Origin of the sequence: Streptomyces regalis, from assembly GCF_001509475.1 — a bacterium.
In the GTDB taxonomy this organism is placed as follows: domain Bacteria; phylum Actinomycetota; class Actinomycetes; order Streptomycetales; family Streptomycetaceae; genus Streptomyces; species Streptomyces regalis.
Genome location: NZ_LLZG01000364.1, coordinates 1 through 115,343 on the forward strand (window position 1 = coordinate 1; position 115,343 = coordinate 115,343).

At 70.5% G+C, this 115,343-nt stretch carries 98 protein-coding genes, 5 tRNA genes and 2 pseudogenes (1 of these 105 running past the window's edge); 69 read left to right on the forward strand and 36 right to left on the reverse strand.

Translation table 11 applies throughout. The features are described 5' to 3' along the window. Positions 1-119 precede the first annotated feature (119 nt). The 3 genes from ADL12_RS32995 (at position 120) to ADL12_RS33005 (ending at position 5,836) form a co-directional block, all read left to right on the forward strand. The gene (locus ADL12_RS32995) at positions 120-1,121 is read left to right on the forward strand and encodes a methionine synthase (protein ID WP_062708863.1); all 1,002 of its coding nucleotides are present in this window, start codon (positions 120-122) and stop codon (positions 1,119-1,121) included. 15 nt (positions 1,122-1,136) lie between these two features. Further along, a complete protein-coding gene (gene ligA / locus ADL12_RS33000; RefSeq protein ID WP_062708866.1) occupies positions 1,137-3,329 on the forward strand; it encodes an NAD-dependent DNA ligase LigA in 2,193 nt (730 codons plus the stop codon). Positions 3,330-3,601: 272 nt separating this feature from the next. Then, positions 3,602-5,836, forward strand: a complete 2,235-nt coding sequence (locus ADL12_RS33005) for a putative bifunctional diguanylate cyclase/phosphodiesterase (RefSeq protein WP_062708869.1) — start codon at positions 3,602-3,604, stop codon at positions 5,834-5,836. Between the two features lie 52 nt (positions 5,837-5,888). On the opposite strand, the gene ADL12_RS33010 is transcribed toward ADL12_RS33005, so the two are convergent. After that, positions 5,889-6,476, reverse strand: coding sequence for a TetR/AcrR family transcriptional regulator (locus ADL12_RS33010; protein WP_062708872.1), 588 nt, complete (start codon positions 6,474-6,476; stop codon positions 5,889-5,891). Positions 6,477-6,563: 87 nt separating this feature from the next. On the opposite strand from ADL12_RS33010, the gene ADL12_RS33015 reads away from it, so the two are divergent. The 5 genes from ADL12_RS33015 (at position 6,564) to gatB (ending at position 10,650) form a co-directional block, all read left to right on the forward strand. Further along, positions 6,564-6,935 carry a DUF4267 domain-containing protein gene (locus tag ADL12_RS33015; RefSeq protein WP_062708874.1) on the forward strand — a complete coding sequence of 124 codons (372 nt, stop codon included), beginning with the start codon at positions 6,564-6,566 and terminating at the stop codon, positions 6,933-6,935. A gap of 134 nt (positions 6,936-7,069) precedes the next feature. Next, a complete protein-coding gene (gene gatC / locus ADL12_RS33020; RefSeq protein WP_007384860.1) occupies positions 7,070-7,366 on the forward strand; it encodes an Asp-tRNA(Asn)/Glu-tRNA(Gln) amidotransferase subunit GatC in 297 nt (98 codons plus the stop codon). Between the two features lie 6 nt (positions 7,367-7,372). Further along, on the forward strand, positions 7,373-8,881 hold the full coding sequence (gene gatA / locus ADL12_RS33025; RefSeq protein ID WP_062708877.1) for an Asp-tRNA(Asn)/Glu-tRNA(Gln) amidotransferase subunit GatA: 1,509 nt from the start codon (positions 7,373-7,375) through the stop codon (positions 8,879-8,881). Further along, positions 8,878-9,120, forward strand: a complete 243-nt coding sequence (locus ADL12_RS33030; RefSeq protein WP_062708880.1) for a hypothetical protein — start codon at positions 8,878-8,880, stop codon at positions 9,118-9,120. Before gatA ends, ADL12_RS33030 begins: the two co-directional genes overlap by 4 nt. Positions 9,121-9,135: 15 nt before the next feature. Continuing rightward, positions 9,136-10,650: an Asp-tRNA(Asn)/Glu-tRNA(Gln) amidotransferase subunit GatB gene (gene gatB / locus ADL12_RS33035; RefSeq protein ID WP_062708883.1), complete on the forward strand. Its 1,515-nt coding sequence runs from the start codon at positions 9,136-9,138 to the stop codon at positions 10,648-10,650. Positions 10,651-10,713: 63 nt separating this feature from the next. Here gatB and ADL12_RS33040 read toward each other — a convergent pair whose 3' ends face one another. After that, entirely contained in the window at positions 10,714-11,517 is an 804-nt protein-coding gene (locus ADL12_RS33040; RefSeq protein WP_062708886.1) for an SAM-dependent methyltransferase, read from the reverse strand. A 188-nt stretch (positions 11,518-11,705) separates the two neighbouring features. Between ADL12_RS33040 and ADL12_RS33045 the strand changes: the two genes are divergently transcribed. The 7 genes from ADL12_RS33045 (at position 11,706) to ADL12_RS33075 (ending at position 19,517) form a co-directional block, all read left to right on the forward strand. After that, the gene (locus tag ADL12_RS33045; RefSeq protein ID WP_062708889.1) at positions 11,706-12,065 is read left to right on the forward strand and encodes a YoaK family protein; all 360 of its coding nucleotides are present in this window, start codon (positions 11,706-11,708) and stop codon (positions 12,063-12,065) included. A gap of 237 nt (positions 12,066-12,302) precedes the next feature. Continuing rightward, positions 12,303-14,549, forward strand: coding sequence for an MMPL family transporter (locus ADL12_RS33050; protein ID WP_062708892.1), 2,247 nt, complete (start codon positions 12,303-12,305; stop codon positions 14,547-14,549). After that, positions 14,527-15,102 (forward strand): GNAT family N-acetyltransferase, encoded by a 576-nt coding sequence (locus ADL12_RS33055; RefSeq protein WP_062708895.1) that lies wholly within the window; start codon positions 14,527-14,529, stop codon positions 15,100-15,102. The genes ADL12_RS33050 and ADL12_RS33055 overlap by 23 nt, the downstream gene beginning before the upstream one ends. Before the next feature lie 54 nt (positions 15,103-15,156). Then, positions 15,157-15,735, forward strand: coding sequence for a hypothetical protein (locus ADL12_RS33060; protein WP_062708898.1), 579 nt, complete (start codon positions 15,157-15,159; stop codon positions 15,733-15,735). 208 nt (positions 15,736-15,943) lie between these two features. After that, positions 15,944-16,126: a hypothetical protein gene (locus tag ADL12_RS33065; RefSeq protein ID WP_062708902.1), complete on the forward strand. Its 183-nt coding sequence runs from the start codon at positions 15,944-15,946 to the stop codon at positions 16,124-16,126. 92 nt (positions 16,127-16,218) lie between these two features. Further along, a complete protein-coding gene (locus ADL12_RS33070) occupies positions 16,219-19,275 on the forward strand; it encodes a helix-turn-helix transcriptional regulator (RefSeq protein WP_062708905.1) in 3,057 nt (1,018 codons plus the stop codon). A gap of 38 nt (positions 19,276-19,313) precedes the next feature. Continuing rightward, the gene (locus ADL12_RS33075) at positions 19,314-19,517 is read left to right on the forward strand and encodes a DUF6191 domain-containing protein (protein ID WP_062708908.1); all 204 of its coding nucleotides are present in this window, start codon (positions 19,314-19,316) and stop codon (positions 19,515-19,517) included. A gap of 7 nt (positions 19,518-19,524) precedes the next feature. Here ADL12_RS33075 and ADL12_RS33080 read toward each other — a convergent pair whose 3' ends face one another. After that, on the reverse strand, positions 19,525-20,673 hold the full coding sequence (locus ADL12_RS33080; RefSeq protein ID WP_062708911.1) for a PQQ-dependent sugar dehydrogenase: 1,149 nt from the start codon (positions 20,671-20,673) through the stop codon (positions 19,525-19,527). Positions 20,674-20,825: 152 nt separating this feature from the next. Next, complete coding sequence (locus ADL12_RS33085; RefSeq protein WP_062708914.1) at positions 20,826-21,824, reverse strand: aldo/keto reductase; 999 nt, start codon at positions 21,822-21,824, stop codon at positions 20,826-20,828. A 76-nt stretch (positions 21,825-21,900) separates the two neighbouring features. Here ADL12_RS33085 and ADL12_RS33090 point away from each other — a divergent pair, with 76 nt between their 5' ends. From ADL12_RS33090 to serA, 6 genes are all read left to right on the forward strand, one after another. Beyond that, positions 21,901-22,842: a 2-hydroxyacid dehydrogenase gene (locus ADL12_RS33090; RefSeq protein ID WP_062708916.1), complete on the forward strand. Its 942-nt coding sequence runs from the start codon at positions 21,901-21,903 to the stop codon at positions 22,840-22,842. A 394-nt stretch (positions 22,843-23,236) separates the two neighbouring features. Then, on the forward strand, positions 23,237-26,290 hold the full coding sequence (locus tag ADL12_RS33095) for a putative bifunctional diguanylate cyclase/phosphodiesterase (protein WP_062708919.1): 3,054 nt from the start codon (positions 23,237-23,239) through the stop codon (positions 26,288-26,290). Between the two features lie 237 nt (positions 26,291-26,527). Beyond that, complete coding sequence (locus tag ADL12_RS33100; protein WP_062708922.1) at positions 26,528-28,384, forward strand: acetolactate synthase large subunit; 1,857 nt, start codon at positions 26,528-26,530, stop codon at positions 28,382-28,384. 21 nt (positions 28,385-28,405) lie between these two features. After that, positions 28,406-28,930 carry an acetolactate synthase small subunit gene (gene ilvN / locus ADL12_RS33105; RefSeq protein ID WP_062708926.1) on the forward strand — a complete coding sequence of 175 codons (525 nt, stop codon included), beginning with the start codon at positions 28,406-28,408 and terminating at the stop codon, positions 28,928-28,930. 127 nt (positions 28,931-29,057) lie between these two features. Further along, positions 29,058-30,056: a ketol-acid reductoisomerase gene (gene ilvC, locus ADL12_RS33110; protein WP_062708929.1), complete on the forward strand. Its 999-nt coding sequence runs from the start codon at positions 29,058-29,060 to the stop codon at positions 30,054-30,056. A gap of 259 nt (positions 30,057-30,315) precedes the next feature. Next, complete coding sequence (gene serA, locus ADL12_RS33115) at positions 30,316-31,905, forward strand: phosphoglycerate dehydrogenase (protein ID WP_062708932.1); 1,590 nt, start codon at positions 30,316-30,318, stop codon at positions 31,903-31,905. Positions 31,906-31,908: 3 nt separating this feature from the next. On the opposite strand, the gene ADL12_RS33120 is transcribed toward serA, so the two are convergent. Next, positions 31,909-33,489 carry an MFS transporter gene (locus ADL12_RS33120; protein WP_062708935.1) on the reverse strand — a complete coding sequence of 527 codons (1,581 nt, stop codon included), beginning with the start codon at positions 33,487-33,489 and terminating at the stop codon, positions 31,909-31,911. Positions 33,490-33,572: 83 nt separating this feature from the next. On the opposite strand from ADL12_RS33120, the gene ADL12_RS33125 reads away from it, so the two are divergent. Then, a complete protein-coding gene (locus ADL12_RS33125; protein WP_062708938.1) occupies positions 33,573-34,157 on the forward strand; it encodes a TetR/AcrR family transcriptional regulator in 585 nt (194 codons plus the stop codon). Here ADL12_RS33125 and ADL12_RS33130 read toward each other — a convergent pair. From ADL12_RS33130 to ADL12_RS33150, 5 genes are all read right to left on the reverse strand, one after another. After that, complete coding sequence (locus ADL12_RS33130; RefSeq protein ID WP_062708941.1) at positions 34,144-34,824, reverse strand: ATP-binding cassette domain-containing protein; 681 nt, start codon at positions 34,822-34,824, stop codon at positions 34,144-34,146. The two genes, ADL12_RS33125 and ADL12_RS33130, sit on opposite strands and share 14 nt — an antisense overlap. Continuing rightward, a complete protein-coding gene (locus tag ADL12_RS33135) occupies positions 34,821-35,810 on the reverse strand; it encodes an ABC transporter ATP-binding protein (protein ID WP_062708944.1) in 990 nt (329 codons plus the stop codon). The genes ADL12_RS33130 and ADL12_RS33135 overlap by 4 nt, the downstream gene beginning before the upstream one ends. Next, positions 35,800-37,563 (reverse strand): ABC transporter permease subunit, encoded by a 1,764-nt coding sequence (locus ADL12_RS33140; protein ID WP_062708947.1) that lies wholly within the window; start codon positions 37,561-37,563, stop codon positions 35,800-35,802. Before ADL12_RS33140 ends, ADL12_RS33135 begins: the two co-directional genes overlap by 11 nt. Next, positions 37,560-39,050, reverse strand: a complete 1,491-nt coding sequence (locus ADL12_RS33145) for an ABC transporter substrate-binding protein (RefSeq protein ID WP_062708951.1) — start codon at positions 39,048-39,050, stop codon at positions 37,560-37,562. The genes ADL12_RS33140 and ADL12_RS33145 overlap by 4 nt, the downstream gene beginning before the upstream one ends. A 69-nt stretch (positions 39,051-39,119) precedes the next feature. Then, complete coding sequence (locus ADL12_RS33150; protein ID WP_062708953.1) at positions 39,120-40,358, reverse strand: PucR family transcriptional regulator; 1,239 nt, start codon at positions 40,356-40,358, stop codon at positions 39,120-39,122. A 173-nt stretch (positions 40,359-40,531) separates the two neighbouring features. Here ADL12_RS33150 and ADL12_RS33155 point away from each other — a divergent pair, with 173 nt between their 5' ends. Continuing rightward, entirely contained in the window at positions 40,532-41,458 is a 927-nt protein-coding gene (locus tag ADL12_RS33155) for a proline dehydrogenase family protein (RefSeq protein ID WP_062708956.1), read from the forward strand. Between the two features lie 45 nt (positions 41,459-41,503). Beyond that, positions 41,504-43,135 carry an L-glutamate gamma-semialdehyde dehydrogenase gene (gene pruA, locus ADL12_RS33160; protein ID WP_062708959.1) on the forward strand — a complete coding sequence of 544 codons (1,632 nt, stop codon included), beginning with the start codon at positions 41,504-41,506 and terminating at the stop codon, positions 43,133-43,135. A gap of 68 nt (positions 43,136-43,203) precedes the next feature. Here the strand turns inward: pruA and ADL12_RS33165 are convergent, their stop codons facing one another. After that, entirely contained in the window at positions 43,204-43,410 is a 207-nt protein-coding gene (locus ADL12_RS33165; RefSeq protein ID WP_062708961.1) for a DUF5988 family protein, read from the reverse strand. 87 nt (positions 43,411-43,497) lie between these two features. Here ADL12_RS33165 and ADL12_RS33170 point away from each other — a divergent pair, with 87 nt between their 5' ends. Both ADL12_RS33170 and ADL12_RS53240 read left to right on the forward strand, forming a co-directional pair. After that, positions 43,498-44,055, forward strand: a complete 558-nt coding sequence (locus ADL12_RS33170) for a GNAT family N-acetyltransferase (RefSeq protein WP_062708964.1) — start codon at positions 43,498-43,500, stop codon at positions 44,053-44,055. 259 nt (positions 44,056-44,314) lie between these two features. Then, a complete protein-coding gene (locus ADL12_RS53240; RefSeq protein WP_107083653.1) occupies positions 44,315-44,455 on the forward strand; it encodes a hypothetical protein in 141 nt (46 codons plus the stop codon). 70 nt (positions 44,456-44,525) lie between these two features. On the opposite strand, the gene ADL12_RS33175 is transcribed toward ADL12_RS53240, so the two are convergent. Next, positions 44,526-46,130: a purple acid phosphatase family protein gene (locus tag ADL12_RS33175; protein WP_062708967.1), complete on the reverse strand. Its 1,605-nt coding sequence runs from the start codon at positions 46,128-46,130 to the stop codon at positions 44,526-44,528. A gap of 142 nt (positions 46,131-46,272) precedes the next feature. Between ADL12_RS33175 and ADL12_RS33180 the strand changes: the two genes are divergently transcribed. The 4 genes from ADL12_RS33180 (at position 46,273) to ADL12_RS33195 (ending at position 51,352) form a co-directional block, all read left to right on the forward strand. After that, positions 46,273-47,316: a 3-isopropylmalate dehydrogenase gene (locus ADL12_RS33180; RefSeq protein ID WP_062708970.1), complete on the forward strand. Its 1,044-nt coding sequence runs from the start codon at positions 46,273-46,275 to the stop codon at positions 47,314-47,316. Positions 47,317-47,620: 304 nt separating this feature from the next. After that, positions 47,621-48,727, forward strand: coding sequence for a branched-chain amino acid aminotransferase (locus ADL12_RS33185; protein WP_062708973.1), 1,107 nt, complete (start codon positions 47,621-47,623; stop codon positions 48,725-48,727). A gap of 219 nt (positions 48,728-48,946) precedes the next feature. After that, positions 48,947-50,017, forward strand: coding sequence for a hypothetical protein (locus ADL12_RS33190; protein WP_159053365.1), 1,071 nt, complete (start codon positions 48,947-48,949; stop codon positions 50,015-50,017). Positions 50,018-50,032: 15 nt separating this feature from the next. After that, positions 50,033-51,352 (forward strand): KamA family radical SAM protein, encoded by a 1,320-nt coding sequence (locus tag ADL12_RS33195; RefSeq protein WP_062708979.1) that lies wholly within the window; start codon positions 50,033-50,035, stop codon positions 51,350-51,352. 81 nt (positions 51,353-51,433) lie between these two features. Here the strand turns inward: ADL12_RS33195 and ADL12_RS33200 are convergent, their stop codons facing one another. Further along, positions 51,434-52,876, reverse strand: a complete 1,443-nt coding sequence (locus ADL12_RS33200) for a cytosine permease (protein WP_062708982.1) — start codon at positions 52,874-52,876, stop codon at positions 51,434-51,436. A gap of 131 nt (positions 52,877-53,007) precedes the next feature. Here ADL12_RS33200 and ureA point away from each other — a divergent pair, with 131 nt between their 5' ends. The 10 genes from ureA to ADL12_RS33250 all read left to right on the forward strand — a co-directional run bounded on the left by ureA (position 53,008) and on the right by ADL12_RS33250 (position 66,398). Beyond that, a complete protein-coding gene (ureA, locus tag ADL12_RS33205) occupies positions 53,008-53,718 on the forward strand; it encodes an urease subunit gamma (protein ID WP_062708985.1) in 711 nt (236 codons plus the stop codon). Then, the gene (locus ADL12_RS33210) at positions 53,715-55,388 is read left to right on the forward strand and encodes an urease subunit alpha (protein ID WP_062708987.1); all 1,674 of its coding nucleotides are present in this window, start codon (positions 53,715-53,717) and stop codon (positions 55,386-55,388) included. The genes ureA and ADL12_RS33210 overlap by 4 nt, the downstream gene beginning before the upstream one ends. A 20-nt stretch (positions 55,389-55,408) precedes the next feature. Beyond that, positions 55,409-56,452 (forward strand): agmatine deiminase family protein, encoded by a 1,044-nt coding sequence (locus ADL12_RS33215; protein WP_062708989.1) that lies wholly within the window; start codon positions 55,409-55,411, stop codon positions 56,450-56,452. Positions 56,453-56,461: 9 nt separating this feature from the next. Continuing rightward, on the forward strand, positions 56,462-57,064 hold the full coding sequence (locus ADL12_RS33220) for a TetR/AcrR family transcriptional regulator (RefSeq protein ID WP_062708991.1): 603 nt from the start codon (positions 56,462-56,464) through the stop codon (positions 57,062-57,064). Between the two features lie 244 nt (positions 57,065-57,308). After that, positions 57,309-58,073: a TolB family protein gene (locus tag ADL12_RS33225; RefSeq protein ID WP_062708993.1), complete on the forward strand. Its 765-nt coding sequence runs from the start codon at positions 57,309-57,311 to the stop codon at positions 58,071-58,073. A 68-nt stretch (positions 58,074-58,141) separates the two neighbouring features. Beyond that, the gene (locus ADL12_RS33230) at positions 58,142-59,407 is read left to right on the forward strand and encodes a TolB family protein (RefSeq protein WP_062708994.1); all 1,266 of its coding nucleotides are present in this window, start codon (positions 58,142-58,144) and stop codon (positions 59,405-59,407) included. Between the two features lie 361 nt (positions 59,408-59,768). Next, entirely contained in the window at positions 59,769-61,373 is a 1,605-nt protein-coding gene (gene cimA, locus ADL12_RS33235; protein ID WP_062708996.1) for a citramalate synthase, read from the forward strand. Between the two features lie 64 nt (positions 61,374-61,437). After that, complete coding sequence (locus tag ADL12_RS33240) at positions 61,438-61,782, forward strand: VOC family protein (protein ID WP_079052421.1); 345 nt, start codon at positions 61,438-61,440, stop codon at positions 61,780-61,782. Positions 61,783-61,931: 149 nt separating this feature from the next. Beyond that, positions 61,932-64,958 (forward strand): glycoside hydrolase family 3 protein, encoded by a 3,027-nt coding sequence (locus ADL12_RS33245; protein ID WP_062708999.1) that lies wholly within the window; start codon positions 61,932-61,934, stop codon positions 64,956-64,958. A gap of 84 nt (positions 64,959-65,042) precedes the next feature. Then, on the forward strand, positions 65,043-66,398 hold the full coding sequence (locus ADL12_RS33250) for a hypothetical protein (protein WP_062709002.1): 1,356 nt from the start codon (positions 65,043-65,045) through the stop codon (positions 66,396-66,398). Between the two features lie 84 nt (positions 66,399-66,482). On the opposite strand, the gene ADL12_RS33255 is transcribed toward ADL12_RS33250, so the two are convergent. Continuing rightward, positions 66,483-67,265, reverse strand: coding sequence for a S1 family peptidase (locus ADL12_RS33255; RefSeq protein WP_062709005.1), 783 nt, complete (start codon positions 67,263-67,265; stop codon positions 66,483-66,485). A 493-nt stretch (positions 67,266-67,758) separates the two neighbouring features. Here ADL12_RS33255 and ADL12_RS51300 point away from each other — a divergent pair, with 493 nt between their 5' ends. Together ADL12_RS51300 and ADL12_RS33265 are read left to right on the forward strand one after the other, a co-directional pair. Next, positions 67,759-68,088 (forward strand): DUF485 domain-containing protein, encoded by a 330-nt coding sequence (locus tag ADL12_RS51300; RefSeq protein WP_244188148.1) that lies wholly within the window; start codon positions 67,759-67,761, stop codon positions 68,086-68,088. A gap of 17 nt (positions 68,089-68,105) precedes the next feature. Further along, a complete protein-coding gene (locus ADL12_RS33265) occupies positions 68,106-69,704 on the forward strand; it encodes a solute symporter family protein (protein WP_062709259.1) in 1,599 nt (532 codons plus the stop codon). A 102-nt stretch (positions 69,705-69,806) separates the two neighbouring features. Here ADL12_RS33265 and ADL12_RS33270 read toward each other — a convergent pair whose 3' ends face one another. Beyond that, positions 69,807-70,037 carry a hypothetical protein gene (locus tag ADL12_RS33270; RefSeq protein ID WP_062709009.1) on the reverse strand — a complete coding sequence of 77 codons (231 nt, stop codon included), beginning with the start codon at positions 70,035-70,037 and terminating at the stop codon, positions 69,807-69,809. A 394-nt stretch (positions 70,038-70,431) separates the two neighbouring features. On the opposite strand from ADL12_RS33270, the gene ADL12_RS33275 reads away from it, so the two are divergent. Continuing rightward, a complete protein-coding gene (locus ADL12_RS33275) occupies positions 70,432-71,031 on the forward strand; it encodes a YdeI/OmpD-associated family protein (RefSeq protein WP_062709012.1) in 600 nt (199 codons plus the stop codon). A 115-nt stretch (positions 71,032-71,146) separates the two neighbouring features. On the opposite strand, the gene ADL12_RS33280 is transcribed toward ADL12_RS33275, so the two are convergent. Next, positions 71,147-71,701, reverse strand: coding sequence for a YceI family protein (locus tag ADL12_RS33280; RefSeq protein ID WP_062709015.1), 555 nt, complete (start codon positions 71,699-71,701; stop codon positions 71,147-71,149). Positions 71,702-71,843: 142 nt separating this feature from the next. On the opposite strand from ADL12_RS33280, the gene ADL12_RS33285 reads away from it, so the two are divergent. From ADL12_RS33285 to ADL12_RS33295, 3 genes are all read left to right on the forward strand, one after another. After that, the gene (locus tag ADL12_RS33285) at positions 71,844-74,207 is read left to right on the forward strand and encodes a polysaccharide lyase 8 family protein (protein ID WP_062709018.1); all 2,364 of its coding nucleotides are present in this window, start codon (positions 71,844-71,846) and stop codon (positions 74,205-74,207) included. 154 nt (positions 74,208-74,361) lie between these two features. Then, entirely contained in the window at positions 74,362-75,945 is a 1,584-nt protein-coding gene (locus ADL12_RS33290; RefSeq protein WP_062709021.1) for an acyl-CoA carboxylase subunit beta, read from the forward strand. 57 nt (positions 75,946-76,002) lie between these two features. Further along, positions 76,003-76,197: an acyl-CoA carboxylase subunit epsilon gene (locus tag ADL12_RS33295; RefSeq protein ID WP_062709024.1), complete on the forward strand. Its 195-nt coding sequence runs from the start codon at positions 76,003-76,005 to the stop codon at positions 76,195-76,197. 416 nt (positions 76,198-76,613) lie between these two features. On the opposite strand, the gene ADL12_RS33300 is transcribed toward ADL12_RS33295, so the two are convergent. The 8 genes from ADL12_RS33300 to ADL12_RS33335 all read right to left on the reverse strand — a co-directional run bounded on the left by ADL12_RS33300 (position 76,614) and on the right by ADL12_RS33335 (position 87,205). Further along, positions 76,614-77,195 carry a GTP-binding protein gene (locus ADL12_RS33300; RefSeq protein ID WP_026248371.1) on the reverse strand — a complete coding sequence of 194 codons (582 nt, stop codon included), beginning with the start codon at positions 77,193-77,195 and terminating at the stop codon, positions 76,614-76,616. Continuing rightward, positions 77,176-77,748 carry a DUF742 domain-containing protein gene (locus tag ADL12_RS33305; RefSeq protein ID WP_062709027.1) on the reverse strand — a complete coding sequence of 191 codons (573 nt, stop codon included), beginning with the start codon at positions 77,746-77,748 and terminating at the stop codon, positions 77,176-77,178. The genes ADL12_RS33300 and ADL12_RS33305 overlap by 20 nt, the downstream gene beginning before the upstream one ends. 95 nt (positions 77,749-77,843) lie before the next feature. Further along, positions 77,844-78,257: a roadblock/LC7 domain-containing protein gene (locus ADL12_RS33310; RefSeq protein WP_004983065.1), complete on the reverse strand. Its 414-nt coding sequence runs from the start codon at positions 78,255-78,257 to the stop codon at positions 77,844-77,846. A 10-nt stretch (positions 78,258-78,267) separates the two neighbouring features. Continuing rightward, entirely contained in the window at positions 78,268-81,546 is a 3,279-nt protein-coding gene (locus tag ADL12_RS33315) for a nitrate- and nitrite sensing domain-containing protein (protein ID WP_062709030.1), read from the reverse strand. A 388-nt stretch (positions 81,547-81,934) separates the two neighbouring features. Further along, positions 81,935-82,510 (reverse strand): GTP-binding protein, encoded by a 576-nt coding sequence (locus tag ADL12_RS33320; protein WP_030051303.1) that lies wholly within the window; start codon positions 82,508-82,510, stop codon positions 81,935-81,937. Continuing rightward, entirely contained in the window at positions 82,491-82,889 is a 399-nt protein-coding gene (locus tag ADL12_RS33325) for a DUF742 domain-containing protein (protein ID WP_003997626.1), read from the reverse strand. The genes ADL12_RS33320 and ADL12_RS33325 overlap by 20 nt, the downstream gene beginning before the upstream one ends. Before the next feature lie 113 nt (positions 82,890-83,002). Then, positions 83,003-83,416, reverse strand: coding sequence for a roadblock/LC7 domain-containing protein (locus ADL12_RS33330; RefSeq protein ID WP_003993189.1), 414 nt, complete (start codon positions 83,414-83,416; stop codon positions 83,003-83,005). A 9-nt stretch (positions 83,417-83,425) separates the two neighbouring features. Next, complete coding sequence (locus tag ADL12_RS33335; protein ID WP_062709033.1) at positions 83,426-87,205, reverse strand: sensor histidine kinase; 3,780 nt, start codon at positions 87,203-87,205, stop codon at positions 83,426-83,428. 606 nt (positions 87,206-87,811) lie between these two features. Between ADL12_RS33335 and ADL12_RS33340 the strand changes: the two genes are divergently transcribed. The 3 genes from ADL12_RS33340 (at position 87,812) to gltX (ending at position 90,405) form a co-directional block, all read left to right on the forward strand. Beyond that, positions 87,812-87,997, forward strand: coding sequence for a hypothetical protein (locus ADL12_RS33340; protein ID WP_062709036.1), 186 nt, complete (start codon positions 87,812-87,814; stop codon positions 87,995-87,997). Between the two features lie 154 nt (positions 87,998-88,151). Beyond that, on the forward strand, positions 88,152-88,937 hold the full coding sequence (locus ADL12_RS33345; protein WP_062709039.1) for a fumarylacetoacetate hydrolase family protein: 786 nt from the start codon (positions 88,152-88,154) through the stop codon (positions 88,935-88,937). Continuing rightward, the gene (gene gltX, locus ADL12_RS33350; RefSeq protein ID WP_079052414.1) at positions 88,921-90,405 is read left to right on the forward strand and encodes a glutamate--tRNA ligase; all 1,485 of its coding nucleotides are present in this window, start codon (positions 88,921-88,923) and stop codon (positions 90,403-90,405) included. The genes ADL12_RS33345 and gltX overlap by 17 nt, the downstream gene beginning before the upstream one ends. Positions 90,406-90,463: 58 nt before the next feature. Here gltX and ADL12_RS33355 read toward each other — a convergent pair whose 3' ends face one another. Beyond that, positions 90,464-90,748 (reverse strand): hypothetical protein, encoded by a 285-nt coding sequence (locus ADL12_RS33355; protein WP_062709045.1) that lies wholly within the window; start codon positions 90,746-90,748, stop codon positions 90,464-90,466. A gap of 183 nt (positions 90,749-90,931) precedes the next feature. On the opposite strand from ADL12_RS33355, the gene ADL12_RS33360 reads away from it, so the two are divergent. The 8 genes from ADL12_RS33360 (at position 90,932) to ADL12_RS33395 (ending at position 93,899) form a co-directional block, all read left to right on the forward strand. Continuing rightward, positions 90,932-91,111, forward strand: coding sequence for a hypothetical protein (locus tag ADL12_RS33360; RefSeq protein WP_062709048.1), 180 nt, complete (start codon positions 90,932-90,934; stop codon positions 91,109-91,111). A gap of 128 nt (positions 91,112-91,239) precedes the next feature. Then, entirely contained in the window at positions 91,240-92,562 is a 1,323-nt protein-coding gene (locus ADL12_RS33365; protein ID WP_062709051.1) for a hypothetical protein, read from the forward strand. Between the two features lie 36 nt (positions 92,563-92,598). Continuing rightward, positions 92,599-93,330: an HAD family hydrolase gene (locus ADL12_RS33370; protein ID WP_062709054.1), complete on the forward strand. Its 732-nt coding sequence runs from the start codon at positions 92,599-92,601 to the stop codon at positions 93,328-93,330. A 92-nt stretch (positions 93,331-93,422) separates the two neighbouring features. Continuing rightward, positions 93,423-93,494 (forward strand) — tRNA-Gln (locus ADL12_RS33375). Between the two features lie 37 nt (positions 93,495-93,531). Further along, positions 93,532-93,604 (forward strand) — tRNA-Glu (locus ADL12_RS33380). A gap of 29 nt (positions 93,605-93,633) precedes the next feature. Further along, positions 93,634-93,706: transfer RNA gene (locus tag ADL12_RS33385), tRNA-Glu, on the forward strand. Between the two features lie 20 nt (positions 93,707-93,726). Beyond that, positions 93,727-93,798, forward strand: a tRNA-Gln gene (locus ADL12_RS33390). Between the two features lie 28 nt (positions 93,799-93,826). Next, positions 93,827-93,899 (forward strand) — tRNA-Glu (locus tag ADL12_RS33395). Positions 93,900-93,952: 53 nt separating this feature from the next. Here the strand turns inward: ADL12_RS33395 and ADL12_RS33400 are convergent. Then, positions 93,953-94,597, reverse strand: a complete 645-nt coding sequence (locus ADL12_RS33400; protein ID WP_062709057.1) for a MerR family transcriptional regulator — start codon at positions 94,595-94,597, stop codon at positions 93,953-93,955. An 88-nt stretch (positions 94,598-94,685) separates the two neighbouring features. Here ADL12_RS33400 and ADL12_RS33405 point away from each other — a divergent pair, with 88 nt between their 5' ends. After that, positions 94,686-95,207, forward strand: a complete 522-nt coding sequence (locus ADL12_RS33405; RefSeq protein ID WP_062709061.1) for a DUF4188 domain-containing protein — start codon at positions 94,686-94,688, stop codon at positions 95,205-95,207. A gap of 73 nt (positions 95,208-95,280) precedes the next feature. Here ADL12_RS33405 and ndgR read toward each other — a convergent pair whose 3' ends face one another. Continuing rightward, on the reverse strand, positions 95,281-95,997 hold the full coding sequence (ndgR, locus tag ADL12_RS33410) for an IclR family transcriptional regulator NdgR (RefSeq protein ID WP_015036427.1): 717 nt from the start codon (positions 95,995-95,997) through the stop codon (positions 95,281-95,283). Positions 95,998-96,192: 195 nt separating this feature from the next. On the opposite strand from ndgR, the gene leuC reads away from it, so the two are divergent. The 4 genes from leuC to ADL12_RS33430 all read left to right on the forward strand — a co-directional run bounded on the left by leuC (position 96,193) and on the right by ADL12_RS33430 (position 99,499). After that, positions 96,193-97,623, forward strand: coding sequence for a 3-isopropylmalate dehydratase large subunit (leuC, locus tag ADL12_RS33415; protein ID WP_062709063.1), 1,431 nt, complete (start codon positions 96,193-96,195; stop codon positions 97,621-97,623). Positions 97,624-97,629: 6 nt separating this feature from the next. Next, positions 97,630-98,223 carry a 3-isopropylmalate dehydratase small subunit gene (gene leuD / locus ADL12_RS33420; RefSeq protein WP_062709066.1) on the forward strand — a complete coding sequence of 198 codons (594 nt, stop codon included), beginning with the start codon at positions 97,630-97,632 and terminating at the stop codon, positions 98,221-98,223. 266 nt (positions 98,224-98,489) lie between these two features. Beyond that, positions 98,490-98,720: an SCO5555 family protein gene (locus tag ADL12_RS33425; RefSeq protein WP_003997611.1), complete on the forward strand. Its 231-nt coding sequence runs from the start codon at positions 98,490-98,492 to the stop codon at positions 98,718-98,720. A 137-nt stretch (positions 98,721-98,857) separates the two neighbouring features. Then, positions 98,858-99,499, forward strand: a complete 642-nt coding sequence (locus tag ADL12_RS33430) for an HU family DNA-binding protein (protein WP_062709070.1) — start codon at positions 98,858-98,860, stop codon at positions 99,497-99,499. A 79-nt stretch (positions 99,500-99,578) separates the two neighbouring features. Here the strand turns inward: ADL12_RS33430 and ADL12_RS33435 are convergent, their stop codons facing one another. Beyond that, the gene (locus ADL12_RS33435; protein ID WP_062709072.1) at positions 99,579-99,782 is read right to left on the reverse strand and encodes a hypothetical protein; all 204 of its coding nucleotides are present in this window, start codon (positions 99,780-99,782) and stop codon (positions 99,579-99,581) included. Between the two features lie 39 nt (positions 99,783-99,821). Then, on the reverse strand, positions 99,822-100,460 hold the full coding sequence (gene cofC, locus ADL12_RS33440) for a 2-phospho-L-lactate guanylyltransferase (protein ID WP_062709074.1): 639 nt from the start codon (positions 100,458-100,460) through the stop codon (positions 99,822-99,824). A 169-nt stretch (positions 100,461-100,629) separates the two neighbouring features. On the opposite strand from cofC, the gene ADL12_RS33445 reads away from it, so the two are divergent. The 3 genes from ADL12_RS33445 to ADL12_RS33455 are packed head-to-tail and all read left to right on the forward strand — an operon-like array spanning position 100,630 to position 103,669. After that, positions 100,630-101,445, forward strand: coding sequence for a lysophospholipid acyltransferase family protein (locus tag ADL12_RS33445; RefSeq protein WP_062709078.1), 816 nt, complete (start codon positions 100,630-100,632; stop codon positions 101,443-101,445). After that, on the forward strand, positions 101,442-102,452 hold the full coding sequence (locus ADL12_RS33450) for an NAD(P)H-dependent glycerol-3-phosphate dehydrogenase (protein WP_062709081.1): 1,011 nt from the start codon (positions 101,442-101,444) through the stop codon (positions 102,450-102,452). Before ADL12_RS33445 ends, ADL12_RS33450 begins: the two co-directional genes overlap by 4 nt. Positions 102,453-102,511: 59 nt before the next feature. Next, positions 102,512-103,669, forward strand: a complete 1,158-nt coding sequence (locus ADL12_RS33455) for a D-alanine--D-alanine ligase family protein (protein WP_062709084.1) — start codon at positions 102,512-102,514, stop codon at positions 103,667-103,669. Here the strand turns inward: ADL12_RS33455 and ADL12_RS33460 are convergent. After that, complete coding sequence (locus tag ADL12_RS33460; RefSeq protein WP_062709087.1) at positions 103,662-104,195, reverse strand: DUF3515 domain-containing protein; 534 nt, start codon at positions 104,193-104,195, stop codon at positions 103,662-103,664. The two genes, ADL12_RS33455 and ADL12_RS33460, sit on opposite strands and share 8 nt — an antisense overlap. Before the next feature lie 20 nt (positions 104,196-104,215). Continuing rightward, complete coding sequence (locus ADL12_RS33465; protein ID WP_003997603.1) at positions 104,216-104,449, reverse strand: Lrp/AsnC family transcriptional regulator; 234 nt, start codon at positions 104,447-104,449, stop codon at positions 104,216-104,218. 206 nt (positions 104,450-104,655) lie between these two features. On the opposite strand from ADL12_RS33465, the gene ADL12_RS33470 reads away from it, so the two are divergent. Together ADL12_RS33470 and thiD are read left to right on the forward strand one after the other, a co-directional pair. Continuing rightward, entirely contained in the window at positions 104,656-105,624 is a 969-nt protein-coding gene (locus tag ADL12_RS33470) for a thiamine-phosphate kinase (RefSeq protein ID WP_062709090.1), read from the forward strand. Beyond that, the gene (gene thiD / locus ADL12_RS33475; RefSeq protein ID WP_062709094.1) at positions 105,621-106,454 is read left to right on the forward strand and encodes a bifunctional hydroxymethylpyrimidine kinase/phosphomethylpyrimidine kinase; all 834 of its coding nucleotides are present in this window, start codon (positions 105,621-105,623) and stop codon (positions 106,452-106,454) included. The genes ADL12_RS33470 and thiD overlap by 4 nt, the downstream gene beginning before the upstream one ends. Here thiD and ADL12_RS33480 read toward each other — a convergent pair. The 3 genes and pseudogenes from ADL12_RS33480 to rpmB form a co-directional block, all read right to left on the reverse strand. Further along, positions 106,426-106,776: pseudogene (locus tag ADL12_RS33480) on the reverse strand (FAD-dependent oxidoreductase); the annotation flags it as partial. The gene thiD and the pseudogene ADL12_RS33480 sit on opposite strands and share 29 nt — an antisense overlap. Before the next feature lie 71 nt (positions 106,777-106,847). Beyond that, positions 106,848-106,988 (reverse strand): annotated as a pseudogene (locus ADL12_RS51305) (hypothetical protein); the annotation flags it as partial. Positions 106,989-107,079: 91 nt separating this feature from the next. Further along, positions 107,080-107,265 (reverse strand): 50S ribosomal protein L28, encoded by a 186-nt coding sequence (rpmB, locus tag ADL12_RS33485; RefSeq protein ID WP_003993230.1) that lies wholly within the window; start codon positions 107,263-107,265, stop codon positions 107,080-107,082. 256 nt (positions 107,266-107,521) lie between these two features. On the opposite strand from rpmB, the gene ADL12_RS33490 reads away from it, so the two are divergent. Further along, positions 107,522-109,435 (forward strand): DAK2 domain-containing protein, encoded by a 1,914-nt coding sequence (locus tag ADL12_RS33490; RefSeq protein ID WP_062709101.1) that lies wholly within the window; start codon positions 107,522-107,524, stop codon positions 109,433-109,435. Between the two features lie 35 nt (positions 109,436-109,470). On the opposite strand, the gene ADL12_RS33495 is transcribed toward ADL12_RS33490, so the two are convergent. Both ADL12_RS33495 and ADL12_RS33500 read right to left on the reverse strand, forming a co-directional pair. Beyond that, a complete protein-coding gene (locus ADL12_RS33495; protein ID WP_062709104.1) occupies positions 109,471-112,458 on the reverse strand; it encodes a methyl-accepting chemotaxis protein in 2,988 nt (995 codons plus the stop codon). Continuing rightward, entirely contained in the window at positions 112,455-114,293 is a 1,839-nt protein-coding gene (locus ADL12_RS33500; protein WP_079052422.1) for an HSP90 family protein, read from the reverse strand. The genes ADL12_RS33495 and ADL12_RS33500 overlap by 4 nt, the downstream gene beginning before the upstream one ends. A gap of 190 nt (positions 114,294-114,483) precedes the next feature. On the opposite strand from ADL12_RS33500, the gene ADL12_RS33505 reads away from it, so the two are divergent. After that, on the forward strand, positions 114,484-115,343 hold the start of the coding sequence (locus ADL12_RS33505; protein ID WP_062709110.1) for a helicase-related protein. It continues 2,362 nt past the right edge of the window; the window shows 860 of its 3,222 coding nt (coding positions 1-860); the start codon lies at positions 114,484-114,486; the stop codon falls past the right edge of the window.

The following is a 115,343-nucleotide window of genomic DNA, read 5'->3' on the forward strand; positions in this document are numbered from 1 at the left end:
CGTTTGAGGAGCGGGGGTCCAGGGGGCAGAGCCCCCTGGCGGGGTGGAAGGGGCGGAGCCCCTTCAGGATGGGACGGGTAGGGGCGGCGGGGGCGAAAAGCGAACGTAGGCTTCATCGCGTGAACGAAAACCCCACCTTCGCCCCCGCCACCGGCGTCGGTTCCATGCCAGGCACCGACGCCCGCGAGGCCGCCAAGACCGTCACCGGGTCCTTCGAGGACTTCCCGTTCCTCCCCGAACTCCCCGCCCGCGGCCCCGGTGCGGACATGATCGGACGGACCACCGGGATGCTGGTCGAGCTGTACGCGCGCGTGGAGCCCAGCGGATGGCGGATCGGCGACCGGCCGGGGCGGGACACCAGGCGGGCCCGGTCGTGGCTGGGGGAGGACCTCGACGCACTGGAGGAGTTCACCCAGGGATACGAGGGGCAGCTGAAGGTCCAGGCCGTGGGGCCGTGGACCTTGGCCGCCGCGCTGGAGCTGAGGAACGGCGAGGCCGCCCTCTCCGACGCCGGCGCCTGCCGCGACCTCGCCGCCTCGCTCGCCGAGGGCCTGCGGCTGCATCTGGAGGAGGTCCGGCGGCGCGTCCCGGGGGCCCAGCTCGTCCTCCAGCTCGACGAGCCCTCCCTGATCGCCGTCCTGCGCGGCCAGGTCAAGTCCGCCAGCGGCTACCGCACCCACCGGGCCGTGGACCGGCAGGTCGTCGAGTCGACCCTGCGGGACGTCGTCGGGGTTCACGGCGACGGCCCCGTCGTGGTCCACTCGTGCGCACCGGACGTCCCGTTCGCCCTGCTGCGCCGGGCGGGCGCGGCGGCGATCTCCTTCGACTTCTCACTTCTCACCGAGCGTGACGACGACGCGATCGGCGAGGCGGTGGAAGGGGGTACCCGGCTGTTCGCCGGTGTCGTCCCGGGCACGGACGGCCCATTGTCAGACCCTGCCGGTAGCGTCATGGGTGTCAGGACGTTGTGGCGCAGGCTGGGCCTGTCACCGGGGCTTCTCGCGGAGGCGGTCACGCTCACGCCGTCGTGCGGACTCGCGGGGGCCTCCCCGGAGTACGCGCGCCGGGCGCTCGCCCACTGCGTCCGGGCGGCGAGATCCCTCGCGGACAACCCAGAGTAACGGGAGGACAACACGGTGGCCGGCGACAAGCAAGCGGAGACGACGGTGCCCGCCGAGGCGCGGGAGAAGCACGCGAAGCTCGCTGAGCAGATCGAGGAGCACCGCTTCCGGTACTACGTGAAGGACGCTCCCGTCATCAGCGACGCGGAGTTCGACAAGCTCCTGCGCTCGCTCGAAGCGCTGGAGGACGAGTATCCGGAGCTGCGCACGCCTGACTCGCCGACCCAGAAGGTCGCGGGCGCGTACGAGACGGAGTTCACGGCGGTCCAGCACCGCGAGCGCATGCTGTCGCTGGACAACGCCTTCGACGATCTCGAGCTCGCAGCCTGGGGCGAGCGGGTCCACAAGGACGTCGGCACGTCCAAGTACCACTTCCTGTGCGAGCTCAAGGTCGACGGCCTCGCCGTCAACCTCACCTACGAGCGCGGCCGCCTCACCCGCGCGGCGACCCGAGGCGACGGCCGCACCGGCGAGGACATCACCCCCAACGTCCGTACGATCACGGACATTCCGGACCGTCTGAAGGGCGACCGCATCCCCGACCTCGTGGAGATCCGCGGCGAGGTCTACTTCCCGATGGAGAAGTTCGAGGAGCTCAACGCCCGCCTGGTCGAGGCCGGCGACAAGCCCTTTGCCAACCCGCGCAACGCGGCCGCCGGTTCGCTCCGCCAGAAGGACCCGCGCGTCACCGCGACCCGCCCGTTGCACATGGTCGTCCACGGCATCGGCGCCCTGGAGGGCTTCGACGGCATGACCCGCCTCTCCGAGGCGTACGACCTGCTGAAGACCTGGGGCCTGCCCACCGCCCGGCACAACAAGGTGGTCGACGACCTCGACGGCGTACGGGAGTTCATCGCGTACTTCGGCGAGAACCGGCACTCCGTGGAGCACGAGATCGACGGAGTCGTCGTCAAGCTCGACCAGATTCCCCTTCAGGGCCGACTCGGCTCCACCTCGCGCGCGCCGCGCTGGGCGATCGCGTACAAGTACGCGCCGGAGGAGGTCAACACCAAGCTCGTCAACATCCGTGTGGGCGTGGGCCGTACGGGCCGGGTCACGCCGTACGCCCAGGTCGAGCCGGTCACGGTCGCCGGCTCGGAGGTCGAGTTCGCCACCCTGCACAACCAGGACGTGGTCAAGGCCAAGGGCGTCCTCATCGGGGACACGGTGGTGCTGCGCAAGGCCGGTGACGTCATCCCGGAGATCCTCGGGCCCGTCGTCGACCTGCGCGACGGCAGCGAGCGGGAGTTCGTGATGCCGGCGGAGTGCCCCGAGTGCGGTACGGCGCTTCGGCCCATGAAGGAGGGCGACGTCGACCTGCGCTGCCCGAACGCCCGCACCTGCCCGGCCCAGTTGCGTGAGCGGCTGTTCTACCTCGCGGGCCGCAAGGCGCTGGACATCGAGCACTTCGGCTATGTCGCCGCCGCCGCGCTCACCAAGCCGCTGGAGCCGGCCGAGCCGCCGCTGGTCGACGAGGGCGACCTGTTCGACCTGACCGTCGAGCAGCTGCTGCCCATCAAGGCGTACGTCCTCGACCAGGACAGCGGCCTGCCCAAGCGGGACCCGAAGACCGGCGAGGAGAAGATCGCCACGGTCTTCGCCAACCAGCAGGGCGAACCCAAGAAGAACGCGGTCGCCATGCTGGAGAACATCGCCGCCGCCAAGGAGCGCCCGCTCGCCCGCATCCTCACCGGCCTGTCGATCCGTCACGTCGGCCCGGTCGCCGCCGAGGCGCTGGCCCGCGAGTTCCGCTCCATCGACCGCATCGAACAGGCCAGTGAGGAGGAGTTGGCGAACACCGACGGCGTCGGCTCGATCATCGCCGCCTCGCTCAAGGAGTGGTTCGCCGAGGAATGGCACCAGGAGATCCTCCGTAAGTGGAAAGCCGCCGGCGTCCGCATGGAGGAAGAGGGCTCAGGCGAGGACGAGGGACCGCGTCCGCTGGAAGGGCTTACCGTCGTCGTCACCGGCACGCTGGAGCATTTCACCCGCGACGGTGCCAAGGAGGCACTGCAAAGTCGCGGAGCGAAGGTGACCGGTTCTGTTTCGAAGAAGACGTCTTTTGTTGTCGTAGGTGACAGCCCTGGGTCCAAGTACGACAAGGCCATGCAGCTCAAGGTGCCTGTTCTGAACGAGGACGGCTTCAATGTCCTGTTGGAACAGGGGCCCGAAGCGGCGGCCGAAGTTGCCCTCCCCACCGAGGAGTAGCGGTTGAAGCCCACCGGATCGGCGCATACCAGATGCATACGGGTGGCTGGGGCGCATTCGGGCAACCGTTGACGACCGCTGCCCGTGGAAGCCTTCTGCGGCCTACTGTTGAGGGGTGCGCCTGCCGTGCCCAGCTGCGGTTGGGGCATCCCCTTGCTCTGAGAGGGCTTTGAAGGGCGAGGGGAAGGGTTTTCCAACGCGGTGCCGTTGAAGGTTGTTGTCGGGCATCGGGCCGCGTGGCGTGGGCACCGCCGGCTGTGAGAGGGACGGGAATGGAACCGACCGAGAGCGCCGCCCCGAACTCACGGCTGCGCAGGATGGCCGGCGTGTGGCGGGGGTGGGCGACGCGGACCGCGGAGCGTTCGCGCGCGGAAAGAGGCGCGGGAAGCGCCGCCGGGCAGCACACCCCGGCGGAGGGCCGCACCGCCGTGCAGCTCGGCGCCGAGCGCGCCGCCGATCTGCCGGACTCCGAGCACGAACGGCACCTGTCCTGGCCCGCGCTGCCCGCGGCGGTCGTCGCGGCGGCCGGGTTCGTCCTCGGCGCCGGGTTCTACCGGGCGTTCACCGACCACCACGCCCTCTTTCCGTCCGGCACCGTCGGCTGGTCGCTGGCCGTGCTGACCGGCATCATCGTCGGCCACCTGGTCGCGCTCGGCCGCGCCCGCTGGTGGGGCGGCACCGGCTCCGGCGCCGCCCTCACCCTCGCCGTGCTGATGCTGTACGGCTGGGTGCCGGCCGGCATGGTCAGCCTCACCGTCGTCGTCCTGGTCGGCACAGCCCGCAGGGGCCGTTGGCGGCAGGGCGTGCTGCACGGCGCGGTGGACATCCTCGGCATCGCCGCCGGGGCCCTCGTACTGGCTGCCTTCGGCCGCGTACCGACCGTCGAGAAGCCCTGGAACCCCGACACCTGGACGCTCTACACCGCCCCCGGCGTGGTGCTCGTCGCCGTCGCCTATCTCGCGGTCACCCGTGTCCTGCTCTGGTACCTGCAGGCCCCGCGCGGCGGCCTGCCCACGGTCGCCCGCACGGCGCTGGTCAGGCAAGGTCTGGTCGCTGTCGCCCTGCTCGGCATCACACCGCTGGTGTGCGTGGTCGCCATCGCCAAGCCCCTGCTGCTGCCGCTGTTCTCCATCCCCCTCATCGCCCTCGACTCCACCCTGTGGATAGCGCGGGCCAGGGCGGAGGAGCAGCTGCGCGACCCGCTGACCGGACTGCCCAACCGGCAGTGGCTGCTGGAACGCATCTGGACCGCGCTCGACGACGCCGAGCGCATCGGCGCCCGGTCCGCCCTGATGCTGATCGACCTCGACCGATTCCGGTCGGTCAACGACACGCTCGGCCATCTCGCCGGTGACCGGTTGCTGTTGCAGATAGCGGACCGGCTGCGCCTTGCCCTGCCGCGCGGAGCGGAGGCCGCGCGGCTCGGCGGCGACGAGTTCGCCGTCTTACTGCCCGTCGCCGACTCCACGACGTCCGCGACCCGGGTCGCCCGCGGCCTCGTCACCGCCCTCAGCTCCCCGCTCGACCTCGACGGGCTCACCCTCGTCCTGGAGGCCAGCGCCGGCGTCGCCGTCTTCCCCGACCACGCCCTCGACGCCGAGGGGTTGCTGCGGCGCGCGGACGTGGCGATGTACCAGGCGAAACGGGACCGTACGGGCGTAGAGGTCTACGAGTCGAAGCGGGACTCGAACACCCCGGACCGGCTGGGCCTGCTGGGGGATCTGCGCCGGGCTCTCGACGCGCACGAGGTCGAGCTGCACTATCAGCCGAAGGTCCGCTTCGACGGACAGGTCGCCGGGCTCGAGGCCCTGGTGCGCTGGGTGCATCCCGAGCGCGGGAAGGTGCCGCCGGACGAGTTCATAGCGATCGCCGAGTCGTCGGGGCTGATGCCGCATCTGACGGAGTACGTACTGGAGACGGCGCTCGGGCAGGTGGCCCAGTGGCGCTCCCAGGGCCTGTACGTGCCCGTCGCGGTCAACGTCTCACCCCGTGACGTCCACACCCCCGGATTCGCCGGCTCCGTCGCCGCGCGGCTCGCCCGGCACGGGGTCCCGGCGGGAGCGCTCCAGCTGGAGATAACGGAACACGTCCTCCTGGAGGACCCGCAGCGCGCCGCGGACACCCTCGCCGGGCTGACCGGACACGGCGTGAAGATGTCCCTGGACGACTTCGGCACGGGGTATTCATCCCTCGTGCACCTCAGACGGCTGCCCGTGAGCGAGCTGAAGATCGACCGCTCGTTCGTGGCCCGGCTGGCCGTGGACAACGAGGACGCGGAGATCGTGCGCTGCACGGTCGACCTTGCGCACTCACTGGGCCTGCTCGTCGTCGCCGAGGGCGTGGAGGACGACGAGACCTGGGAGCGGCTGCGGGATCTGGGCTGCGACGCCGTACAGGGCTGGCTGGTCGCGGCGGCGATGCCGCCGGAGGAGACGACCGCGTGGCTGCGGGCGCGGGGTTCGCGGGGGTGGGTGCGGCCGAAGGCGGCTCTTCCTGCGGCCGAGTGAGCTTGTCGCACGGGGGCGCAGCGGCCTTCCCGGGACGTAGGAGTTCCGCGCGCTAACGGCTCGCCTCCGCCGTGAAGTGACCCGTCAGCAGCTCCAGTCGCCTCTCATGCGCTCCCTCCGGTAGCCGCCCGCTGCGCATCAGCGTCACCAGACCGTGCAGTCCGGCCCAGTACGTCTCCGTCAGCAGGCCCGGGTCGTCGCCCTCGGCGGCGATCGGCTCCACCGCCGCCCGCAGTTCGGCGAACGCCTCCTGCAGCGCCGCCGGGGCCTCGGGCGTGGCGAACGGCAGGTCCACGCGGAGCGTGAACATCGCGTCGTACAGCGCCGGGCGGCGCCGCGCGAACGCCGTGTACGCCTCCCCCACCGCCGCGAGCGTCTCGCGCTTGCCCTTCGCCGCCCTGGATGCCGTACGCAACTCGGCGGCCATCTCGGCGCAGCCCTGCACGGCCACCGCCGCCATGATCGCCTCCTTGCCCTTGAAGTGGCTGTAGAGGACGGGCTGGCTGTACTCGATCTCGGCCGCCAGGCGGCGCGTGGTGACCGCCTCCCAGCCCTCGGCCTCCGCGAGCTCCCGCGCGGCCGTGACGATCAGCGCCTCGCGCTCCGCTCGTTCGCGCTCCTTGCGCGTCTGGATCGACATGCCAGGAATTCTAGCAGCGCTAGCACAACTGTCGATGCTCTGCTAGCTTCGCTCTTGTCCCTAGCGCTGCTAGCGAGGAGTGAAGACATGACCGTGACCGCCTACACCCTGGCCGTCGTGCTCAACCTGTTCTGCGTGTTCCTCGGGTACCAGTTCCTGTTCCAGCCCGCCTCCGCCGCCACCGGCTACGGCGTCCCCGCCCGGCCGGACGGCGACGCCGGCGCCTATCTCTCGATCAAGGGCCTGCGGGACGGCACCTTCGGCCTGGTGGGCCTGGCGCTGCTGTTCTTCGTCGGCGCCCGAGCCGAGGCCTGGTTCATGCTCGCCGTGGCGATCGTGCCGCTCTTCGACACGCTGATAGTGCTGCGGCACGGCGGTACGAAGGCCACGGCCTTCGGGATTCACTTCGCCACGGCGGTCGTCGTACTCATCAGTGCCGCCCTGCTCTTCCTCGTCTGAGTCCGACGAGGGCCAACGCGTCACGCTGACCGCAGGCACCGATGGCGCCGGCCGGGAAACCGTTGCACGGCATCCCGCCCTCGCCCCATAGGATTGGCCCCAAACCACACGTACTCACCCCAGAGGATCGCTGCATGCCTGGCATCACGCGCGAGGAGGTCGCCCACCTCGCCCGGCTGGCGCGTCTGGAGCTGAAGCCCGAAGAGCTTGAACACTTCGCCGGCCAGCTGGACGACATCATCGGCGCGGTGGCCCGCGTCAGCGAGGTCGCCGACCAAGACGTACCGCCGACCTCGCACCCGCTCCCGCTGACGAACGTCATGCGCGCGGACGAGGTCCGTCCCTCGCTCACCCCCGAGCAGGCGCTCTCCGGCGCCCCGGCCCAGGAGCAGCAGCGTTTCAAGGTGCCGCAGATCCTGGGGGAGGACTAAGAAGTCATGACGGCCAAAAATATCGAATACTGCATCAAGCTCACGGCCGCCGAGACCGCCGAGAAGATCGCTTCCGGTGAGCTCACGGCCGTGCAGGTCACCGAGGCCCACCTCGCCCGTATCGAGGCCGTCGACGAGAAGGTGCACGCCTTCCTGCACGTCGACCGCGAGGGCGCGCTGGCCCAGGCCCGTGCCGTCGACGAGAAGCGGGCCAAGGGCGAGAAGCTCGGTCCGCTGGCCGGCGTGCCCCTCGCGCTCAAGGACATCTTCACCACCGAGGGCGTTCCGACGACCGTCGGTTCGAAGATCCTCGAGGGCTGGATCCCGCCGTACGACGCGACCCTCACCAAGAAGCTGAAGGCCGCCGACGTCGTCATCCTTGGCAAGACCAACATGGACGAGTTCGCCATGGGGTCGTCGACGGAGAACAGCGCCTTCGGCCCGACCGGCAACCCGTGGGACCTGACCAAGATCCCCGGCGGTTCCGGCGGTGGGTCGAGCGCAGCGCTCGCCTCCTTCCAGGCGCCCCTGGCCATCGGCACCGACACCGGCGGCTCCATCCGCCAGCCGGCCGCCGTCACCGGCACGGTGGGCGTCAAGCCGACGTACGGCGCGGTCTCGCGCTTCGGCATGGTGGCGTTCTCGTCCTCCCTCGACCAGGGCGGTCCCTGCGCCCGTACGGTTCTGGACGCGGCCCTGCTCCACGAGGTCATCGCCGGGCACGACCCGCTCGACTCCACCTCCATCGACGCCCCGGTCCCGCCGGTCGTCGAGGCCGCCCGCAACGGCAGCGTCGAGGGCATGCGCGTCGGCGTGGTCAAGCAGTTCCGCGGCGAGGGCTACCAGGCCGGCGTCATCCAGCGCTTCGACGAGTCCGTCGCTCTGCTCAAGGAACTGGGCGCCGAGATCGTCGAGCTGGACTGCCCGTCCTTCGACCTCGCGCTCTCCGCGTACTACCTGATCGCGCCCTCCGAGTGCTCCTCCAACCTCGCCCGCTTCGACGGCCTGCGCTACGGCCTGCGCAGCGGCGACGACGGCACGCACTCCGCCGAGGAGGTCACCTCCCTCACCCGTGAGGCGGGCTTCGGCCCCGAGGTGAAGCGCCGCATCATGCTCGGCACGTACGCCCTGTCGAGCGGGTACTACGACGCGTACTACGGCTCCGCGCAGAAGGTCCGTACGCTCATCACCCGCGACTTCGAGAAGGCCTTCGAGCAGGTCGACGTGATCGTCTCGCCGACGACGCCGACCACCGCCTTCCCGATCGGCGAGCGTGCCGACGACCCGATGGCGATGTACCTCGCCGACCTGTGCACGATCCCGACCAACCTCGCGGGCAACGCGGCGATGTCGCTGCCCTGCGGTCTGGCTCCGGAGGACAACCTGCCGGTCGGCCTGCAGATCATCGCCCCGGCGCTGAAGGACGACCGTCTGTACAAGGTCGGCGCCGCCGTCGAGGCAGCCTTCGTGGAAAAGTGGGGGCACCCGCTCCTCGAGGAGGCTCCGTCGCTGTGAGTAAGGCACTGTCCAAGGCCAAGGGCTTCAAGAAGTCCAAGTCCGGCCTGTACCTGTCCATGGCCACCACCGCGTTCGGTGCGGTCAGTGTCGCCAAGCAGGCCAAGCTGGCCCGCACCGAGAGCGACACGCTGCGCCTGATCGACGCCGCCGTGTCCGCCGCCGCGATCGTCACCGGCCTCGCCATCCTCTACCGCGAGCTGAAGCGGCTGGGCGACGACGACGTCCTGCTGGGCTGAGAGGGAAGTTTCACCGTGACCACCACGACCGACCTGGTGTCGTACGAGGACGCGCTGGCGTCGTACGACCCCGTCATGGGCCTCGAGGTCCATGTCGAACTCGGCACCAAGACCAAGATGTTCTGCGGTTGTTCGACGGCTCTCGGCCAGGACGCCAACACGCAGACCTGCCCCGTCTGCCTCGGCCTGCCCGGCGCGCTCCCGGTCGTCAACGCGACCGGCGTCGAGTCCGCGATCAAGATCGGTCTCGCGCTGAACTGCGAGATCGCCGAGTGGTGCCGTTTCGCCCGGAAGAACTACTTCTATCCGGACATGCCGAAGAACTTCCAGACCTCCCAGTACGACGAGCCGATCGCCTTCAACGGCTACCTCGACGTACAGCTGGAGGACGGCGAGACCTTCCGCGTGGAGATCGAGCGCGCCCACATGGAGGAGGACACCGGTAAGTCGACGCACGTCGGCGGCGCGACGGGCCGTATCCACGGCGCCTCGCACTCCCTCCTCGACTACAACCGCGCCGGTATCCCGCTGATCGAGATCGTCACCAAGCCGATCGAGGGTGCGGGCGAGCGTGCTCCCGAGGTGGCGAAGGCGTACGTCCGTGAGCTGCGCGAGCTCATCAAGGCGCTCGGCGTCTCCGAGGCCCGTATGGAGATGGGCCAGATGCGCTGCGACGTGAACCTGTCGCTGCGCCCGAACGGCACCGAGAAGTTCGGCACGCGTTCGGAGACGAAGAACGTCAACTCGCTGCGGTCCGTGGAGCGCGCGGCCCGCTTCGAGATCCAGCGTCACGCCGCCGTGCTGAGCAGTGGCGGGACGATCATCCAGGAGACGCGCCACTTCCACGAGGACACCGGGTCGACGACCTCGGGCCGCGTGAAGGAAGAGGCCGAGGACTACCGGTACTTCCCCGAGCCGGACCTCGTTCCGGTGGCCCCCTCGCGCGAGTGGGTCGAGGAGATCCGGGCGGCGCTCCCCGAGATGCCGCTGGCCCGCCGTAACCGCCTCCTCGCGGAGTGGGGCATCTCGGCCACTGACATGCAGGCGATCCTCAACGCCGGTGCGCTGGACCCGATCGTCGCGACGATCGACGCCGGTGCCGACGCCGCCTCCGCCCGCAAGTGGTGGATGGGCGAACTCGCGCGCAGCGCCAACGAGTCGGGCAAGTCGCTGGACGAGCTGGCCATCACGCCGGAGCAGGTCGCCCGGGTCACGGTCCTGGTCAACGAGGGCTCCCTCAACGACAAACTGGCCCGCCAGGTCATCGAGGGCGTTCTCGCGGGCGAAGGCACCCCGGACGAGGTAGTCGAGAAGCGGGGCCTGAAGGTCGTCTCCGACGAGGGGGCCCTGGGCACCGCCGTCGACGAGGCCATCGCCGGCAACCCGGGCATCGCGGACAAGATCCGCGGCGGCAAGGTGGCCGCGGCCGGCGCCCTGGTCGGCGCGGTGATGAAGGCGACCCGGGGTCAGGCCGACGCGGCGCGCGTCAAGGAGCTGATCCTGGAGAAGCTGGGCGTCAGCGAGGGCTGATACCTGCAGGCGTGAACCCCGAGGGGGATGCATCAACGGCGATGCATCCCCCTCGGCGCGTTCTCAGATACGGCGTCCTACGAGCCGTACGAAGCCCAGCGCACGGCCCTCGTCGAGCCGTACCATCTCGCCGACCTGGCGGGCCATCGTGCGATGGAACTCCTCCGGGCTCTCCTCGGCGATCACGTCGCACCACAGCAGCCAGTCCCGCCAGCCGTCGTCCAGCCAGTCGGCGGCCTCGACCTCCACGGTCCCGCTGCGCGTCCACTGGCGTCGCCACCAGTCGGCGGTGTGGAAGCACCAGAAGTCGGGCTCCCAGTAGGGCTTCAGATGCTCCGGAGGCTCGGCTCCCGCCGGTTCCTCCCGCAGCGCGGGCACGACGACACCGATCCGCCCGCCGGGCTTCAGCAGCCGGGTGAGCGTGGGCAGATAGAGGTCGTCGGTGCCGAAGTACTGGTACGCGTCGATGCTCACGATCGCGTCGAAGCTGCCCTCGGCGAACGGCAGGTCGTGCGCCTCGGCGTGCACGGGCAGCACACGGTCGGCGAAACCGGCCTCGGCGATGCGCCGGGCGTTCTCGTCGGGCTTGACCCACAGGTCGGCGGCGGTGACCTGGGCGTCGTACTCCCTGGCCAGGAAGACGGAGGTCATCGCCCGGCCGCAGCCCAGGTCGAGGACGCGTGCGCGGGGGCGCAGGGCGTCCAGGCCGAGGGCGGGGGCCAGCCACTCCAGCAGCCACAGCGCGTTCGGGCCCATCTGGTTGTCGATGACCCAGCGGGCGTCGTAGCTGTTGCTGCGCGGGTAGCGGGCGTGGGTCAGCCGCTGGGTGAGGGCCTCACTCGAGGTCCTCGGGGTGATGTCCGGCATCGGTGAACGGGCTCCTTGAGTCCTTGAAGGCGGAAGGGGATACGGAGGAGCTCGGCCGGACGCTCAAACAATGCACCTGCCCAGGTCGGCGGCGGTGTGCCGCGGGAACGGCTGACCTTCGGACGCTAGCAGCCCGCCCTGCGGACCGGCATCCGGTTTTCCGGCGCTACGCGCTACGCTCGCCCGCCATGAGTGGACGCGGTGATTCCGAGATATCCGAGACGGGGGAGGACCGGACCGAGACGCCCGACGACGAGCACGTCGAGGAGTTCGAGGGGCTGGAGGACGGCGAGGACCCGGCGCAGGTGGCGCGGCGGGCCCGCTGGGCGGCTGCTGTCGCCGGGGTGCTGCTGACCCTGGCCGGGCTGTCCGCGTCGGCAATACGGGTCACCCGGTCCGCCCCGGCCCTCGTCCCGGCCGCCTATGCATTCGGCGCCGCCGTCTGCGCGCTCGCCGCGTTCCTCGGTTCGCGGGGTCGTACGCGGCGGGCGCTGTGGCTGCTGGTGGCCGGTGTGATGGTGATGGCGCTGGGGGACCAGTTCGACTGAGAAGTTCCCGGTGAGTGCGCGTAATTCTGTGAGAGGCGCCACGTTCGGCGACAGGGTGGCCGTTACTGTCCTGTGATCTGCCTCCCACTCTTGTGAATAAACCCACGAACGCGGCAAACGATCATTTTCGCCTGCAAGAGTTTGCTTCACATCGCTCACGCGTTCTTTGCGGGCTGTTCACCTCATGAACGATTGTTCCCGGCCAAAGATCCACAAATCGTCCCTGGGAGCTCGTTCGTGGCAGCCCTTGCACGCTGGTGTGTCCAACGCCGCCTCCTCCCTGTCCTGCTGTGGCTCCTGGCCTTCGGCGGGGTGAGCGCGGCCGCCGCCGTCACGGGCTCCGCGTACTCGAACGACTACCAGGTCCCCGGCACCGAGTCGGGCCGTGCCACCCAGCTGCTCGAGGACGGCTTCTCCGGCCTCGGTGGCGACAGTGACACCGTTGTCTGGCACACGGAGTCCGGCACGGTCCGCGCCGCCGACGTCGAACAGACGATGACCCGCACCCTGGACGAGATCGCGGACCTGCCGGGCGTCGCGGCCGTGGGCAGCCCGTACGACAAGCAGGGCTCCGAGCAGATCAGCGAGGACGGGCACACGGCGTACGCCACCGTCACCTTCGACGGCAGCGCCGAGACCCTCGACAAGGGCGAGGCGCAGGCCGTCGTGAGCGCGGCCGAGGCTGCCGAGGGCGACGGACTCCAGGTGGAGCTGGGCGGCAGCGCCGTCGGGCTCACCGAATCGCCGGGCGGGCATCTCGCCGAGGTTGTCGGGGTGGCCGTAGCCGCGCTCGTGCTGTTCCTCGCCTTCGGCTCGCTCGCCGCCTCGCTGCTGCCCATCGCGACCGCGCTGGTCGGCGTCGGCACCGCGTACGCCGGGATCGCGCTGCTCGGGCACGCCATGACCGTGGCCGACTTCGCGCCCATGCTCGGGATGCTCATCGGGCTCGGCGTCGGCATCGACTACGCGCTGTTCATCGTCACCCGGCACCGGCGCGGGCTGAAACGCGGGCTGTCCGTCACCGAGTCGATCACGAATGCCGTGGCGACCACGGGACGCGCCGTTGTGTTCGCGGGCGCCACGGTGTGCATCGCCCTGCTCGGGATGCTGATCCTCCGGCTCAGCTTCCTCAACGGCGTCGCGATCGCCGCCTCGCTGACCGTGGTGCTGACCGTCGCGGCCTCCGTGACCCTGCTGCCCGCCCTGCTGTCCTTCATCGGCATGCGCGCCCTGAGCCGCCGCGAGCGACGCCGGCTGGCCCAGCACGGGCCCGAGCCCGAGCTGCCGACCGGGTTCGCCGCCCGCTGGTCGGCGTTCGTGGAGCGCCACCCCAAGCTGCTCGGCGCGATCGCCCTGGCCGTCATCACCGTCCTCGCGCTGCCCACCCTGGGCCTGCGCCTGGGCACCTCCGACCAGGGCAACAACCCGGAGACCTCGACCACCCGCCAGGCCTACGACCTCCTCGCCGACGGCTTCGGGCCCGGCGTGAACGGCCCCCTCACCCTGGTCACCAAGGTCGACGGCGGCGACGACAAGCTCGCCCTCGACAACCTCGACGCCACCCTGCGCACCACCGAGGGCGTCGCGTCGGTGATCCCGGTGACGTACAACACCGGCGGCGACACCGCGTACCTCACCGTCGTACCGGAGTCCTCCCCGCAGTCGCAGCAGACCAGCGACCTCGTCGACCGGCTGCGCTCCGAGGTCCTCCCGCGCGCCGAGACCGGCACCTCGCTCGATGTGCACGTCGGCGGCATGACCGCAGGCTACGACGACTTCGCCGACGTGATCGTCGGCAAGCTGCCGCTGTTCGTCGGCGTCGTCATCGGCCTGGGCTGTCTGCTGCTCCTGCTGGCCTTCCGGTCCGTCGGCATCCCGCTGAAGGCCGCCGTGATGAACGTCGCCGCCGTCGCCGCCGCCTTCGGTGTCGTCGTCGCGATCTTCCAGTGGGGCTGGGGGAGCGAGCTGCTGGGCCTGGGCCGCGCGGGCCCGATCGAGCCCTTCCTCCCGGTCATCATGGTGTCGGTGTTGTTCGGCCTCTCCATGGACTACCAGGTCTTCCTGGTCAGCCGGATGTACGAGGAGTGGCTGGAGACCGGCGACAACCGGCGTGCCGTCCGGGTCGGCCTCGCCGAGACGAGCCGGGTCATCAACTCCGCCGCGGTCATCATGATCTCGGTCTTCCTCGCCTTCGTCCTCAGCGGAGACCGCGTGATCGCCATGTTCGGCATCGCGCTCGCTGCCGCCGTCGCCCTGGACGCCTTCGTGCTCCGCACACTCCTCGTCCCCGCCCTGATGCACCTGCTCGGCGGCGCCAACTGGTGGCTGCCCCGCTGGCTGGACGCCCGTATGCCGCGCATCAGCATCGAGCCGCCCGAGAGCCGCGCCGCCCATGAGAGGCTGGCCGCCGCGACGGACGCCGAGGTGGCGGACGTGCTGGCGGAGGAGGAGCGACAGCGGGATGTACGCGATATCGCTGGGTGACGACGGAGCCGAACTGCGTCCCCTGGAGCCCTGGCACGCCGAGGAGTTCCTGGCCCACCTGGAGCGGGGGCGGGACTTCATCAACCAGTACGTCCCCTTCGGCTCCAAGGCCGTCGACGTCGACTCCGCGCGCGAGGCACTCCGGCGGTACGCCGACATGCGCGCCGCCGACACCGGGTCCCTGCACGGCATCTGGCTGGACGGAAAACTCGTGGGCGGCGTGCTCTTCCTCAACTTCGAGGCGGAGAACGGCAACTGCGAGGTCGGCTGCTGGCTGGAACCCGCAGCCGCCGGGCGGGGGCTCGTCACGCGCGCGATGCGCGTGCTCATCGACTTCGCGATCGAGCAGCGCGGCATCCACCGCGTCGAGTGGATCGCCTCCGCCGGGAACACGCCCAGCCTGAATGTGGCCAGGCGGCTGGGCATGACCCGTGATGGCGTGCGGCGGGAGAGCTATCCCTATCGTGGGGTGCGGCACGACCTCGAGGTGTGGTCGATCCTGGCCCCCGAGTGGCGTGAGGCACGCACGCGTGCCGCTCACAAGGATCATTAAGAGGCCTCTCGATCATTAAGAGACTTCTCAGACAGCGTCCGTACGGTGCGAGGCATGGGAACGAAGACAGTGGACGAGACCGGCGCCGAATCCGGCACCGAGGCGAAGACCGACGAGGAGAAGGTGGACGTCGTCAAGACGACCGACGCCGCCGACTCCACCGACGCCGACGAGGCGACGGAGACTGACGAGGCCGAGGAGGAGGTGGCCGCCGAGGCGACGGAAGCGGAGCCCTCCGAGGTCGGCCAGGGCGCGGGGGCGGTCGTCTCCGCGGCGCTCGGCCTCGTCTCCCTGTCCGGCGGCTGGCTCGGTACGGTCGCCGCCGCGCGGCAGTCCCTCGTCGCCCAGCTGGAGTCCTCGACGTCGTCGTCCCAGAACGTCTCCCAGCTGCTTGAGCAGGGCTACGGGGACGCCTGGAACGCCACCGCCCTGTGGGCCGGCGTCTTCGCGCTCGCCGCGCTGATCGTCGGCGTCGTGGTGCTCGCCCGGCCCGCGTTCGGGGCGCCCGGCAAGCCGCAGGCCGTGTGGATCAAGTCGGTCGCCTGGGGCGGCGTCTCGCTGGGCGTCATCGGCCTCCTGCTGGCCGTACTCAAGTACACCGACGTCCTGCTCGGCCTGCCGTCAGTGGGCTGAATCACCGCAGCTCCCGAGGGGCCTCAGGGCCGCCGTAAGCACCTTAGACGGCGCCCTGAGGCCCCTTACGTGCGTCTGAGGCACCGCCCGCCGCCGAAGATGCGGAACTCTCCCGATGTGGCGGACCCGCCTGGGAGACGAAGGTGGAGGCATCGCAGCAAGCGAGCCCGAAACCCGACTCTCACCAGGAAAAAAAGAGGGATCCGCCATGTACGAGTACGAGCTGCAGCACTTCCGTTCCGCCGAACTCATCCGCCAGGCCGAGCACGACAGCCTGGTCCGCGAGGCCGTCCGCGTCCGCCGTGCCGCGAAGCGCTCCGCCGAGGGCGCGGCGGACGCTCAGACGCATACCTGGCGCCTCCGCAGGCATCGGCATCCACGCGCCGCGTGAAGGCGAGGTCTGAGGGCGGCAGCCCCCAGAGGGCGGCGCCACCGATGCCGGGCCCGGCGAAAACCGGTGCCGGGTTGTCGATGCCGCATGCGATGCTCGGGCCCGTGGAGAGCAGGTCCGTAAGTCCCGTGTTCGTCGGCCGCGCAACCGAGTTGGAGACGCTGAGCGACGCCCTCGCCCGAGCTGCCGCGGGCGACCCGCAGGCGTTGGTGATCGGCGGAGAGGCCGGGGTCGGCAAGACGCGGCTCGTCGAGGAGTTCGCCACTGCCGCCGGCCGCGAGGGCGCCGTCGTCGCGCTGGGCGGCTGCGTCGAGATCGGCGCCGACGGGCTGCCGTTCGCCCCGTTCTCCACCGCCCTGCGAGCCCTGCGGCGCGAACTCCCCGGCGAGCTTGCCGACGCCGCCGCAGGGCAGGAGGAGGAACTCGCCCGGCTGCTGCCCGAGTTGAGCGACACCGCTCTTACCCGAGGGGCGGACCGGTCCGACGAGGAGAGCATGGCCCGCCTCTTCGAACTCACCGCCCGCCTACTGGAGCGCGTCGCCGCGGGCCGCACCGTCGTCCTCGCCCTGGAGGACCTGCACTGGGCCGACGCGTCCACCCGCCACCTCCTCGCCTATCTCTTCCGGACCTTGCGCACCGGGCGCCTCGTCGTCCTGGCCACCTACCGCTCCGACGACATCCACCGCCGCCACCCGCTGCGTCCGTTCCTCGCCGAGCTCGACCGGCTGCGCACGGTCCGCCGCGTCGAACTCGGCCGCTTCAACCGCACCGAGGTCGGCCGCCAGATCGCAGGCATCCTCGCCACCGAACCCGACCCGGCCCAGGTCGACGAGATCTTCGAACGCTCCGACGGCAACGCCTTCTTCGTCGAGGAACTCGCCGTCGCCGCCCACGAAGGCTGCTGCACGGGCCTCACCGACTCCCTGCGCGACCTGCTCCTCGTACGGGTGGAGGGGCTGCCCGAGGCCGCCCAGCGGGTGGCCCGGATCGTCGCCGAGGGCGGCTCCACCGTCGAGTACCGGCTGCTCGCCGCCGTCGCCCAGCTCGCCGAGGACGACCTCATCGAGGCGCTGCGGGCCGCCGTCAACGCCAACATCCTCATCGCCGCGCCGGGCGGCGACGGCTACCGCTTCCGCCACTCCCTGGTCCGCGAGGCCGTCGGCGACGACCTGCTGCCCGGCGAGCGCTCCCGCCTCAACAGCCGCTACGCAAAAGCCCTGGAGGCCGACCCGACGCTCGTCCCGGCCGACGAGCGCGTCATGCGCCTGGCCAGCTACTGGTACCACGCCCACGACCCCGCCAAGGCCCTGCCCGCCGTCCTGGACGCCTCCGTCACCGCCCGCCGCCGGCATGCCCACTCCGAGCAACTGCGGCTGCTGGAACGCGCGATGGAGCTGTGGGACTCCACGCCGGAGGACGTCCGGGCCACGCTGCGTCCCGTCGACTACACCGAGGTCTATCCTCCCTGCGGCTGCGACCCCGCGACCACGCCCCTGCGCTACCTCGACCTGATGGCCGAGGCCGCCGTCGCCGGACGGCTCTGCGGAGAGCGGGAACGCGCCCTGAAGATCACCAAGCGGGCCCTGCACCTGCTGGAGGAGGAGGGCGACCCGATGCGCGCCGCCTGGTTCTGGGTCCAGCGCTCCCGGCTGGTCCAGGCGCAGGCCCGCGGCGACGGCTGGAAGGAGCTGGGCATAGCCCAGGAGCTGGTGCGCGGCCTGCCCCCGTCCGAGGTGCACGCCGAGGTGCTGGCCACCGCGGCCAACTGGTCGATGCTGCGCCGCCCCGGCCCCGAGGCCATGTCGGCTGCCGAGCGGGCCGTCGAGTACGCGCGCATGGTCGGTGCCGAGGACATCGAACTGAACGCGCGTCTGACGCTCGGCGCGCTCATGGTCGACGCCGGGCACATCGAGACCGGACTGGCCCAGATGTACCAGGTCAGGGACGAGGTACTGGCCCATGGCCTCACCGCCGGTGTCGGCCGCAGCCATGTGAACCTGCCGTCCGTGCTGGAGGGCATCGGCCGCTCCGAGGAGGCCGTCGGCATCCTGCGCGAGGGCCTGCGGCTGACCCAGAAGATGGGCCTGCGCGACTCCGAGGCCTGGGTCTGGGCGAACCTCGCCGAGTCGCTGATCTCCCTGGGCCGTTGGGACGAGGCCGCCGAGGCCGCCGTCAACGCGCAGCAAACCGGGCAGTCCGCGAAGCCGCGTGGCGGTGGCTCCAACTCGCTGGCCCACCTCGCACTCGCCCGCGGCGAACTCCCCGAGGCCGCCCGCCATCTGGCCGCTGCCCGCGCCTCCTACGGCACGCACGACCCCATGCCGCAGAACAACCTGCCGATGTCCCGCCTCGCCCTCGGCACGGCCGCCGCCGAGGGCCGCCTCCTCGACGCCCGCACGGAGGCCGACCGGGTCCTGCGCGCCGGTTTCCCGCCCGGCACCCAGCGCTACGCCTGGCCGCTGCTGCTGGCCGCCGCCGTCGTCGAGTCCGACGCCCGCGCCCACGCGCTGCCCGCCGCGCAGGAGGGCCGCGCCGCCTTCCTGGAACGGCTCTGCGAGGCCACCCGCAAGCTCACCACGGGCGCGCCCCTGTGGCTGGCCTACGAGAAGTGGACCCGAGCCGAACTCGACCGGGCCGAGAACCGGGCCACCCCCGACACCTGGTCGGACGTCATCACCGCCTTCGAAGCCCTGGAGCGCCCCTACGACCTCGCCCAGGTCCGCCACCGCCTGGCCGAGGCGCTGCTCGCGATCGGCGGCGAGGACGAGCGCGCCCGCGCCACGGAACTGCTCCGCCTGACCCGGGCCACCGCCGTCCACCTGGGCGCCCGCCCCCTCGCCGACGCCGCGACCCGCCTGGCCCATCGAGCCCGCCTCACCCTCACCGCCGCCCCACCGCTGCCCCCGACCGACCCGGCCGACTCGCTCGGCCTCACCACCCGGGAACGGGACGTCCTGCGCCTGGTCTCCGCCGGCCGCACCAACCGCCAGATCGCCGAGGAACTCTTCATCTCTCCGAAGACGGCCAGCGTCCACGTGTCGAACATCCTGGGGAAACTCGGCGTCTCGGGGAGGGGCGAGGCGGCTGCGGTGGCGCATCGGATGGGGCTGTTCCCGGCAGAAACGCTCACAGCTGGGACGAGTAGCTGAGGTTTACGCTGTAAGGGACGATGGCCCCGGGAGGCCCCGTGTTCAACGCGTTCGAGGAACTCTTCGCACCCGGCCGCAAACACACCCGCGACGAAGAGAACCGTCTGGAACTGACCCGCGAGGACGTCGGCGACAACGACCCCGGGCGCGGACCGATAGATCTCGCGTCCGGGAAGGTGGTCGTACGGCGGCCCGAACCGTCGGCCGAGGAGGACGACGAGGGCGACGGTGGGGAGGAGTGAAGGCCGCTCAGCTCACCTGCACCTCCAGAATCCGGTCGTCCCCGTCCTTCGGGCTGCCCCGCCCGTCCGTGTTGCTCGTCGTCACCCACAGCTTGTCGCCGCCCGCCGACACCACCGTCCGCAGCCGGCCGTACTCGCGCTCCAGGAAGGCCTGCGGGTCCGCCGAGGCCGCCGTGCCGTTCAGGGGGATGCGCCACAGGCGCTGGCCCTTCAGGCCCGCCATCCAGATGGAGCCCTCGGCGTAGGCGATGCCGCTGGGGGAGGCGTCGTCGGTGCCCCACTGGGCCAGTGGGTTGTGGTACTTGGCGTCGTCGGACTTGCCCTCGACCTCCGGCCAGCCGTAGTTGTCGCCCGGCTTGATCGCGTTCAGCTCGTCCCAGGTGTCCTGGCCGAACTCCGCGGCGAACAGGCGCTGTTCGGCATCCCAGGCCAGGCCCTGGACGTTGCGGTGGCCGTACGAGTACACGGGGGAGTCGGGGAAGGGGTTGCCCGGCGCCGGTTCACCTTCCGGCGTCAGGCGCAGGATCTTGCCGCCCGTGGACTCCTTGTCCTGGGACAGACCCGTGTCACCACTCTCGCCCGTGCCCGCGTACAGCATCTTGTCCGGGCCGAAGGCGATGCGGCCGCCGTTGTGGATGAAGCCCTTGGGGATGCCTCTGAAGATCGTGTCGGGTGCGCCCAGTTGTTCGCCGGACGGCTTCTGCCCGTCGTACAGCATCCGGACGATGCGGTTGTCCGAGGCCGAGGTGAAGTAGGCGTAGATCATGTGGTCCGAGGCGTAGTCCGGCGACAGTGCCAGGCCCATGAGGCCGCCCTCGCCCGCCGGTGACACCCCCGGTACCTCGCCCAGCTCGGTCTTCTTGCCCGTCTCCCCGTCGACCCGCGTGATCGTGGCCTCGTCGCGGGAGGAGACGAGCAGGTCGCCGTCGGGGAGCGGAGCCAGGCCCCAGGGTGTGTTCAGGCCCTCGGCGACCGTCCGCAGCACCTTGACCGAGCCCTGTGCCGGCGGAGTCTCCTCGGCCGCCCGCCGGGAAGGCGACGACCCCGACCCCGTAGTGCTCGATGCCGCACTCCCGCCCTGCCCCGGTGATCCCCCGTCGTCGGAGGAGCAGCTGACCGTCAGCAGGAGCGCGGCCGTGGCCATTACGGCCGTCACAACTCGACGTTGCACGATCAAGGTCCCTTCGACGCGGCGGGTTCTACTTTTCTTACACCGCTCGCGCCTCACAGGTTCCCGATCCATGAACCTTGAATCGCCGCCGCCCGGTCCCTGCCCGGCCGCGGCCGGTTTCCGGTCCCCCTGAGACGTCAGTCCCAGGACCCCAGCGCCCGCGGCAGCTCCGCCACCTCCGCCAGGTCCTCCGCCGTCAGCCGCAGCCCCCCGGCCCCCGCGTTCTCGGTCACCCAGCGCTCCTGCTTGGCACCGGGTACCGGAACCACGTGCCGCCCCTGCGCCAGCACCCACGCCAGCGCGACCTGCGCGGGTGTCACCCCGTCCCCGTGCCGGGCCGCTATTCGGCGCAGCCCGACCACTATCGGCTGGTTCGCCGCCATCATCTCCGCGGTGAAGCGCGGGTGCCGGGCGCGGACGTCGTCCGGTTCGAAGCCCTGGCCCGGGGTCAGGGTGCCGGTGAGGAAGCCGTTGCCCAGGGGCATGGCCGCCAGGAAGCCGACGTCGCGTGCCTCGCACCACGGCAGCAGCGTCTCCAGGGCCTCCGGCGACCACACCGACAGCTCCGCCTGCACGGCGCTCACCGGAAAGACCTGCTGCACCCGCTGCAACTGGCGGATCGTCCCGTCGTGCAGGCGGGTTCCCGAGCGGCGGCCACCCCGCGCGCCCATCGCGCACAGCCCCAACGACCGTACCTTTCCGGCCTGGACGAGCTGCGCCATCGCGCCCCACGTCTCCTCGATGGGGACTTCGGGGTCCGCGCGGTGCAGTTGGTAGAGGTCGATCACGTCCGTCTGCAGGCGGCGCAGAGAGGCGTCGCACGCCCGCTTCACATATCCGGGGCGGCCGTTGGCCACGATGTGCTGTTCGCCCACCAGCAGGCCGACCTTGGTCGACACGAACGCGTCCTGGCGGCGCTCCTTCAACACCCGCCCCAGCAGCAGCTCATTGGTGAACGGACCGTACATGTCCGCCGTGTCCAGCAGCGACGAGCCCAGATCGAGCGCCCGGTGCACCGCCCTGAGCGACTCCTCGCCCCGCTGCCGTGAGGAGCTGTACGCCCAGCTCATCGGCATGCACCCGAGCCCGACGGCTCCGACCGCGAGTGCCGCCGCGCCCATCGTCCTGCGCTCCACCTGGCCGTAACCCTCCCTCTTCCGGCACCCCAACCTAACCTCTGCACTCCTGTTCGCCTGACATAGCCTCCGGAGCATGACTGCTGATGTGTGGCTCCCCATCCCGCCGGAAGACATCGAGGGCCTCCCCGAGGGCCCGAACTACCGCTTCTGGAACGGCGCCGAGGACTTCCCCGCCGACCCGGCCGAGTGCGCCTTCTACGTCGTCCCCTACATGAAGCCGCCCGCGCTCGGGCAGCGCCCCCTGCCGGAGATGACCTCGGTGCAGGTCGTACAGACGCTCTCGGCCGGCATCGATCACGTGGAACCGGCCCTCAAGTACCTGCCGCCGGGCGTGCGGCTGTGCAACGCGCGCGGGGTGCACGAGGCGAGCACCGGTGAGCTCACACTCACGCTGATCCTCGCCTCGCTGCGCGGCATCCCCGATTTCGTACGGGCCCAGGACAAGGGGGAGTGGCTCGGCGGATTCCGGCCGGCGCTGGCGGACAAGAGCGTCCTCATCGTGGGATACGGCTCCATCGGGGCCGCGATCGAGGACCGGCTCGCACCCTTTGAACTGGCGCGGGTGGCGCGCGTCGCGCGCTCTGAGCGCACCACGGCGCGCGGACCTGTGCATCCGCTCACCGAACTGCCCGCCCTGCTCCCGGAAGCGGACGTCGTCATCCTGTCCACGCCTCTGACGGACGCCACCCGGCACCTGGTCAACGCCGACTTCCTGGCCTGCATGAAGGACGGCGCGCTGCTGGTCAACGTCGCCCGTGGGGCCGTCATCGACACCAAGGCGCTGCTAGCCGAGCTGGAGGCCGGGCGCATCACCGCCGCCCTGGACGTCACCGACCCCGAGCCGCTGCCTCGGGAACACCCCTTGTGGCGTGCGCCGGGGGTGCTGATCAGCCCGCATGTGGGCGGGCCGACGTCGGCGTTCCTGCCGCGCGCGAAGAGGTTGCTGGTGGACCAGTTGAGTCGTTACGTGAACCGGGAGCCACTGCGCAACGTGATCCTTACGACGGGCGCGTAGTCCGCTTCGAGTACCCTCCGCAACCTGCTGGAAGCGGTCCGTACTCGCATATGCGCTGGTCGTCACGGAGCGTAGAGGCCCTATGTCCCTGAGTGACGAGACTGGTGTATCGTCCGGACAGGGGTTGCGCCGCGCACGTTCGGCGCCGGGGCTTGGAGAGTTCAGATTTGTGAGGGGGGCGACGGGCGATGCACGGCCTATGGACCAACGACCCGACGCGGCGGGGCCGCCGCCGGCGACCCTGGCGAACGTCCGCGCGCAGACGCGGCCACCACGGCGCCCACGGCTGCCGTCACAGCCATCACCACCGCAGGCACAGCAGCGGCAGGCGGCATGCGCACCCAGCGCACCGGGACCCTTGGGACTCGGGAGCGGCGCGGACCGGGAGGGCCCGGTGAGCTCGCCACCGTCTCCCACGACCACCCTCGACGGAGCGCTGCGGGCACAGTCCTCGTCGGCGGCGATGCTGCCCCGCCGGCCATCCTTCGGTGGCGGCAAGGCGTTCGTCCGCCAACTCGTTCTGGCCCTGGTGTGCGCGGGATACGCCGTCGGTTCCGCGGTCGGCTGGGGCTCGGACCAAGTCGCGCTGATCATGGGCGACTTCGGGCTGGCCGCCGCGGCCGGCGCCGCCGCCGTGTCCTGCTTCCGCTACGCCCGCAGCCGCCGTATCCGGTTCCGGCCGGCCTGGCTGCTGTTCGCCCTGTCCTCGGCCATGGCGGCCCTCGGCAACCTGGTCTGGGGGTGGTACGAAGTAGTCCTCGAACAGCCCGTGCCCAGCCCTTCCTACGCCGACGGGTTCTTCCTGTGCTTCGCGCCGCCCGCCATCGTGGGACTCCTGGTGCTCGCCAAGCGGCCGGTGACGAAGGCCGGCTGGGTCTGCCTCGGGCTGGACGCCTGGCTGATCGGCGGCTCGCTGCTGACCCTGGCATGGAGCCTCGCCCTCGCCCAGGCGGCCAAGATCGACTCCAGCGGCGGGGCGAGCGTGGCGCACACCGCGCTCTCGCTGGCCTACCCGCTGCTCGACATCGCCCTGGTCAGCATGGTGCTGGCGCTGCACTTCCGCCGCTCGTCGGCGAACCGCACCGCGGTCAACACCGCGATCGGCGCGCTCGCCCTGACCGTGATGTGCGACGCCCTGTTCACCTCGCCGCTGCTGCACAACAGCTACCACTCCGGCCAGCTGCTCGACGCGGGCTGGTTCGCCGGCTCGCTGCTCCTGGCGTACGCCCCCTGGGCCGCGCCCCGGCATGGGCAGGACGAGGCCGACCGGCACCACACGGCGGGGCACACGCGCGTGGTGCACGAGCACGTCCCCGGACAGCGCGGCGGAAGCCATCACCACACGCCCCCGCCGGGAGGTGATCTCAGCCGGTACCCGGCCAACCGGCCGATCGCCGGCTCCCTGGCCGCGCTCACCCCGTACCTCGCCGCCGCCGTCTGCACGCTGGGGATCCTCTACAACGTCCTCAACGGCCGCAGCGTCGACCGCGTAGTGCTCATCACCGGCGGCACGGTCGTACTCGCCCTCGTGGTGCGCCAGGGCATCATGCTGCTCGACAACATCACCCTCACCCAGGAACTGGCGCAGAAGGAGAACCACTTCCGCTCCCTGGTGCAGGGCTCCAGTGACGTCATCATGATCGCCGCACCCAACGGCATCCTCCGGTACGTCTCCCCGGCCGCCGCCGGGGTCTACGGCCGCACCGCCGAGGAGCTGGTGGGCACGGAACTGGCCAACCTCATCCACCCGGAGGACCTGGGCTGCGTGGTGCACGAGGTGCGCCGCTTCCTCGCCGCCAGCCCACTTGAGGAACCCACTACGCGCATCGAATGCCGCTTCCGGTCCGGCGGTGGGGGCACCTCCCGCTTGAGTGAAGCCGAGAGTGGGGGAGGCTGGCTCAACGTCGAGTCGACCGTCAATCGCCACCACGGCGGCCTCATCTTCAACAGCCGGGACGTGACCGAAAGAGTGCGCCTGCAGGCGCAGCTCCAGCACAACGCCGAGCACGACCCGCTCACCGACCTGCCCAACCGCGCGCTGTTCACCAAGCGCGTGCAGCAGGCCCTGTCCGGCCGCCGCGCCTCCGACCGGGGCGTCGCCCTGCGCAACACGGCCGTCCTCTTCATCGACCTCGACGGCTTCAAGGGCGTCAACGACACGATCGGACACCAGGCCGGGGACGAGTTGCTCGTCCAGGCCGCCCGCAGACTCCAGGAGGCGGTCCGGGGCGGGGACACCGCGTCCCGGCTGGGCGGCGACGAGTTCGCGGCCCTGATCGCCGGGGACAACACCCGCGACCGCACCGCCCGCGAACGACACATCCTGGAGCTCGCCGACCGCCTCAGGCTGACGCTGTCCCAGCCGTACCTCATCGACGGCAACGATGTCCGGGTCAACGCCTCCATCGGCGTCGCCTTCGCCGAGCCGGGCCTCGGTGCGGGCGAGCTGCTGCGCAACGCCGACCTGGCCATGTACAGGGCCAAGGCGGGCGGCAAGGGACGCGTCGAGCTGTACAAACCGCAGATGCAGCAGGACGTCGTACGCAAGGCGGAGCTGGCGACACGCCTGCGTGCCGCGCTGCACGACGGCGAGTTCGCGCTGCTGCACCAGCCGGTGGTGTCTCTGGCGGACGGTCGGATCACGTCGGTCGCCGCTCAGGCGCGCTGGCGGTCCTCGCAGGGGGTGCTGTTCACCCCGGCCGAGTTCCTGAGGGTGGCCGAGGACAGCGACAAGACCGCCGAGCTGGGCCGCTGGATGCTTCAGGAGGCCGTCGAGCAGGCCGCCGAGCGCACCGCGACCGGGCTCGCCGTACCCGTCGCGGTGCGGATCGGCGCGCGCCGGCTGCTGGACCGGTCGATGCCGCTCGGCTCGATCGAGGCGTTGCTGACCCGGCACGGGCTGCCGTCCGGGTCACTGATCATCGAGCTGTCCGACCTCGACCCCCGCGTCTCGCTGGACGAACTGGAGCGCCGCCTGAGCGGCCTGCACCGGCTCGGCGTCCGGATCGTCCTGGACGGCTTCGGCAGCGGATACGCGGCGATCACGGCCCTGCGCCGGCTCCCCGTCGACGTACTCAAACTCGAACGCGGTCTGGTCGAGGGGGTCGTCGAGTCCGCACGGCTGCACAAGATCACCAGTGGGCTGCTGCGGATCGCCGGCGACCTCGGGCTGCAGTCCGTGGCCGACGGCGTGGACCTGCCGGAACAGGTCGTCGCCCTGCGTGCGATGGGGTGCACGCACGGGCAGGGCATGGCGTTCTCCGGTCCGCTGGACGAGTACCGGCTGCGCCGGGCGCTCAGTTCCGGCCACTATCCGGTCCCGCACGGACCGGCGGAGCCCGCGTTCGCGGGTGGCGGCGCGGGGGTGTACACCGGTGGAGTGACCGCTGTTCTCGGAGGCGGAAGTGCCCATCGCTCACATAATGAGACTCCCGTCCCACCCACTTGACAGTGGGTGCGTGCCGGGGGGAGGGTCTGTGCCATGCGCACCCGAATTCTCGTACTTGGAAAGCGCGTCGGCTGAAGCTGGTGACGTCCGGACAGACCCGGAACTCCCAGCGACCACACCCGGCGCGCTCCCCTCGCTTGCCTTATGGCACGAGGGGTTTTTTGTTGCACAGGCACAAGTCGTGCAGCACCGAAACTCCGCCCAAACCTCGCAAAAACCCTCAGCATCGAGAAGAGAATGCCGATGACCGAGCAGGCCACCGGGGCCCATCACCCGCAGCCGCGGCCCCGATCCGGAGGACACCAGTCCGCCCCCGAGCACGTCACGGGTGCGCAGTCCCTCATCCGTTCGCTCGAGGAGGTCGGCGCCGACACGGTATTCGGCATTCCGGGTGGTGCGATCCTTCCGGCGTACGACCCGCTGATGGACTCCACCAAGGTGCGCCACGTCCTGGTCCGCCACGAGCAGGGCGCCGGCCACGCCGCCACCGGTTACGCGCAGGCCACCGGCAGGGTCGGTGTCTGCATGGCGACCTCCGGCCCCGGTGCGACCAACCTGGTGACGCCGATCGCGGACGCCCACATGGACTCGGTGCCGCTCGTGGCGATCACCGGGCAGGTGGCCTCCAAGGCGATCGGTACGGACGCCTTCCAGGAGGCGGACATCGTCGGCATCACGATGCCGATCACCAAGCACAACTTCCTGGTCACCAAGGCCGAGGACATCCCGCGGATCATCGCGCAGGCGTTCCACATCGCCTCCACCGGCCGCCCCGGCCCGGTCCTGGTCGACATCGCCAAGGACGCCCTCCAGGCGAAGACCACCTTCTCCTGGCCGCCCACCATGGACCTGCCCGGCTACCGGCCCGTCACCAAGCCGCACGCCAAGCAGATCCGCGAGGCCGCCAAGCTGATCACCGCCGCCAAGCGGCCCGTCCTCTACGTCGGCGGCGGTGTCATCAAGGCCGGCGCCACCGCCGAGCTGAAGGTTCTCGCCGAACTCACCGGAGCGCCCGTCACCACCACCCTGATGGCGCTCGGCGCATTCCCCGACAGCCACCCGCTGCACGTGGGAATGCCGGGCATGCACGGTGCGGTCACCGCCGTCACCGCGCTGCAGAAGGCCGACCTGATCGTCGCCCTCGGAGCCCGCTTCGACGACCGCGTCACCGGCAAGCTGGACAGCTTCGCCCCGTACGCCAAGATCGTCCACGCCGACATCGACCCGGCCGAGATCGGCAAGAACCGCGCCGCCGACGTGCCGATCGTCGGTGACGCCCGAGAGGTCATCGCCGACCTGGTCCAGGCCGTCCAGAAGGAGCACGCCGAGGGCCACCAGGGCGACTACAGCGCCTGGTGGAAGGACCTCTCCCGCTGGCGCGACACCTACCCGCTCGGCTACGACCAGCCCGAGGACGGCTCCCTGTCCCCGCAGCAGGTCATCGAGCGCATCGGCCAACTCGCCCCTCAGGGCACGATCTTCGCGGCGGGCGTCGGCCAGCACCAGATGTGGGCCGCGCACTTCATCCAGTACGACAAGCCCGCCACCTGGCTGAACTCCGGCGGCGCCGGAACCATGGGCTACGCGGTCCCGGCCGCGATGGGCGCCAAGGCCGGCGCACCGGAGCGGACCGTCTGGGCGATCGACGGCGACGGCTGCTTCCAGATGACCAATCAGGAGCTCACCACCTGCGCCCTGAACAACATCCCGATCAAGGTCGCCATCATCAACAACGGCGCCCTCGGGATGGTCCGCCAGTGGCAGACCCTCTTCTACAACCAGCGCTACTCCAACACCGTGCTGCACTCCGGCCCCGAGGCCGACGGCAAGCAGCCCAGCGCCGGCACCCGCGTCCCCGACTTCGTCAAGCTGTCGGAGGCCATGGGCTGCTACGCGATCCGCTGTGAGTCGCCGGAGGACCTCGACAAGGTCATCGAAGAGGCGAACTCCATCAACGACCGCCCGGTGGTCATCGACTTCATCGTCCACGAGGACGCGATGGTGTGGCCGATGGTCGCCGCCGGCACCTCCAACGACGAGATCATGGCCGCTCGGGACGTCCGCCCCGACTTCGGCGACAACGAAGACGACTGAGCGAGGAAGAGCAAAGAGATCATGTCCAAGCACACGCTCTCCGTCCTGGTGGAGAACACACCGGGCATCCTCGCCCGGATCGCCGCGCTGTTCTCCCGCCGCGGCTTCAACATCGACTCGCTCGCGGTCGGTGTCACCGAGCACCCCGACATCTCCCGCATCACCATCGTCGTGGGCGTGGAGGACCTGCCGCTGGAGCAGGTGACCAAGCAGCTCAACAAGCTGGTCAACGTGCTGAAGATCGTCGAGCTGGAGCCGGGTTCGGCCGTTCAGCGCGAACTCGTTCTGGTGAAGGTGCGCGCCGACAACGAGACGCGCTCCCAGATTGTCGAGATCGTTCAGCTGTTCCGCGCCAAGACCGTCGACGTCTCCCCGGAGGCCGTGACGATCGAGGCCACCGGCAGCGGCGAGAAGCTGTCGGCCATGCTGAAGATGCTGGAGCCGTACGGCATCAAGGAGCTCGTCCAGTCCGGCACGATCGCGATCGGCCGCGGCGCCCGTTCCATCACGGACCGCTCGCTGCGCGCGCTCGACCGGTCGGCATAGGGACGTGTTCGGGCGGACGGGTGACACCGCCGTCCGGATTCCGCCCGTATAGCGAGACCCCGAAACTTCCCTTCCCCCCGCCGTCATACGGTGGACGCAACACCTGCACACAAGGAGAGAACCCAAAGTGGCCGAGCTGTTCTACGACGCCGACGCCGACCTGTCCATCATCCAGGGCCGCAAGGTCGCGGTCATCGGTTACGGCAGCCAGGGCCACGCCCACGCGCTGTCGCTCCGTGACTCGGGTGTCGACGTGCGTGTCGGTCTGCATGAGGGCTCCAAGTCCAAGGCGAAGGCCGAGGAGCAGGGCCTGCGCGTGGTGACGCCGTCCGAGGCCGCCGCCGAGGCCGACGTCATCATGATCCTCGTCCCGGACCCGATCCAGGCCCAGGTCTACGAGGAGCACATCGCCCCGAACCTGAACGACGGCGACGCGCTGTTCTTCGGTCACGGCTTCAACATCCGCTTCGGCTTCATCAAGCCCCCGGCCGGCGTGGACGTCTGCATGGTCGCCCCGAAGGGCCCGGGCCACCTGGTGCGCCGTCAGTACGAGGAGGGTCGCGGCGTTCCCTGCATCGCGGCCGTCGAGCAGGACGCCTCGGGCAACGCCTTCGCGCTCGCCCTGTCGTACGCCAAGGGCATCGGTGGCACCCGTGCCGGCGTCATCAAGACGACCTTCACCGAGGAGACCGAGACCGACCTGTTCGGTGAGCAGGCCGTCCTGTGTGGTGGCGCCGCCGCCCTGGTCAAGGCCGGGTTCGAGACGCTGACCGAGGCCGGCTACCAGCCGGAGATCGCGTACTTCGAGTGCCTGCACGAGCTGAAGCTGATCGTGGACCTCATGTACGAGGGCGGCCTGGAGAAGATGCGCTGGTCGATCTCCGAGACCGCCGAGTGGGGCGACTACGTCACCGGCCCGCGGATCATCACCGACGCCACCAAGGCCGAGATGAAGAAGGTCCTCGCCGAGATCCAGGACGGTACCTTCGCGCAGGCCTGGATGGACGAGTACCACGGCGGTCTGAAGAAGTACAACGAGTACAAGCAGCAGGACTCCGAGCACCTGCTGGAGACCACCGGCAAGGAGCTGCGCAAGCTCATGAGCTGGGTGAACGAGGAGGCGTAAGCCTCACGTCCGTGGCGGTACCCTCGACTGGGGGTACCGCCACGGGGCTTTGCCCCGGACCCACGGAGACCCCTTACAAAATGGCGTTTCTCGTCCGGGTGATCCTTCCGCAGAGGCGCAAGACGCCCTCCGCCGCGCCACTACACTGGCGCACAACATTCGCGTCAGGCCCACAGCGTCGTGCGTCTCCACGCGGCTAGCCCCTCCACCGCCAGCGGCCGTCGGGACGGCCGTCCGCAATGGACTTGTGAGGACTCACGTGAGCTCGAAACCCGTCGTACTCATCGCTGAAGAGCTTTCGCCCGCGACCGTGGACGCGCTTGGTCCGGACTTCGAGATCCGGCACTGCAACGGCGCCGACCGGGCCGAGCTGCTGCCCGCCATCGCCGACGTGGACGCGATCCTGATCCGCTCCGCCACCAAGGTCGACGCCGAGGCGATCGCCGCAGCCAAGAAGCTCAAGGTCGTCGCACGAGCCGGCGTCGGCCTGGACAACGTCGACGTCTCCGCCGCCACCAAGGCCGGCGTGATGGTCGTCAACGCCCCCACCTCGAACATCGTGACCGCCGCCGAGCTCGCCTGCGGTCTCCTCGTCGCCACCGCCCGCCACATCCCGCAGGCCAACGCCGCGCTGAAGAACGGCGAGTGGAAGCGCAGCAAGTACACGGGCGTGGAGCTCGCCGAGAAGACCCTCGGTGTCGTCGGTCTGGGTCGGATCGGTGCGCTGGTCGCCCAGCGCATGTCCGGCTTCGGCATGAAGGTCGTGGCCTACGACCCCTACATCCAGCCCGCCCGCGCCGCCCAGATGGGCGTCAAGGTGCTGTCGCTGGACGAGCTGCTCGAGGTCTCCGACTTCATCACCGTCCACCTGCCCAAGACCCCCGAGACCGTCGGCCTCATCGGCGACGAGGCGCTGCGGAAGGTCAAGCCCAGCGTGCGCATCGTCAACGCCGCGCGCGGCGGGATCGTCGACGAGGAGGCGCTGTACTCCGCCCTCAAGGAGGGCCGGGTCGCCGGCGCCGGTCTCGACGTGTACGCGAAGGAGCCCTGCACGGACTCCCCGCTCTTCGAGTTCGACCAGGTCGTCGCCACCCCGCACCTCGGTGCCTCCACCGACGAGGCGCAGGAGAAGGCCGGTATCGCCGTCGCCCGCTCGGTGCGCCTCGCCCTCGCCGGTGAGCTCGTGCCCGACGCGGTGAACGTCCAGGGCGGCGTCATCGCCGAGGACGTCAAGCCGGGTCTGCCGCTCGCCGAGCGCCTCGGCCGCATCTTCACGGCGCTCGCCGGTGAGGTCGCGGTCCGCCTCGACGTCGAGGTGTACGGCGAGATCACCCAGCACGACGTGAAGGTGCTGGAGCTCAGCGCCCTCAAGGGTGTCTTCGAGGACGTCGTCGACGAGACGGTGTCGTACGTCAACGCCCCGCTGTTCGCCCAGGAGCGCGGCGTCGAGGTGCGGCTGACCACCAGCTCGGAGGCCACCGACCACCGCAACGTCGTCACCGTGCGCGGCACGCTCGGCAACGGCGAGGAGGTGTCGGTCTCCGGCACGCTGGCCGGCCCGAAGCACCTGCAGAAGATCGTCGCGGTCGGTGACTACGACGTGGACCTCGCGCTCGCCGACCACATGGCCGTCCTGAAGTACGAGGACCGTCCGGGTGTCGTCGGCACCGTCGGCCGCATCTTCGGCGAGGCCGGCATCAACATCGCCGGCATGCAGGTCTCGCGTGCCGTCGCCGGTGGCGAGGCGCTGGCCGTCCTGACCGTCGACGACACGGTGCCCGCCGGGGTGCTGACCGAGGTCGCCGAGGAGATCGGGGCGACGTCCGCCCGTGCGGTGAACCTGGTCTGAGGTCTAGCGAACGCCGGACGTGCTGAGCTTGCTCGGCGCTTCCGGCGTTTCGCATGCGCGCTCCGGAACCTCGACCCGGCGCAGTGTGACCGCCGCCAGCCCCGCCGCGCCCGCCAGCAGTACCGCCCCCGCGATCGCCGCCCCCTGCATTCCGCTGGTGAACGCCTCCCGCGCCGCCGTCGCCAGTCCCGGGACCCGGTCGGCGACCGCCAGCGCTCCGCCCAGCGTCTCGTGCGCCACGTCCGGCGCCGACGCCGGGATCTCGTGACGGTAGATCGCCGTACCGATCGAGCCGAGGACGGCCATGCCGAGGGCGCCGCCGAACTCGGCGCCGGTCTCCATCAGGGAGGACGCGGAGCCCGCCCGTTCCACCGGGGCGGTGCCCATGGCCAGGTCCATGATCTGGGACATCACGATGACGCCGCCCACGGCGAGGACGGCGCACGCCGTCAGCACCAGCCACATCGAGTCCGTACCGGCGAAGGCCAGCAGCGAGAAGCCGGATGCGGCGATCGCGAAGCCCGCGGTGACGACGTGGGCGCGGTCGACGCCCTTGTGGACCAGACTGGTCGCCACCGGTGCGGCGGCCCCGATCGGCACCGACGGCAGCAGTGCCCACAGGGCCGCCTCCAGCGCGCTCTTGCCGAGCACCGACTGGATGTACTGCGTGGTGAAGTACGCCGAGCCCATGATGCCGAACGCCGAGACGAGGTTCAGGGCGACGGAGGGCCCGAAGCCCCGGCCACGGAACAGCGCTGGGTCGATCATCGGCGAGGCGGTGGTGCGCTGGCGGTGGACGAAGGCCGTCGCGAACAGCAGGCCGACGGTGATCGAGACGACGTAGCGGACGTTCCAGCCCTCGGAGGGGATCTCCTTCAGGCCGTAGATCACGGGGAGCACGGCCGCCATCGACAGCGGAACGCTCAGCCAGTCGAAGCGGCCGGGCGCGGGGTTCTTCGACTCGGGGAGCAGGACGGGGCCGAGCACCAGCAGCAAGGCCATCGCGGGCAGGTTGACGAGGAAGACCGAGCCCCACCAGAAGTACTCGACCAGCAGCCCGCTCATCACCGAGCCGAGCGCGATCCCGGCCGTCATCACGCCGGACCACAGGCCGATCGCCTTCGCGCGCTGCGCCGGGTCGGTGAACATCGTGCGGAGTATGGCCATCGTCGCCGGCATCAGGGTCGCGCCGCCGATGCCGAGGACCGCCCGGGCCGCGATCAGGGTCTCGGCGCTGTTCGCGTACGCCGCCACCAGCGAGGCCGTGCCGAACGCGGCGGCGCCGATCAGCAGGAGGCGGCGGTGGCCGATGCGGTCGCCGAGCGAGCCCATCGTCATCAGCAGGCCGGCCAGCACGAAGGCGTAGATGTCGAAGATCCACAGCTGCTGAGTGCCGCTCGGCTCCAGGTCCGCGCTGATCGCCGGGATCGCGAAGTACAGGACGGAGACGTCCATGGAGACCAGGAGCAGCGGAAGCATCAGCACGCCGAGGGCGGTCCTCCCCCAGAGGGGGGACCCCCAACGGCGGCCGGCTCGGGCGGGTGGCAGCGAGGGCGGGGCGGTGCTCGTCGGGTTCGTTGTCATGGCGGTGAATGTACGCGCGTCCTAAACGCTTGTCTAGAACGGCTGTATAGGACGGGTGTATGGATCCGGAGTAGGGTGGTGCCATGGGACACCGTGAGGATCTGCTCGAGGGAGCCAAGCGCTGCCTGCTGGCGAAGGGATTCGCGCGCACGACGGCGCGCGACATCGTCAAGGAGTCGGGGACCAACCTTGCGTCGATCGGCTACCACTACGGCTCGAAGGGCGCGCTGCTGGCGCAGGCGTACGTGTCGCTGGTCGAGGAGGTGGGCGACGCCTTCGAGGGTGACGGGACCTCCGGGATCGGCGCCGAGCCCGGTTCGATCGAGCGGTTCCGGGAGGTGTGGTCGAACATCATCGGCACCATGCGGGATCCCGGCTCGGTGTGGCGCCTCAGCGTGGAGGTCATCACCATGGGCGATCAGCTGCCCGAGGTGCGCGACCATCTGGCTCGGGCCCAGCTGGAGGCCGGCCGCGGCATCATCCCGCTGCTCATGGGCGGGCGGGAGCAGGACGTCCAGGACGAGACCGTGGACACCCTCGGCAAGTTCTATCTGACCTTGATGACCGGACTCATCGCCCAGTGGACCTTCGACCCCAAAACCGCGCCCAGCGCGGAGCAGCTCACCGAAGGCTTGCGCCAGGTGATCGAGGCCGCTACGCGGAAATGACGTGCCCCTCGCGCATCTCGATCGCCCGGTCCGCGAAATGCCGTACGACCGCGCGGTCGTGGCAGATGAACAGGTAGCCGAGGCCGAGGTCGTCCTGGAGGTCGGCGAGCAGGTTCAGCACGCCGGCCCGCACGGAGGGATCGAGGGCCGACACCGGCTCGTCCAGGACCAGCAGGCGTGGCTCGGACGCCAGCGCGCGGGCGATTCCGGCGCGTTGGCACTGGCCACCGGAGAGTTCGTGCGGGTGGCGGTCGCCGTACGACGGGTCCAGGCCCACCCGGTCGAGGAGCTCGGCGACGCGGGCGGGGCCGTCGGTGCCGGTCCAGCGGCCCTGCACCTTCAGTGGTTCCGCCACGGCGTCGCGGATGCGGTGGCGGGGGCTGAGTGATCCGTACGGGTCCTGGAAGACGGGCTGCATACGCGGGCGAAGCGGGCGCAGCTCGCGTTCGGTGAGGGTGGTCAACTCCCGGCCCTCGAAGAGGACTTCACCGGCGTCCGGGCGGCGCAGCTGGAGGACGGCGAGGGCCGTGGAGGACTTGCCGCAGCCGGAGGGGCCGTTGAGGGCCAGGGTCTCGCCGGGGGCCAGGCTGAACGAGACGTGGTCGACGGCGGTCACGCCTCCGTAGCGGACCACGAGGTCGCGGACGTCGAGCAGAGCGTCACTCATACCTGTTCCTGTGCCCGTTCCTGTGCCTGTGCCTGTGCCTGGAACAACTTCGTCGCCGGGTGGGGGAGCTCCGCCCAGCGGTGACAGGAGACCAGGCGTCCCTCCACCTCCTGTGGCTCCGGTTCCTCCGTGCGGCAGGCGTCCGCCGCGAGCGGGCAGCGCGGGGCGAAGGCGCAGCCCGGCGGGAGTGCGCCCGGGGCGGGCGGGGTGCCGCGCAGGGCGGGGAGGCGGCGGCCAGGGGGTGCGTGCTGCGGGAGGGAGGCCAGCAGGCCCGCGGTGTACGGGGCGCGGGGGCGGCCCAGCACCTCCTCCGCCGGGCCGAGCTCGGTGAGGCGGCCGGCGTACATGACCAGCACGCGGTCCGCGTGGTCCCGTACGACGTCCATGTCGTGGGTGACGAGTACGAGCGCGGCCCCCACCGCCTCCCGCTGCTCGGCGAGCACCCTCAGCACCTGGTCGCGGTGCTCCTCGTCCAGGGCGGTGGTGGGTTCGTCGGCGACGACGACGTCGGGTTCGTTGATCGTCGCCATGGCGATGACGGCGCGCTGCCGCATGCCACCGGAGTACTCGTGCGGATACGCCCGTGCCTTGCCGGCGGCGTCCGGGATGCCGACCCGGTCGAGCGCGGCGATCGCCCGGGACCGGGCCTCCTTGCGGGAGACGCGGGCCACCGACCGTACGGCGGCGGCGAGTTGGTCGCCGACCGGGTGGACGGGGGACAGGGCGGACAGGGCGTCCTGCGGGACGAGGGAGATGCGGCGGCCGCGGTGGGCCGCGAGGTCCGGCTCGATCGTCCCGCTCGTCGACGCGCCCCGGGGCAGCATGTCCAGCAATGCCCGGGCCGTGAGGGACTTGCCGGCGCCCGACTCGCCGACGATCGCCAGGACTTCGCGCGGGCGGACGTCGAAGGACAGGCCGCGTACGGCCTCGATCCCGTCGAAGGTGATCCGCAGGTCATGTACCGACAGCAGTGCGTCAGACGACAACGGGGGCCTCTTTTCTCTGCTCCGTCGGAGCGGCTCGCCTTACCCTCCGGCCCTGCACGGCCGCCGCCCCCGACACCGCCAGCCCTGCCAAGAGGGCCAGCGCGACGGCCGGGGCGAGGGCTGCCCACGGGGCGCGTTCGACGTAGGCGCGGGACTCGTCGAGCAACAGACCCCACTCGGGGGTGGGTGGCTGGGCGCCCAGGCCCAGGAAGCCGAGGGAGGCCAGGGCGAGGGCGATGCCGGGCAGGCGCAGCAGGGCGTGGCGCGCGACCGGGGCGGCGACGGATGGCAGGACGTGCCGGGTGAGGATCCAGAACGGAGTCGCACCCATGGCCCGTTGGGCGGTCAGGAACGCGGACGCGCGTACTTCCTGCACCAGTGCCGCCGCGTGGGCGGACAGTGGCGGCCAGGAGATCAGGGCGACCGCGAGGGCCGCGCCGCCGGTGCCGGGTCCGGCCGCCGCGGCGACCAGGATGCCGACGATCACCGGGGGCAGGGCGTTGGCGATGTCGGCCGCGCCCGCCGCGATGCCGGGCAGGAAGCCCAGTGCGAGTGCGACGAGCAGGCTCAGCACACAGATGGCGGCGGCCGTGCCGACCGTCGAGGCGGCGCCATGGCCGAGCCGGGCGAGGACGTCGCGGCCGAGGGCGTCGGTGCCGAGCGGGTGCGCCCAGGAGGGGGCGGCGAGACGGGCGTTGGTCTGCACGGTGTACGGGTCGCGCAGCAGGCCCCAGCCGATGGTCACGGCGAGGAAGGTGAACAGCGTCAACGGGATCGACGGGTGCGTACGGACCGGACGTGCCGGCGGCAGCGTCAGCCCGGCGTCACGCAGAGCGGGGCCCAGCAGCCGGCGCCGCACCGCCACCGCCAGCGCACCCGCGACCAGGCCGAGCAGCAGCAGCGCCAGGACGGAACCCTGGAGCAGCGGCAGGTCCTGCGACTTGGCCGCGCCGAGCGCCGTACGGCCGATTCCCGGCACCGCGAACACCATCTCCACCGCGACCGCGCCGCCGGTCAGGCCGACGGCGACCATCCCGAACTGCGGAACCAGGGGCGGCAGCACGCGCTTGAGGGCGGCCGCCGAGATCCTCGTACGGCTCACTCCTGCGCCCCGCCACAGCTCCACCCACCGCTCGTCGAGCACGGCGGGCAGCGCGTCCGCGACCAGCCGGCCGAGCAGACCGCCCGCCGGGACGCCGAGGGCGATCGCGGGCAGCACCAGGTACTCGGGGCCTGCCCAGCCGGCCGTCGGCAGCCACCCCAGCCACACCCCGCACACCAGCAGCGCGACCGTGGCCAGCAGGAACTCGGGCACGGCGGCCAGCATCGCGGCGAGCGCCCCGGCCGAGCCGCGTCCCCGCACCAGTACCGGCGCCACGAGCACGGCGGCCAGTACGACCGCCACGCCGAGCGCCGCGCCCATCAGGCCCAGGGACACCTGGAGGCCGGCGACGACCGACGGCAGGACGTCGGTCCCGGACACCCAGGAGGTGCCGAGGTCGCCGTGCAGCAGGTCCGAGGCCCAACTCCCCAGCAGGGAAAGGGGACCGGCGTCCAGGCCGAGGTCCTCGCGGATCGCGGACAGGGCCTCCTCGGTCGCCTCCTGCTCGGCCGACCGGGCGCGCAGCACGGTGAGCGCCGGGTCCCGGCGCGAGAGCCAGGGCAGCAGACCGACGGTGGCCAGGACGGCGACGAGGCAGACGAAGCGGGTCAGCCCGGCAGGACCGGCCAACTTCCTTACTGCGAGCTTCACTTGACGTATGTGTCTGCGGTGACGAGCTCACGCTCACGCGGGTCGTGGGCCGCGTCGACGACACCCGCGGCGTCGCCCTGGATCACGCGTTCGTGGAGCATCGGCACCGCCGCGTCCTGGGCGAGCACGGCGGCCTCGGCCTTGATGACCGCCTTGCGGCGGGCGTCGCCCGCCTGTGTCTCGCCGGCCTTCTTCAACTCGGCGTCCACGGAGGGGTCGGCGAGCTGGGAGAGGTTGAAGGAGCCGTCGGAGGCGAAGTCGCTGTACAGGTAGGCGACCGGGTCGCCGGAGTCGAGGACGGTGGCGCGGGAGAGGATGAACGCGTCGAACTTGCCCGCGAGGGCGTCGGATTCGATGTTCGCGTACTCGCGGACGTCGAGCTTCACCTTGAACCCGGCCTTCTGCAGCTGCTGCTGCAGTGCGGCGGCGACCTCGGGCAGTTCGGCGCGGTCCGTGAAGGTGCCGATGGTGATCGTCTTGCCGTTCGGCTTGCCCGCCTTGGTGTGCTTGACGGGCGTGCGCAGTCCGGCCGCCCACGGCAGCGCGGGCCCGAGCAGTCCCTCGGCGACATCCGCCCGCCCCTCGTACACGCCCTCGACGAGCGACTCGGCGTCGATCGCCTCCCGGGCGGCGGCGCGCAGCGAGGCGTCCTTGAAGGCGCCCTTCTCGGTGTTCAGGTAGAGGGTGTTGGTGCGCGGCATCGGGACCTCGGTGATCAGGTCCTGGTCGAGGACGGCTGCTTGGGAGACCGGAATCGCCTCGACGATGTCGGCCTCGCCGGTGCGCAGGGCGGCGGCGCGGGCCGTCCCGTCCGGCACGAACGTGACGTCGATTCCCGGGGCCTTGGCCTTGCCGCCCCAGTAGGCGTCGTAGCGGTCGAGGGCGGCGGAGGAGGTGCCGTTGACCTTGACGAGTTCGAAGGGGCCGGTGCCGGCGCCGACGGGGTTCACCGTCTTCCCCTTGTAGGCCTTGGCGGCGAGGATCGCCAGCTGGGGCGAGCTCAGCCGCTGCGGGACGAGGGGGTCCTCGGTGCCGGTGGTGACGGTGACCGTGTCGGCGTCCTCGGCCTTCGCGGTCAGCTCCACGCCGTCGAGGATGCGGGGCTTGGGGGAGGCGGTGGCGGCCTTGGTGAGCGACCGTACGACGGCGTCCGCGTCGAGCTTCGTGCCGTCGTGGAAGGTGACGCCGTCACGTATCTCGAAGGTCCAGGTACGGCCGGCCTGCTGCCACTTGGCGGCGAGGGCGGGCTGGGCGTCGCCTTCCTTGTCGAGCTTCACCAGGGTCTCGGCGGTCGACCAGCGCGACAGCTTGAACGCGTCGTCGCTCAGCGGGGACAGGCCCGATCGGGGCGGCTGCATGTGCGCCACGCGGATGCGCTTGCCGTCGGCGGCCGCCTCATCGGACCCCGCCGACGAGAAACAGCCGGTGAGCAGGGCGGAGGCCGCGGTGACCGCGGTCAGTGGGAGGAGACGGGCGGGGACGCGCACAGGGCACTCCGAGTAAAGGTGTGGTCAAAGGTTGAACGTGCACCGACCGTAGCATGATGACAATCGTTTTCAGAAGCCGGGCCGTGCCCCCTTCAACACCATGTGCAGCAACAACCGGTCCTCCCCGTCGTCCAGGTCCAGGCCCGTGAGCTGTTCGACGCGGGAGAGGCGGTAGTACAGGGTCTGGCGGTGGATGCCGAGTTCGGCAGCCGTGCGGCCGGCCTGGCCCGCGCAGTCCAGGTAGACCTCGGCGGTGCGGGCGAGTTCGTGGTGGGCGGGGGAGAGGAGAGGGGCGACCGCGGGGTCGTGGAGCGCCTCCGGGGCGAGGGAGGTCAGCAGGCGGTACGGCCCGATGTGCGACCACTCGGCCACCGGTCCGAACCGCGGTTCCGCCAGCGCCGCGCGGGTCGCGGCCGACGCCTGCTGCCAGACGGTGGCCAGATCGGCGAGACCGGAGCGCGGCTCGCCGAGGCCCGCCGCCACCCGTGCCCGGCCCTGCGTGAGCGGCCGGGACGGCGTCTGGGCCGGGCCTTCCTTCAGCAGCCGGGACGCCGCGGCCAGCGCCGCCGTCCGCACTTCGGGTGAGCGCAGCCGTACGAGCACCGCAAGGCTCTGTCCGGTCTCCCCCCACGGCACCGTGCACAGTGCCGTCGCGTGCGGCACGGTACGCACGGACGGGGCGTCGTCGGGGTCCGCCGAGGGCCAGGGGGCCACGCAGACCACCGTATGGACGCCGTCCGCGCGTGCGCCCAGGGCCGTGCGCAGCTCGGCGACCGCCATGTCGCCCTGCCAGCCCCGCTCGGCGGTCAGCACCGCCCGCAGCTCCCGGCTCAGATCCGCTCCGTGCTGCGCCTCGTCCGCCAGCAGCGCGCCGATCCGCGCGGTCACGTCCATCGCCGCCGCGAGCTGCTGCTCGGTCGGGCCCGGATCGTCGTCGAGGAGCCAGACGTAGCCCAGCACCACACCCCGGTGGCGTACCGGGAGACAAATACGTCCGCGGTACACCCCGGCCTCCGGAGTCGGCGGGATGCGCACCGGGCCGGTCGCCCGCGTGATACCGAAGCCCTCGAACCAGGTCCGCACCGCCGACGTGGAGCGGCGCGTCAGGATCGAGCGGGTGCGGACCGGGTCCAGGGCGGACGCGTCGAGCTCGTCCTCGCTGTCGTACGCGCCGAAGGCGATCAGCTCGAAGTCCCGGTTCTCCAGCGTCGCGGGCGCGCCGAGTAGCTCCGAGAGCTCGTCGACCAGCTCCTGGTAGTCGTCCTTGCGGTCCTTGGATTCCGGCGTCACCCGGGCATTCTCCCGCATTTCCGCGACGCCTTCATACATCTGTCTGAGATCTGCGGCACGGATGCGTGACAGCTGTCGATGGCCGCCGTTCGGAGGGATCCTTAGGTTTCACGGTGGTTCTCCGTGCCGTACCCGGAACATCACTTATCGGGGTGTCGGCCGTCTTTCGGCTGTGTTTGTGGAGGTGCCCCGTGCTGGGTCCCGTGATTCTCGCCGCGTCGCGCAGCGACCGGATGCGACGCCTGATCTCGGCGGCCCCGGTGACGAAGCAGGTCGTCGACCGTTTCATCCCCGGTGAGACCGTCGACGAGGTCGTGCCGATCATCGAGGACCTCACCGCCAAGGGTCTGGAGCTGACGATGGACGTCGTCGGCGAGGACATCACCCGCCCCGAACAGGCCGCCGCCGCCCGGGACGCCTATCTGCGGCTCATCGACCGGATCAAGGACCTGGAGCTCGGCGAGCGCGTCGAGATGTCCGTCAAGCTCTCCATGTTCGGGCAGGCGCTGGAGGGCGGCCACGAGCTCGCCTTGGCCAATGTCCGCCCGGTCGTCGAGGCCGCCGCCGCCATCGGTACGACGGTCACGCTCGACGCGGAGGACCACACCACCCTCGACTCGATGTTCGCCATCCACGACGAGCTGCGCAGGGACTTCCCGCAGACCGGCTGCGTCATCCAGGCCTACCTCTTCCGCACCGAGGCCGACGCCCGCCGCCTCGCCGCGAACGGCAGCCGCGTACGGCTCGTCAAGGGTGCGTACAAAGAGCCCGCCGAGGTCGCCTACCAGCAGAAACACGAGATCGACAAGGCGTACGTCCGGATCCTCAAGGTTCTGATGGAGGGCACCGGGTACCCGATGATCGGGTCCCACGACCCGCGCCTGATCTCCGTCGCCCAGGAACTCGCGCGGCGCGCCGGGCGAAAGCTCGACGAGTACGAGTTCCAGATGCTGTACGGGATCAGGAGCGACGAGCACCTGCGGCTGGCCGCCGAGGGGCATCGCATGCGCGTCTACACCGCCTACGGCACCGACTGGTACGGCTACTTCATGCGACGGCTCGCGGAGAAGCCGGCGAACCTGCGCTTCTTCGTACGAAGCATGATCACCAAGGGCTGAGCCCACACCGCTCGAGAACACCGCTCAGTAAGGAGTTCAGAACCCATGGACGCTGTGACCCAGGTCCCCACCCCCGTCAACGAGCCGGTGCACGGCTACGCCCCCGGCTCGCCCGAACGGGCCCGCCTCGAGGTCAAGCTCAAGGAGCTGGCCGAGAACCCGATCGACCTGCCCTGCACCATCGGCGGCGAGAAGCGGCTGGGCGGCGGTGAGCGGTTCGACGTCGTGCAGCCGCACAACCACAAGGCTCGCCTCGGCACCTACGGCAACGCCACCCAGCAGGACGCCCAGGACGCCATCGACGCGGCCCTCGCCGCCGCGCCGGCCTGGCGTGCGATGTCCTTCGACGACCGCGCGGCGATCATCCTGCGCGCCGCCGAGCTGCTGGCCGGCCCGTGGCGCGAGACGCTGGCCGCCTCCACCATGCTCGGCCAGTCCAAGACCGCCCAGCAGGCCGAGATCGACACGCCCTGCGAGCTGATCGACTTCTGGCGCTTCAACGTGAAGTACGCCCGTGACCTGCTCGCCGAGCAGCCCCCGGCGAACTCCCCGGGTGTGTGGAACCGCCTCGACCACCGCCCGCTGGAGGGCTTCGTCTACGCGATCACGCCGTTCAACTTCACGGCGATCGCCGGCAACCTGCCGACCGCGCCGGCCCTCATGGGCAACGTCGTCGTCTGGAAGCCGTCCCCGACCCAGACCCACGCCGCCGTGCTGCTCATGCAGCTGCTGGAGGAGGCCGGTCTGCCCAAGGGTGTCATCAACCTCGTCACCGGCGACGGCATCGAGGTCTCCAAGGTGGCGCTCGAGCACCGTGACCTCGCGGGCATCCACTTCACCGGCTCGACCAAGACCTTCCAGTACCTGTGGAAGACGGTCGGCAACAACATCGAGAAGTACCGCTCCTACCCGCGCATCGTCGGCGAGACCGGCGGCAAGGACTTCGTCGTCGCCCACCCGAGCGCCGACAAGGCGGTGCTGAAGACGGCCCTGACCCGCGGTGCCTTCGAGTACCAGGGCCAGAAGTGCTCGGCGACCTCCCGCGCGTACATCCCGGCGTCGATCTGGAACTCCGGCTTCAAGGAGGAGTTCGCCGCCGAGGTCGACTACCTCACCATGGGTGACGTCACCGACCTGTCCAACTTCATCGGCGCCGTCATCGACGAGCGTGCCTTCGCCAAGAACAAGGCCGCGATCGACCGCGCGAAGTCCGACCCGACCTGCACGATCGTCGCGGGCGGCTCCTACGACGACTCGGTCGGCTACTTCGTCCGCCCGACCGTCGTCGAGTGCACCGACCCGGAGAACGAGGTCTTCACCACCGAGTACTTCGGCCCGTTCCTCGCCGTGCACGTCTACGAGGACGACAAGTACGACGAGATGCTGGAGCAGATGGAGTCGGTGTCCGCCTACGCGCTGACCGGCTCGGTCATCTCGGGCGACCGCGCGGCGGCGGCGTACACGATGGAGAAGCTGCGCTACGCGGCCGGCAACTTCTACATCAACGACAAGTCGACCGGCGCCGTCGTCGGCCAGCAGCCCTTCGGCGGCGGCCGCGCCTCCGGCACCAACGACAAGGCCGGCGCCCCGCAGAACCTGATGCGCTGGACGCTGACCCGCGCCATCAAGGAGACGCTGGTCGCGCCGACCGACTACACCTACCCGCACATGGGCTGACACCCCGACGCACCTCGAGAAGGCCGGGTCCTGAACGGACCCGGCCTTCTCGGGCTGTGCGGCAGGGGCTACTCGGCGATCTCCGTGCGCTCCCACCACTCGTACACGGGCAGCCTGCCCTCGACGGTGTCCGCGTGCCGCGGTGTCGGCCTGAAGTGCTCGTATCCGCCGCGGAGCTTGATCTTCGCGTCCGGGCCGGGGGACGGGGCCGGGACGATCCGCTCGGGCAGGTCGTCCGGGCCGCCCTCGAGGAACACTTTCGACGTGTCGTTCATGGGTTCACCGGTTCCCCTCGTCCCGACCCGGTGTCCCGCGTCCCGCCCAGGATCAGCCAAGTGGGCGATCCCCTCGATACTGGTCGGATGACCACACCGACAGCCACTTTCGCCCCGCGCACCGCCCACACCGCCGACCTCACCCCCACCGAACTGCGCGCGATCCGTGCTCTGTTGGACGACGCCTTCGACGGCGACTTCTCCGACGAGGACTTCGAGCACGGGCTCGGCGGTATGCATGCCCTGGTCCACGACGAGGCAGGGCGGCTCGTCGCGCACGGTTCGGTGATCATGCGGCGGGTACGGCACCGGGAGCGGTGGCTGCGGGTCGGGTACGTCGAGGCGGTGGGCGTACGGTCCGACGCGCGGCGGACGGGGCTCGGCGGCCGGGTGATGGCGGAGCTGGAGCGGGTGATCGACCGGGCGTACGACGCGGGGATGCTGTCCGCGAGCGACGAGGGGGCCGCCCTGTACGCCGCCCGTGGCTGGGAGGTGTGGGGCGGGCGGGTCTCAGCGCTGGGGCCGGCGGGCGTCGTGCATCTGCCGGACGAGGAGGGGAGCACATTCGTGCGGCCCGCCCTCGCCGGTCCGCTCGACCCGGCGTTCGAGCTGGTCTTCGACTGGCGGGACGGCGACGTGCTCTGACGGCCAGGAAGGCAAAGGCGCAGGTCAGTGGCGTGTGATCCAGTCCACCGTCTCAGATAGTAGGAAGTCCGAGTAATTGTGGAGACAGACGCGTCATCCTCGCTTAGCTTTGTAGGAGCCGAACGCATCGCTCGATCAAGCGAATGGCGGTCGTGAGCCGGGCCCCGTGCAGGCAACCCCTGCGGCACCGCTCCCCGCCCCACCCGGCGTCTCGTAACCCCTGTCTGCACTCCCGGATTGTCGAAGGAGTCGATTTCCCATGGCCGAGACGACCGCCCGCCGTCGAGTCCGTCACCTCTCCCGTACGAGCGAGTCCGACCGCAAGAACGCTGCCGCAGCCCTCCAGCGTGCCCTCGACCGCAGGGACAACGGCGGAGCCACCGGCCATCAGGCGGCCTGACGCCACAGCCGCGTACCCGCGCGGACGCACACAAGCCGGGAGCCGCACCCGTACGAGGTGCGGCGCGGTCTCACACCCCGCGCCGCACCTCGAAATGGTCGACGCGCTCCCCGGTCGGCGACAGCGCCGACACCTTCAGGCGTGGCTTCGGGCCGCTCTCCGCCTCCACCGAGAGGAAGGAGAAGCCCCGGTAACGCACCCGCGACCACTGCACGCTCTCGGTCCGATTGTCGCGTGACCTGGTCCACTTGAAGGAGTCGATCGACTCCCGCTCGGTGACATGGCCCTCGTAGCTCTCCTCGGCGCCGTTCGGGAAGCCGTACAGGTCTTTGCCGCCGCCGCCCGCCGTGACGTACACGATCCCGTCCCGCGTCGGGTCCGTCGTCGCGCCGATCGGCACCGGGCTGCCGACCTCGCCGTTCAGGATCGCGTCGGTCCGCTCGTACACGTGGTTGTGCCCGTTGATCACCAGGTCGACCTGGTGCTGGGCGAAGAGCGGCACCCACTCGGCGCGGATGCCCCCGTCGGAGGCGTGCGTCGAGGTCGAGTAGGCGCAGTGGTGGAAGTAGACGACCACGAAGTCGACCGCTCGGTCGGCCCGCAGCTCGCGGAGCTTGCGGTCCAGCCACTTCGTCTGCCGCCCCTCCGTGTAGCCGAAGTTGGCGGGGATCTCGTACGACACGTCGTTCGCGTCCAGCGCGACCACGCCGACGTTGCCGTACGTGAAGGCGTACACCCCCGGCGCCGTACGCGGGTCGAAGCCGCTGTCCGGGAGGGAGAAACGGGCGAGTTGGCCGCCGTAGCCGTCCGGCGAGTACCAGGCCTCCATGTCGTGGTTGCCGGTCGTCACCATCCACGGCACCGACTTCGCCACCGACTCGGTCTGCTTGAGGAACAGGTCCCAGAAACCGGGGTCGTAGCCGTCCGACTCCTTGCCCTTGCCGTTGACATTCGCGTAGCAGATGTCGCCGGCGTGGAGGTGGAAGGCGGGGTCCTGGCGCAGCAGGACATGGTCGTTGGCGGATGCCGCCTCGCTGACGCCCTGGTCGCCGAAGGCCGTGAAGGTGAAGGTCTCCGGGGTGGCGGGCGCCGTGCGGAAGGAGGCGATCGTCGAGCGGTGCCGAGGTTCGGCGGGGTCGAAGCCGTCGTGGCCCACGCCGTAGTAGTGCGTCGTGCCGGGGCGCAGGGTGTCCAGGGCCGCGTGGACGTAGTACTGCTCGAACGCCGGGCGGATGCCCTGGAGCGCCGGGGTGTGCAGATCGCGCACCTCCGCCTCGATCCTCCGGTCCAGGTCGTCCGGGCGCAGTCCGATCCGGACGTACGGCTTCTTCACCGCGGCCGGCACCTGCCAGGAGATCCGCATCTGCGTCTTCGGGTCGGCGCCGAAGGCGAGATGGCGGCCGAAGGGGGCGACGGCGGAGCCCGGCACCTTGGCCGGAGTGGATGCGGCCGCCGAGGGGCCGGCCGCCGTACCTGCCCCCGCCCCCGAACCCGAGCAGCCCGTCAGGAGCCCGCCCGCCACCGCGCCCGCCGTCACCAGTGTGCGGCGCCGGGTCAGCTTCGTACGCAGGTACTCGTGCTGTTCCGCCATGCTCATGCGGCGGGCGAGCTGGGGCGGGATGCCGAAGTCGGGGACGGGGGGCCCGGGGGGTGTCCCCCTGGATGGCACAGTCATGAAAGGGAACTTCCCAGCGACAGCCAACACCCGCCCCACATACGGGTGAACGCCGGTCGACGCGCAAACGCCGTCCCCCATCCGGCTGTCCGTATCGCGGACATGCCGTGTCATCCCATGGGACGAGGAGTAGGGTGCCGACATGTCTCGCAGCCTCAATCTCGCAGTGATTCCCGGTGACGGCATCGGCCAGGAGGTCGTGGCCGAAGGCCTGAAGGTCCTCTCCGCCGTCCTTCCGCAGGATGTGAAGCTGGAGACCAAGGAGTACGACTTCGGTGCCCGGCGCTACCACGCCACCGGTGAGACCCTCACCGACGCCGATGTCGAGGCGCTCAAGAAGCACGACGCCATCCTGCTCGGCGCGATCGGCGACCCCTCGGTCCCGTCCGGCGTCCTGGAGCGCGGTTTCCTGCTCAAGCTCCGCTTCCTCTTCGACCACCACGTCAACCTGCGTCCGTCGAAGCTCCTCCCGGGTGTCGCCACCCCGCTCGCCGGTCAGCCGGAGATCGACTTCGTCGTCGTCCGCGAGGGCACCGAGGGCCCGTACACCGGCAACGGCGGCACCATCCGCAAGGGCACCCCGCACGAGGTCGCCACCGAGGTCTCCGTCAACACGGCCTTCGGTGTCGAGCGCGTGGTCCGCGACGCCTTCGCCCGCGCACAGGCCCGCCCCCGCAAGAAGCTGGCGCTGATCCACAAGAACAACGTGCTGGCCTTCGCGGGCCATCTGTGGACGGACATCTTCAACAAGGTGGCCGAGGAGTTCCCCGACGTCACCACCGAGTACATGCACGTGGACGCGGCGACCATCTACCTGGTCACGCAGCCCGAGCGCTTCGACGTGATCGTCACCGACAACCTCTTCGGCGACATCATCACCGACCTCGCCGCGGCCGTCTCCGGCGGCATCGGCGTGGCGGCCTCCGGCAACATCAACCCCTCCGGCGAGTTCCCGTCCATGTTCGAGCCCGTCCACGGCTCGGCCCCGGACATCGCCGGCCAGGGCAATGCCGACCCCACCGCCACGGTCCTGTCCGTCGCCCTGCTGCTGCGCCACCTCGGCTACGACGCCGAGGCCGCCCGCATCGACGAGGCCGTCTCCACCGACCTCGCGGAGCGTACCGGCAAGCCCGCCCGCTCCACGTCGGAGATCGGCGACGCCCTGGCCGTACGAGTAGCCGGCTGACCGTCCCCCACTGCCTTAAGGGCGGGGGGGGGACCCCCACCGCCACTCGGAATCTCACGCAGATCCCTCGAAGCCGCCGGGTCACGAAGCACCCGGCGGCTTCCCTGTGTCCGCCGCCGGGTGTCACCATCAACCCTGAGTCGCGATTCACGCCGATCACGCCGATTTCTTCCACGGCTCCCGCTTGCGATAATCGAACGCGGAGCCGCGGATCGATGGAATGCTCGGACGTCCTAGCACTGGCCACTGGCAGTACTGGCGTGATCGCGGCCCGCCACAACCAACCGGTGAAGGACATCTACTCATGACGACGCCCACGATCGAGCTCAAGCCCTCCGCCAGTCCGCTCGCCGCCGCAGAGCGCGAGGCGATCCTGGCCAACCCCGGGTTCGGCCGCCACTTCACCGATCACATGGTGACGATCAAGTGGACCGAGGGCCGCGGCTGGCACGACGGCCAGCTCGTGCCGTACGCGCCGATCTCCCTCGACCCGGCCACCATGGTCCTGCACTACGCCCAGGAGATCTTCGAGGGACTGAAGGCCTACCGCCGGCCCGACGGGTCCGTCGCCACCTTCCGCCCCGAGAAGAACGCCCAGCGCTTCCAGTCCTCCGCCCGCCGGCTCGGCATGCCGGAGCTGCCGGTGGAGACCTTCATCGAGGCGTGCGACGTGCTGGTGAGCCAGGACCAGGCCTGGGTCCCGGCGCACGGCGGCGAGGAGTCCCTCTACCTGCGTCCGTTCATGTTCGCGACGGAGGTCGGCCTGGGCGTGAAGCCCGCCAGCGAGTACCTGTTCATCGTCATCGCCTCCCCGGCCGGCGCGTACTTCCCCGGTGGCGTCAAGCCGGTGTCCATCTGGGTCTCCGAGGACCACGTCCGCGCCGTGCCGGGCGGCATGGGCGACGCGAAGACGGGCGGCAACTACGCCGCCTCCCTGCTGGCCCAGGCCGAGGCCGCCGCCGAGGGCTGCGCCCAGGTCTGCTACCTCGACGCGGTCGAGCGCAAGTGGGTCGAGGAACTCGGCGGCATGAACCTGTACTTCGTGTACGGCGCTGCGTCCAATGAAAAGCCGGTGATCATCACGCCGTCCCTCACCGGCTCCATCCTGGAGGGAGTCACCCGTGACTCCCTCCTCACGGTCGCCCGTGACCTCGGCTACGAGGCCGAGGAGGGCCGCGTCTCCGTCGACCAGTGGCAGCGCGACTCGGAGAACGGCACCCTCACCGAGGTCTTCGCCTGCGGTACGGCGGCGGTCATCACGCCGGTCGGCACCGTCAAGCGTACGGGCGCGCAGTGGCAGCAGAGCGGCGGGGAGCCCGGCGAGGTCACGCTGAAGCTGCGCGAGGCGCTCCTCGACATCCAGCGGGGCAAGGCCGAGGACAAGCACGGCTGGATGCACAAGCTGGGCTGAGTCACACCGGGAGACGAGGAGCCCGCCCCGGCCCTGCGGCCGGGGCGGGCTCGCCGTATCTCCGTCCGGAATCCGACCGGTAGCTCCTCCAACTGGCGGTCGGAGCATGGCCGTTCGTTCGACGCGTATCGCCCCCTCCGCACGGGTATCCACTGATTCCGCGGGGGAACGAGCCGGCCTCCCCTGCGCGCATACGACGCCAGGAGGAGGGAGCGCCAGGTGAGCGGACGGTCGCCGATACCCCGGTTGAGATGGCTCGCCCGGGCGTTACGCACGCCACGCCGCCCCCAGAGCCTCACGGTGCTCGTCCTGCTCACGGCCTGCGCCACCCTGTTGCTGTGGCACAGCAAGGGCATGGACAACTACGACGAGAACCTCGCCCTCAACCTCGGCACCGACATCCTGGGCGTCGTCGTCACCGTCTTCGTGATCGGTCCGCTGATCTCCCGGGCCCAGGAGGGCCGAGTCCGCGAGCACCACCGGCTCGACTACGAGTGGTTCGCCGCCCAGGTCCACGGCACCACCTCGAACGTGAAGGTGCTCGACACCTTCTCCAACCTCTTCGGGCCGCAGTTCTCCGAGCGCTTCTTCCGCGCTGTCCGGGCAGCCACCGCGCACGGAGCCCGGGTGCAGATCCTGCTCCTCGACCCGGACTCCCTCGCCGTCATCCTGCGCGGCCGCGAACTGGGCGAGCGCAGCGCCGACATCCGCCGTGACATCCTGCGCAATCTGCGCACCCTCGACCGGTTCGCGCAGCGCCTCGACGACAACGCGCGCCAGTTCCTCGAGGTGCGGCTGTGCTCGACCTCCCCCGGTGTGACGCTGTACCGCTGGGACGAGCGGTGTCTGGTCTCCTTCCTCACCGTCGGCCGGCTCTCCGGCGAGGGAGTCCAGCTCGAGGTCGCCGTCCGTTCCCCGCTCGGCACCTTCGTCGAGCAGCGCTTCGACGAACTGTGGCAGCAGGGCAAGCCGATGGAACGCTTCACCCGGATGCCGGTCACCCTCGTCGACACGGGGAACGGGCGACGCGAGTTCACCTGCCAGTTCGTGTCCGTCGACGACAGCCTCTACATCTCCGGACCCGACCTCGTCACCTACCTGGCCCGCCACCACCTCGACCAACTCTCCGCGTTCAGCGACGCCTTGACCGCCCCGGGCGCACACGAACTGATCGTGGTCGACGACGAGAGCGACCTGCACGCGCAACTCATCCAGCACTTCACGGAGAAGTACGATGCGTCGACGACCGCGTTCGTCCAGTTGCGGCCGTCGGTCCTGGTCACGGAATAGAGGGCCCTGGCACAGATGAGTTCAGCGCACCACCCCGCTCCCAACGGAGGGAGCCCCCGCTTTCGCGCCTTCACGCCCCGTGATCTGGACGCCCTGCTGCAGCGCGTGCCCCTGTCGTCCGACCAGCGGCTCGCACTGCGGGCGGTGGCGGCGGTCCTGCCGTTCCGTACGAACACGTACGTCGTCGACGAGCTGATCGACTGGACGGCCGTACCCGACGACCCGATCTTCCGGCTCACCTTCCCGCAGACCGGCATGCTGCCCGCGCCGGACCTGCGCCGCATGGCCGACCTCCTCCTGCGGGACGCGCCGAAGGCCGAGGTCGTGCGCGTGGCCCACGAGATCCGGATGAAGCTCAACCCGCATCCCTCGGGCCAGCTCGACGCCAACGTCCCGGTGCACGAGGGGCGCCGGCTGACGGGCCTTCAGCACAAGTACCCGGAGACGGTGCTGATCTTTCCGCGTCAGGGCCAGACCTGCCACGCCTACTGCACGTACTGCTTCCGGTGGCCGCAGTTCGTCGGCGAGGCCGACCTGCGCATCGCCACCGACGACATCGCCGCCACCACCGCCTATCTGCGCGCCCATCCGGAGGTCAGCAGCGCGCTGATCACCGGCGGCGATCCGCTGGTGATGAGCACGGACGTGCTGCGCCGCTATGTCGAACCGCTGCTGGAGATCGACACGATCCGCTCGGTGCGCATCGGCACCAAGTCGCTCGCCTTCTGGCCCTACCGGTTCGTCTCCGACCGGGACGCCGACGACCTGCTCGGGCTCTTCGAGCAGGTCGTGGCGAGCGGCCGGCATCTGGCCCTGATGGCCCATGTCACCCATCCGCAGGAGCTGCGGCCGGCCGTGGTGCGGCAGGCGATGCGCCGGGTGCGCGACACGGGCGCCGTGATCCGGTGCCAGGGTCCGCTGGTGGCGGGCATCAACGACAGCGCTGATGCCTGGGCCGAGCTGTGGGACGAGACGACCACCCTGGGTGCGGTGCCGTACTACCAGTTCGTGGAGCGCGACACTGGTCCGCAGGGCTACTTCGGGGTGCCGTTGGCCCGCGGCCACGAGATCTTCCGCGCCGCCTACTCCCGCGTCTCCGGCCTCGCCCGCACCGTACGCGGACCGGTCATGTCGGCCATGCCCGGCAAGGTGTGCGTGGACGGCGTCGCCGAGGTGGCCGGCGAGAAGGTCTTCGTGCTGCACCTGATCCAGGCGCGCAACCCGGACCTGGTCGACCGTCCGTTCTTCGCGGCGTACGACGAGGGCGCGACCTGGTTCACCGACCTGAAGCCGGCGTTCAGCGCGGAGTTCCTGCCGGGGCTGGAGGCGGGCTGATCTGTTGGTCGGCGTTGCGGGCCGGGTCGCTGGGGGCTGCCGCCCCCAGACCCCCGCTTCGGCCCTGAACGGGCCTCGTCCTCAAACGCCGGACGGGCTGTTGTCGCCGACCGGAACTGAGTTGTCGGCCTCGGCTTCCGCCTTCACGGAACCCGGGGTCGACAGCACGTACGCCACGCCGCCCACAGCCCCCGACAGCAGGAAGCTGCAGTCAACCCCGCCCGTCAGTCCCAGCAGCGGCCCCTCGTACGACGGAAGGGAGACGGCCAGCAGGCCGACCACCGCACCCAGCGCCCACGCCACCGTCGCCTGGATGTTCCAGCCGGCCCGGTACCAGTAGATCCCGCCCCGCGCCCGGCGGTTGAACACCTGGAGGGCCTCCGCGTCGTACACGCCACGGCACCGGGCGAAGCCGATCAGGGTGATGACCGCCCACGGGGTGCCGATGGCCGTCAGCAGCAGTACGAAGGACGTCATCGCGTCCTGGGCCGAGGAGTAGTAGTGGCCGACGAAGACGCAGGCCGTCGCGATCACCGCGACCGCGTACGTGGCCGTCGCCCGGGACGCGCGCGGCAGGATGGCGTCCAGGTCGAGGCCCATGGAGTAGAGCATCAGGCCCGCGTTGCCGACCGAGCCGGCGGAGGCGGCCAGGAGGAGGGGGATCAGGTACCAGGTGGGGGAGGCGTCGACCAGGGGGCCCGCGTAGTCGAGGGCCGCCCGCGCCGCGTACGCCGTGAAGGTGCCGAAGAGCTGCGGGACCAGCAGGCCCAGGATCAGGCCGAGCCAGGTCGCGTGCAGGACCCGGCGTGAGGAGTGGCGGGCCGGGGAGATGTAGCGCGTGTAGTCGCCGAGCAGGGTGATGAAGGCGATCGGGCCGGACAGGCCCGCAGCCACCGTCGCCAGCAGCCACGTCGGCCAGAAGCCGCCCAGCAGATAGCCGCCCGCCTCGGGCAGCGCGTCGCTCGTGAAGTGCGGGGCGTAGGCGATCACGCCGAGGGCCAGCAGGGCCGTCATGCCGATCGCGAGGACGCGGGACATGGCGAGCAGCACCCGGTAGCCGTACACCGCGCCCGCGACGGTCGCCGCGGCCAGCAGCCCGTACACCAGGCCGTACGACACCCCGCTCGCCGGCAGCCCGACGAGCCGGCCCAGTACGCCCACCATCACATCGCCGCCGATCCACACGGTCAGGGCCGTGTAGCCGAGGGCGAGCAGGAGCCCGACCACCGAGCCGACCAGGCGGCCCCGGACGCCGAACTGGGCGCCGGAGGACGTGGACAGGTTCGTCGCCGTGCGCAGGGAGATCAGGGCCAGCGGGGCGGTGAGGACCGTGCCGACCAGGGTGCCCACCACGATCGAGCTGACCGACGCCCACCAGTCCAGGCCGAACGACGGGGGCAGCCAGCCGAAGACGATCACCCCCAGACAGAGGTTGGAGCCCAACAGGATCGAGACGAGGTCCCGTGGGCCGCTCGTGCGTTCCCCCTCGGGGATGGTGTCGACTCCGCGCTGTTCCCTTGGCATGGCTGATCTCCCTCGGTTTGAGTGACGTTCAATCTGAGGTGTCCTTGAGGTTGTCGTCAACCCTTTGAATGCGGCAATCTCTTGTTTAGAGTGATGCTCTAAATCTGGGGAAGGCAAGGAGGTGTCGCGTCGTGAGACTGACTCCCACGGAGCGTGACCGGCTGCTGCTGTTCGGAGCCGCGGAGCTGGCCCGTGCCCGCCGCGCCCGCGGTCTGCCGCTCAACGTGCCGGAGGCGACCGCGCTGATCGCGGACACCGTGTGCGAGGCCGCCCGCGACGGCGCCCGGCTGGCGGAGGCCATCGAGCGCGCCCGATCGGTGCTCGGCCCGGACGACGTGTTGCCGGGTGTCGCGGACGTCGTCACCGAGGTGCATGTCGAGGCGGTCTTCGACGACGGTTCGCGGCTCGCGGTCGTCAGCGATCCGATCGGCGGGAGCCTCGGTGATCGAGCCCCCGGCGCGCTGCTGCCGGGGCCCGGGCACGCAGAGCCCGAGGCGGTCGTACGGCTGACGGTCACCAACACCGCCACCGTCCCCGTCTCCGTCACCTCCCACTTCCACTTCTTCGAGGCCAACCCACGCCTCGACTTCGCACGGGAGGAGGCCTACGGGATGCGGCTCGCCGTACCGGCCGGGTCCTCCGTGCGGTTCGGGCCGGGGGAGGCCGTCGAGGTCGGGCTCGTGCCCATCGGCGGCGATCGGATCGCGATCGGATTCGCCGGTCTGGTCGACGGGGCGCTGGACGCGCCGGGGGTGAAGGAAGAGGCCCTGCGCAGGGCCGCCGCCTGCGGATATCTGGGAGCCGCAGCTCAAGGGGGCGAGTTTCAGGGAGCAGAACGATGAATCCGTACGAGTACGCCGCCACCCACGGCCCCCGCGCCGGTGACCGCATCCGCCTCGGCGACTGCGGCCTGACCATCCGCGTCGAGGCCGACTCGCAGCGCTGCGGCGACGAGTTCCTCGCCGGGTTCGGCAAGACCGCCCGGGACGGGCTGCACCTCAAGGCCGCCGCCGTCCGGGAGACCTGTGACGTCGTCATCAGCAATGTGGTGGTGATCGACGCGGCGCTGGGGATCCGGAAGGTCTCCATCGGGATCAGGGAGGGGCGGATCTGCTCGATCGGGCGGGCCGGGAACCCGGACACCCTCGACGGGGTCGATGTCGTGGTCGGGACCGGTACGTCGATCGTGTCCGGCGAAGGGCTCATCGCCACCGCCGGGGCCGTCGACACGCATGTGCACCTGCTGTCGCCGCGCATCATGGAGGCCTCGCTCGCCTCCGGGGTGACCACGATCATCGGGCAGGAGTTCGGGCCGGTGTGGGGCGTCGGGGTCAACTCGCCGTGGGCGCTGCGGCACGCGTTCAACGCCTTCGACGCCTGGCCGGTCAACATCGGGTTCCTGGGGCGTGGTTCGTCGTCCTCGTCCGCGCCGCTGGTCGAGGCCCTCGCCGAGGGCGGCGCCTGCGGCTTCAAGGTGCACGAGGACATGGGTGCCCATACGCGGGCCTTGGACACGGCTCTCCGCGTCGCCGAGGAGTACGACGTCCAAGTCGCCCTGCACAGCGACGGACTGAACGAGTGCCTGTCCGTCGAGGACACGCTGAAGGTGCTTCAGGGCCGCACCATCCACGCCTTCCACATCGAGGGCTGCGGCGGCGGACACGTCCCGAACGTGCTGAAGATGGCCGGCGTCCCGAACGTCATCGGCTCCTCCACCAACCCCACGCTGCCCTTCGGGCGGGACGCCGTCGCCGAGCACTACGGCATGATCGTCTCCGTCCACGACCTCAAGACCGACCTGCCCGGCGACGCCGCCATGGCCCGCGACCGCATCCGCGCCGGGACGATGGGCGCCGAGGACGTGCTGCACGACCTGGGCGCGATCGGCATCACCTCGTCGGACGCGCAGGGCATGGGGCGGGCCGGCGAGACCGTACGCCGTACGTTCGCCATGGCCGGGAAGATGAAGGCCGAGTTCGGCGCCCCGGACTGCGGTCACGACAACGAGCGCGTCCTGCGCTACATGGCCAAGCTGACCATCAACCCCGCCATCGCCCACGGCCTCGCGCACGAGGTCGGCTCGATCGAGGTCGGCAAGCTCGCCGACATCGTGCTGTGGCGGCCGGAGTACTTCGGCGCCAAGCCGCAGCTCGTCCTCAAGGCCGGCTTCCCGGCATACGGCGTGGTCGGCGACCCGGGCGCCGCCACCGACACCTGCGAACCCCTCGTGCTGGGCCCGCAGTTCGGGGCGTACGGCGCCACCCCCGCCGACATCTCGGTCGCCTTCGTCGCCCAGGCCGCCGTCGACCAGGGAGGCGACACCATGCCGACCCGGCGCCGCAGGGTCGCCGTGCGCGGCACGCGCGGCATCGGACCGGCCGACCTGCGCCTCAACTCCCGTACCGGATCCGTCGACGTCGACCAGCGCACCGGCCTGGTCACCCTCGACGGCGAGCCGCTCCGCTCCGAGCCGGCCGAGTCCGTCTCCCTCAACCGCCTGTACTTCCTGTGACGTTCAGACAAGGACCCGCTATGACCACCCCCGCCGCCGACGGCTTCCGTATGCCCGCCGAGTGGACCCCGCACGAGCGCACCTGGATGGCGTGGCCGGGCCCGAACCCGACCTTCGACGACCCCGAGGGCCTCGCCGCCGCACGCATCGCCTGGGCCTCCGTGGCCCGTGCGGTCCGCCGCTTCGAGCCGGTGACGGTGGTGTGCGGGCCGGGGCAGGCCAGGGCGGCCGCCGCTCTCCTGGGCCCGGACATCGACACCGTCGAGCGGGATCTGGACGACGCGTGGATGCGCGACATCGGGCCGACCTTCCTGACCGACGGGAAGGGTGAACTCGCCGCCGTGGAGTGGACGTTCAACGGCTGGGGCGCACAGGACTGGGCCCGCTGGGAACACGACGCGAAGATCGCCGCGTATGTCTCCGACCTCGCCGGGTCGACAAAGACGTACGCCTCGAAACTCGTGAACGAAGGCGGTGCGATCCATGTGGACGGCGAGGGCACCGTCCTGCTCACGGAGACGGTCCAGCTCGGCCCGGAGCGGAACCCCGACTGGACCCGCGAGCAGGCCGAGGCCGAGATCCACGCGCACCTCGGGACCCGCAAGGCGATCTGGCTGCCGCGCGGCCTGACCGGCGACTACCCGCCGTACGGCTTCGGCACCCTCGGCCATGTCGACATCGTCGCCGCCTTCGCCCGCCCCGGTGTCGTCGTGGCCCACCACCAGCCGGACCCGGCCCACCCCGACCACGAGGTGACCAAGGAGGTCATCGGCATCCTGAAATCGGCCACGGACGCGCGCGGCCGCCGTCTGGAAGTGGTGGAGGTCCCCGCGCCGACCGTCCTGGAGGCCGACGGACACTGGGTCGACTACTCCTACATCAACCACTACCTCTGCAACGGCGGCGTGGTGCTGTGCGGCTTCGACGACCCGCGCGACGAGCTCGCGGCCGGCATCTTCCGCCGGCTGTTCCCCGAGCGGACGGTGACCCTGGTCGACGCCCGTACGATCTTCGCGGGTGGTGGAGGCATCCACTGCATCACGCAACAGCAGCCGAAGATCTAGGAGCCGCAGATGGCCGGTGGGCGCAGGCAGGCGCCGCCCCGCGACGAGGTCCTCGTCGCCGCCATGGAGATGATCGCCGAGCGCGGTCTGGAGAAGCTCACCATGGCGGCGCTCGGCCGTGCGGTCGGGATGAGCAGCGGCCATCTCCTCTACTACTTCCACTCCAAGGACGAACTGCTGCTCCAGACCCTGGAGTGGAGCGAGGGCCGGCTGGGCGCCGAGCGCGGCCGACTGCTGACGCGGGCGTCCGCGACGGTCCGGGAGCGGATCGACGCCTACGTCGACCTGTACGTCCCCGACGGCCACCGCGACCCGCACTGGACGCTGTGGCTGGAGGTCTGGAACCGCTCGCAGAACGCCGACGACGACGCCCGCGACCGCCAGGCCGCGATCGAGGGCGCCTGGCACCGCGATCTGGTGGCGCTGCTGGCGGAGGGCGTGTCGAGGGGCGAGTTCCGGCCGGTCGACCCGGACCGTTTCGCCGCCCGGCTGCGGGCGCTGCTCGACGGGTTCTCCATCCATGTGGCGATCGGGCTGCGGGGGACCGACCGAGCGCAGATTCTCGGCCACGTACGGGAGTTCCTGGACGAGAGCCTCCTCGCGGACGCCTGACCTTCCGCCCGGGTTGTACGCAATAAGGCCGATTGACCCCGTGGCCGGTGGTGCGTTTGCCTCGTGGAGAGCCCTCGGCGCGGGGCCGGGGGAAAGCGCCAACGGGGACCAGGGGGGAACATGTCCGTAGCCCAGAGGCTTCAGCGCGAACGGCCGCTACGCCGCCTTCACCTCCGCCGACCCCACGGGCGGCTACCACACCCGCCTGTACGTCAAGGACCTGCGCACCGGCACGCTCACCCAGGTGCCCGAGGACCTCCAGTACACCGGGAGCGCGATGATCAGCGCCGACGGCCGCCGCGTCGCGTACACCAACGGCAACCGCCACGGGGAGCCGTACGTCTACGACCGTGTGACCGGCGAGACCGTGCAGCTGTGGCCCGCCCAGCCGCCCGACGGCTTCTACGAGTTGGGCCATGCCGAGGCGATCAGCGCCGGCGGCCGGTACGTGGCGTACGGCATCGGCAGTCGGCACGGGTTGCAGGCCCTGTACGTCCGCGACCTGTCCACCGGCACCGACGAGCAGATCGCGCTCCCGGCCGACGGGCAGATCGGGGAGGCCGCGATCGGCGCGCACGGCCGTACGGTGGCGTACGCCGTGTTCGCGCGCACCGGGCAAGGCGTGACCCACCGCATCCACGTCAAGGACCGCGACTCGGGTGAGACCCGGCTCCTCGCCGACGGCCCCGCCCTCAGCGCGCCCAGGCTCCTCCCGCTCGTCGTGGACGGCCGGCGAGTGCTGTACAACGGCCGGTCCGCCGACGGCACTCCGCAGCCGCACGCCCACGACCTGCGCACCGCCCGCACCGAGCCGATCGGCGCACCCGGCGCCCTGACGCTGCGCGACCTGAACACCGGCAGGGAGCGGGCGGTGGCCGCGGCCGGTACGGCCCTCCCGGGCGCGGTCACCCGCAACGGCCGTTCCGCCGTCTTCAGCTCCACGGCCGACGACCTGGTCCCGGACGACACCAACGGGGCGTCGGACGTGTTCATCGACCACATCCACTGACCGGCAACCGGCAACCGACAACCGACAACCGAGACCGACAAGCAGCACCACAACAGGGGGAACAGATCTTGTACGTCAGCACACGCACCGCGCTCGCCACCGCCCTCGTCGCCGCCACGGTGGCCCTGACGGGAACGTCGGCGAGCGCCGCGCCCCGAGTCCCGTCCACCGAGCGGATCACCGTGTCCGGCACGGGAGAGCAGGGCGCGGACCACTCCGCAGGGCCCTACCTGAGCGCGAACGGCCGCTACGCCGCGTTCTCCTCCCACGCGCCGAACCTCGTGCCCGGCGACACGAACGGCGTGGAGGACGGCTTCGTACGCGACCTGCGCACGGGCCGGGTGGAGCGGGTCAGCGTCACGTCCGACGGCACCCAGGTCGACGGCGGCACCGAGCCCGCGGCCATCAGCGCGGGCGGCCGCTATGTCGTGCTCGTCTCGACCGCCGACAACCTCACCGACTGGCCGGAGCCGAAGGAGTACTGGGCCAAGGACGTGTACGTCCACGACCGGGTGACCCACCGCACCGACCGGGTCGGCACGACACCCACCGGCGCCTCCGCCTACGCGCACGGCGCCGCCGCGATCTCCGACGACGGCCGGTACGTCGCGTTCAATGCCCGGCCGAAGCAGATGGAGAGCGGTCAGACGGTCATCTACCCGGCCGTGTACGTCACCGACCGCCGCACCGGCGCAGTCGAGCGGATCACCAACCGCGACCACGCGGACCGCGGCTCGTACCACCTGGACATGAGCGCGGACGGCCGGTACGTGGTCTACGAGCAGTTCGGCCCGCGCGGCGGGGGCGGCGCGATGCTGGTGCACGACCGCCGCACCGGCACCGAGAAGCAGGTCGACGTCACACCGCAGGGCACGCCCGCCCAGCGCTCCGGCCTGGACCCCTCGATCTCGGCGGACGGCCGCCACGTCGCCTTCACCTACCGGGGCGACGACCTGCTCCCGGACGGCACCGCGGTCAACACCAGCACCTATGTGCGCGACCTGCGGACCGGCACCACCCGCGGCATCGTCCACGACGGCACGGGAGAGCCCGCGGTCATCACCGGCCCCGAGATCAGCGGCAACGGCCGTTACGTCGCCTACGGATTCAGGGCCGCGCAGGGCCAGGACAACATCTACGTACGGGATCTGCGCACCGGCACCTCCAGCCTCGCCAGTGAGTCGGTGACCGGCGGCCCCGTCGCCGACGACAGCGTCTACGCCACCTCGTTCGGCGGCGGCGACAAGCTTCTCGGCCTCGGCTCCGGCTCCGCCCAGCTGGTCACCGGCGACACCAACGGCGTGACCGACGGGTTCGTTCGGCGACTGAAGTGACCACGAGAAGCAGACGGAGCACACGGAACACACGGAGCACAGGGGGAATCGTGATCAGCACAGTGTTCGCATCCTGAGACGGACGGTGAGCACGGGGGCGACTTGTGCCAGACTGCCGCCGTGCTCTCGTTCGCCATGATTATTGGCAGCAGGCGCGCCGGTCCGCAGTGACCACCACGTACGACCAGGTACGGGTGGACACCGTCGTCCTCGACCCGCGCGCAGACCTCTCGCACCCGCGAGGGGTTTTTCTGTTTCCCGGCCCACCCGCAGCCGGGCGGAGAGCGTGAGGGACCATAGGTGGGGGCGGTGGAGCCGGTCATTCCGGTAGACCGAGATCCAACACAGGAGCCTTACGACCATGACGGTAACCAGCGAACTCGACGACTCGTTCCACGTCTTCGACACCACCCTGCGCGACGGCGCCCAGCGGGAGGGCATCAACCTCACTGTCGCCGACAAGCTGGCCATCGCCCGTCACCTGGACGACTTCGGGGTGAGCTTCATCGAGGGCGGCTGGCCCGGCGCCAACCCCAGGGACACCGAGTTCTTCGCGCGCGCCCAGCAGGAGATCGACTTCAAGCACGCCCAGTTGGTCGCGTTCGGCGCGACCCGTCGCGCGGGCGGCAAGGCGAGCGAGGACCCGCAGGTCAAGGCCCTCCTGGAGTCCGGCGCCCCGGTGATCACCCTGGTCGCGAAGTCCCACGACCGGCACGTCGAGCTCGCCCTGCGCACCACGCTCGACGAGAACCTGGAGATGGTCCGCGACACGGTGTCGTACCTGCGCGAGCAGGGCCGCCGCGTCTTCGTCGACTGCGAGCACTTCTTCGACGGCTACCGCGCCAACCCCGAGTACGCGAAATCCGTCGTCCGTACGGCCTCGGAGGCCGGCGCCGACGTCGTCATCCTCTGCGACACCAACGGCGGCATGCTCCCCGCGCAGGTCCAGGCGGTCGTCTCCACCGTCCTCGCCGACACGGGCGCACGCCTCGGCATCCACGCCCAGGACGACACCGGCTGCGCGGTCGCCAACACCCTCGCCGCGGTCGACGCCGGCGCGACCCACGTACAGTGCACGGCCAACGGCTACGGCGAGCGCGTCGGCAACGCCAACCTGTTCCCGGTGGTGGCGGCCCTGGAGCTGAAGTACGGCAAGAAGGTCCTCCCCGACGGCCACCTGCGCGAGATGACCCGCATCTCCCACGCCATCGCCGAGGTCGTCAACCTCACCCCCTCCACGCACCAGCCGTACGTCGGCGTCTCCGCCTTCGCGCACAAGGCCGGCCTGCACGCCTCCGCGATCAAGGTCGACCCGGACCTGTACCAGCACATCGACCCCGAGCAGGTCGGCAACACCATGCGGATGCTGGTCTCCGACATGGCGGGCCGCGCCTCGATCGAGCTCAAGGGCAAGGAGCTCGGCATCGACCTCGGCGGCGACCGCGAGCTGGTCGGCCGGGTGGTCGAGCGGGTCAAGGAGCGCGAGCTCAAGGGCTACACGTACGAGGCGGCGGACGCGAGCTTCGAACTCCTCCTGCGCGCCGAGGTCGAGGGCAAGCCCCTGAAGTACTTCGACGTCGAGTCCTGGCGCGCGATCGTCGAGGACCGCCCCGACGGCATCCACGCCAACGAGGCCACGGTCAAGCTCTTCGCCAAGGGCGAGCGCATCGTCGCCACGGCCGAGGGCAATGGCCCGGTCAACGCCCTCGACCGCGCGCTGCGCGTGGCCCTGGAGAAGATCTACCCCCAGCTCGCCAAGCTGGACCTCGTCGACTACAAGGTCCGCATCCTGGAGGGCGTCCACGGCACCCAGTCCACGACCCGCGTCCTGATCTCCACGTCCGACGGGGCGGGGGAGTGGTCGACGGTCGGCGTCGCCGAGAACGTCATCGCGGCGTCCTGGCAGGCCCTGGAGGACGCGTACACGTACGGGTTGCTGCGGGCCGGGGTGGCGCCGGCCGAGTAGGCCGAACGGACCTCGCATCTGCCCCCGGGCCCGTCGTCCACGGCACAGTTGAGCCATGGACGACATGGACACCGACGACAGGAACCTGTTGGCCCGGGGGAGTGTGGCGACCCGCCTGCCCGCCCAGGACATGGAGCGGGCGCGGCGTTTCTACTCCGAGAAGCTCGGCCTGGAGCCGGTCGACGAACGGCCGGGCGGGCTGCTGTACCGGTGCGGGGACACGGAGTTCGCCGTGTACCGGTCGACCGGCGCCTCCCCCGGCACCTTCACCCAGATGGGCCGGCAGGTCGAGGACGTCGAGGCGGTCGTGGCGGAACTCAGGCGGCGCGGCGTGGAGTTCGAGGAGGTCGACGTGCCCGGGTTCCGCAGCGAGGGCAACCTGCTGGGGGTCGGCCAGCCGTACGCCTGAGCCGTACCTGAAGAAACAACACCACTGACCTGGCCAGGAGTTGAGTGTGCCCCTGTCCTGATGTGAAGTCTTGACGCCCTTCGGCACCATTAGTTAACTCACGGCGTGATCTAAGTCATGTGTTGACTCTGAGAGCCGAGGGACGTTCCATGCGCAGAACCGCCCTGCTCGCCTCCGCCGCGCTCCTCACCGCCCTGCTCCCGCTCACCGCCGCCGCCCCCGCATCGGGCGCCGACGACCCCGCCCCGGTCCCCGTCGACCGCTTCGAGGGCGAGGTGCCCTTCGCTAGCCCGCCCGCCGAGGGCGTCTTCACCTGGGGCAGCGACAACGACGACCCGCCCGCCCTGCAGCTCACCGCCCGCGACGACGCGCCCGAGGGCGAGAAGGTGCTCGCCGGCACGTACGACATCAGCGGCTACGGCGGCTTCACCCACGGCTTCGCCTTCGCCGAGCCCGCCCACGACTGGTCCGCCCACAAGGGCATCCGCCTGTGGTGGGACGGTCAGAACAACGGCAAGAAGATCGCCTTCGAACTCAGGGACGGCGGTGCCAACGGCGAGGCCTCCGAGCTGTGGACGACCTCCTTCACCGACGACTTCACCGGCTGGAAACAGATCGAGCTGCCCTTCACCGACTTCACCTACCGCACGGACTACCAGCCCGTCGGCGGCATCGACCACATCCTCGGCCTCACCGAGACCTGGGGCTACGCCGTCACCCTCCCGGTCGGGATCAGGGCCCGATTCGCCATGGACGGCGTCGAGTTGTACGGCAAGGCCGACCAGTCCCTGAAGGCCTCCGTCCGCACCGACTCCCCCGTCCACCCCACCGACGAGGGCGCTGCGGCGACCGCGAAGCTCACCGTCGCCACCACGGGCTCCACTCCCCTAGACGAACCCGTCACCGTCAGCTACGAGACAACGGGCGGCACCGCCGACCCGGGCAGGGACTACACCCCGGTCACCGGAACCGTCACCTTCCCGGCCGGCACGGCCTCCGGCACCACCCGCGAGATCCGCGTCCCCACCCTCAAGGACAGGTCCGCCGAGCCGGCGGAGACGATCCCGCTGAAGCTGACCGTCACCGGCGCCAGGCCTCCGGCCGAGACCCCGCAGATCGTCGTCGACGCGCACGGACTGCCGTATCTGGACAGCAGGTTGCCGGTGCGCAAGCGCGTCGCCGACCTCCTCGCACGCCTCTCCCTTCAGGAGAAGGCCGGCCAGATGACCCAGGCCGAGCGCGGCGCCCTCACCGCGTCCGGTGACATCGCCACGTACGCCCTCGGCTCGCTCCTCTCCGGCGGCGGTTCCACGCCGACGCCCAACACCGCCGAGGCCTGGGCGAAGATGATCGACGGCTTCCAGCTCCGGGCCCGGGTGACCCGGTTCCAGATCCCGCTGATCTACGGTGTCGACGCGGTGCACGGCCACAACAACCTGACCGGCGCGACGATCATGCCGCACAACATCGGACTCGGGGCGTCCAGAGATCCGGGCCTGGCGTACAAGGCCGGCGCGGTCACGGCGGCCGAGACGCGGGCCACCGGTATCCCCTGGGACTTCGCGCCCTGTCTGTGCGTGGCCCGGGACGACCGGTGGGGACGGACCTACGAGTCCTTCGGCGAGGACCCGGCCCTCGTCGATGCCATGGAGACCGTCATCCAGGGCCTCCAGGGCAGGCCCGACGGACGCGACCTGAACCGGAACGACAAGGTTCTCGCCACCGCCAAGCACTTCGTCGGCGACGGCGGCACCGAGTACGGCTCCTCCACCACCGGCACGTACACCATCGACCAGGGCGTCACCAAGGTCACCCGGCAGCAGCTGGAGGCCGTCCATCTCGCCCCGTACGAGACCGCCGTCGACCGCGGTGTCGGCACGGTCATGCCGTCGTACTCCTCCCTGGACCTCGTCGGCGACGGCCAGGGCCCGGTGAAGATGCACGCCCGCGCCGACATGATCAACGGCGTCCTCAAGGACCGTATGGGCTTCGACGGCTTCGTGATCAGCGACTGGCAGGCCATCGACCAGATCCCCGGCGACTACGCCTCCGACGTCCGGACGTCGGTCAACGCGGGCCTCGACATGATCATGGTGCCGTACGCGTACAAGGACTTCCGCGCGACGCTGGTCGACGAGGTGAAGGCCGGCCGGATCAGTGAGCGGCGGATCGACGACGCCGTGTCCCGCATCCTCACCCAGAAGTTCCGGCTCGGCCTCTTCGAGAAGCCGTACGCCGACACCAGCGGGGCCGCGCGGATCGGATCCGCCGAGCACCGGGCCGTGGCCCGGCGGGCGGCGGCCGAGTCGCAGGTGCTGCTGAAGAACTCCGCCGGGCTCCTGCCGCTGAGGAGATCACAGAAGGTCTACGTCGCCGGATCCAACGCCGACGACATCGGCAACCAGAGCGGCGGCTGGACGGTCACCTGGCAGGGCGCGTCCGGGGACGTCACGCCCGGTACGACGATCCTGGAGGCGATGCGGAAGAACAGCGCGGCGCTGACGTACTCCAAGGACGCCTCGGCCCCGACGGACGGCCATGACGTCGGCGTGGTCGTCGTCGGCGAGACCCCGTACGCCGAGGGCGTCGGCGATGTCGGCAACGGCCACGACCTTCGGCTGAGCCCCGCCGACCGGGCAGCCGTCGACAAGGTGTGCGCCGCGATGAAGTGCGCGGTGCTGATCGTAGCCGGGCGCCCGCAGCTGATCGACGACGAGAGCCTGGCCGGGATCGACGCGCTGGTCGCCTCCTGGCTGCCCGGCACCGAGGGCGACGGCGTGGCGGACGTCCTCCACGGCAAGCGGCCCTTCACCGGGCAGCTGCCCGTCACCTGGCCGAAGAGCGAGGCGCAGCTGCCGATCAACGTCGGGGACACGTCGTACGACCCGAGGTTCCCCTACGGCTGGGGCCTGACCACGCTGACCGAGGTGCCGGGCGGCGGCGCCGCGACCCTGCGGGCGCTCGGCATCGCGGCCGCGGCCGCCGAGCGGGCCGGGGCCGAAGAGGCGGGGCGCGCGCTCGTCACCAAGGCCCGGCTGCTCGTCCAGCACAGGGCGGCCGGCAGGGGGATCACCGAGGCGGTGGCCGGGCCCTTCGCCGAGGCCGACCATCTGCTGCTGACGGGCCGGTACGGGGCGGCGGTGCGGAAGCTGACGGCGGCGTACAGAGCGGCCTGAGCTGTACAGGGCATCTCTTCCGGTGGGGCAGGTCCGTACCGGGAGAGATGCCCGTTCTCGTGCCCCATCGGGTAGCGTCGAAGTATGAGGACTCCGCTGTTCCGGGGCCTCATGCGCGCAGCTGTGGTGCCGGTCGCCGCGACGTTCGCGGTGCTCATGACCGGTGCCCCCGGCGCGCACGCGGCCACGGACCTCTCGAAGGTTGCCGAGCAGTTGCGCGAGGGCCCCGTCTACGTGGACCCCGCCGCCTCGGACCTGCTGTCGTCGGCTGACGCAGAAGCGCTCGCCGACAAGATCGAGGACGCCGACAAGCCCGTCTTCGTCGCCGTTCTCCCGGCCGACCAGCCGACGCAGAACCTCCTCCTGAACCTCCGTACCGAGACCGGTGTCACGGGCCTGTACGGCGTCCGCGTCGATGATCGCTTCGACGCGGCGGCCGACGCCTCCGTCCTGTCCCGGCAAGGCGTGGACAACCTGGTCACCTCGGTGCAGGGCGCCGGTGATCCCAAGGCCCAGCTGAACGATTTCGTCGACGCGGCGCTGCAGAACGTGGGCGGTACGGCACCGGCCAGCTGGAGCGACGGCGGGGACGGCACGGGCGTGGACGCCGGCGGGCTGATCGCCGTCGGCGCGGTGCTGGCGGCGGGCGGCGCGGGCGCCTACGCGCTGGTCCGGCGCAACCGGCGGCGCCACGAGGAGGAGCGGCGGGCGGCGCTGGAGAAGCTGCGGGTCGTGGTCGACGAGGACATCACCGCCTTCGGCGAAGAACTGGACCGCCTGGACTTCCATCCGGCCGAGCCCGGTGCCGACGACGCGATGCGCGCGGACTACGAGCGCGCGCTGGACTCCTACGACCAGGCGAAGCGGCTCATGGACGCAGCGCGCAAACCGGAGGACGTCAAGGCCGTCACCCAGTCCCTGGAGGACGGCCGCTTCTGCCTCACCCAGCTGTGCGCCCGCCGGGAGCACCGGCCGCTGCCCGAACGCCGGCCACCCTGCTTCTTCGACCCACGCCACGGCCCGGCAGTGGCCGACGAGACCTGGACACCACCCGGCGGCACCGCCCGCGAGGTCCCGGTCTGCGCGGCCGACCGCACCCGCCTCGCCGAAGGCCGCGACCCCGTGATCCGCGAGGTGGACACGGAGTACGGCCGCCGCCCGTACTGGGACGCCGGCCCCGCCTACGGCCCCTGGGCAGGCGGCTACTTCGGCGGCGGCCTCCTCCCCGGCCTCCTCATCGGCACGATGCTCGGCAGCATGATGGCCACGCCGGCCTACGCGGCCGACTACGGCGCGGGGTACGGCTACGGCGACGGGGGCTACGGCGGCGGCGACGTGTCCGGTGCGGACTTCGACACCGGGGACTTCGGGGGCGACGGTGGGGGAGGCTTCGGCGGAGGGGACTTCGGTGGGGGTGGCTTCGACGGGGGAGGCTTCTGACACCCACCTGCCGCGGAACACGGTACGGGCCCGGCGTCCGAAGACGCCGGGCCCGCACTACTGGAACGCCGGCAAACCGATAGGTCAGAGAGAGGACGCCGCCGAGGCGATCGCGGAGGCGAAGGTCGAGACCTCGGTGTAGACGCCGGGGGCGTTCGGCCGGGCGCAGCCTATGCCCCAGCTGACGATGCCGACCTGGATCCACTGGTTGGCGCTGTCCCGGCGGAACATCGGGCCACCGGAGTCGCCCTGGCAGGTGTCGACGCCGCCGGAGGGAAGGCCGGCGCAGATCTCCTCGCTCGCGATGAGGCCGCTGTAGCCGCTGTAGGCACGGCACTGGGCGTCGCTGACGAACGGCACATTGGCCTTGAGCATGTAGCGCTGCTGGCTGCCGCCCTCGGTGGCCGCGCCCCAGCCGGCGACGGTGAAGGTGCCGGTGTTGTACTGCGTGGTGGTGGCGATCTTCAGCGTCGGCAGGTTGATGGGCTGGGCGAGCTTGATGAGCGCCCAGTCCTTGCCGTTGCCGTTGTAGCCGGGGGCCTGCAGCACCTTGGTGGAGCGGACCTGGACACGCCCGCTGGTGGACTGCAGGTCCACGACACCGGCGGTGGCCGTGATGCTGGTGTTGTTGCCGGAGCCGCTCACACAGTGCGCGGCGGTGAGCACGATCTGCTGGGTGTAGAGCGCGCCGCCACAGCCCATGGAGAGCCGGACCATGAACGGGAACTCGCCCTGCGTGGCACGGGTTCCACCGACGACGCGGGAATCGGCGGCATTCGCGGCCGAGACGGGCTGAAGGCTGACGATCGCGAGAGCGGCGGCGCCGAGGGCCGCACATCTCTTGAGCGCGGTGAGGAGCTTCTTCAACGTGATGCCTTCCGTGGGGGGTTGGACATACGAACGTGGAGAGCGCTGGAATGTCAGGAGCATGCCAAGCCGTGATTTTGATGGCATGCGCCGGTCAAATGTGTTGGCTGGATTATGTGGACCCTGCGAGCGCCTCGACAAGTGGCCAAAACCGGCCATGACGCATCTCGCCGTGGCGTGGTGTGGCCTGGCGTGCCGTAAACCGGAACCCGAAAATCCGATCTTTATGTTTCGCAAGCTGGTTGATAGTTCAAGCGCCCCGCTGCAATACTCCGTTTCCCCCTCCCTCACGGTCCGCGACCGCAACGTGACTCGTTCCTCCGCTCATGCCGGTCACGTGCGCGACATAAGGCAGCAAAGAAGGTGCGTTATGTCCATATATCCATCGCCGAACGACAGTTTTCACCCGCCCCCGCCCCCGTCCCCGCCCCCGCCCCCGAGAGTTGGGCGCCCAAGTCCGGAGCCGATACACAGCTCTCCTGACTTCGATGCGCTGCGCAGCGCATACCGAACCTTCGGCACCGCGGCAACGCTTGCCTCGGTCGGTGGATTCCTCGTGTACGTCCTGCTGTCGAGTTTCGCCGCCGGCATGATGAACCAGCCGCTGGTCGGCCACCTGACGATCGGGCTGGCTCTGGGCCTGTGCCAGTTCCTCCTCATGGGCGGGACGATCTGGCTCTACGTCCGGCACATGCGCCGACGGGTCGACCCGGTCACGCACCGCCTGCGGGCCCGACTGCACGAGAACGAGGCACAGGCGAAGGCCCAGGCGCAGGCACAGCAGACCCGTAACCACACGGGAAGGCAGTGGGGCGCGTGGTGACGCAAGCCGCCGGTCAACTGGTGCATCACGCCGCGAGTGTCACCGACCGGGCCACTCTGCAGCTGACGCTCATCCTGTTCATCACTGTCGTCGTCGTCACCCTGTTCACGGTGCTGCTGACGGCCCCGCAGCGGGACGAGATCAGCGAGTTCTATCTGGGCGACCGTGACATGTCGCCGTTGCGCAACGGGCTCGCCATGTGCGGTGACTACCTGTCGGCCGCGACACTGCTGGGCAGTACCGGAATCGTCGCGCTGACCGGCTACGACGGTCTGCTCTATCTGGGCGGCACGGTGGTCGCCTGGATGATGGCGCTGCTGATGATCGCCGAACCCCTGCGCAACTCGGGCAAGTTCACGCTGGGCGACACCCTGGCGCTGCGGCTGCCGCAGGGACAGCGTTCGGTCCGGCTGGCGCTCGCCCTGTGCACCCTGGTCGTGTGCCTCCTGTACCTGGTCGCCCAACTCGTCGGCAGTGTGGCCCTGTTGGCGCAGTTCATCGGAGCACCGAGCGGGACGGCCCGGGCGATGTGCGTGGTGGTCATCGGCACCATAGTCGTGGTGTACGCGGCGATCGGCGGCATGCCGGGTGCCACGGTCATCCAGGTGGTCAAGGCCGTGATGCTGGTCGCCGGGGTGGGAGTCACCGCCGTCATGGTGCTGCACCACTTCAACTGGAACATCGACAAACTCCTGTCGACCGCCGCCGCCAACAGCGCCCTGGGCGACCGCTACCTCGGCCCCGGCCTGCGATACGGCGGTACCACCACCAACAAGCTGGACTTCTTCAGCCTGCAGTTGGCCATCGTGCTCGGACTGGCCGCGCTCCCACACATCATGATGCGGCTGCTCGCCCCGCGCTCCACGCGCGTCCTGCGCGGCTCGGTGGTATGGGCCGTGGGTCTGATCGGCTTCGTGTGTCTGATGGCGGGCGTGCTGGGCCTGGGCGCCACCGCGATCGTGGGCCGGGAGCAGATCGCGGACCTCGACCCCAGGGGCGATGCGGCGGTGCTCCTGCTCGGGTACGAGCTCGGCGGCGGCGTACTCGTGGCGCTCCTGTCCAGCCTGGCCTTCATCACGCTGCTCGGAGTGGCCGGCGGACTCACGCTCGCCGCGGCCTCCTCGATCGCCCACGACCTGTACGGCGAAGTGATCCGCAAGGGCAAGGCGACGCAGACGGAAGAGGTAGCCGTCGCCCGGCTCTCCGCGGCGGCCATCGGCGTCATGGGCATGATGCTGGCCCTGCTGTCCTGGGGCACGAGCACCGCGACGCTGGCGTTCCTGGCCTTCGCCATCGCAGCGTCCGCCATTCTGCCGACGATCGTCTACAGCCTGTTCTGGCGAGGCTTCACCGCACGCGGCGCGCTGCTGAGCCTGTACGGCGGCCTGGCCTGCTCGGTGCTCCTCGTGGTGTTCTCCCCGATCATCTCCTCCACCCCGAACTCGGTCTACCCGCACTCCGACTTCGCCTGGTTCCCGCTGCAGAACCCCGGCATCGTCTCGATCCCGGCGGGCTTCCTGCTGGGCTGGGTCGGCTCGGTGCTGAGCAAGCGCCAGGAACCGGGGGTGTTCGAGAAGTTCGAGGTTCGCGCGCTGGTCGGTGCCGACGAGCGGTGATACGTCCGGAGGCTGGCGGGGCGCCCGCGGGGGCGCCTCTCCGGCCACGGCGAAGTGGGAGGTGAGCGCCCCCGGCCGCCGGCACGCAATGGCGGCGCCCGCTCAGGACGCGGGCGTTTTGGCCGAGCGCAGCCGGGCGTACCGCTCACCGGCGGCATGCCACCAGCCCGGCGGGGAGGGGAAGCCGACGACGGAGGTCGGCTGATCCGGATGCAGCCCGAGCCGCCGCAGGGCACCGGCGTCGACGTGAACCGTGATCCACGATCGCCAGTGCCCGTCGCCCCCGGGCCCGCAGGCTCGATCCAGGCGGAGCTCCTCCTCGTCGAACGGCATCCAGTCGAGGCCGCGCTCACGCAGTCAAGCGCGCACGGCGGCCAGGGGGTAAGGAGACCTGTTCTCGATTTCGTACGACGTGATGGCGACCCAGGAAAGACCGGCGGGACCCGGCCAGGAGGTGGTGGTCATGCCGACCAGGATGCCGGAACACGACGTCGGCGCGCTTCCCGATTTCGACGCGCACCCATCCCCGCGCCACCCGCCACCCGCCACGCGCCACCACCAGGGACAGCGCGACGAGCACGGCACTGACCCGCAGCACCGACCGGTATCAGAGGCCGCCCCCGGTTGCCGCACCCCGAGCCAGGGACCGAGCGTGGCGCCGACGGGGGCTGTGCGGGGCACTCCTTATAGGACAAAAACTGACCTACTCGCCACCTACCGTGTCGCCATGACCACCCCAGACGGCACAGAGCCCCTCGCTTTCGAATCTGCCGCTTCCCTCGACACCTGGCTGACCAGCCACACCGCCCCGCACCCCGGCCTCTGGGTCAAGGTCGCCAAGAAGGGCTCCGGCATCCCCTCCGTCACCGCCGCCGAGGTCAACGACGTCGCCCTGTGCCACGGCTGGATCACCGGTCAGCGCAAGGGGCTCGACGACTCGTACTTTCAGCAGCGGATCACCCCGCGACGCCCGGGCAGCGTCTGGTCGGTGGTCAACGTGCGGCGGGTCGAGGAGCTGACGGCCGCCGGCCGCATGCACCCCTCCGGCCTCGCAGAGGCGGAGGCCGCGAAGGCGGACGGGCGGTGGGCAGCGGCGTACGAGTCGCAGAAGAACGCCGCAGTCCCCGAGGATCTCGCGGCCGCGCTGGAACGGAACCCCCGGGCCAAGGTCACCTTCGACGCGCTCGGAAAGACGGACCGGTACCTGGCCATGCTCGGTGTGCTCCGAGCCCGGACTCCGGAGAGCCGGGCGGCTCAGGTGACGGCCGCGGTCGCGAAGCTGGAGGCGAGGGAGGCGAGGACGTTGTCTCTGTCTCCTACGACCTGAGGGGGGCCGGATTCCTGGGCTGACCCTGACTACAAGCCCCTGGAGACCGCCCACCAGGTCGACTGAAGGGGCGGCGCCGACGCTACCGGCCCGGCGCCCGCCCACAGGCGACGGCTCACGCGTTCCTGATCGCCGAAATGTCGAAGATGAGCTTGATCTTGTCCGAGACAAGCACCCCACCCGTCTCCAGCGCCGCGTTCCAGGTCAGCCCCCACTCCGAGCGCAGGATCTGCGCCTTGCCCTCGAAGCCGACGCGCTCGTTGCCGAAGGGGCCCTTCGCGGCGCCGTTGAACTCGAGGTCGATGGTGAGCGGCTTGGTGGTGCCGAGGATCGTCAGGTCGCCGGTGATGCGGTAGTCGTCGTCACCGAGGGCCTCCGCCGAGGTGGAGCGGAACGTCATCGTCGGGAACTCGTCCGTCTTGAAGAAGTCCGCGCTCTTGAGGTGCCCGTCGCGGTCCGCGGAGCCGGTGTCGATGCTGTCCATCTTGACGTCGATGGACGCCGTGGACGCGTAGGGGTCGCTGCCGTCCAGGTGCAGCGAGCCCGTGAAGTCGAGGAACTTGCCCTTGACGTTGGTGACCATGGCGTGGCGGACGGTGAAGCCGATCGTGGAGTGGGCCGTGTCGATCGTGTAGTCGCCGGTCAGCGCGGACAGGTCGGAGTTGGCCATGATGTGCTCCTTCGAAGCGTGAGGCGTGATGTTGAATCTTGAACTACATCAACGCGACCGACCGTAGACCTATTCCGTTCAGGATTCAACATCATCCGTAAAGTGTTGGCGCGGTTACTCTGAGGTGGTAAATGCCCAAGGCATGACCTCTCAGCGCACAGGGCTCACGAGACCCACCCGCCGAGCCGTCCTGCTCGCGGCGGCGCTCCTGGCCACAACCGCGACCACGACCGTCACCACGACCGCTCCCGCCGCCCGAGCCGCCGAGGCCGACCCCTACGACGCCCTCCGCCTGCGCTGGCTCGGCATCGCCCTCGGCGCCGACTACGACCCGGCTGCAGAGCCGTACGCCACCCGCCTCGCCGAAACCGGCACCCTCGCCCGCGGCTTCCGGGCCACCATGGCCCCCACCCCCACCTCCCTGTGGCCCGGCCATCCCTACGACCCGCCCGCCGGCATCACCCACAGCTACGGCCGTCTGTGGACGATGACCCAGGCCTACGTCCAGCCCGGCACCGGCTCCACCGCCGACCCGGCCCTCCTCGCCGAGATCCTGCGCGGCCTCGACCACCTCTCCGCCACGATCTACAACCCCTCCACCACCCGTTACGGCAACTGGTGGGAATGGCAGATCGGCAGCCCGCGCCTGCTGATGGACATCACGGCCGCCCTGTGCGGCCACCTCACCGAGGCGCAGATCGCCGCCGCCTGCGCGGCCGTCGACCACTTCATCCCGGACGCGATGCTGACGGACTACTCCGGCACCTCCACCGGCGCCAACCGCGTCGACCTCTGCCGCAGCGTCGCCCTGCGCGGCATCCTCGGCCGGACCCCGGCGAAGATCGCGCTCGCCCGCGACGCGCTCTCCCCGGTCTTCCCGTACGTCACGAAGGGCGACGGCCTCTACGCCGACGGCTCGTTCGTCCAGCACACCTGGGTCGCCTACTCCGGCACCTACGGCCAGGTCCTCCTCGACGGCCTCGGCCGACTCTTCGCCCTGCTCGCCGGATCCGAGTGGGAGGTGACCGACCCGGGCAGGCAGATCGTCCTCGACAGCGTCGAGCGCGCATACGCCCCGCTCATCCATGACGGCTTGATGATGGACAGCGTCAACGGCCGTGCCATCAGCCGCGGTTACCTCAAGAGCGACGACCGGCACGTCCTGCGCAGCGACCACTTCCACGGCCAGGGCGTCATCGCCGCCATGGCCCTGCTCGCCGGCGGCGCGAGCGCGGCGGAGCGCGAGCGCTGGTACGGCTGTATCAAGGGATGGATCGAACGGGACGCCGCACACCCGATCTTGACGGCGCGTCAGTTCGGCGTCGCCGACCTCGCCCGACTGCACACAGTCGCCGAATCGCCGGTCGCCGCCGCGCCCGAACCCACCGGCCACCACCTCTTCGCCGCGATGGACCGGGCGGTGCATCGCCGCCCGCGCTTCGTCGTGAACGTCGCCATGGCCAGCGACCGCATCGCGTACTACGAGTGCGGCAACGGCGAGAACCCGCGCGGCTGGCACACCGGCGCCGGGATGCTCTCCTGGTGGGCCGGCGGCCTCGGTGGCCGGCCCGATCAGTACACCGACTGGTACTGGCCGACCGTCGACTGGTACCGCCTCCCGGGTACGACCGTCTCCACCAAGCGCCTCCCCGACAAGGCAGGCGGCGAGTGGGGCGAGCCCAAGCCCGACGCGCGCTGGGTCGGTGGCGCGACCGACGGCGAGTACGCGGCGATCGGGCAGCACCTGAAGGGCCTGGGATCGACGCTCGAAGCCCGTAAGTCGTGGTTCTGCGTCGAGGACGCCGTGATCTGCCTCGGGGCCGGGATCACCTGCGCCGACGGAGTCCCCGTCGAGACCGTCGTCGACAACCGCAACCTGGGGGAGGGCGGCACCCAGGCCTTCGTACGCGGCCCGGGCTGGGCGCACCTGGAGGGCCACGGCGGCTGGGTGGTGCCGTACGGCGATCTGCGCACCCTGCGCGAGGACCGCACCGGCGCCTGGGCCGACATCAACACCGCCAGTACGACGGAGCGGCGCACCCGCCGCTGGCAGACCCTCTGGCTGGACCACGGCACGGACCCGACGGACGCGGCATACGTCTATGTGCTCATGCCCGGCGCCGGCCGGCACGAGGTGGCGGCGTGGGCCGCGCAGGGCGCCCGCCGGCTGTCGGTTCTCGCCAACGACAGGACGTGCCAGGCGGTTCGCGTCCCCTCCCTCGGCCTGACGGCCGCCAACTTCTGGCAGCCGGGCACGGTGGGTCCGCTCGCCGCCTCCGCCGGCGCGAGTGTGCTGCTCCGCCGCCGGGGCCGTACCGCTACGCTCTGCGTGAGCGAGCCGCCCCGCACCGGCGAGCCGTTGGAGATCACCTGGGAGCACCCCGTACGCCGCATCGTCCGCGCGGACGACTCGGTCGAGATCCTCGCGACGGGCCGCCGACTGCGCGTCCGTGTCACCCCGGGGATGGTATGTGCCACCCACCGATGTGAGGTGGCTCTCAGCTGACGGCTTTGTGAGACCTCCACAACGCGCACGCCCCCTGAGCAGTCGGAAGGGCTGCATGCCGTCATGGTTCTGTTCAGGGGTACCAGGAAAACGCGCCGGAGACTGTACGGAGTCAACGGCTCGCTTTCCTTGGTGTCCTTCGTAAGGTCGCTACATGACCGTTTTGGATGAGGCACCGGGTGAGCCGATCGACGCCCGCGGGCGGACGGCCGAGCTGCACGAGATCCGTGCGCAGGCGCTGGCCGGCCCGAGCGAGAAGGCGACCGCGGCGCAGCACGCCAAGGGCAAGCTGACCGCTCGGGAGCGGATCGAGCTGCTGCTGGACCCGGGCTCCTTCCGGGAGGTCGAGCAGCTGCGCCGGCACCGCGCGGTCGGGTTCGGCCTGGAGGCCAAGAAGCCGTACACCGACGGTGTCATCACCGGCTGGGGCACGGTGGAGGGCCGCACGGTCTTCGTCTACGCCCATGACTTCCGGATCTTCGGCGGCGCGCTGGGCGAGGCCCACGCCACGAAGATCCACAAGATCATGGACATGGCCATCGCGGCGGGCGCGCCCCTGGTCTCCCTGAACGACGGTGCGGGCGCCCGTATCCAGGAGGGTGTCTCGGCGCTCGCCGGCTACGGCGGCATCTTCCAGCGCAACACCAAGGCGTCCGGCGTCATCCCGCAGATCAGCGTGATGCTCGGCCCGTGCGCGGGCGGCGCGGCGTACAGCCCCGCCCTGACGGACTTCGTGTTCATGGTCCGCGAGACGTCGCAGATGTTCATCACCGGCCCGGACGTGGTCAAGGCGGTGACGGGCGAGGAGATCACCCAGAACGGCCTGGGCGGCGCGGACGTGCACGCCGAGACCTCCGGTGTCTGTCACTTCGCGTACGACGACGAGGAGACGTGCATCGCGGAGGTGCGCTACCTCCTCTCGCTGCTGCCGCAGAACAACCGTGAGAACCCGCCCCGGGTGGAGTCCTCGGATGCCGCCGACCGCCGGTCGGACGTCCTGCTGGACCTGGTCCCGGCGGACGGCAACCGGCCGTACGACATGGCGAAGGTCATCGAGGAGATTGTCGACGACGGCGAGTACCTCGAGGTCCACGAGCGCTGGGCGCGCAACATCATCTGCGCGCTGGCCCGCCTGGACGGCCAGGTGGTGGGCATCGTGGCCAACCAGCCGCAGTCCCTCGCCGGTGTCCTGGACATCGAGGCGTCGGAAAAAGCTGCGCGCTTTGTCCAGATGTGTGACGCTTTTAACATCCCAATCGTCACTTTCCTGGACGTCCCCGGTTTCCTCCCGGGCGTCGACCAGGAGCACGGCGGAATCATCCGGCACGGCGCGAAGCTCCTGTACGCCTACTGCAACGCGACCGTGCCGCGGATCTCGCTGATCCTGCGCAAGGCGTACGGAGGCGCGTACATCGTCATGGACAGCCAGTCCATCGGTGCCGACCTCACCTATGCCTGGCCGACGAACGAGATCGCCGTGATGGGCGCGGAGGGTGCCGCCAACGTCATCTTCCGCCGCCAGATCGCCGAGGCCGAGGACCCCGAGGCCATGCGGGCCCGCATGGTCAAGGAGTACAAGTCCGAGCTCATGCACCCCTACTACGCGGCCGAGCGTGGCCTGGTGGACGACGTGATCGACCCCGCGGAGACCCGCGAGGTACTCGTCCGCTCCCTGGCGATGCTCCAGACCAAGCACGCCGACCTGCCGTCCCGCAAGCACGGCAACCCCCCGCAGTAACCCAGCGGATCCTTCGCGGTACCCCCGCGGAAACCTCTCTCACGGAGACTGTGACCTATGAACACCCCTGACATCCGCGTCGAGAAGGGCCACGCCGAGCCCGAGGAAGTCGCCGCCATCACGGCGATCCTCCTGGCTCGCGCCGCCGCCCAGCCGTCCGACACCGCCCCGGCCCACCGAGGCCGCGCGAAGGCCGGCTGGCGCCGCCTGGAGCGCGAGCCCGGCTTCCGGGCCCCGCACAGCTGGCGCTGAGGCCTGTTGCACGTACGGCCCCGTTCTCCCTGAGGGGAGGGCGGGGCCGTTGCATTCGGTCACGGCCCACTGGCCACAGTGCGTGAGCCCGCTGAACTCCCACAGCTTCACGAACGCCGGCGTCAGACCGTTCCAGCTCGCCAACTCACCGGTGCACGCACCCCGCACAGCCGTGACCGCCGGCCACCGCAGCAGCACCCGCGAGGCGACGCCCAGAGCGGCCTCCACACGCGTTCCCTGGGCTTGCCCCTGCCCGCGTCTCCCAGCGGGCTTTCGGCCTCGCTCAGGCCCACCGGAGCGCACCAACTCGGCCATCGGCAACCGGCGTTCCCGCTCCCGTCCTCGAACGACTGCGGCCCCCATCCCTCCCACAGGAGGAACGGGGGCCGCAAACGACACGTGTCGGAGACCGGCCGCTAGCGCAGTCGCGCCATCAGGGCGTGCTCGACCAGCGTGATCAGTGCCGACTTCGCGTCCGCGCGGTGGCGGGCGTCGGTCGTGATGATCGGGGTGTCGGGGCCGATCTGCAGGGCCTCGCGCACCTCGTCCGGGTTGTACGGCTGGTTGCCGTCGAAGCCGTTGAGGGCGATGACGAAGGGGAGCCCGCTGTTCTCGAAGTAGTCGACCGCGGGGAAGCAGTCGGCAAGGCGCCTGGTGTCGACCAGGACGATCGCGCCGATGGCACCGCGCACCAGGTCGTCCCACATGAACCAGAAGCGGTCCTGACCGGGCGTACCGAAGAGGTACAGGATCAGGTCCTGGTCCAGGGTGATACGGCCGAAGTCCATGGCGACCGTCGTGGTCGTCTTGTCTCCGGTGTGGGTGAGGTCGTCGATGCCCGCCGAAGCAGACGTCATGACGGCCTCTGTGCGCAGCGGGTTGATCTCCGAAACGGCCCCGACGAACGTGGTCTTGCCCACGCCGAAGCCACCCGCCACCACGATCTTCGCCGAGGTGGTGGAGCGGGAAGGACCGCCGCTAGAGCTTGCGAAGTCCACTGAGCACCCTTTCGAGCAGTGTCACGTCTGGCTGGCCGCCGGCGTTCTCGTCGCCGCCGGGCTGATGGATGGCGACCAGGCCCGCCTCCGCCAAGTCGGCGACGAGGATCCTGGCCACGCCGAGAGGGATCGTCAGGAGGGCGGATACTTCCGCCACCGACTTGATCTCGCGGCAGAGGTTGCAGATCCGCTGATGCTCGGGCAACTGGCCCTGCATCTGGTGCGGCTGCGCGGTGGTGTGCACCAGCGCCTCGATGGCGAGCTGGTAGCGCGGGCGCGTCCGGCCGCCGGTCATGGCGTACGGACGCACCAGGGGGTTGTTCGCCGCCCCGGCGGGCGCCGGCTCGGGGGCGCGTCGCTGCGGCTGCACGGGCTGGATGCGCGGCGCCGGGGGCTGGTCGTACGGCGAGGGACCGGGGCCCTGCGGAGCGTACGGCTGCCGCTGGCTCGGCGAGGAGGGGAAGTTGTACCGGTTCTGGGAACCGTCGTTGTGACCCTGGGCAGGGCCGTACGACCAGTTGCCCGATGACGAACCGTCTGGGGGTGTTGCCACTTTCTCTCCTCCTCCGACTGTGCCTGGCACCCATCATGTGGAGCCGCGTCCCGAAACCTTACGGCCACGGGACGCCAAAACGCACCGGCTGTCTGTTAGTTGAGCAGGCTGCCCTGGAGTTCCGCGCGCAGGTCCGGCGTGAGGACCGTACCGGCACGGTCGACCAGAAGCGCCATCTCGTACCCAATGAGGCCGATGTCCGCCTCGGGGTGTGCGAGAACGGCGAGCGACGAACCGTCGGAAATGGACATGATGAAGAGGAATCCCCGCTCCATCTCCACAACCGTCTGGTTCACGCTGCCACCCTCGAAGATGCGGGAGGCGCCTGCCGTCAGAGACGTCAGACCGGAGGCGACGGCCGCGAGCTGGTCGGCGCGGTCGCGCGGAAAGCCTTCGGACATCGCCAGAAGGAGTCCGTCGGCGGAGACCACCACCGTGTGCGACACCCCGGGGGTGTTGTCCACGAAGTTGGTGATCAACCAGTTCAGGTTCTGTGCCGCCTGGCTCATCGGGCTCACACTAACGCTCCTGGTTGTAGGTGCTGTCAGGACCACTGTGTTGATTCCTAGTGGCCTGGCCGTTCGTTTCGCTTCCCGCGCTGCGTCCCCGCTGGACACCGCGGCGCAGGTTGCTCAGCCTGCCCCGGACGTCCTCGGGAGCGCGGGAGATCTGTGGACCTCCCTGGGGGGTGGTCTCGGCGGCTCCCTCGACCAGGTTGGCCTTGGGGACCCGCCGCGGCAGGCCGGAGGAGGTAACCCCGCCCGCCTTGGGCTTCCGGAGCTGCGAGGCCTGCTGCCAGCGATCGTCGTTGGACGAGCGCCAGCTGCTGTCGCCGTTGCTGTCCGGCGAGGGGGCCGACGGTTCCTGCCGCACGGGCCGTGCGCCGTTGCTGCCGCTCGCGGGGGATCCGCGGCGGGGAAGCCCGGCGTCGGTCAGCGCGTGGGGGGCGGAGGAGGCCGGTCCCGGACGCTCGAAGCCTACGCGGTCGTGCTCGTTCGCGTCATCGGCCTGCGCAGATTCCGTTTCCGGAGCGTACTGGTCCTGGTAGCCGTTGCGGTAGCCGTTCGACTGCGGCCAGTCATCCTGGTGGCGACGCTGTTCGAAGGCTGGGAAGGTCTCCGGGGCCGAGGCGCTCGCGGCCGCGGGCTCCTCGCGGACCGGCTCCGGATACGAGGGCTCGGGGTAGCCGCCGCCCGACGAGAAGGTGTCGTTCTGCTGCAGGCCCCCGTTCGGCGCGTAGTACGTGTCGTCGTACGACGGCTGCTGAGGCTCCTCATACGCCGACCGCTGCTGCTCCTCGTACGACTGGCGCTGCTCCTCGTACGACGTCTGCGGGTCGTACCCGCCACGCTGCTCGGGGAAGCCGCCCTGGCCGTCGAAGGCCGGCTGACCGGTGAAGTCGTCGTACCCGGGTGTCCCGGGGGTCTCCTGACCGGGCTGCTCGTCGTGGTTCTGGGCCTCCAGGGCCGCACGGCGCTCCTCGCGCATCAAGGAGCGGCCGACCGGGTCCAGCTCGCGGATGTCGTCCGGGACCTCGGTGTAGCGGCTGTCGTCGAAGCCGAGCTCCGCGGCCGTACGCATGGGCACCTGGTTGAAGTTCTCACCCTGGAAGTGCTGCTCCGGGATGATCTGCGAGACGGTGAAGTCGTCCTGGGCCGGCTGCTGCTCGCCGCCACCACCGTGGGTGATCGCGTCGGGCAGCATGACCAGCGAGGTGGTGCCGGCCTGCTCGCCGGAGGGGCGCAGCTGGACGCGGATGCCGTGCCGGTCGGACAGCCGGCCGACCACGAACAGACCCATGCGCTGGGATATCGCGGCGTCGACGGTGGGCGGGTTCGCGAGCTTGTGGTTGATGTCCGCGAAGTCCTCGGCCGTCAGGCCGATGCCCTTGTCGTGGATCTCGATCATGACCCGGCCGTCGGGGAGACGGGTGGCGGTCACGCGGACCTTGGTCTGCGGCGAGGAGAACGTCGTCGCGTTCTCCAGCAGCTCGGCGAGCAGGTGCACGAGGTCGGTCACGGCACGGCCGTGGATCTCGGCCTCCGGGACACCCGACAGCTCGATGCGCTCGTACTGCTCCACCTCGGAGGAGGCGGCACGCAACACGTCGACCAGCGGGACCGGCTGGTCCCAGCGGCGGCCGGGCTCCTCGCCGGCGAGGACGAGGAGGTTCTCGCCGTTGCGGCGCATACGGGTCGCGAGGTGGTCCAGACGGAAGAGGTTCTCCAGCTGGTCCGGGTCGGCCTCGTTGTTCTCCAGGTCGGTGATCAGGGTCAGCTGGCCCTCGATCAGCGACTGGTTGCGGCGCGAGAGGTTGGTGAAGATCGCGTTGATGTTGCCCCGCAGCAGGGCCTGCTCGGCGGCGAGCCGGACGGCCTCGCGGTGGACCTGGTCGAAGGCGCGGGCGACCTCGCCGATCTCGTCGCGGGTGTTGATCGGGATGGGCTGGACGCGGGTGTCCACGCGGCCCGGGTCGGTGCGCGAGAGCTGGTCGACCAGCATCGGCAGGCGCTGCTCGGCGATGCCGAACGCGGCGTTGCGCAGCTGGCGCATCGCGCGGCTCATCTGGCGGGCGACCATGCCGGCCAGGATGAACGCGGCGAGCAGGGCGACCACGACGGCGGCACCGGTGATGAGGGCGTCGCGCTTGGCGTCGTCGGAGATGGCGGCGGCCTCGTTCACCGCGGTGTTGGCGAGGTCGTTCTCGATCTGGCGGTAGGCGTTGAACTTGAGCGTGTTCACCGCCCAGAAGTTCTGAGCGGAGACGCCCTTTTGTGCGAGCGCGAGGCGTTCGCCGGCGTCCGTCGTCTTCAGGGCCGAGATGGCCTTGATCATGTCGGTCGGTTCGGACGGCGGCGGCACATACGTCTCGCCCTTGGCCTTGGCAGCCGCGGCGGCCTGCGTGGCCAGCTGCTTGCCCTCGGCCTGGATGTCCTTCTTGGCGTCTTCGAGCTTCTGCGCGTCGGCCTCGGTGCCACCGCCGATGTACTCCTCGACGGCGATGCCCTCAAGGTAGGCGTACGAGGTGAGCGCGACCCTCTGGCTGGCGAAGCTGCTGTCGGTCGGACCGGGCTTGATCAGCAGGTGCATGCCGATGGAGCGCTGCAGCGACAGGGCCGCCTTGGTCAGCTCGATGGCGTAGACGGTGCGGCCGTAGGAGGTGATGTTGCCGGTGCCCAGACCGAGCTCGTTGGCGAACTCCGTCAGGGGGTGGGCGACATCGACGTAGCCCTCTTCGGTCTTCACGCCGGTGAGCTTGGTGGTGTACGCCTTGTCACGCAGCACCGTGAGCCCGGGTTCGGCCTTTCGGAACAACCGCAGACGGCGCTCCAGGCCCGCCTTCCCCGGCATGTTCTGCGCGGCCTGGTCGAACTCGTCGGCGGCCTTGTCGGTGGCGTCGCGGGCCGCGCTGACGGTTGCCTTGTCCTCCTCGGTCTGGGCCGAGCCCTTCAGCAGCGGCGCTGCGGTGACGTCGCGCTCGTTGTAGAGGGCGTCGGCGTAGTTCAGGGAGGCCCGGACCAGACGCGCGGTGTTCTCGGCGTCCTCGGCTTCCTGCCAGGTGTCGATCGAGCTCTTCACCTGGAAGCCGCCCATGACGAGGCCGACCAGCACGGGTATGAGCAGGATCGCGTTCAGCCGGGTCGGCACACGCCAGTTGCGCGGCGAGAGACGGCCGCCGCTTGGCGCAGACGCCGTCGTTGGTTCCGATCCGGGCACAGGGGCGGGCGCCGCTCCGCGCGGCGGCGGGGTGAAGTTGCCCCGGGCCGACGGCTCGGGACTGCTCTTGCTTCGCCTCACTCGACCAACAACCTTCCGGCGGGGTCGGCACCAAACGTTGTGCCGCAGTGTCTCAGAGCCCAGTTCGCCATTGAGTACGTAGTACTGCTGAGTACGTCTTTGACTATTGGGCAGTTCTCGCATTCCAGCACGTCGGCCTGCGCTCTTCCAAACAGTGGAAGAGGAGGATTCCGAGCGATGTAAGCACTGGATAAAACGGTCATAAAGAGCGAGCCCCGTCAAAAGACGGGGCTTTTGTGCGCGCAGCGGCACCGGTTGACCGCGACGAGTGGCCGTACCACACGATTCCTCTGCCGAAACGTTATGAACAACGAAGCCGACCGTGTCAAAGGCCACAGCCGGCTCCGGTGCATCTACGGCAACTGCCGTATGGTGCTGCCGACTTGCGTTACCGCAGCCGGGCCATGAGCGCGTGCTCGACCAGCGTGATCAGCGCACTCTTGGCGTCGGCCCGGTGCCGGGCGTCGGTGGTGATGATCGGCGCGTCCGGGCCGATCTGCAGCGCCTCGCGCACCTCGTCGGGCGTGTAGGGCTGGTGTCCGTCGAAGCCGTTGAGGGCGATGACGAAGGGGAGCCCGCTGTTCTCGAAGTAGTCGACCGCCGGGAAGCAGTCGGCGAGACGGCGGGTGTCGACCAGGACGACGGCGCCGATGGCACCGCGCACCAGGTCGTCCCACATGAACCAGAAGCGGTCCTGGCCGGGTGTACCGAAGAGGTACAGGATCAGGTCCTGGTCCAGGGTGATACGGCCGAAGTCCATGGCCACCGTGGTGGTGGTCTTGTCCCCGGTGTGCGTGAGGTCGTCGATGCCCGCGCTCGCCGAGGTCATGACCGCCTCGGTGCGCAGCGGGTTGATCTCCGAGACGGCGCCCACGAACGTGGTCTTGCCCACGCCGAAGCCACCCGCCACCACGATCTTGGCAGAGGTGGTCGCCCGGCCCGGTTCAGAGCTTGCGAAGTCCACTGAGCACCCTTTCGAGCAGCGTCACGTCAGGTGCGCCGCCGTTGTTCTCGTCGCCACCCGGCTGGTGGATGGCGACCAGGCCGGCCTCCGCGAGGTCCGCGACCAGGATCCTGGCCACGCCCAGCGGCATGGACAGCAGCGCGGAGACCTCGGCGACCGACTTCACCTCACGGCACAGGTGGCAGATGCGCTGGTGCTCCGGGAGGAGCCCCATGAGTGCTGCCGGGTCGGCCGTGGTGCTGATCAGGGCCTCGATGGCCAGCTGGTAGCGCGGCCGGGTCCGGCCGCCGGTCATCGCGTACGGACGTACCAGCGGCTGGTCGCCCTCATCCTCGTACGGCTCCGCGTACGGATCATGAGAGGCGGTGGGCGGGGTCATGAATCCTCCGGGCGGGGACAGCAAGTCGGTCAGTCAAGCCGTCTGGTGATGGCCGGTGGGGGGATTGTGGCGGCCGGACGGTGATTTGGTGAGACGGGTGGATCCGCGGGTGATCAGTGGAGCAGACTGCCTTGGAGCTCGGCGCGGAGGTCCGGCGTGAGCACTGCGCCCGCGCGGTCGACCAGCAGCGCCATCTCATAGCCGACGAGGCCGATGTCGCACTCGGGGTGGGCGAGAACGGCCAGGGACGAACCGTCCGAGACGGACATGAGGAAAAGGAATCCCCGCTCCATCTCGACGACGGTCTGTGCCACGCTGCCGCCCTCGAAGATCCGGGAGGCCCCTGCCGTCAGTGAGGTCAGACCCGACGCGACGGCCGCCAGCTGGTCGGCGCGGTCGCGGGGGAAGCCCTCTGACATCGCCAGCAGGAGACCGTCGGCGGACACGACGACGGTGTGGGACACACCCGGGGTGTTGTCCACGAAGTTGGTGATCAACCAGTTGAGGTTCTGTGCCGCCTGGCTCATCTGGCTCAACTAACGCTCCTGCTGGTGAGTGGGGTTCGGGAAGCTACCGGTCTGGCCGTTACCGACCTGGCGACCTTGCGCGATACCCCGACGGAGATTGGTCAGCCGGCCACGTACGTCGTCAGGCGCACGCGAGACAGCCGGACCGGATTGGTGCTGTTGCTGCTGAGCCGTGCCCGGGACGAGGTTCGCCCTGGGTACCCGGCGCGGCAGGCCGGAGGTGGTGACACCGCCTGCGGCCGGCTGCCGGACGCGTTCCGCCTGCCGGACGAGATCGTCGTTCGGCGAGCTGCGCCAGGCGGTCGATGAGGTCCGCTGGGGAGCGGAGGGCGGCTGCGCAGGAGCCGCGGGAGTCTGCGGCTGCTGCGCAGCGGAGGCCGGAGCCGAGCCGCCCGCGCCGGGCTGACGGCCCTGCGGGCCGCCGTGGAACCAGTTGGTCTCCAGCGTGTCGTACAGCGGGGTACGACCGTCGCCGGGACCCGCCGGCGGCAGCTCCCACCCGTCACCCGACCGCCGCCCCTCATCGGGCCGCTGCGCGGCGCCCCTATTGTCTGGCTCCTGGCGCACGGGCCGCTGCTGCGGACGCGGCGGGACCGGGGGCTGCGGGGCACCGAAGTCGGAACCGCCGCCGTACGTGCCGTTGACCTGGGGCCGCTCGAACTGCCCGGTGGAGTCGGGGTTCTGGCGGCCGGGCAGGGAGTGCTGGCCCGTCGAGCTGCCGTCGTACGCCTGCGGCGAGGCGAACTGGCCCGTCTGCGACGAGTTGTTCTGCCCGTTCGGGGCGCCGAAGACGTCCGAGCGGACGAACTGACCGGAGTTCTGCGGGTCGTACGCACCCGGGGCGGGAGCGTCGTAGTCCGGGCGGGCGAAGTCCGAGGGGCCGGCGTTCGAGCCCGGGCGGCCGTCGTGGCGCCCGATCGCCGGGATCTCCGCGGTCGAGCCGGGGCCCTGGAGGTCGTCGATCCGCGGCATCCGGGAGGTCTGTGCGGGGTCCTCGTCGTGCCCGCGCGGGGTGTCGAGCGAGGCGCGCGGCACCTGCGGCTGCGCGTTCTCGTCGCTCCAGCTGGGGCGGGACGGCTGGTTGCCGCCCGGCAGCTCGGCACGCGGGCCACCGCGCGGCGGCAGCTGCGGCTGACGGCCACGGCGGCCCGTCCCCTTGTCGTTGCCGGCGGGCGGCGACTGCGGCGACGAGAATCCACCCGGCCGCGACTGGTCGGAGCCGCCGGAGACGCCACGGGCGCCGCCGAAGGAGTCCTGACCCGTGCCCGCGGACTGCAGCCCCTGCGGAGCACCCGGAGCCTGGCCACCGAACCCGGCGCCCGCACCGGCCGGCGGCCGACCCTGCGAGGGCGCGCCCGGACCCTGCGGTCCACGCGGGGCGCCCGGTCCACCCGGAAGCCCGCCACCGTCACGTCCGGGCAGCGCGGCCCGCGGGCCCTGGCCGGCACCGAGCCGGCCCCCGCCGGACGCACCGGCGCCGAGCGCACCGCCACCCGGCGCACCGGCGCCGAGCGAGCCGTTGCCGGACTGGGCCTGGCGACGGGCGGCTGCCGCACCGGCGGCGGCCTGCGCGGCGGCCGGACCGCCGGAGACACCCGGACCGCCCGGACCGGGCTTGCCGGGAGCGGGCTTCTTGCCGCCCTGGGCGACGTCGACGGGGAGCATGACCAGCGCGGTCGTACCACCGGAGTCGGACGGGCGCAGCTGGATGCGGATGCCGTGGCGCTGCGACAGACGACCGACCACGAACAGACCCATGCGGCGGGAGACCGACACGTCCACGGTGGGCGGCGAGGCGAGCCGCTCGTTGATCGCGGCGAGGTCCTCGGGGGAGAGGCCGATGCCGGTGTCGTGGATCTCGATCAGCACACGGCCGTCGGGCAGCGCGTGACCGGTGACCTTGACCTTGGTCTGCGGCGAGGAGAACGAGGTCGCGTTCTCCAGCAGCTCGGCGAGCAGGTGCACGAGGTCGTTGACCACACGGCCGGCCACTTCGGTGGTCGGCACGGAGGCCAGCTCGATGCGCTCGTACTGCTCCACCTCGGACGCGGCGGCGCGGAGCACGTCGACCAGCGGGACCGGGCGGGTCCAGCGGCGGCCGGGCTCTTCACCGGCGAGGACGAGGAGGTTCTCACCGTTACGGCGCATACGCGTCGCGAGGTGGTCGAGCTTGAACAGCGAGGACAGCTGGTCCGGGTCGGCCTCGCGGGACTCCAGCTCGGAGATCAGCGACAGCTGGCGCTGGATCAGACCCTGGGAGCGGCGCGAGAGGTTGGTGAACATCGCGTTGACGTTGCCCCGCAGCAGGGCCTGCTCGGCGGCGAGGCGGACCGCCTCGCGGTGCACGTCGTCGAAGGCCGCGGCCACCTGGCCGATCTCGTCCCGGGAGTGCACACCGACCGACTCGACGGAGGTGTCGACATCCTGCGGGTCGGACTCGGAGAGCTGCTTGACCAGCTCGGGCAGCCGGTCCTGGGCGACCTTGGTGGCGGTCTCCTCCAGACGGCGCAGCGAGCGGATCATGGAGCGGGCCACGACGAAGGCGCCGACCAGCGAGACACCGAGCACGAGCAGGATCAGCGCACCGGAGATGATCGCCTCGCGCTCCGACTCGTTGCGCAGCTCGCGGGCCTTTTGCTCCATCTCCTCGAGCAGCGTGGTCTCGATGGCGCGCATGCCCTGGATCTTGGCGGTGCTGTCGTCGACCCAGTCCCGGTACGAACGCTTCTCGAGGTCGACGAGGGCGTTCGGATTGCCGAGCGCGCGGTTGGCGTACTTGTCGCTCGCCGTGATCGTCGGGTTGCCCTCTTCGATCGACTTCAGCTTGTCCGCGGCGGCCTGTATGCCGTAGATGCTCCGGAAGCTCTTCAGCTCGGACCGCTGGCTAGTCACCGCCGACTCGGCGTACAGCCGGTCGTTCTCGGAGAGGTCGCCGACGGACTTGTTGTTCGCGGGCAGCGCCGCCGCGAGGACGGCGCGCTGGATGGACGCGTACTCCTTGGCGGTGGAGAAGGCCGCCAGGGCACGCGTGCTCTGGATCATCTCCGGGTTGCTGGTCGCCTCTGCCATGTCCTGCGAGAGACCCAGCAGGTTGGTGATCAGGCGGTGGTAGGCCTCCACCGTCTGCGTGGAGTTCTGCTTGGCCTCGTACGCGGTGTTGCGGATCTTCGCGATGTTGGCCAGGTCGCCGACGAGCTGGACGAGGTTGTCGCGAACGCCCTTGAGGTTGCCGTCCTTGCTGGAGTTGTCGATCTCCTCGGAGGCGTCGACGAAGCTCTTCATGGCCCGGTCCGTCTTGTCCCGGTAGCCCTTGACCGTGTAGTCGGTCGCCTTGGCGCCGTGCGCGAGCGGTCCGGCGGACTGGTCGCGCTCCTCCTGGAGCGCCGCGGCGAGCTCGGTGGCCCGCTTGGTCATGTCCGTCAGCAGCCGCATGTTGTCGAGCTGCTGGATGTCGTCCATGTTGTCGCTGATGCGCAGTGCGCCCAGCGAGGTGGCCGCGACCACCGGGAGTGTCAGCAGCGCCACGAGGCGCGTGGAGATGCGCCAGTTGCGCAGGGCTATTCGCGCGCCGGGGCCACCGGAGCCCTTCGGGGCCTTCTTGGCCGGCGGAGCGGACGGTGTCGCCGCCCCTGGGGACGCCGACACGGCGGGGCGCCCGGAGCGCTCACCACCGTCGACGGACGGGGCCGGGCCCTGGTTCTGGGCGTGCTGGGGCGAGGGACCTCGCTCGGTCCCGCCGTGCTCCGGCTCCGCCGAAGCGCTGCCATCCCTCTTGAAACGTCCCTGCACTAGCGTCGCAACCTCTGGACCAGGCGCCCCTCCGCGTGAACGGACGGACACGGTGTCGGCGTCTTTAGGGAGCGCCCTGAATACGCTCCCTGTTGGTCGTGGGTGACCGGCGCTGGCTCCCCCTTCTCGCCGCCACTCGGCGCTCGATGCGCCCCCTGTGCGCCGGCTCGATCCTGCGGCGGTCCGTGGAATTCCAGCACAGTGCAGGACCTCCAACAAGGCCCGTAGGTCGAGCCGTGACATACGTGACACCACGTGAGTGCGAGATTACCTGCCGTAGAAAGCGATCCCACCCATAACGGACGTATGCCCGCGAGCCGTTGGGGTGTAGGGGGTGTCCCAGTCGCCATGATCAGGAGCGGAATGAACGGTTCAGGGGGGCAATGTCCGTTTCGGGCGGGTGGATTGCGGGCCTGAATTGACCGGTTTATCCGTGAACTCGTGAGCAAACTCACATGCGGATCAAGGCGTCTGTGCAACTTCCCGAGGGAATTGCATGTTTAGCCTGACGCTTTACAAGAGGGATCTTTCTGCCAACCCGCGTCCGGGACTCAGGCCCTTCGAGGCCGGCCCCGGCGCCCCGTCACGACAGGGCTCAGTAAAACCGTGAAGACGACGACGATGATCCGCACGATAGCCAATCCGCGGCGCACGACGCTGGCGCACCTCGACGGCGCCGACGAACTGCAGACCCCGCAGCAGCCGGAGCACTCCGTCGATCTTCCTGCTCAGACCGCGAACCCCAAGCGCACCATCCTCCAGGAGATGCCCGTCACCGCCACCGCCGAGTAGTACGCGGGCGGACGACCGGTTGTTCAATCACGTACGAACATTCGGTCGCGTACGACGGCCGGGGCGCCCGCGTCATGCGCGAGGCGCTCGCCCCTCACCGCGCTAGCCTGGAGCGTCAGACTCCAGCCGGCTTAAGTGAGGGGCGCAAAATCCCGTGCGCATCGCCAGATTCTCCATCGACGGGAATGTCGCCTTCGGCGCGGTCGAGGGCGACAAGCCGGACGAGCTCGTCCTCGACATCATCAAGGGCATCCCGTTCGCGGACTTCGAGCTCTCCGGTACGAAGGTGCCGTTGAGCAAGGTCAGGCTGCTGCCGCCGGTGCTCCCCAACAAGGTCGTGGCCTTCGGCCGCAACTACGCCGAGCACGCCCGCGAACTCGGCAACGAGGTGCCCGACGCCCCGTTCGCCTTCTTCAAGCCGTCCACCGCGGTGATCGGCCCCGGCGACGAGATCCAGTACCCGTCCTTCACCGAGGACCTCCACCACGAGGCCGAACTGGCCGTCGTCATCGGCCGCATGTGCCGCGAGGTCCCGCGTGAGCGCGTCAAGGACGTGATCTTCGGCTTCACCTGCGCCAACGACATCACCGCCCGCGACATCCAGAAGCGCGAGAAGCAGTGGGCGCGGGCCAAGGGCTTCGACACCTCCTGCCCGCTGGGCCCCTGGGTGGAGACGGACATCGACCTCGAGACGGCGTCCGACCTGACCATCCAGCTCACGGTCAACGGCGAACAGCGCCAGCTCGGCCGTACCAGCGAGATGATCCACTCCATCGAGGACCTGATCGTCAACATCTCCGAGGCCATGACGCTGCTCCCCGGCGACGTGATCCTCACGGGCACCCCGGCAGGGGTCGGCCCCCTCAACGTCGGCGACGAGGTCGCCGTCACCATCGAAGGCATCGGCACTCTCACCAACAAGGTTGTCAAGCGTGGCTAGCGCACCCGTCCGCGTACGTTTCTGCCCCTCGCCCACCGGTAACCCCCACGTGGGCCTGGTCCGCACCGCCCTGTTCAACTGGGCGTTCGCCCGGCACCACCGGGGCACGCTCGTCTTCCGCATCGAGGACACCGACGCGGCCCGCGACTCCGAGGAGTCCTACAACCAGCTGCTCGACTCGATGCGCTGGCTCGGCTTCGACTGGGACGAGGGCCCCGAGGTCGGCGGCCCGCACGCGCCGTACCGCCAGTCGCAGCGCATGGACCTCTACAAGGACGTCGCGGCCAAGCTCCTGGACGGCGGTTACGCGTACTACTGCTACTGCTCCCAGGAGGAGCTGGACACCCGCCGCGAGGCCGCCCGCGCGGCAGGCAAGCCGTCCGGTTACGACGGGCACTGCCGCGACCTGACCGACGCGCAGGTCGAGGAGTACAAGGCCCAGGGCCGCGAGCCGATCGTCCGCTTCCGCATGCCCGACGAGACGATCACCTTCACGGACCTGGTCCGCGGCGAGCTGACGTTCACCCCGGAGAACGTGCCCGACTACGGCATCGTCCGCGCGAACGGCGCCCCGCTCTACACCCTCGTCAACCCGGTCGACGACGCCCTGATGGAGATCACCCACGTCCTGCGCGGCGAGGACCTGCTCTCCTCGACGCCCCGTCAGATCGCCCTGTACAAGGCGCTGATGGAGCTGGGCATCGCCAAGGGTGTCCCCGAGTTCGGCCACCTGCCGTACGTGATGGGCGAGGGCAACAAGAAGCTCTCCAAGCGTGACCCGCAGTCGTCGCTGAACCTCTACCGCGAGCGCGGCTTCCTCCCCGAGGGCCTGCTCAACTATCTCTCCCTGCTCGGCTGGTCGCTCTCGGCCGACCAGGACATCTTCACGATGGACGAGATGGTCGCGGCCTTCGACATCAAGGACGTGAACCCCAACCCGGCCCGCTTCGACCTGAAGAAGTGCGAGGCGATCAACGGCGACCACATCCGCCTGCTGGATGTGAAGGACTTCACCGAGCGCTGCCGCCCGTGGCTCCAGGCCCCGTTCGCGCCGTGGGCCCCGGAGGCCTTCGACGAGGTGAAGTGGCAGGCGATCGCCCCGCACGCCCAGACCCGCCTGAAGGTGCTGTCGGAGATCACGGACAACGTCGACTTCCTGTTCCTGCCGGAGCCGGTCGAGGACGAGGCGAGCTGGACGAAGGCCATGAAGGAAGGCTCGGACGCCCTCCTGTGCACAGCCCGCGAGAAGCTGGACGCGGCCGACTGGACCTCCCCGGAGTCGCTGAAGGAGGCCGTCCTGGCCGCCGGCGAGGCCCACGGCCTCAAGCTCGGCAAGGCCCAGGCCCCGGTCCGCGTCGCCGTCACCGGCCGCACGGTCGGCCTGCCCCTCTTCGAGTCCCTGGAGGTCCTGGGCAAGGACAAGACCCTGGCCCGGATCGACGCGGCACTGGCCAGGCTGGCGGCGTAACCGACCAGCACACAAGGGGCGGCACCCGGAATTCCGGGTGCCGCCCCTTGTCGCTTGGTCACTGTGCGTCGGCTTCGTCGATCAGGTACTGGGTCTCATCGAAGATCCAGACGACGACGACGACCATGATCGCGCCAGCCACCACGTATTCCAGCATCACGCCAGGCGCCACATAGGCCTTGCGTAGATTGTCGTCTGGGCCCAGCGGCGCGGTCGAGGTCTTCCGGTACGGGTCACGGGCCAGTATGCGCACGGCCCTGTCCAGCTGAGCCCGGCGCTCTGCGGGCAGTTCGTCGTACGTCGCACGGGCCTCGACGGTGAACTGGACGCGGTACTCGGTCATGACTCTGGCTCGGTCTTTCGCTCGTCGGTCCCACCACGCTACGGCATCCAGCGTCCACCAGGTCCGGTTCCCGGCAACCTGAGCTGCCCCTTCGCGGCAGCTGCGCCGCACCGTTCCACAGGCGCGACCGCCACCGTCACCATCCCGTCCGGCCAGACCTACAAGGCCGCCGCCGGCTGGAGCGTGCTGACCCAGGACACCGACGGAGCCCTGCACGTGCTGCGCGCCGCCGCCGACGGCACCACCACGGACGTCCCGGTCAACGGGCTCCGGTCCGCCGTCTCGCGGTCGTCCACACGCTGGACGGCACGACGTCCGTCGGCCTCGCGGACGGCGCCTTCCGTACGTACGTCACCGGCCTGAGCGCAGACTCGAAGGTCGTCTTCAACGACCGCCGGCCGGTCACCGACTGGAAGGCGATCCGCGTCGACTCCGACCCCGGCACCCGGCCCACCACGGTCACCGGGCTGCCCGGCCGGACCGAAGCCGTCGTGGGCGACCAAGTGCTCGCCGGAAACCCGGACTTCCTCCCCGCCGGCACCCAGCCCGCACTCAGCGCTCGCTCCCTCGTGACGGGGGCCGCGACCACCGTGCTCAGCCCGTCCTTCGGCGGCATCGGCCCGACCCAGGACGGCGGACTCGCCACCGAGAAGGTCGCCCAGATCCAGCCCTTCGCGGTCGGCGTACAGGGACTGGCCGTCGCCGGTGGCGAGTTGTTCCTGTACGGCAGGACGACTGGCGGGGGCTACCCCCGCTTCAACAGCTTTCAGCTGGACGCGACGGGCAGGCCCACCGGTCAGCAGACCCCTCGCAGTCCGGCACTGAGCGAGATCACCTGCCTCACCGGCGACGCAGCCTGCCCCCAGCTGGAGGCCCTGGGCGACGGCCGGGTCGCCTATCTGTGGACCAACGCCGAAGGCCAGGAGTCCGTCCTGACCGTCGGCCGCGACACCACCACCATCCGCAACGAGCCCACGGGCGACGCCGGCGGCCGCATTCCCGGCGGCAGCGGCCATTACGTCCTCCACAACGGCGGCTCCGGTACCCAGAAGGTCGTCGACTTCCCCAGCGACACGACCGACGGCGAGACCACCCTCAGCCGCGCCCGCACCGCCGCCGCCGTCTGGGGCCAGGTGATGTGGACGCCCGGCAGCACCCAGGGCGCGGTCGTCGGCAAGCACCTCAAGACCGGCCAGACGGTGGCCACGATCGCCACCGGCGCCCCCTGCACCCCCACCGACCTCCAGGCCGTGAACACCTGGCTGTACTGGTCCTGCGGCTCCACCGCGGGCGTCTACGACCGGGCGACGGGCCGCCGGATCACGGTCCCGGCCGACAACGGCTTCCTGCTCCGCGAGAACCGCACCACCCACGAACTGCTGCTCACCGACTTCCACACCGGAGGCAGCAACGGCCGCTGGGCCGTCGACCGCTTCGGCGGCCACATCGCCTACCTCAACGGCACGTACAGCGAGGTCTCGACCGTCCCCAGCGGCGTCCCCGCCTCGGCGCTCGCGCAGACGGAGGCCCAGACGGAGGCCGTACCGGGTGGCCCGGCGAAGTCGAACCCCTGGCAGCCGGTCTGGCAGCTCAACAAGCCCGCCACCTGGACACTCACCCTGAGCAACAGCGGCGGCACGGTGGTCCGCGCCCTCACCGGCAGCACCAAGGGCGCCGCCATCCGCGCCGCCTGGGACGGCTACTGGGGTGACGGCCGGCGTGTCATCGGCACGTACACCTGGAAGCTGACCGCCGAGCCCCGCGACAACGAGGGCCCCGCCCTCACCACGACCGACACGACCACGGTCAACTGACGGACAGGCTCCCGCCGTCCGAGCTACCGTCGGATCATGAGCATTCGGGCCGTGGTCTGGGACGTGGACGACACCATCTTCGACTACACCACCGCGGACCGCGCGGGCATGCGCGCGCACCTGCTGGCCGAGGGCCTGCTCGACGCGTACGACAGCGTCGAGCAGGCCATCGTGCGCTGGCGGCAGATCACCGACGCCCAGTGGGCGCGGTTCTCGGCGGGGGAGGCCACCTTCCAGGGGCAGCGCCGCGACCGTGTGCGGGTGTTCCTCGGCGAGGAGCTGACCGACCCCGAGGCCGACGCCTGGTTCGAGCGGTACATCGGCCACTACGAGACCGCCTGGGCCCTCTTCCCGGACGTCCTGCCGGTCCTGGACGCCCTCGCGGCCAGCCACCGGCACGCCGTGCTGTCCAACTCCAGCATCCACGTCCAGGACCGCAAACTGCGCGTGCTCGGCGTGCACGACCGCTTCGAGGCCATCCTGTGCGCGGCCGAGCTCGGCGTCTCCAAGCCGGAGGCCGGCGCCTTCCACGCCGCCTGCGCCGTGCTGGAGCTCGCCGCGCACCAGGTGGCGTACGTCGGTGATCACCCGGAGATCGACGGGCGGGGTGCCGCGGACGCCGGGTTGCTGTCGGTGTGGATCGACCGTGACGGCGCGTACACCGGCGCTGACGCCCCCGGCGGACCGCACCGGATCGCCTCCCTTGCCGAACTCCCCGCGATCCTTGGCTCGGATACCCGTTTTGGAGCCCCGTCCACCTTCGGGTAATGTTCTTCCTGCGCCGCCGGGGAGCGGGCCGAAAGGCCGGAAACCCGGGGGAGCAAACTAGAACAAGATCCCCGCAGGGGCTTGCGTTCCAGTGGCCTATGGTGTAATTGGCAGCACGACTGATTCTGGTTCAGTTAGTCTTGGTTCGAGTCCAGGTAGGCCAGCTCGCAGATGCCTTGAATTGAACACAGCATCTGCAAAGCCCCCGTTGTGTAGCGGCCTAGCACGCTGCCCTCTCAAGGCAGTAGCGCCGGTTCGAATCCGGTCGGGGGTACTGATCTCGATCAACTCGGGATCGCTAGGGCCCCCGTTGTGTAGCGGCCTAGCACGCCGCCCTCTCAAGGCGGTAGCGCCGGTTCGAATCCGGTCGGGGGTACTGTCTGGTCTAAACCACATTGGTCTATGGTGTAATTGGCAGCACGACTGATTCTGGTTCAGTTAGTCTTGGTTCGAGTCCAGGTAGACCAGCTCGGACCTGCGGAAACGCAGGCTCCATGCCCCCGTTGTGTAGCGGCCTAGCACGCCGCCCTCTCAAGGCGGTAGCGCCGGTTCGAATCCGGTCGGGGGTACAACATGAAGGCCCTTCGCTTCGGCGGAGGGCCTTCGTCGTGCTCGCCGTCGGTTACTCGAAGCCGTACCGCCGCGTCGTCTCCTCCTCCTGGGCCAGCCGGTGCAGCGACTGCAGGACCGGCTCGTTGAGGATCGCCCCCAGGATCGCGAACTCGATCCGCTCCGCCTCCGACGGGTGCGTCTCCATGTTGTCCAGGTCGAGGACGGCGGTCCGGTGCATCAACTCGGCGTACGGCGCGAGCAGTTCGGCTCCCCAGCCGTAGCCGAGCCGGCGGAACGCGGCCACCGCCACCACCAGCGAGCGGTACGCGGGGGAGATGGTCGTGAGCCGCTTGGCGTTCTCCCAGCCGAGCTGGTCCAGGAGCGCGTTGACCTCCTGCTGGGCGGCCTGGACGTACTCGTCGTCCTCGTCCGGCTCCGGCACCTGCGGCAGCGCCCACATCGCCGCGCCGAGGCGGATCGCGCGGCCCAGGGAGTCGTCGTCCACGTGCCCGAGGACCTCCCGGACCGTCGCCACCGGCACCCGGCCGACCTGGATCATCGCGCGCACCAGGCGCAGCCGCCGCAGATGCTCCTCGTCGTACTCGGCGGTGCGGGCGTTGATCTGGCGGCCGGGCGCCAACAGGCCTTCGCGCAGGTAGTACTTGATCGTCGCGATGGGCACCCCGCTGCGCTCGCTCAGTTCCGCCAGTCGCATCTCTTGCGCCCTTCCTTGGGGAGTGCCACTGTCCAAGCATCACCAAGAAGGATAGTGCCGCTATCCGACAGGGGAGCCAGGGGGCGTGATGTTCGTGAAGCCGACGTCTGGTCGTACGACCGCAGCAGTGGAAGGCGATCTCGTGGTGCTGCTGATCGGCATGCGCATCAACCGCTTCTGGGCCGTGCATCACTGGTTCCCGGTCGCCCTGGCCATGCCGCGGATGCTGCGCGAGTTGCAGAAGGCCCCGGAGCGGGGACTGCTCGGGCATGTGCTGCTGACGGCCTCGCCGCGGACGTACTACGTGGTCCAGTACTGGGAGTCCAAGGAGAAGCTCTACGCGTACGCGACCTCGCCCGACATGCTCCACCACCGGGCGTGGGCGATCTTCAACCGCAAGGAGCGGGAGGGGAAGGCGCGCGGGCACGTGGGGCTGTGGCATGAGGCCTACGTGGTGCCCGAGGGGTCGTACGAGTCGGTCTACGTGGACATGCCGGCGTTCGGACTCGCGGCGGCGCACGGGCAGGTGCCGCTGGAGAAGCGGGGGCGCTACGCGAAGGACCGGTTCGCGTACCGGTCGGAGGCGAAGGCGGCCGAAGAAGCCAGGTGACCGGGGGGCTCGGGGGAGTGGGGAGGGTCTGCCGCGGCGTTGAGGCGGACCCTCCCCACTGACATACCCGACGTCAGCCGGTGCGGCGCAGGGCCTCGGAGAGGCGGGCGGCGGCGTCGATGACCGCCTGGGCGTGCATACGGCCCGGGTGGCGGGTCAGGCGCTCGATCGGGCCGGAGACGGACACGGCGGCCACCACGCGGTTCGACGGGCCGCGTACGGGTGCGGAGACGGACGCGACGCCCGGCTCGCGCTCGCCGATCGACTGGGCCCAGCCCCGGCGTCGTACGCCGGAGAGCGCCGTGGCCGTGAAGCGGGCGCCCTGCAGGCCGCGGTGGAGGCGCTCCGGCTCTTCCCAGGCCATGAGGATCTGCGCCGAGGAGCCCGCCTTCATCGTGAGCGTCGAGCCGACCGGGACCGTGTCCCGCAGGCCGGACAGACGCTCCGCCGCGGCGACGCAGATGCGCATGTCGCCCTGGCGGCGGTAGAGCTGTGCGCTCTCGCCGGTGACATCGCGGAGGTGGGTGAGTACCGGGCCCGCCGTGGCGAGGAGGCGGTCCTCGCCGGCTGCCGCGGCCAGCTCGGCGAGGCGAGGGCCCAGAATGAAACGGCCCTGCATGTCGCGCGCCACCATGCGGTGGTGTTCCAGAGCCACGGCCAGCCGGTGGGCCGTGGGTCGTGCCAATCCGGTGGCCGCCACCAGCCCTGCGAGGGTGGCCGGACCGGACTCCAGGGCGCTCAGGACAAGGGCTGCCTTGTCCAGAACGCCGACGCCGCTACTGTTGTCCATGAAACGATACTCGCGTCTCACTCTGTGAAACGCAAGTTCAATTTTCCGTGGAACCCGCCACTCTGGAAGACACGAAGGCAATGCGGCCCGCAGACAAACGGGCCCGGTGGCGGACGCCCGAACAGGGGCGGCGGGCGCTGCCTCCACAAGATCTCTAGTTGGGCCGGTGGACGCTTGCCGGCCGGAGGGAAAGCGATGGGTAGGACACTCGCGGAGAAGGTCTGGGACGACCACGTCGTCCGGCGCGCCGAGGGCGAGCCCGACCTCCTCTTCATCGATCTGCACCTGCTGCACGAGGTGACCAGCCCGCAGGCCTTCGACGGCCTCCGCAAGAGCGGGCGCCAGGTGCGCCGGCTCGACCTGACCATCGCCACCGAGGACCACAACACCCCCACCCTCGACATCGACAAGCCCATCGCCGACCCGGTCTCCCGCGTCCAGCTGGAGACGCTGCGCGCGAACGCCGCCGAGTTCGGCGTCCGCCTGCACCCGCTGGGCGACGTCGAGCAGGGCGTCGTGCACGTCGTCGGCCCGCAGCTGGGTCTGACCCAGCCCGGCATGACCGTCGTCTGCGGTGACTCCCACACCTCCACGCACGGCGCCTTCGGCGGCCTGGCGTTCGGCATCGGCACCTCCCAGGTGGAGCACGTGCTGGCCACCCAGACGCTGCCGCTGGTCCGCCCGAAGACCATGGCCATCACGGTCAACGGCGAGCTGCCCGACGGCGTCACCGCCAAGGACCTGATCCTGGCGATCATCGCCCGGATCGGTACGGGTGGCGGCCAGGGCTACGTCCTGGAGTACCGCGGCTCCGCCATCGAGAAGCTCTCGATGGAAGCCCGCATGACCATCTGCAACATGTCGATCGAGGCCGGCGCCCGCGCGGGCATGATCGCCCCCGACGAGACCACCTTCGAGTACCTCAAGGGCCGCCCGCACGCGCCCAAGGGCGAGGACTGGGACGCGGCCGTCGCGTACTGGAAGACGCTGAAGACGGACGAGGACGCCGAGTTCGACGCCGAGGTCGTCATCGAGGCCGCCGAACTGTCGCCGTTCGTCACCTGGGGCACCAACCCGGGCCAGGGTGCTCCGCTTTCGGCGTCGGTCCCCGACCCGGCTTCGTACGAAGACGCTTCGGAGCGCCTCGCCGCCGAAAAGGCCCTGGAATACATGGGGTTGGAGGCCGGCCAGTCGCTGCGCTCCATCAAGGTGGACACCGTCTTCGTAGGCTCCTGCACCAACGGCCGGATCGAGGACCTGCGCGCCGCCGCCGAGCTCCTCAAGGGCCGCAAAGTCGCCGACGGCCTGCGGATGCTGGTCGTTCCGGGCTCCGCGCGGGTCGGTCTGCAGGCCGTCTCCGAGGGCCTGGACGTCGTCTTCAAGGAGGCCGGCGCCGAGTGGCGGCACGCGGGCTGCTCGATGTGCCTGGGCATGAACCCCGACCAGCTGGCCCCCGGTGAGCGCTCCGCGTCCACCTCCAACCGCAACTTCGAGGGCAGGCAGGGCAAGGGCGGCCGCACCCACCTGGTGTCGCCGCAGGTCGCCGCCGCGACCGCCGTGCTGGGCCACCTGGCCTCCCCGGCCGACCTGTCCGACGCCGAGACCCGTACGCCCGCTGGAGTCTGAGAAGTCATGGAAGCATTCACCACGCACACCGGCCGGGCCGTTCCGCTGCGCCGATCCAACGTCGACACCGACCAGATCATCCCTGCTCACTGGCTCAAGAAGGTGACCCGGGACGGGTTCGAGGACGGGCTGTTCGAGGCCTGGCGCAAGGACGAGACGTTCATCCTCAACCAGCCCGAGCGCCAAGGCGCCACGGTTCTGGTCGCCGGTCCCGACTTCGGCACCGGTTCCTCCCGTGAGCATGCCGTGTGGGCGCTGCAGAACTACGGCTTCAAGGCCGTCATCTCCTCGCGCTTCGCCGACATCTTCCGCGGCAACTCGCTCAAGAACGGCCTGCTCACGGTGGTTCTGGAGCAGAAGATCGTGGACGCGCTGCAGGAGCTCACCGAGAAGGACGCGACTGCTGAGGTCACTGTGGACCTTGAGGCTCGTGAGGTGCGTGCCGAGGGCATCACCGCCTCCTTCGAGCTGGACGAGAACTCCCGCTGGCGGCTGCTGAACGGCCTCGACGACATCTCGATCACCCTGCAGAACGAGGCCGACATCGCCGCCTACGAGGCGAAGCGGCCGTCGTTCAAGCCGCGCACGCTCCAGGGCTGATCCGAGGCCCGCGCGCAAGGCGACTTTCGGACACCGCAACACCCCCTCAGTGCCCCCGATCAGCCCCGATCGGGGGTACTGCCATGTCTGCACCCGAACGGCCCTGCGCCTCGTAGGTGCGGCACTCAACTTCCCACGTTACGACGGGTGTTGCCGGGGTACGCGAGTCATGTAGCCGTGGCTTCCGCAAGTGCCCGGAAGGCCATTTGAGGCCGGAGTTGCACCCCTGGCAGGCGACAACTCGCCCCAGATGGCACAATCTGTGCATGGAACACGACGGCCAACTCGAGCTCTATGCGGCAGTCGCGGACCAACTGAAGGAAGCGCATGCAAGGGTGCGCGCACTGCAAGTCCCGGAGGGCGTACGGATGGCGCTGACCCGGAAGCTGCTGGTCATTACGGCCGCGGCCAAGCACGACGTTGCCGAAGCGACAAGGCGTCTGGAGCGGTTCATCGCGGATCTCGACGCGGGGCGATTCCCCGAAGAGGAACGCTGAACACCTTCGAGATCGTCGAGTCTGTTGCGGCACAAGGGTGATTAGCCCGTTTCGTGTTTGATTTGCGGTATATATCTGCCTAACGTGCGAAAAAGCTTGAACACTTTCGTTCTGGCGATGTCTCCGAAGGGGAAGACGTGAACAAGGCGCAGCTCGTAGAAGCGATTGCCGACAAGATGGGCGGCCGCCAGCAGGCCGCCGAGGCTGTCGACCATGTACTGGACGCCATCGTCCGCGCGGTCGTCGCGGGTGAGCGGGTCTCGGTCACCGGCTTCGGTTCGTTCGAGAAGGTCGACCGACCTGCTCGTTACGCCCGTAACCCCCAGACGGGCGAGCGGGTTCGGGTCAAGAAGACCTCCGTTCCGCGTTTCCGTGCCGGTCAGGGCTTCAAGGACCTGGTGAGCGGCTCGAAGAAGCTCCCGCGAGGCGGCGAGGTCGCGGTCAAGAAGGCGCCCAAGGGCAGCCTGACCGGTGGTGCCGCGGCGACGGTCAAGAAGGCCGCCGCGAAGAAGGCCACCAAGGCGGCCGCGAAGAAGGTCACGGCGAAGAAGGCGGCGCCGGCGAAGAAGGCCGCTGCTGCCAAGAAGGTCACGGCGAAGAAGGCGCCCGCCAAGAAGACCACGGCGGCTGCCAAGACCACCGCGGCGAAGAAGACCACGGCGAAGAAGGCGACGGCCAAGAAGGCCCCGGCGAAGAAGGCGACCGCCAAGAAGGCGCCCGCCAAGAAGTCGACGGCCCGCAAGACCACCGCCAAGAAGGCCACCGCCCGCAAGAGGTAGAAACCGCAGGGGCACTCACGCGCCGGGCCGGACTCCGTCGGGAGTCCGGCCCGCGGCGTGTCCGGGGACCTGTGGAGCCTCAGAGCGTCTGCAACGTCACCAGCGTGATCCGCAGGGACTCGCCCTCGCCCTCCGTCTCGATGCGTACCCGCTGCCCGGGGCGCAGCAGCCTCAGTCCGCCCGCGTCGAAGGCCGGGGCGTCGAAGGGGACGGGGGTGCCGTCGTCCAGGAGGACGCTGCCGGAGCGGGATTCGGTGTCGTAGGTGTATGCGGTGGCCTGCATGGCTGCCACCCTACGATGGGTTGTGATGGGGCGCGCCCGTCACTGTTCCTTGATCAGTAGGCGTGCCGCTGCCGTCGCCGTTCGTGGGCCTACGCCCAAGGCCAGCGCGGCGCGCAGGTCGGCGCCGGTGTCCACGTCCTGGCGTACCGAATCCACCTGGTCGAGGTCGAGTTCCACCGCCCCGGACTCACGATGGCGGGTTCTGGAATTCGTGCCGAATGACGGAAGTAAATCTCTGCCCGGAGCGGCGGTCAGCAGCGTCGTGCCGATTGCGGCGGCATCCGGGAGAAATGCGCGAGGGAATTGCGCGGCCGAGTCCAGGACGCGGGCCAATTCCAGCGGGCGCAGGGCGGGAAGATCGGCGTTCAGGGCCGCGAGGGCACTTTCGGGGCGGGAGGAGCGTACGACCGCCGCCGCGTGCGCCAGCGCCGCGTTCAGGCCGCCGCCCGGCTCGTCCGGGACGATGTGCGCGCCAAGTGCGCCCAGCTCGCGGCCGGCCAGGGCGTCGTCCGTGACGACTGCCACATCCTTCACCGCCGGGCAGGCCAGCGCCGCCGCGACGGTGTCCTGGGCGAAAGCGAGGGCGAGGCCTGGGCGCAATCCGTCGGATGCGGTGTCCGAGAGCCTGCTCTTCGCCCGCGCCAAGGGCTTCAGGGGTATGACCAAGGTCCACTGCACGAGCGCTTCGTCCCTTTCTTGTCGCGGCCATTGTCACTCAGCCGTCACCAGGGGCACCTGGCGGTTGTGGCGGCGAGGCGTACGGTGTTCTCGACAGACCGGCGGCCTGGGGCGACACTTGTGCGGCCCCCCGGCCCGATGTCCTTGATCCCTAGAGGAAGGTGTCCGCGTGCCCCGCCGCAGAATCGGCTTCTGGTATCGCTTCGCCGCGGTGCTCTGCAAACCGCCGCTGGTGGTTCTGATCAAGCGGGACTGGCGTGGAATGGAGCACATTCCGGCCGACGGTGGATTTATCACCGCGGTGAACCACAATTCGCACATCGATCCCTTCGCGTACGCGCACTTTCAGTACAACACCGGCCGGGTTCCGCGATTCCTGGCGAAGAGCGGGCTTTTCAGGAAGGGATTCGTCGGCGCCGCGATGCGCGGCACCGGGCAGATCCCCGTCTACCGGGAGACCACGGACGCGCTGAGCGCCTTCAGGGCCGCGATCGACGCCGTGGAGCGCGGCGAGTGCGTCGCGTTCTACCCGGAGGGCACCATCACCCGGGACCCGGACCAGTGGCCCATGACCGCCAAGACCGGCGCCGCACGCGTCGCGCTGCAGACCAAGTGCCCGGTGATCCCGGTTGCCCAGTGGGGTGCCAACGAACTGCTGCCGCCCTACGCGAAGAAGCTCAACGTCCTTCCGCGCAAGACCCACCGGGTGCTCGCCGGCCCGCCCGTGGATCTCGCGCGCTTCTACGACAAGGAAATGACCCCGGAGCTGCTGAAGGAGGCGACCGAGGTCATCATGGCCGCCATCACCCGCCAGCTGGAGGAGATCCGCGGCGAGAAGGCGCCCGAGACGCCGTACGATCCGCGCCAGGAGCGCATCGAGCAGCGGCGCAGGACCGCCGCGCAGAACCGGCGGACGCAGGCGAGGGCCGAACAGGAAAAGGCCGTACAGGAAAACGCCGAGCAGGAAGAGGGGCAGGGCACGTGAGCAAGCCCGTCAAGGCGGCAGTTCTGAGTGCTGGTTCGTGGGGCACCGCCTTCGGCATCGTCCTCGCCGACGCGGGATGCGAGGTCACCCTGTGGGCCCGTCGCGCCGAGGTCGCCGAGGCCATCAACTCGACCCGCACGAACCCCGACTACTTCCCCGGCGTCGAGCTCCCGCAAGGCATGCGGGCCACCACGGACCCCGCCGAGGCCATGGCCGGCGCCGACTTCACGGTGCTGTCCGTCCCCTCCCAGACACTGCGTGCCAACCTCGCCGAGTGGACCCCGATGCTGGCGCCGGGCACCGTCCTCGTGTCGCTGATGAAGGGCGTCGAACTCGGCACCACCATGCGGATGAGCGAGGTCATCGAGGACGTGGCCAAGGTCGGCCACGACCGCATCGCCGTGGTCACCGGACCCAACCTCGCCCGCGAGATCGCCGCGCGGATGCCGGCCGCCGCCGTGGTTGCCTGCACCGACGAGGCCGTCGCCCAGCGACTGCAGGCCGCCAGCCACACGCCGTACTTCCGCCCCTACACCAATACGGACGTGGTGGGTTGCGAACTGGGCGGTGCCGTGAAGAACGTCATCGGCCTCGCCGTCGGCATCGCGGACGGCATGGGCCTCGGCGACAACGCCAAGGGCTCGCTCATCACGCGCGGCCTCGCCGAGACCACGCGGCTCGGCGTCGCGCTGGGCGCCGACCCGCTGACGTTCTCCGGACTCGCGGGCCTGGGCGACCTGGTGGCGACCTGCTCCTCGCCGCTGTCCCGCAACCACACCTTCGGCACCAACCTCGGCAAGGGCATGACCCTGCAGGAGACCATCGCGGTCACCAAGCAGACCGCCGAGGGCGTCAAGTCCTGTGAGTCGGTGCTGGATCTGGCCCGCCGGCACGGCGTCGACATGCCCATCACGGAGACGGTCGTGGAAATCGTCCATGAGGGCAAGCCGCCCGTAGTCGCTCTCAAGGAGCTGATGTCGCGCAGCGCGAAGCCCGAGCGACGCTGAGCGAAGGGCACCCTCCGGACGCTGACTCGGACCCTACGGGCGGGTACGCTCAACGCGATATGAGCACCGAGAACCTCCCCCAGAGCCCTGACCAGCCGCCTCGCAAGCCGCGCGTGGCCGTCGTGTTCGGCGGTCGCAGCTCCGAGCACGGGATCTCCATGGTCACCGCCGGAGCCGTACTGCGCGCCATCGACCGGGCGAAGTACGACGTCCTGCCGATCGGCATCACGCGGGAAGGCCGCTGGGTGCTCACCGCGGACGAACCCGAGCGGATGGCGATCACCGACCGCCGTACGCCCGAAGTCGAGGACCTCACCGACTCCGGCGAGGGCGGCGTGGTGCTCCCCGTCGACCCGGCCAACCGCGAAGTCGTCTACACCGAGCCCGGATCGGTGCCCAAGGCGCTGGGCGAGATCGACGTCGTCTTCCCGGTGCTCCACGGTCCCTACGGCGAGGACGGCACCCTGCAGGGCCTGCTGGAGCTCTCCGGGGTGCCGTACGTCGGCTCCGGTGTGCTCGCCTCGGCCGTCGGTCAGGACAAGGAGTACATGAAGCGGGTGTTCACCTCGTTCGGGCTCAAGGTGGGCCCGTACGTGGTGATCCGGCCGCGCGAGTGGGAGCAGGACGAGTCCGCCGCCCGCAAGAAGATCATCGACCTCGCCGGCGACCACGGCTGGCCGCTCTTCGTGAAGCCCGCGCGCGCGGGTTCGTCGATCGGCATCACCAAGGTCGACGACCTGTCCGGCCTGGACGAGGCGATCGCCGAAGCCCAGCGGCACGACCCGAAGATCCTCGTCGAGGCTGCGCTGCGCGGCCGGGAGATCGAGTGCGGGGTGCTGGAGTTCGAGGACGGCCCGCGCGCCTCCGTACCGGCCGAGATCCCGCCGCCGGATACGCACGCGTACTACGACTTCGAGGCCAAGTACATCGACTCGACGCCGGGAATCGTGCCCGCGCCTCTCACGCCGGAGGAGACCGCGGAGGTCCAGCGTCTGGCGGTGGACGCCTTCGAGGCGGCTTCGTGCGAGGGGCTGGTGCGCGCGGACTTCTTCCTCACCGAGGACGGGGAGTTCGTGATCAACGAGATCAACACGATGCCCGGTTTCACGCCGATCTCGATGTACCCGCAGATGTGGCAGGCCGGCGGGATCAGCTACCCGGACCTCGTGGACAGGCTGATCCAGGCGGCGTTGCGGCGGTCCACCGGACTCAGGTAGGACCCGTACCGGTCAAGTCGGCGATCCCCGTGGGGATCGCCTTCTTGATGGCCGGCGCCAGGTCGATCAGCGCTCCCGAACTGTCACGCCCGTCCGGCACGGTGACCTCGACGTAGGCGCGTCGGCTCGCGGACGTGAACCGGTACCCGCCGCCGTCCTGCTTCTCCATCAGCCACTTCACGCCTTCGACGCCACCGGCCACCGCGTCCGGGTCCCGGCCCTCGGCCACCTTGGGATCGATCATCTTCGGCGGCCGTACGACACCGCAGCGCAGTATGATCGCCGGGTCGTCCCCCCAGCCCGCGGTCAGCGCGGACGCGGGCGAGGGGTCCTCACGGCGCTCACCGTCCACCTTGGCCGGCAGTACCTTGTCGAGGTTCTGACACAGCTTCGCGGCGTTCGCGCCGGGGCTGGGAACCGCCGCCGACGCGCTGTCGTCTGCTGATGAGCAGCCCGCTGCGGTGATCAGCAGGACCAGCGCGGGCAGCCCGAGGACAGAAATGTGCCGGTGACGGAAAGAGTTCACCGGCCAAGGGTAGACGGGGGCTACAGATGTACGACCGGGCAGGTCAGGGTGCGGGTGATGCCGTCCACTTGCTGGACCTTCGCGACCACCATGCGACCCAGGTCGTCGACTGTGTCGGCCTGGGCGCGCACGATGACGTCGTACGGTCCTGTCACGTCCTCGGCCTGGATGACTCCAGGGATCTTGCTGATCGTCTCGGCGACGGTCGACGCCTTGCCGACCTCCGTCTGGATCAGGATGTACGCCTGTACCACGGAACCTCCAGGGCGGCCACGAGGATCATGTGGGGAAAAGGAACGCCACGGTATCGCGTCGCCGCTCGCCGCGGGGAGACCTGCGGAGACCGGGGCTTGCGCGCCGGGGTGCACTCACGACAGAAGTTGACGTACATCTCGACCGTAGCGAGGACAGTAGTGACGCGCGACCGGGTGCGGACAGGGACAGAAGGGGCGTAAGGGCAATGAAGGGCACTGTTGGTGAGCTCGGTGAGTTCGGGCTCATCAGGGAGCTCACCTCCCGTCTCACCACCACCCCGGCGGTCCGGGTCGGCCCCGGCGACGATGCCGCGGTGGTGGCCGCGCCCGACCGCAGGGTGGTCGCCAGCACCGACATCCTGCTGGAGGGGCGGCACTTCCGCCGCGACTGGTCCACGGCCTACGACGTCGGCCGCAAGGCCGCCGCGCAGAACCTCGCGGACATCGCCGCCATGGGCGCCGTGCCGACCGCCCTGCTGCTCGGCCTCGTCGTGCCTGCCGAACTCCCGGTGACCTGGCCGAGCGAGCTGATGGACGGCCTGCGCGACGAGTGCCAGGTCGCGGGCGCCTCGGTGGTCGGCGGAGACGTCGTACGGGGCGACACGATCATGGTGTCGATCACCGCGCTCGGCGATCTGCGCAACCAGGAGCCCGTGACGCGGGCGGGCGCGCAGCCCGGCGACCTCGTCGCGGTCACCGGCTGGCTGGGCTGGTCCGCCGCCGGATACGCCGTGCTCGCCCGCGGTTTCCGCTCGCCGCGGGCCTTCGTGGAGGCGCACCGGCGCCCCGAGCCGCCGTATCACGCGGGTCCGGCTGCCGCGGGGCTCGGCGCGACCGCGATGTGCGACGTCAGCGACGGGCTGATCGCGGACCTCGGGCACATCGCCGAGGCCAGCAAGGTCCGTATCGACATCCGCTCGGGGGCGATCGACATCCCGTCCCAGATGAACGACATCGGGCAGGCCGTCGGCGTCGACCCCATGCAGTGGGTGCTGACCGGGGGAGAGGACCACGCGATCGTGGCGACCTTCCCGCCGGACGTGAAGCTGCCGGCCCGCTGGAAGGTCATCGGCGAGGTCCTCAACCCCTCGGCGCTGCCGCAGGTGACGGTGGACGGGGCGCCCTGGACCAGCAAGGGCGGCTGGGACCACTTCGGCGGGGACATCGAGTCATGAGCGCCCCACCCCGGGTACTGACGGTCGCGGGCTCCGACTCCGGTGGCGGCGCGGGCATTCAGGCCGACCTGAAGACGATGCTCGCGCTCGGCGTGCACGGCATGAGTGTGCTCACGGCCGTCACCGCTCAGAACTCCCTTGGTGTGCAGGGGGCCTGGGAGCTTCCGGTGGAGGCGGTGCGGGCGCAGTACCGCAGTGTCGTCGACGACATCGGCGTGCAGGCGGTCAAGACGGGGATGCTCGCGTCGGCCGAACTCGTCGAGGCGGTGGCCGAGTTGATCGGGGGGACGGACGCGCCCGCCGTGGTCGACCCGGTCGGCGTCTCCAAGCACGGGGACTCGCTGCTGGCGGCCTCCGCGCTCGACTCGGTACGCACCGCGTTGTTGCCGGTGGCGACCGTCGCGACGCCGAACCTCGACGAGGTGGCCCAACTCACCGGCGTACACGTGGAGTCGGAGGGCGACCTGCGGCGAGCCGCGGCGGCCGTGCTGGAGTACGGGCCCCGTTGGGTCGTGGTCAAGGGCGGCCACCTCGCGGGTGACGCAGGGCGGGTGGGCGGGAACCAGGCTGTGGACCTGCTCACCGACGGCTCCGAGGAGCACTGGCTGCGCGCCCCGCGCCACGACAACCGCCACACGCACGGCACGGGCTGCACCCTCGCGTCCGCGATCGCGTCGCAGCTGGCGAAGGGGCAGTCCGTGCCGGAGGCGGTCGCGGCGGCCAAGGAGTATGTCACCGGGGCGATCGCGGCCGGGTTCGCGCTCGGCGGCGGGATCGGGCCGGTGGATCACGGCTGGGCCCTCACCCGGCGGGATACTCCGGCAGCTTGATGTCGGTCGCCGACTGCTCGGTGAGCCGCTTGAAGAAGGCGGCCAGTGGGCGAGAGGCGAGCAGCCGGTACATCCATGGCAGCCCTTGGCGAAGTCCCGGATCCGGTATCTCGTACGCAGCGAACGCCGTACGGTGATCTCCGCCCGCCAGGGCGAGTTCCCCGGCCAGGACGTACGCGCCGACGATCGCCACCCCGGCGCCCATGCCGCCCATCGTGGCGCCGTACCCGGCGTCCCCGAGCAGCGCCACCCGCCCCTCCCAGCCCATCCCCGCGAACCGCTCGGCGAGGATCCGCTTCTGCGCACCGATGTCCCGACGGTCGTTGGGGCGTGTCGGTGCGCGTCCGGGAGGTCGGGCAGGGCGGGGCCGCGCCACAGGGCGAGCGCCTCCAGAAGCGCGGCCGCGGCTCGGTGGTGGTCCCCGGCGGCGAGGGCGGCGCGTCCCTCGGCGGCCAGCTGCGCGAACCGGTGGGCGTCCACCGTGTCGGGGGCTGTGGCGATGCGGTAGCCGGTCGCAGCGGCCTCGATCTTCATGTGTGCGGTCAGGGACGGCAAAAAGCCGGCCCACCCTCAGGTGGACCGGCTCAGTGCAGCAACCAGCAGTGGCCGCGCGCTTAGCTGTGCGTCAGCGCGAGACCTTGCCGGCCTTGATGCACGAGGTGCAAGCGTTCACGCGCTTCGGCGTCCCGCCGACCACGGTACGGACGCGCTGGATGTTGGGGTTCCAGCGACGGGACGTACGGCGGTGCGAGTGCGAGATGTTGTTGCCGAAGCCCGGCCCCTTGCCGCAGACGTCGCAGTTGGCAGCCACGGGTCACTCCAAAGACTTCAGATGCACTTACGGTTAATCCCGGCAGGCCGGGATCGAGATCTAGGATCAGAGATCTGAGTGGCGTTGCCAGGGGAATCGGCCCGATCGGATCGGGCAACCGGAGCAGCATACAACGACTGCGCCAGTGCAACGAAACTACCATGGCTGCTCAGGGCCCCGCTCCCGGCCCTCTTCCGCCGCACACCGGCCCGGGGTCTACGCTGCGTGCCACGTCCAGCAGCTCAGGGAGGCGCAGGTGGCGCACGTGCCGCAGACATTCTTCGATGCTCTCGCGGTGCGCACTTGGAGCGGCCTCGCGTTGGAGTCGCTGGGTCGCGCGCGTGAGGAGATCGACGCGATCAACGTCTATCCCGTGGCCGACGGTGACACCGGGACGAACCTGTATCTGACCGTGGAGTCGGCCGTGGCCGCGGTCGAGGCGGTGTTCGCCGGGCACGAGGTGGCTTCCGCGCGGACGGGGAATCCCTCGCTGGCCGACGCCGTACGCGCGATGGCGCACGGGGCCCTGATCGGCGCCCGGGGGAACTCCGGGACGATTCTCGCCCAGCTGTTGCGTGGCATGGCGCAGGTGCTCGCCGCCGACGGTGAGACGGCTCACACCGACGGACCGGGCCTGCGGCTCGCCCTGCGGCGCGCCGCCGACTCCGCGCGCGAGGCCGTGGCCCATCCCGTCGAGGGCACGGTGCTCTCGGTCGCCTCGGCCGCCGCCGACGCGGCGGGCGGAGCGGAGGGCGACTGCGGGACGGTCGCCCGGGCGGCCTACGAGGGGGCGCGTGCCGCCCTCGCCGCGACGCCCGGCCAGCTCGCCGTCCTGGAGCGCGCCGGGGTCGTCGACGCGGGTGGGCGCGGGCTGGTCGCGGTGCTCGCGGCGCTGGTGGAGACGTTCACCGGGGAGGCGCCGCGGGCGGTCGGGTCCTCGGCTTCCGGGACGTACGCGCGCGGGGGGCGCGGCGGTGCCGGGGATCCGCAGGGGCTCGGGAGGGACGGCGGTGCCGGGGGCCCGCACGCACGCGTGGAGACGGCGGCGGGCGGGTTTCCGGGGACGGACCTGGAAGCGGGTGCCTTTGCGGGGACGGATCTGGAGCGGGGTGCCTTCCCGGAGGGCGACGACCATCTCGTGTCCGCTGTGCCGGGGGCGGCGTTCCCGGACCACGCGCGCGGTGGCTCCGCCGTGCCGGGTGACCCCGACGAGTGCGCCGACGGTCCGGCCGACCACGGCGGAGGCGGTCCCGCCTTCGAGGTGATCTACCTCCTGGAGGCCGACGACGCGTCCGTGGCGCGACTGCGGGCACGGCTCGACGCCCTGGGCGACTCCCTCGTCGTGGTCGGCGGCGACGGGCTGTGGAACGTCCATGTGCACGTCGACGACGCGGGTGCCGCCGTGGAGGCGGGCGTCGAGGCCGGGCGGCCGTACCGGATCCGGATCACCCACTTCGGACTCGGCGACGTCCACACCACCGGCGGCGAGCGGCCGCCGCGGGAGCGGGTTCAGCGCGCCGTGGTGGCCGTCGTGCCGGGCGAGGGCCTGGCCGGGCTGTACACCGAGGCCGGCGCGACCGCCGTGCTCGCGCGCCCCGGGGAGCCGCCCGCCAGCGGGGAGCTCGTCGACGCCGTACGGCGGGCCCACGCGCGCGAGGTCGTGCTGCTGCCCAACGACCCCGAGCTGCGCCACACCGCGGCCGCCGCGGCCGAGCAGGCCCGTGCGGAGGGCATCCGCGTGGCGCTGATCCCGACCCGCTCCGCGGTGCAGGGCATCGCGGCGCTCGCCGTGCACGAGCCCGAGCGCCGGTTCGACGAGGACGTCGTGTCCATGACCTCGGCGGCCGGCGCGACCCGGTACGGCGAGGTCGCCGTCGCGGAGCGCCAGTCCTGGACCATGGCCGGCATCTGCCAGGCCGGCGACGTCCTCGGCCTCATCGACGGCGACGTGGCCGTGATCGGCTCGGACGTCACGGCCACCGCGGAGACCGTCCTCGACCGCATGATCGCGGCCGGCGGCGAACTCGTCACGATTGTCCTCGGCGACGAGGCGCCGGAGGCGATCGCCGAGCACCTCGAAGCACGCGTGCGTGAGTCGTATCTCGCCGTCGACACGGTGGTGTACCGGGGCGGGCGGCAGGGGGCGCTGCTGCTCATCGGCGTGGAATAGGGCCCCGGGAGCCGGGAACGAGGGCCCCCGCGCCGCTACTCCGTGTCCTGCTCCTCCACCACCTCAAGCATCTGCTGGGCCTCCGCCCGCCGCTCCTGCGCCGCTTCGTCGGCGTCGTCCGAGCCCTCGTACGCCGTCAGCACCGCACGCGCGCGTGCGGCGGCCTGGGCCGGGCGGCTCAGGTCGGCCTCCAGCCAGCCCGCGGCGAGTTCGGCGCCGGTGCGGCTGTGCAGGGCGCCGTCGCCGAGGCATGCGAACACCGCGGCGGCCTGCGTCACCTGGGACAGGGCCTCCTCCAGTGCGGCCCGGATCGACTCGTCCTCGGCGTCCTCCGTGGCGGAACGGGCGAGCAGGTCGCTGAACTGCCGGTGGGTGTGGCCGAGCTCGGCGGTCAGCCGCTGCCGCGCCTCCTCGTCGTCCACGGCGTCCAGCGCCGCCACGCACTCGCTGACCGCGCTCGCCATCAACTCGGACGCCGTGTCGTCCCTGCCCGCCACGTCGCCCGCCTCGCCCGCCGCGTCCTCCGGGTTCTCCGCACGCAGCGCCAGCCACGCACGGGCACGCAGGGAGCGCACGAGACCGTGGACGTTGCCGAGAGAGCGCCACAGCGCGCCCGCGCGCGCGTACGCCTGGTCCGCCTCGGCGTGCAGGCCCGCGTGGCCGAGGGACTCGGCGGCGAGGTGGGCGAGCGTGGCGTGGTCGTGCTGCTCGGGCCAGTGCCGGGCGATCTCGGCGGCCTGCAACCGGCGTTCGGCCGCCGCGCGGTGCTCCCCGAGCTCGCTCAGGCAGTCGCCGAGCCACCACTGCGTCTGGACGACCGCCCCGTCGCCGTGTGTCTCGGCGGTCAGGTCGGGCAGCGCCGACTCCAGCACCTCGGCCGCCTCGGCCCACCGTCCCTGCCGCAGCAGGAACCCGCCGAGCTGGTGCCGCGCCCAGGCGCCCAGCGTGCGGCTCTCGCCCGCCTCGTCGGCCCAGTGCGCGGCCTGAAGGGCGTGTTCGGCGGCCTCCTCGGACAGCCCACGCCCGCCGAGCACCTCGGCCAGCTGGAGGTGCAGCTGGGCCCGCCCGGTCGCCTCGAGGTGCGGGCCGCCGTGCTCCAGGGCCGCGCGCAGCGCCCGCTCGGCCTCCGCGGTGTCGCCGAGATGGTGCGCGAGTCCGGCCAGCCGGGCCTCGTACTCCACGGCGAACCACGGCAGCCCCGCTCCGACGAATGCCTCCGAGGCCCGCGCGAACAGCTCCGCGGCCCCCTCCACGTCCCCGGTGAGCGCGGCCAGCTCCGCGAGCATCGCCTGCGCCTCCGCGGCCCGCGAGGCAAGCCGTACATCGTCCCCGGCCCGCCCGTCGACGAGCGCGAGCACCTCCCGCGCGGCGGTCTCGGCGTCGGCCAGGACGGCGCCCTGCACCGCGTCGTCCGCCTCGTGCACCCGCCGCATCAGGATCCGCGCCCGGCTCATCAGTACGGCCGCCGTCTGACGTACCTCGGTGCCGTCCTCGGCATACAGCGCGAGGATCCGGTCGTACAGGTCGGCGATCGCCGTGAGGGCCTGGCGCACCTCGCCCGTGAGAGCGCGTACGTACGCTCCACGCGCGCGTGCCGCCAGGGCCTCCCCGGGGTCGCCCGCCTCCGCGTACAGCTCGGCGGCCCGTTCGAACAGGTCGATGCCCTCGGGGCCCAGGTCCATCGCCTGGTGATCGGCGATCTCCGCGTGGTCGAGGGCGTCCAGCTCGACGCCCTCGGCGGCCCGCGAGACGGCCGCCCAGGCCTCGATGGCGTTCGGCTGCAGGGTGTCCGACAGTCGCCGTGCCTCAGCGAGCAGCGCGGCCAGGTCGGGCTGCGTGTCCGGGTTCTCCGGCGCGCTCGCCGCAGTCGGCCCGGGCAACGCCACCGCCGTCGGCCGAGCCGGCGTACGCACACCCAACGGCAGCCGCTCCACCAGTGGCCGCTGTTCCATACGCGCGCGTGCCCGCTCGCTGATGTGTCCGGTGCCGTTGCGCTGATCGAAGCGCGCGGCCAGGGCGAGGGCCTCCTTGCGCGCGTGGACGGCGAGTTCGCGAGCGGTCCAGGTACGGCCCGCCGGACCGGGCACCTGCTGTTGCCCGAGCCCGAGTTCGGTCAGGCGGTCCATGAGCAGGGCCACCACCGACATGAACTCCAGCTTGCTGCGCGGATGCCCGTCGTCCGTGAAATACGCGGGCCGCTCGGCGAGCAGCTCCAGGCCGCGCGCCTCGTTGCCGGTCAGCGCACAGAACTCCACGTGGTCCGCGTAGGCCCCGCGCATGCTCTCCATGGCCCGGACGAGCCGGAAGCCCCGCAGATGGTTGGCGCGGGCCTCGTCGAGGCGTCCCAGGCGCAGCAGCGGCGCCAGGGAGGACGCGAGGACCGTGTGCGGCTCGTGGGCGCACGTGAACTCGCCCTCAAGGACCGGCTCCCACAGCTGAAGCCCCTCCGCGTCCCGGCCCCGTTCGGCCTGCCACCACCCCTGACCGTGCAGCTCGCACGCGTGGCAGTCGGCCATGCTGTCCCGGTCGGCGGCCAGCCAGGCGCCGTACGCCCGCTCGGCCCGTGCCACGTCACCGACGTGCGCGGCCACGCTGAACTCGGCACTGCGCACGGCCCGTTCGGAGTGCCCGGCGAGCCGGTAGCGGTGCTCCATCTCGCCGAGCCACTTCTCGATCGAGGCCAGCGGGATGTGCGGCTGGTCGAGCATGCCGGACGACATCCACTTGAAGACCCAGTGCAGGGAGTGCGTCTCGTACGCGTCGAAGTCCTCGGGCCGCTCGTCCCACATGCGCAGCAGACGCGCGAAGGGGACGAACATCTTGTCCTTCTCGGAGCTGTAGTTGTAGACCTTCAGCTGGTGTCCGAGCGCCTCGATCACGGCGAGCGGGATGTTCAGCTTCTCGGCCTCGGCGAGCAGCTGCTCCGCGCGCGCGTTGCGGGCGGGACCCTCCGGCTCCTCGCCGTTCTCCGCCATTGCCCGGCGCAGCGAGTCGAAGTCCGCGATTCCGTCGGTCCGGCTCATCGGTGGCCCTCCTCGCCGTTCGTGGCCCATTCCAGCAGGCCGATGAAGGCCCGGTTCAGCAGCGCCGAGTCCGTGGGCCTGAGCGGTCGCTGAGCCATCAGCAAGGCCTGCCCGTAGAGCGACTCGGTGGCGGTGCCGATCAGCTCGGGATCGCCCAGTGAACTGATCCTTCGGATCAGTGGGCTGAGGTGGTTGAGCACGAGACGCGCGCGTGGGGCGCTGCCGCGCAGCGAGCCGAGGATGCCCGCCCACAGGTCGTCGGCCTGCTCCTCGGCCTCCGCGCGCGCCTGCTCGTGCCGGGTCGCCCGGTCGTCGAGGTGCAGCGCGGGCACGGACAGCGGATGGAAGGCGCGCAGGACGACATCGCAGCCCAGCGGGTCCAGCTTCGCCCGCGCGGCCGCCAGGAAGCCCGCCAGGGCCAGCTCCTCGGCCGGGTCGACCGAGTCCAGATGAGCGGTCACGGTGTCCGCGTCCAGCTCGGCGACGACCGTCCCCGGCCGCACCGAGGGCAGCGCCTCGACCAGCTCGCTGTCGTACGTGTAACCGCCGTTGATCACCCCGACGCCCTGCGCGGACGCGATCGGCGCGACCTGCCGGTACTCCTCGACGGACCGCGTGAAGTGCACCACCGGGTGCCGCCCCGCGAACTCCTCCAGGGACAGCCGTCCGTCGGTCGTCTCGAAGGGGAGCCACGGCAGCATCGTGCGCAGCATCTCCTTGTCGTGCCGCGCGAGGGACTTCACACCCAGGTGGTGCACGGACAGGAAGGCCGCAAGCCGTTCCGGATCGCCGGCCGCCAGTCCCGTCAGCCAGGTCCGAATCCTTTCGCCGAGCGCCTCCCGTACGGCGGCCAGCGTCTCGTCCTCGTACAGCGACTCCCGCGAGGCCGTCGGCCGCAGGCTGTCGGTGTCCAGGACGCAGCGCACGAAGAACGCCCAGTCGGGCAGCAGCTGTTCGGCCCGCTCGGTCAGCAGCATGCCCTTGAGGTGGACGCGATGACCCGCCCGCTGGGCCGGGCTGACGGCCGAGGGGAGGACGTACGCCACGCCACGAATCCCCGCGAGCGGCACGTCCAGCGCGATCGAGTCCAGCGGCGTGAAGCCGAACAGGTCGTGACAGTGCCGTGCCAGGGCCACCCTGCGGTTGGCGGGGGAGGGGTACGGCCGGTCCCAGGGCGCGGGCAGGTCGGTGACCGCCGCGCTGCCGACCCGCACGTCGTACGGCAGCAGTGAGCCGAAGTCCCGCGCCAGCGCCAGGACCCGGTCCTCGGCCAGCCACTCGGCGGCCCCGGCCCGCGCCACCAGGTGCACGGTGGTGCCCGGTTCGGCGCGGGCGTCGTCCGGCAGTGTCCGCACGGTGTACGAACCGTCGTCCGTGGCCGTCCACTCCACGGGCGCCGCGTCCGGCGTACGGGCGCTGCGGCTGACGACCCGGATCCGCTCGGCGACCACGAAACAGGCCAGCAGACCGATGCCGAACTGCCCCAGGAAGTCGGACCGGGCCTCCTGCAGCCCCTCGGCACGCTTGGAGCTGCGTCCGATCGTCGCGAGGAGGTTGTGCACATCCGCCTCGGTGAGCCCGACACCGGAGTCCTCGACCCGCAGGGCGCCCGACTCGGCGTACAGCCGCACCACGGCGGGCGCGCCCGGTTCCTCGGCGCGTCTGGCGGTGATGGCGTCGACCGCGTTCTGCAGCAGCTCGCGCAGGTAGACCTTGGGACTGGAGTAGAGGTGATGGGAGAGCAGGTCCACCAGACCACGCAGGTCGACCTGGAACGTATGAGGTGTCTGGGGCGGTTGAGGGGCCTGGGATGACTGTGAGGTCTGGGAGTCCATCGTCACGGCGCCGTTGGGGGGACTTGGCGACGGCGCGGGGTCGGGCGGTCCCGGTGAGGCGGTGACCGCGAAAGGATGGCCGGAGCGCGTCATCCTAGGGCCGGAACGAGCCGCCTGACCAGGGGTTTCCGGGACGTTTACCTTCGCGGCCGCCGTGACCTCTACGGCATTGTCAGTGCCGTGGTGTGGAATGGATCTCGTGCCCGCACTGGAAGAACCCCTGAAGAAAGTGCTCGGCCCTCCCACCGCGAAGGTGATGGCCGAGCACCTCGGCCTGCACACCGTCGGTGACCTCCTGCACCACTACCCGCGCAGATACGAGGAGCGCGGCCAGCTCACCCACCTCGCCGACCTCCCCATGGACGAGCACGTCACGGTGGTCGCCCAGGTCGCCGACGCCCGCCTGCACACCTTCGCCTCCGCCAAGGCCCCGCGCGGCAAGGGCCAGCGCCTCGAAGTCACCATCACGGACGGCAGCGGCCGACTCCAACTGGTCTTCTTCGGCGCCGGCGTTCACAAGCCCCACAAGGAGCTCCTGCCGGGCACACGCGCCATGTTCGCGGGCAAGGTCTCCGTCTTCAACCGCCGCCTGCAACTCGCCCACCCGGCATACGAGTTGCTGCGCGGCGACTCGGACGAGACCGTCGAGACCTGGGCCGGCGCCCTCATCCCCCTGTACCCGGCCACCGCCAAGCTGGAGTCCTGGAAGATCGGCAAAGCGATCCAGACGGTCCTTCCCCGTGCCCAGGAGGCCATCGACCCCCTGCCCGACTCCCTGCGCGAGGGCCGTGGCCTGGTCTCCCTCCCGGAAGCCCTCCTGAAGATCCACCGCCCGCACACCAAGGCGGACATCGAGGACGCCCGCTCCCGCCTCAAGTGGGACGAGGCCTTCGTCCTCCAGGTGGCCCTCGCCCGCCGCCGCCACGCCGACGCCCAACTCCCCGCGGTGGCCCGCAAACCCAAGCCGGACGGCCTCCTGACGGCCTTCGACGACCGTCTGCCCTTCACCCTCACCGAGGGCCAGGAGAAGGTCTCCAAGGAGATCTTCGA

What these genes read in the sequence shown, in the direction of transcription:
- thiD (WP_062709094.1), top strand. Translation starts at nt 105,621, where the DNA reads ATGAGCGCCCCACCCCGGGTACTGACGGTCGCGGGCTCCGACTCCGGT.
- ADL12_RS33065 (WP_062708902.1), top strand. Translation starts at nt 15,944, where the DNA reads ATGTACGAGTACGAGCTGCAGCACTTCCGTTCCGCCGAACTCATCCGC.
- ADL12_RS33270 (WP_062709009.1), bottom strand. Translation starts at nt 70,037, where the DNA reads ATGCCGTTCGACGAGGAGGAGCTCCGCCTGGATCGAGCCTGCGGGCCC.
- ADL12_RS33055 (WP_062708895.1), top strand. Translation starts at nt 14,527, where the DNA reads ATGTACGCGATATCGCTGGGTGACGACGGAGCCGAACTGCGTCCCCTG.
- ADL12_RS33210 (WP_062708987.1), top strand. Translation starts at nt 53,715, where the DNA reads ATGAATCCGTACGAGTACGCCGCCACCCACGGCCCCCGCGCCGGTGAC.
- ADL12_RS33245 (WP_062708999.1), top strand. Translation starts at nt 61,932, where the DNA reads ATGCGCAGAACCGCCCTGCTCGCCTCCGCCGCGCTCCTCACCGCCCTG.
- ADL12_RS33240 (WP_079052421.1), top strand. Translation starts at nt 61,438, where the DNA reads ATGGACACCGACGACAGGAACCTGTTGGCCCGGGGGAGTGTGGCGACC.
- ADL12_RS33185 (WP_062708973.1), top strand. Translation starts at nt 47,621, where the DNA reads ATGACGACGCCCACGATCGAGCTCAAGCCCTCCGCCAGTCCGCTCGCC.
- ADL12_RS33280 (WP_062709015.1), bottom strand. Translation starts at nt 71,701, where the DNA reads ATGGCCAACTCCGACCTGTCCGCGCTGACCGGCGACTACACGATCGAC.
- gatA (WP_062708877.1), top strand. Translation starts at nt 7,373, where the DNA reads ATGACGGCCAAAAATATCGAATACTGCATCAAGCTCACGGCCGCCGAG.
- ADL12_RS33495 (WP_062709104.1), bottom strand. Translation starts at nt 112,458, where the DNA reads ATGAGCCGGACCGACGGAATCGCGGACTTCGACTCGCTGCGCCGGGCA.
- ADL12_RS33425 (WP_003997611.1), top strand. Translation starts at nt 98,490, where the DNA reads ATGGAACACGACGGCCAACTCGAGCTCTATGCGGCAGTCGCGGACCAA.
- ADL12_RS33455 (WP_062709084.1), top strand. Translation starts at nt 102,512, where the DNA reads ATGAGCACCGAGAACCTCCCCCAGAGCCCTGACCAGCCGCCTCGCAAG.
- ADL12_RS33285 (WP_062709018.1), top strand. Translation starts at nt 71,844, where the DNA reads ATGACCTCTCAGCGCACAGGGCTCACGAGACCCACCCGCCGAGCCGTC.
- ADL12_RS33470 (WP_062709090.1), top strand. Translation starts at nt 104,656, where the DNA reads ATGAAGGGCACTGTTGGTGAGCTCGGTGAGTTCGGGCTCATCAGGGAG.
- ADL12_RS33310 (WP_004983065.1), bottom strand. Translation starts at nt 78,257, where the DNA reads ATGAGCCAGGCGGCACAGAACCTGAACTGGTTGATCACCAACTTCGTG.
- ADL12_RS33060 (WP_062708898.1), top strand. Translation starts at nt 15,157, where the DNA reads ATGGGAACGAAGACAGTGGACGAGACCGGCGCCGAATCCGGCACCGAG.
- ndgR (WP_015036427.1), bottom strand. Translation starts at nt 95,997, where the DNA reads ATGGACAACAGTAGCGGCGTCGGCGTTCTGGACAAGGCAGCCCTTGTC.
- ADL12_RS33330 (WP_003993189.1), bottom strand. Translation starts at nt 83,416, where the DNA reads ATGAGCCAGGCGGCACAGAACCTCAACTGGTTGATCACCAACTTCGTG.
- ADL12_RS33125 (WP_062708938.1), top strand. Translation starts at nt 33,573, where the DNA reads ATGGGACACCGTGAGGATCTGCTCGAGGGAGCCAAGCGCTGCCTGCTG.
- ADL12_RS33165 (WP_062708961.1), bottom strand. Translation starts at nt 43,410, where the DNA reads ATGAACGACACGTCGAAAGTGTTCCTCGAGGGCGGCCCGGACGACCTG.
- ADL12_RS33040 (WP_062708886.1), bottom strand. Translation starts at nt 11,517, where the DNA reads ATGCCGGACATCACCCCGAGGACCTCGAGTGAGGCCCTCACCCAGCGG.
- ADL12_RS33405 (WP_062709061.1), top strand. Translation starts at nt 94,686, where the DNA reads ATGTTCGTGAAGCCGACGTCTGGTCGTACGACCGCAGCAGTGGAAGGC.
- ADL12_RS33290 (WP_062709021.1), top strand. Translation starts at nt 74,362, where the DNA reads ATGACCGTTTTGGATGAGGCACCGGGTGAGCCGATCGACGCCCGCGGG.
- ADL12_RS33275 (WP_062709012.1), top strand. Translation starts at nt 70,432, where the DNA reads ATGACCACCCCAGACGGCACAGAGCCCCTCGCTTTCGAATCTGCCGCT.
- ADL12_RS33150 (WP_062708953.1), bottom strand. Translation starts at nt 40,358, where the DNA reads ATGCGGGAGAATGCCCGGGTGACGCCGGAATCCAAGGACCGCAAGGAC.
- leuC (WP_062709063.1), top strand. Translation starts at nt 96,193, where the DNA reads ATGGGTAGGACACTCGCGGAGAAGGTCTGGGACGACCACGTCGTCCGG.
- ADL12_RS33400 (WP_062709057.1), bottom strand. Translation starts at nt 94,597, where the DNA reads ATGCGACTGGCGGAACTGAGCGAGCGCAGCGGGGTGCCCATCGCGACG.
- ADL12_RS33435 (WP_062709072.1), bottom strand. Translation starts at nt 99,782, where the DNA reads ATGCAGGCCACCGCATACACCTACGACACCGAATCCCGCTCCGGCAGC.
- ADL12_RS33130 (WP_062708941.1), bottom strand. Translation starts at nt 34,824, where the DNA reads ATGAGTGACGCTCTGCTCGACGTCCGCGACCTCGTGGTCCGCTACGGA.
- pruA (WP_062708959.1), top strand. Translation starts at nt 41,504, where the DNA reads ATGGACGCTGTGACCCAGGTCCCCACCCCCGTCAACGAGCCGGTGCAC.
- ADL12_RS33325 (WP_003997626.1), bottom strand. Translation starts at nt 82,889, where the DNA reads ATGACCCCGCCCACCGCCTCTCATGATCCGTACGCGGAGCCGTACGAG.
- ADL12_RS33010 (WP_062708872.1), bottom strand. Translation starts at nt 6,476, where the DNA reads ATGTCGATCCAGACGCGCAAGGAGCGCGAACGAGCGGAGCGCGAGGCG.
- ADL12_RS33100 (WP_062708922.1), top strand. Translation starts at nt 26,528, where the DNA reads ATGCCGATGACCGAGCAGGCCACCGGGGCCCATCACCCGCAGCCGCGG.
- ADL12_RS33215 (WP_062708989.1), top strand. Translation starts at nt 55,409, where the DNA reads ATGACCACCCCCGCCGCCGACGGCTTCCGTATGCCCGCCGAGTGGACC.
- ADL12_RS33180 (WP_062708970.1), top strand. Translation starts at nt 46,273, where the DNA reads ATGTCTCGCAGCCTCAATCTCGCAGTGATTCCCGGTGACGGCATCGGC.
- ADL12_RS33045 (WP_062708889.1), top strand. Translation starts at nt 11,706, where the DNA reads ATGAGTGGACGCGGTGATTCCGAGATATCCGAGACGGGGGAGGACCGG.
- ADL12_RS33220 (WP_062708991.1), top strand. Translation starts at nt 56,462, where the DNA reads ATGGCCGGTGGGCGCAGGCAGGCGCCGCCCCGCGACGAGGTCCTCGTC.
- ADL12_RS33070 (WP_062708905.1), top strand. Translation starts at nt 16,219, where the DNA reads ATGCTCGGGCCCGTGGAGAGCAGGTCCGTAAGTCCCGTGTTCGTCGGC.
- gatC (WP_007384860.1), top strand. Translation starts at nt 7,070, where the DNA reads ATGCCTGGCATCACGCGCGAGGAGGTCGCCCACCTCGCCCGGCTGGCG.
- ADL12_RS33195 (WP_062708979.1), top strand. Translation starts at nt 50,033, where the DNA reads ATGAGTTCAGCGCACCACCCCGCTCCCAACGGAGGGAGCCCCCGCTTT.
- cimA (WP_062708996.1), top strand. Translation starts at nt 59,769, where the DNA reads ATGACGGTAACCAGCGAACTCGACGACTCGTTCCACGTCTTCGACACC.
- ADL12_RS53240 (WP_107083653.1), top strand. Translation starts at nt 44,315, where the DNA reads ATGGCCGAGACGACCGCCCGCCGTCGAGTCCGTCACCTCTCCCGTACG.
- ADL12_RS33120 (WP_062708935.1), bottom strand. Translation starts at nt 33,489, where the DNA reads ATGACAACGAACCCGACGAGCACCGCCCCGCCCTCGCTGCCACCCGCC.
- ADL12_RS33250 (WP_062709002.1), top strand. Translation starts at nt 65,043, where the DNA reads ATGAGGACTCCGCTGTTCCGGGGCCTCATGCGCGCAGCTGTGGTGCCG.
- ADL12_RS33500 (WP_079052422.1), bottom strand. Translation starts at nt 114,293, where the DNA reads ATGGACTCCCAGACCTCACAGTCATCCCAGGCCCCTCAACCGCCCCAG.
- ADL12_RS33370 (WP_062709054.1), top strand. Translation starts at nt 92,599, where the DNA reads ATGAGCATTCGGGCCGTGGTCTGGGACGTGGACGACACCATCTTCGAC.
- ADL12_RS33175 (WP_062708967.1), bottom strand. Translation starts at nt 46,130, where the DNA reads ATGACTGTGCCATCCAGGGGGACACCCCCCGGGCCCCCCGTCCCCGAC.
- ADL12_RS33355 (WP_062709045.1), bottom strand. Translation starts at nt 90,748, where the DNA reads ATGACCGAGTACCGCGTCCAGTTCACCGTCGAGGCCCGTGCGACGTAC.
- ilvN (WP_062708926.1), top strand. Translation starts at nt 28,406, where the DNA reads ATGTCCAAGCACACGCTCTCCGTCCTGGTGGAGAACACACCGGGCATC.
- ADL12_RS33200 (WP_062708982.1), bottom strand. Translation starts at nt 52,876, where the DNA reads ATGCCAAGGGAACAGCGCGGAGTCGACACCATCCCCGAGGGGGAACGC.
- ADL12_RS33005 (WP_062708869.1), top strand. Translation starts at nt 3,602, where the DNA reads ATGGAACCGACCGAGAGCGCCGCCCCGAACTCACGGCTGCGCAGGATG.
- ADL12_RS33295 (WP_062709024.1), top strand. Translation starts at nt 76,003, where the DNA reads ATGAACACCCCTGACATCCGCGTCGAGAAGGGCCACGCCGAGCCCGAG.
- ADL12_RS33170 (WP_062708964.1), top strand. Translation starts at nt 43,498, where the DNA reads ATGACCACACCGACAGCCACTTTCGCCCCGCGCACCGCCCACACCGCC.
- ADL12_RS33090 (WP_062708916.1), top strand. Translation starts at nt 21,901, where the DNA reads ATGACTGCTGATGTGTGGCTCCCCATCCCGCCGGAAGACATCGAGGGC.
- ADL12_RS33015 (WP_062708874.1), top strand. Translation starts at nt 6,564, where the DNA reads ATGACCGTGACCGCCTACACCCTGGCCGTCGTGCTCAACCTGTTCTGC.
- leuD (WP_062709066.1), top strand. Translation starts at nt 97,630, where the DNA reads ATGGAAGCATTCACCACGCACACCGGCCGGGCCGTTCCGCTGCGCCGA.